Origin of the sequence: Asaia spathodeae NBRC 105894 (assembly GCF_025994195.1) — a bacterium.
Classification (GTDB): Bacteria; Pseudomonadota; Alphaproteobacteria; order Acetobacterales; family Acetobacteraceae; genus Asaia; species Asaia siamensis.
The window spans coordinates 1-109,397 of sequence record NZ_BAPY01000039.1 but is presented as its reverse complement, the minus strand read 5'-3'; the positions used below and the strand labels follow the sequence as shown (position 1 = coordinate 109,397).

Genomic DNA, 109,397 nt, shown 5'->3' with positions numbered 1-109,397 from the left:
CGAGAAGCTGGACATGATTTTCGTCGAGACCGTGTCAGGTGCCGTGCCTGCCAGAGAGCGTCCCGTCCTCGCCTCGCTGCTGGACCGGCTTCAGCCTGACGACAGTCTTGTGGTGGTGCGTCTGGACAGGCTCGGGCGCGATGCAATCGATATGCTGCAGCTCGTCTCCGCGCTGGATGAGCGCAATGTCAGAGTGCGCATTCTTGCGCTCGGCATTGAGACGGGCACGGCCAATGGACGCCTGTTCCTCACTATCCTCATGGCGATAGCGGAGTTCGAGCGCGAGCTCATTCGCGAACGTACCCGGGCGGGGATTGCGGCAGCGCGAGCGGCGGGACGTCGCATCGGACGACCTCGTGCCCTGACATCGGCGCAGACCCGGCATGTCAGGGCATTGGCGGCACAGGGTCTGTCCATCCGGGACATCGCATCCGTCATGAATGTCGGGCGCGCCACCGTGCATCGAGCGCTGCAGGGCGAGGCTGGACCGCAGCGGGCCGGACAATCCTCCAGCGCTGCAGCCTGAGCCTGACGCTGAAGTGGTGTGTTGCCTCAGTGGCGAGGCCTTTGCATCAGCGCGAGACCTGCCAGACCGCAGGCAGCGACAAGCGCAAGCCAGTAGCCGCTATTCCATGAGGTGACGTCAATCAGCGTGGTCGCCTGTTTCTGCACCATAGCCTGCAAATCATGTTGCATGGCGGCATTACCGCCAAAACCGCCAAGTAGCTGACCTGTGCTTTGGGCTGCCTCGGCTGCGAGATGATGCAGCCGCGCATGCACGACCAGAGGCAGGGCCAGCAGCAGGAGCAGCGGCAGGGTATTGAGCAGACGCGCCCGGACAAAACCGAGCCACGGTGTCACCCAGGGTAGGAGCGTGATAGCGCAGCCGAGCAGGCGCCAGAAGCCGAACTGCACAGTGATGCCTGCACCACCCGTCTGCACGCCGAGCAACTGGTTCAGCGTGTAATCGAGCCTCATCCCCAGCATGGTATTGCCTGCATCCAGCGTCCATCCCGGCAGAATGTAGAACCCGAGCAGCAAGGCACCTGACATGACCATGCCAGGCAGGGTCATGCGGTTCCTCTGCTGGCGCAGGTAGGGCAACATCACGGCCCCCAGTGAGCCGCCATTGCTGCGCAGGGTCTGACCGAATGCGCTCAGCGTTTCATTGGCCAGTACATCGCGCCCCAGAACATGGATGGACGCGATGCGTCCTTCCGGTGTCAGGGTAAAGCTGACTTTCTGGTTCAGGGCCGGGGCTGCCGGTCCCTGCCAGACGCCGGAGAGCGTGAACTCGTGTTGTTTCCCATCGGACACGAGAAGGCCCGGTTGGGTGTCGGGAATGCGGATGATTGTGCCGCGACTGGCAGCGCCCGGCTGTGCATCAGTGGGTGTATGGGCTGCGGGAGCGTCATGGGTATTGCCTGCGTTGGGCAAGGAGGAGGGATGGTTCATCGGTCTGTCCTCACAGGGCGGGCTTGGTGGTGGCATGCGTGAGTTTGGCGTCAATGGCTGCGCTGAGCTGCCGGATGATCTCGGCTGTGATGGCCTGTTCGGCACCGATATCCTCGGTCGTGATGCTCAGGCTGCGCACGGCGGAGGGATTTTGCGGGACGACGCTGACAGCGATGCGCAGCCAGGCCTGTGTCGTGGCAGCGCGCGGGTCTGACGAGGGCGAAGGATCGATCCCGGCGCCATCCGCTTTCTCGATGACGTTGCCGTTTTTGAGCGCGTAGAGCGCGGTCGCAGCACTCCCACCCGATAGCGGCGGCAGATGCGCCGTGTAGTGCGTGGTGAGTTCGGCCTTGAGGGCATCGTATCCCGGCGCATTGAGGGGCGGGTAGGAGACACTGCGCTCGATGCGGGTCACCACGCCGCCCATGACCGGCGGGGCGAGGGTGACATCGATCCTGTCACTCTCGCGCTGGCAGGCCAGCGATGCCGGGTAGGACTGGCTCTCGATATCCACGCCCTTATGCGATGTCCGCAGCGTCTCGGTCCGAACGCTTGGTTCTGTCTGGCAGTACTGGCGCAGCACGTTGGTGGCTTCGGGGGCGGACATGCCGAGCGAGAGACCGAGTATGGAGGCCTGACCGAGCGCATTGCTCATTCTGGAATAGGTGAGCTTCTGCGTCAGTGCGACGCCGCCATTATCCTGTGTCGCAGGAGACGCCGGGGGTTCCGTGATGTGCCCCTGGCCAAGGGCATTGGCTGCATTGACCATGTTGCGGCGGAAAGCCTCCATATCCTGGGCCTGAGCGAACGGCGTTGAGGCCGCAGACAGCAAGAGGCAGGCGATGACGCGTTTCATGGTTTCCCCCGGAGTGATGTGACGCAGGCCATCACAGGGTCGGGACAGGTGTCGGTCTGAGCCGCCTCAAAAGCCACGACGGGGCAATAACGGGGTTATGGGTGAGCGGAAGCCCGACCTTGCAAAACCCTTGCCCTGACTGACTTTCTGGTAGCTCGACCGTGTCCTGGCCGGTTGTGATGACCGGTTCACAATCCGTCGGTTTCGGGACGGCACGGCATCGGGCCGGGTGTCCTGTCTCCAAACCGTGTTCCGAAAGAACCGAGGGGGTTTTCATGACACGGTATGGCTATGCACGCGTCTCGACCGATGATCAGACGCATGATCCGCAGCTTCTGGCACTTGAGCGCGAAGGGGTGCGGGAGATCGTGTTCGACACGGTCTCGGGCGGGGTTCCGGCGGCCTCACGACCGGGTCTGTCGGAACTGCTGGAGAGATTACAGCCGGGCGACAGTCTTGTCGCAGCGCGTCTCGACCGGCTGGGGAGGACCATGCTCGACGTCATGGGGCTGGTGGGCAGTCTTGTGGACCGTCAGGTGCGCGTGAGGCTTCTCGATGTCGGGATCGAGACCGGCACGGCAAACGGGCAGCTATTCTTGACCATCCTTGCCGGGTTTGCCGAGTTCGAGCGCGCGATCATCCGCGAGCGAACGCGGGCCGGGCTGGAGGCAGCACGGCGTAGCGGGTCACGGCTGGGAAGGCCTACGCGGTTGACTGAAAGGCGGCGTCGGCACGTGGTTGAACTGCACAAGGCTGGAAAATCTCTGCACGAAATTGCGCAGATCATGGCTGTCTCGAAAACCACGATCTGGCGCGCGGTTTCCTGCGGGCGGAAGCATTCCGGAAATGGAGGTTCCGGGACGGATGCCCGGGCCGCCCGGTCGGTCCGATTGACACCGGCACGATAATGACCGGTTCCGGGACAGAAGAACGTGGCGACGGGCGCGGGGTTCGGCTTGAGAGGTCTGCTATGAGAAGGAAAGCAGACGGTCAACTATTGGGAACGTAGTACAGAAAGCGGCCGTTCGCAGGGTTCAAGTTTATGACGGCCTCCAACGAATTAAAGGCGTTTCGCAGCCATCACATAAAGGTCTGGTCCCGCCGAAATCGGTCATTCCTATGCCATCAAGAGGATCTGCGAGAAGATGACACCGCTTTTTTGACGATCAGAAAAAGAATATCACCCCCCTTTCTAAGCGCTGCCCAGATAACCTTATCAGATTAGTTTGTGGCATGGGGATGCCTGTTTCCGAGGGGGGGCGAATGTCAAAAGCCGTTGCGCCGCGTTGGCACAGTGAACGCTAAAAGTCCCGATTCTTTTGGATCTATGCAGCATCGCTACTGGATCCGGGTCGTCCTGAGATGGTTGAAGTGACCTTCAAGGCCGACGGTCCGAATGCCTTAGACGACGTCGTCGTTCGCAGGCTTCGGGACCGGGCCGCGTCATCTCCGACTATCATCAGATCAAATGGCACGTCGACGCGAGCTGCCGGTTTGGCTTCAAGGATTTGACCGAGCCCGCCTTCATCGGCGCGACGTCAATCTCCATTCTTGAACGGCTGAAGACGGCAAAGAAGAAGGCGGAGGTCGGCGATGCCTTTCATCTCATCACCACTGACCCCGTTGCCGACGGCAATTAGCTCGGCAAGCTGATCTCGCAGGTGGACGGATCGCTACGACTTCAGATCCTAAAAAGAGGGAAGACTGCCAACAGTAAGATGGGCAAGGTTGGCGAGTGCCGGCTCGAAAGCCTCGGGCCATCCTCCGATGACGAGCTCTACGCCCTTCTCGATAGCCTCCATATTATCGATGGTCGCTCATCCCTCGAAAAGCCGCACCACGAGGTCAGTCTGAGATTCCGCCTTGTCGGTCTGATCGGCGCCGAGAGCGAGACCGCGTTCATCTACGACGAGGCGGCCAAGCAACTCCTGATCAAAGAGGTGATCCGCTTCGACCGGACGAGATTCCGACAGTGGTGCGAGACCGAGAGGTGGTTCTCGCCGAAGACTGTCATCCCGCGTCGTGGCGTCGCCCTCGCCACCTTCTCTCCCCGCCCAACCCCCGCGCACATGCGTGACGCGGACGACGAGAACGCGCTGAGCCTGGTGGATCGGTTCGAGGGTCGTCATTTGCACGAAGGCGTGGCGTGGACCGACCTGAAGGCCCCCGTCGTCGATTTCCTAAAGGCGAGATTGGCCTAGCAGCCGACAATGCGGCTCTTCCTCGAGGTGCATTTTTCCGTGCCGTTTCTCGCCGGGTCGGCGCTGCGATTAAAGGATACCGATTTCCTCGTGAGCTGATCGCTCAAGCGGTATGGCTGTATTTCCGCTTCCCTTTGAGCTTTCGCCTTGTGGAAGAGATGCTTCTCGAGCGGGGCATTGTCGTCTCGTATGAGACGATCGTTTGTAGCTCACTGATGACGCTCTCATCGCCCGCATTTACCATGCCGCACTTAACGTGACATCACCGGCGGCCTCTGTGGCCAGACGGGCTGCGGTGAAGATCGCGCGCTTGTCTTCCTTCATGAGGGCGAGCCAGGATCCGATATAGCTGGCGTGATCCGAGCGCGGCGCGATATCCAGCTCGACCATCACGAAAGCCGCCGTCATTTCCGCAACATATCCTGACAGTCAAGGGAAAGGTAGGATGCTCGACTCGATGAAAGGCTCATCATTGAGTGACGGGCATCTGCGGCAGCAATGGCAGACTCTTCCGCGACTGTCATGCACTTCTGGCCCTCTCGAGGGACCATTTCAAATTCTTCAAAAGCAACAATAGGGCAGAAATATCTACGATTTTCATATTCATATTCAAGTGAATCAAAGATATTATACACGAGTACTAGGCGTATACCGATAAATCTCTACGCCTTATCCCGTGCGGCACGCCTGCCAACAAGCTTGAAGAATGTCTCACCCAGTGCGAGAGATTTCCAGCATTCTTCTCGCGCAAACGGAGCTAATCTTTGATCAGCGACTGAGCGCAAAACCCTTCCAAATTTGGTTCGAATGTTAGTAACACCCATGTTAAGGCGGGCGGCAGTAAGGTCACCTATCTTGTGAAGAAAATCTCGACCAAATGCATCGGTATTAAGTATTAGGTTTAGTAATCCTGGCGGAAATTCGTCTATTTCACCAATATCAAATATTCGATCAATATTCTCAGGGCGTATATCACCATATATCAATCCCAATAACCTCGCATACCCCTCTACGACCGCGATATCACCGTTCTGTAGTACAGATAGCGTCGATAATGGCACTTGCACCTTTTTCACCAGCGCGGGGCATGCGGTGGTTACGCTCCCAACAAAGGCAATGAGCCCGGGACGAGTATCAACCCCTGTTACGAGTGCGCGGACCGTCTCCTCACGCCAGATATGGTGCTTAGTGCTTATGTATACATGCCGCTCTCTACCCCACGTATCAAGCAGGTCAAAAATTGAGGTGTCAGAGAGAAGATCGTCAGACAATCTGGCGACTATATGTGGATCGAGTGCTTCGCCCAACCGTCCTTTGTTTCCGCCCTCTAACATGAAGACCGCTTCTGCGGCGTTAAGCGAGTATTCAGAAATACCGACGCTCAGGATGAAGGCTACCATTTCTCGAAAATGGATCCGCGTTTGCCCGGTTGATTGCATCCCCAACGTGATGAGCGCTTGAATCCAAGCAGCCTCGGATAACGAACCAGTTATTGTCACCTGCGTGTACGGAGCACCTATCTCCCCAATATTAGAACCAAAGAACTTACCATCCTTCCAGTAATCCAAGTCTGTAAGCGTAACGCCCTTCTCACGCCAACGCACTTCGGCGTGTCGCCAGTCCTCCACATCACCAAAACCACCACCGGCCACTTGTGCTGCAACGATACGGATATTACCTGTAGACTGACCGAGATGAAAAACCGACAGAAGAGGCCACGGTAAAATCAATCGTATGTTTTCAAAAATACTATTCCACCCATTATCTTCTATTTCGGACAGTAAAGAGGCGAGAGATGTCGCCGAAGGGTTGGAATGGAATTTGCGTACTGCTCGGACTGCTTCCCACGTTGGCGTGTCAGGAACATCCGCGTATAAATCTTCGCGCTCTGGCAGAATATCGATAGAGACAAACGGTAGCGTTATGTTCGTAGGCGTACCGAGTATAACTTTCGGCAAAATTTTGTCTCCCCGATCAGAAAAAATCCGAAGACAGGGAAAAGCTTCCTCAAGGCGCTTTCGACATCCGTATCTGTTCTCTTCGATCTGATCGATATGTCCTGCGAGCTCGTCTAATGTGGTCTGTTCCAGGAGCGACCGCACGAAAGCATCCAATGCGGCTCCTTTACTGGTCAAACCTGTGAGAGCGACCAACTTACCGCAATCGGCGCTATCTTTAGATATTTCGCCGTCCAACACCCTAAAGGCCCATTCGCAATCAAGAGCAAACAATCTCAACAGGAGAAGCCAAGATGCCGATCGGGTCGACTCAATCGTAGACGACATGTATGGTCTAATGTACTCAACGGTACGAGACTGCTCCAATGCGCATTGATGCGTCAAGTCATCTGGAAGCAACTCAGGACCCAAAACCAATATTTCCATACAAATTGATAGTAATAGCCTGCGGTACTTTGGAGCGTCGTACGCTAAACCATCATCAAGTAAAGACAGGGCAAGAATTGATCCAGTCCGCAGATAACGATCAAGCTCATCGCCTGCCTGATTTAGTGCCCGGCATATCGTCACGATCGAATCACGAAGATGTTGAGTGTCTGAGACCGCAAAGCATTTGCTAGCAGCGATTTGAAATACGTGCAGCCAATGATTTCGATTTGCGATTGTTTCAAGCCGCTGCTGCACGATTGCCTCCGACCCACCCATCAGATAGGCTGCCGCCATAAACTCTTGCAGCGAGCGAACTTCGAAGCCGAACCGCCCTTCCTCACGCTGGACAAGGAGAACTAATCTTTCGGTAGATGCCGCGAGTAGTTCAGACGTGATGCGATCTAAGTCGTCTCCCTCGTACCCTTCTTCTTCCAACTGGCCGCACACCAAGGTGCGCAGTTCAGTCTCGGTAAGGTAGGCTTCTGAGTTTCCACGGGTTTCGGCATCAACATGCAGCAGGAAACCAGCCCGGTGATGCAGCCATATGATTTGTCTGCTCCACCTCCTCATAGTTTCGCCAACGAGTCCGACTTTTCCTTGCTCCCGCTCAAGGACAACGGCAAAATATTTGTCAAAAAGCGTCCAACGATCGCGAGGGGCATCTCCGCGTTGGTCAATAAGTGCTAGTAGGATGGCGACCTGTAAAGGGCTAACCATGAGGCGGGAGGTAGTGGGGCTGCGTGCAGCTTCTTTTATCCGTCCAATCACTCGCTCACGCTGGACACGATCCGACAGCCGGTTATCGGCGAGCCGGATCGCATACGCGACCGCCTGTTCCGGATTGAATGGTGTCATTTCGTATTTAGCATAAAGACTTGGATCCAGATCGTCATTGTAACCTTGCGGCCTCGTAGTCACGACCATCTGAAGATCTGCATTGGGTGCTTCGTCCCAAAATTCACTAATCGCCTGTATGACCGCAGCTCGATTAGAGCTTGGCGGCACTTCATCTAACCCGTCTAGGACGAAGGCGGTCGGCTGCTCCACAATCCAGCGACGAACATCCTCTATGCCTATGTCACCATCGGCTATCTGAGCAATCTCGTCAGCGAGATAACGCAAGAGAGTAAGGCGCTTGTTTTTCGTGTCAGAGAGACGGTCTGCAAAAGTCGGCAAGTCAATCCTGAAGGGGAGTCTACGGGGTAGTGGCTGATCTCCAAAGATCGACTTAGCCGCAGTTAAAGTGCCTTCAATGATTCTCGACACATCTGGGGAGTATGAGTTTACTCGATCCAACTTCAGCGCATTGGCGCGCAATATTTGGCCCATAAACTGCGAGACCGTCGACTTTCCTTGTCCTGGGCCGCCGATTAGAAGTACTCTTTCGGGCCGCCCTAGCGCTTTATCTACTTGCGCTTCCACGCTTTCCCTGTCGAGGCGATCTCGTGAACGTTCAAGAATCATAGAGAGAAGGGAAGGATAGATTGCTGCCGAAGCAGTATCCATTTTCTTGAAGGGAAGGTCGGTGAAGACGTCCTCAATCATAGTCGCAGTTTCGCCTGAATAACCTGCTTGCTGTAGCCTTACAGGTTGATGCGTTCTTAACTCCCTTGAAATATATCGATAGAGCGCCTCACCCACAGTTCGGCGGCGGCTACCAACTTCTTCCAACAAGTCGGAGATAACGTCGCTTGGCGTGAGCCAGGCGGCAAAGCTCCGTCTAATCCCATCGGCCTCAGCAAGGTAAGTGATAAGTTGATCCAGATGCCATACACGCCAATCCACAAGACCAAGGCGTTGCTTATAATTCTCGAAAACCGCATCAACCTTAGCTATACCCCCCTTCCTCTTCGTCGAGGCAGGGACCGCCGAAAGACGTGCGTTTGATACTAATATATAATATTGGGGCTTTCGGAGTTGGCTATCCTTTGCCGCGAATTTTTTCAAATCCGCCTCTAGCTGAGCAGCCAACCAATCCGCGTCCCCTGCAGGATTTTTCGGCACTTGTAGGAACTTTGCCTGCATGACTGTGTAGCCAGTCCACGCATCGGCAGAGGTTGGAAAATTCACGGTCCCGTCATAGGCGGCTTCACGGCCTCCATCAGGTCCATCACCGAAAACCATCAGTCCAGGCCCAAGAATACGGGCTGCTAAAGCTTGAGCAAGTCGTTCAAAGGAACGTGGCGAGAACGTCCTAAAATCCAAATCCACCTAGACGCTCCTCACTTCTGAGCTTTTCGCTCTAGAATGCTGAAAGTTGCCAGATACTGTAAACTGCAAAATTCGATATTGGCAAGAAAGTACACCCTGCTACGGATCGATACTGATGATGTCACGTTAAGTGCGGCATGGTAAATGCTGGTGATGAGAGCGTCATCAGTGAGCTACAAACGGCACCGATTTCCTCGTGAGTTGATCGCTCAAGCGGTATGGCTGTATTTCCGCTTCCCGCTGAGCTTTCGTCTTATTGAGGAAATGCTGCTCGAGCGAGGTATAGTCGTCTCATACGAGACGATCCGTCGATGGAGCCTTAAATTCGGTGCGGCCTATGCCCGATCTCTGCGACGCAAGAAGGCTCGGCCTGGTGATCTCTGGCATCTGGACGAAGTGCGGATCGTGATCCGTGGTAAGCCTCATTGGCTGTGGCGCGCAGTTGATCAGGACGGCTATGTTCTCGACGAAATCCTGCAGACCCGTCGGAACACCAAAGCAGCCAGACGTCTGTTGACCCAACTTTTGAAACGGCAGGGGGTGCGCCCCAGCCGCATGATCACCGACAAGCTCAATTCCTATGGGGCAGCGAGACGCAAACTTGGTCTCTCGATCCGGCATCTCTCACATAAGGGTCTGAACAACCGGGCGGAGAACAGTCATCTTCCCTTGCGAAAACGCGAACGCATCATGCAGCACTTGCGTTCGCCGGGCGGGTGTCAGCGCTTCGTCGCCGTCTTCTCAGCCATCCGAAATCTCCTCGTCCCATCCGCTCGCATCACCACCGACCTTTCTCGTCACATCTATCGTGTCCGGGCTCTCGCCCAATGGAATAACGCAACCGCTCTCAGCGCCTGAATACTCATTCCCGGCGCGTCGCCTACCTCACATCAGTTAACGTGACATCACCCCCTCGGGATATTTTTGAAGACAAAGCTAGCGGCAAAAACATGGCACGGCCTGGTTGGAAAGACTGCTGGCGGGACATTCGAGAGAAAGATATTTGAGTCGTTCACTCTATTGATCGTCTCGGTCGCGATTTGGTCGAGGTCGTACAGACAGTCAAAGCCTTACATGATCGGGGCGCCGACCTAAATGGATCTTGACACGAGAACACCTACAGGACGTCTAATCTTCGCGGTTGTCGCCGCCATGGCGCAGTGGGAGAGGGAACTAATCGTTGAGCGGACCCGAAACGGATTGGCTGCTGCACGCGCAAGAGGAAAAAAGGGGGGACGCAAGCCTATCCTGACAGATGAACAGGTCACTGAAGCACTGGCCAGGATACAGGCAGGCGAGAATGCTCAGACGGTCGCCGCCGAATATGGGGTATCGCGCCAGGCTATCTACAAACGGTCTAAAAACATGCGAAAGGAAATCGAAGGTGGCTGACAATCAAACGACCGTATCCGTGACAGCCCAAACTTACGTCACAGGAGCGTCTAGTATGCGACTCCCGCGCGTGCGGGGGGCGGTTGCTGCACCTATGGAAGCTAACAAGAAATCGCAGGATATAGCGTTTTGAGTGTTGAAAATCATAATACCGTCTCGGAGATAGTAAAACGCACCGGCCTTATCACGTGTTATGGTATTCGTTGGAGGAGAGAATTTGCCAGTTTTGGTTCGAGAGGTGCAGGAAACGCTGGATCGCTGAAAGGGTACAGGTCGGGTGACAAGGACAGAACGCCAGTCGACATGTGGTCACAGACGGGGGTATATGCGTTATACGACGGGCCAGAGCTGGTCTATGTTGGAAGAGCCGTGGACGGCAAAGACTCTCTGGGGACCAGATTGAGGCAGCACAACAGAGACTCTCGTAAGGCAGATCGATGGACTGCCTTCTCGTGGATCGGCTTTCGTAAAGTGAATGGAAACGGCTCTATGCAGCCGGAGAAACTCGCTATTCGGCAGATTGCTGCGCGCGATGCCGCACTGATCATTGAGGGAATCATCATTGAGTTTCTTAGCCCGAGATTAAATAATAGGGGCGGAGATCTGTCTAAAATACAACTATACAATCAGGTAAGAGTGGAACTTGAATAAGCGTCCGCACGCTCCCATGGTTACCAGCCAGAGAACAAACGAATGGCGCAAATTAGAATGGTGCTATCATCCTAGGGAGACGGAGAGAGATGTACCAATCTGGGTGGATTTAGGTAAGGTCGACTTATAATGGAAAAGCGATTTACATTATGTCGGTCCAAGCGGAAGCGGTGCTGCCATAAGAGGGAAATATTCAAAATTCGGGGAGTGGTTGCAAATGGGTAAACCAATCCAATACCCTCGTCTTCATCACACAGATGGCTTCATCGTGTTTACGGACGGCCGTCATAGAACGGCATGGCTAAGGGATCACGGTGTCATTGCCATTCCGATACTTACGGATGATGAGAATCTGATATGGTTGAGGGACAACTGTGGAACCACTCTCCACGAAAATATGCTCCCATGCTGCCTTTAAACTCAAAAAACAGCGCTAGGTAAGCAAATGGAGTACGACGACAGCGACATCCAGGAAAGTTACCCCGAGAAGTTTGTGTGTTCGGAATGCTTTGACGACGATCACTTGAGAGCGTTTATCGAAGGCGCTGTCACGAGCCGACGCTGCAGTTATTGCTGCAGGGAGAGCCCGAAGAGGAAAATCGCGGCTCCTATCGATGGGGTTATCGAGCACATTCTTGCAGCCATCTCATCCCGCTATGGTGAGGCATGGGCGTCTGGCTCTAGCTGGGACAGCGAGGACGGTCGCTACGTCAACAACACCCAAGACACAGACGAGCTCTTGCAGGAATATGTAAGGTTGCCTAACGATGATTCAGGGGAACTTTATCAGGATATCTTTGGTGCTTTCCCACAGTGGGACTGGAGCAGCCGCGAACCTTGGTCCGCGACAGATGCGCAGATACTTCAATGGGGTTGGAACCAATTCGTCAAAACGGTGAAATATAGGCGTCGCTTTTTTTTCCAGCGTCTGGAGGAAGTTGAGCACGACCGAGAAGACCTCGACCCTAGCTCAATGCTTTACGAATTCGGGCGACGCTGTTCAAACAATGGGTTGATCGTTAACCTTCCCAAAGGCACCGAGATCCTGCGGTGCCGTCCGCGAGCAGTTAGAACCGAACGCTTCACTAAAGCCAGGGAGCTCGGGCCTCCTCCAAACCGACTTGCCAAGCAAAACCGTATGAGCCCAGCCGGCATTCCGATGTTCTATGGCAGCGATGACAAGAAAACGACATTGGCCGAGATGCCTGATCCACCGAAGTTCTATGCTATCGGTAGGTTTACTACCTTAAGGTCACTAAACATACTCGATCTCACCAATGTTAGGACACCAAGTATTTTTGATATCACCGACGGTTCAGATTACGATTGGGCTCTCTTTATGAGCCAGTTTTTGAAAGACTTCTCTGGTCCGATTGAACGCGATGATCGTATTCACATCGATTATGTTCCGACGCAGGTCGTTACAGAATACCTTAGAGACGCTAGGTTAGACGGTGTGCGAGTTGAGGGGATCAAGTATTGCAGTGCTCGCAATAAGGGCGGCGTTTGCTTTGTCTTGTTCATCGACGCGCATGATGTCGAGCCCAACGCAGGTGACCTCTCTGCCATACAAGTCGAGAATGAGCCGTGGCGGAACCGGAATGCCGACTATACGCTGAGACTCGCTAAAATAACGCACCACTCACGCGGTAGACGGAAAAGCTGAAATAATTTCGCGCTTTGTTTACAATAAGATGCGCGGACATAGATGCGTGCGAGGTGGAAGTAATATGAGAATGCCACGGCGCTGTGCTGAAGGAGCCGAGCTAAGGCAAATGTTGCCTGCCTACTCTGCGGAACGCAAAACGAGGTTTCCTAGGGCCGACATTAAGCGAGAGCTGACATCCTTCATTGAGCGCGGCCGTATAGGCAGGGAGATGACCTGCGCTGCATCGACCACGCCTCAGAGACAGGCTTCCTGGCCCATCAGCTGCCGTTTTGCGCCGATTCAACCTACTTCCGATAATGTACGTTAGCTATCCGAAGTAGGTCACCGCATAGGAAGACATACCGGAACTCATTATCCGGGATGGGGGGAGTGCGGAACGTCCGCTTTTCATCTAACGGCATTGTAAGATAGACATGGATCTGATAATTATGCACGCAAATATATATGATACAATATGGATATAATATTGAAGGAACCCCTAAAGATTTTCCGTATCTACCAAAATTCTGGATTGTGGAACAGAATTTTGCATCACAATGAACGTTGGGCATATACTCAGAATTACAAAATAAAAATGTGAGCACGATTACCTAGGGAGATAAGAAAATTGGATTTTGATACAATAGAATCTGCAAGCGATTTAGAAAAGTTAGGCAATCTAGAAACACTAAAATCCGATGTAGAAGAAATAATCCAACCCCTTAAATTTGACGTACATTCTTATGAAGATTTGTATAAAATAATAAAGGTACTGAAAAAAAACTGGCTTCCTCTGAGATCTGGTCCATTTGTGTCAGATGAAAAAAAATTTGTATTCTACCTCACCAAGTTGGAGGGGAAACAAAGAAATTTATTTCTCGGGATCACAGATGATATGTACAAAAATAAAGAAAAAGCAAAAAAGTGGTACTGGAAAATATCAAAAATTATTCGCCCCGACCTATCGAAAAATTCAGATGCGTTTAATGAGTTAAAGAAATTGTACGATGTGATGATAAATATTTGACTAAAGTTTGGATTATACATTATGAACGAGGAAAATACACCAATTATCTCGGAATCGGACGAATCTAAAGAACAACTTCCTGATGTTCGCTCATCCGGTAATTTAAATATATTATTCCCCGCAGCAAATGAACATATTCCGCCTGAAGAAGCTGCAAAAAATAGAGAGGTTATACAATCAAGCAGCGCATATACTGATAGTGGTGAAGTATTTATAAATGCCAAAGCCCTACCTCAATTATTAGCTACCGACAGGGCTGGTGCTAATAAATTTTACAATGACTTAGAGAAGCAGGAACAGCTTGAGAACGGTCAAGAGCGATATGCTTCTGTGCCGTCTGTTCAGAAAGAATTATCCAAGAGAATCCAGGAACCTCGCGATACAATACAAAAAGAACGTCTTCGAGATGCGGAAAATTGCGTAACTGCTATACGAGACGCTCCGGAGTTGGAGAAAATTCGAGAAGTCGAGGAGTCAAAAATCAGGAAAGAACAAAGAACTTTAAAAGGGCGGAAAATTGAATCTGAAGGTATCACAGAGTGTCACGTTACCGGTTTGCCGCTAGAGCCGAACGCAGAAGCTCATCATATAGTCCGTCGAGCTGATAATCCGAGGGAAGCTAGAAATCTTGCTAATGTGGTGATTGTTAATCCCGATGTGCATCGAGAAATCCATAAAGCTGGCGCTGAAACTCCGGAGGAGCTAACGGAGTTCAAAAAAAATTACAAACACAAATAATTATATAGAGAAAAATATTACCGAATAATACAAATTCATGAATATGAAAAGCAATGGTCCAATTTTTGGTATAAGTTTTTTATTTTATGTAAATTTTTTGAATATATGGTTCGATGGTTTGTATCTATCAGTTTCAATATCCAAGATGAAGGTGCTTACCGCCTGTCTGCTCCTGCCTCACTGAGCGGATAGGTAGATCAATGGAGTAGAGATTTTGCCTATTCGTGCCTTGACCCCTTTTGAAATTACCGTCGCAGACGCCGTCGTCGAGCTTGGGAACCTGAAAGGTTGGGAGTTCGCGGCATTTCTGGAAGCACCGTCTGGTCCACTGCTGGAATTCATCACGAGAATGCTTCCTGGTGGCGCGGATCCAAGCAATGATATCCTGAGCCGAACGGCTCCTGAAAATCGCGTAGTGATCCATCATAACCACCTGAGCCAGGAGTCTTTGAGCTTTCCTGACTGGACTGGCTTGACTGTATTTGCCGAGCAAACCTTTGCTCACTGCGCAGATGACACATGTTATTGGGGAAAAGTGATCAACGAGACTGAGGTTAACAACGTGCTTAGCAAAGCACAGACTGTGGAGATCAGTGCTGAAACTTTCCTATTCGATATTTTGAATAATATTGATTTTTCTCCTCTCTCTGCCGAGCTAGCAGGCTTTTTTCGAAAGGAAGTTGTCAACCGAGCTATGAAGTTACGCGGTTATGTCGAATACGAGTTTTTTTGGGGGTCACGGGCAGTTAACCCACCTCCTTCTTCGGGCAGACCGGCCCAAACCTGGTCTGCGGGGACCTCTGGCTCATGCATTTGCACCCGAATCGACGAAGCCGCAACGCAGCTTGCATCAATACTTTAACAGCATTCCTATCTGCTGATAACTACAGCAGATAATTATGGTGTCCGAAGTACTTTACACCAAAGAGCATCAGGCATAGCTCCACGCCTTCTGGACCGACGGCAATTCGTGTGACAATGTCGGCTTTCGGGAAGCTCTTCTAACCGCCTGTATGATCGAGATGAGGCGAGAGCTGACATCCTTCATTGAGCGCGGCCGTATAGGCAGGGAGATGATCTGCGCTGCATCGAAACCAAGCCTCTGAAGCACGCTTTCCAGCCCATCCGCTGCCGTTTTGCGCCCATCGACCCTACTTCCGATAATATAATCTACCCGAAGTAGGTCAGCGCATAGGAAGCCACACCGGAACTCATTGTCCGGAATGGGGGGATTTCGGACTGTCCGGTGTCGGTCGGAGTTAGCAGATAGCGGTCGTTCGTATATACAAGAGCAACATGATTGAGGTTATTCGATGAGTGAGCATGTTGCATCCGAGTTTTCGCTTTGGCCGTTAAGCGTCAAGTATCAGCTTATTGGTGATCAGAATACGGAAGCAGTTATCCAAATCGCACCAGGCATAACTATACTCGTGGGACCGAATGGCAGCGGAAAGACACGTGCATTGCGGGCAACAAAATCCACGTTAGCCATGTCAGCTGAATTCAATGTTCACAATCGGAAAGTCCATTTCCTTTCAGCCGGACGTAGCAGTCCATTTGAATCTTTTAGGTCAAGAGCAGATCAGCCCAATTACATGGACGGGAACGACGCTGCGATTGGTGCTGCCAGTTTCCTGAGTATGTGGTGGGACTATGAAAGCGTAACGGGTGATTTGATAGTATTAGACACTCGCCCAGATCTCAAGCTCAAGATCGAAGCACGTCTTCAACAATTGTTCGACAGAAGCGTAGAACTTAAATGGACGCAAAACGGGATGAGCATCCGAATCACCTCTGTCATGGGCGGTGATGGTTACCCAGCGAATTATGAGGCAAGCGGAATCCTCCAACTCGTTGCTTTACTCTCGGCAATTCATAATGACGACATCGGCGCACTGCTGATCGACGAACCAGAAATCTCGCTACATCCACAACACCAAGCCTTCTTGCTTGAGGAGATGGAGCAGGTCGCGGGAGATCCAGCCGATCCCACAAAAAAGCTGATCGTCATAGCGACGCATTCGGCATCAATGCTGCCACTCCGACACATTAACGAATTGCCGAAGATCGCTTTCTTTGCCTCGGCGCGGCAGATACCGTCTCAGATCGCGCCCGGCACGGATATTTTGAAGCGGGTGAAACTCGCGGCATTGATCGCGCGCCTCGGCACAACGCATCGCACCGCCATGTTTGCCGAACATATCCTTCTCGTCGAAGGCCCGAGCGACGAGATAGTCGCATCACAGTTGGCGAGAAGGCTCGGTCTACGTCTGCTCGCTCGCAATGCTCAGATATTGCCTGTTATCGGCAAAGGCGAATTTGTTGAGGTCGCGAAGCTGTTTCGTCTAATGAATAAGCGCGTATCTCTACTTGCGGATCTTGACGCCCTAGCGGACGACAACACTCTGGTTTGCTTCTTCAGCGACTTCCCCGAAGCCGCCGCAATTGCAGATAAGATCGGACGCACGAATCTCGCAGACCTCGACCGCGATCTACGCAACGCTCTCTCGACCTTCATTGCTGACCACAAAACAGAAGCCGATACCGCAGCTAAAACCTATCCAGATTGGTCGAGTAAAGAATCGAGCCCTCTTGCGACGCAGCGTTTGACTCTGGCACGCGTCCTTAACGATCCAGAAAGCTTTGGAGGCAAGGCCGCTAGCAGGGCTACCAGCCTTCGCACTCAATATGACGTCTTACTGAACGCCTTGTGCCAACTTGGATGCTTCTTCCTGCGGCGTGGGGCAATCGAGAATTATTATGACATGTCAGGCATGGACTATAATGGAAAGCCGGATCGCGCAGCGATCGAGGCCGCCGAGTTCGATGTAAAAGATGCCGATGAACTCGCGGCGCATTATGGCGATGTTCTCGCTGCATTGCGGCATGCTGCACCTAACCAGTTAGTCGACGAAGATCTGCTTCTCCGCATGAAACTGGGCGCAATTTTGACACCCGTGCTCCTCGGCATGGATATTAATAGTTCTAATGCCCAACTTAACGCGCTCGCTAAAAATACGATCGGAACCGCCTCTGAAGTGTTCGCATTGGCCAATAAGTCGACTTCGCAGCAGGTGCGTCTCGACGTCGATATCGCATCGCCGCTTTTTAAGCGGGCTACTTTCCCGTTCGAGATCGGCCTGTCAGACAATCCGACCACTATTGTACCACAAGTACTGCCTGGCATTCCTAAGAAGGATTAACTCCAAAGCAGTTCAAGAAAATCGGCTTGGGGCAAGAAAGTGGCCCGAACTCGTTGCTGTCAGCTGGTCATGTCTGTTGTGCGGAAAGCCGCTCAGAGTTTCCTATGGCTGACATGTAGGCGGAATCTGCTGGCCGGCTATGATCACATTGGCAAGAGCGGAGAACCTCTGAGGCACGCTTCCAAGCCCATCCGCTGCCGTTTTGCGTCCACCCCACCTACTTCCGATAATAAGAAGAAACGGAAGTAGGCAAATGGCGGGAAACAGCCATTTTTTCCGATCGTCGATCTCATCACCCTAATCGCTCATGCGCTCGACGTAACGATCATCTTTACATCGCTAATGTAATGCATTACCTTACACGCATGGAGATCGAGAGCATCAGCCACAAAGGCCTCCGACGCTTTTTTGAGACGGGAAATGCCAAAGGGCTGGTCGGCGATGTAAGCCGGTTACGAAAGATGCTCGCCTTCATCGACGCTGCGGAATCACTCGATGAGCTCACGGTGCCTCCAAATTATAGCCTGCATCCTTTGGTCGGAGAGCGGGCAGGCACCTGGTCCATGACCGTCACTAAAAACTGGCGGCTTACTTTTCGTCTCAATGAGCAGGGACAACTCTGCGAAATGGCTTTGAAGGACTACCATGGCGCTTAAGATGCATAGCTCGCTAGCAGTCCATGTCGGGGACTGGATCAAAACCGAGCTTCTTCAGCCTCAGAATATCAGGGTCAACACTGTCGCCGAGCATCTGGGCGTTTCCCGTCAGGCGATCAGCGCCCTTCTGAATGGGAGGTGTGGGCTCACCGCGGAGATGGCGATCCGCTTTGAAAAGGCCTTTGGCGTACGAGCCGAAACGCTGATGCGCATGCAGAGCACCTTCGATCTTGCCCAGGCCAGAGCGCATGCGAGCAATCTGCATGTTCAGCATTTCGGACTCCCGAACCAGGCTGATACTGAAGCGTGGCGAGGATGAGGCAGATTAACGTTAAGTAATTAGACCAAAATTGAATTCAGTCTCCCATTCTAATCCATACCCGATTGTTGATATTACCGGAGAAAGTAATGAGAAGATATTTCGGAGTAAGTATATTCTCATATGTCGCAATATTTATATCTTATATCACTATATTATTCAGAGATGTAACGTTTCTGCCTTTTAGGCATGATTTACGCAGCGACATGCTTTCTGCACCAATTATGATCGCTATATGCATCGCATTAAGTAACACATCGTTATTACACAAGACTAAGATGAAGACACTAATGTTAGAAAGGGAACATGGAAACACTGACGTTTATTCTGATGAAATATATTCCCTCGCACTTACCGCTACGATACTGTATACACACTCAACCCAACCCAGTGTGGCGGTAGGGTGTCTGCACCTGATGTGTTTATTGCTTGGCAATAAGATAGGGTATGATTTGTGGCGCAGAAGACAGACAAAATAGGCTCTGACGTTTCACAAGCGAACTTGATGACTATTCGCATCAATATTTTTCTTGGATTCGTTTTAGCATTCTTGACGCTCGGGTGCGGTGGGGCATTCGCTGACGATAACAGCAGTGCCAATTATTTAGATCTAAGACGCTGCTTCGATTTCTCCTGGACCCGTATGCATGATGATCGTCATAGCAGGGCTGCGATTATGGTACTGGTCGAAATCAACGGCCAGCGTGGCTACATGCAGCTCGACACCGGCGCGCCCGAAACCGCTCTCTACGGTGCTGTCACCGACCGGAGTGGTCTGACGGTTCCCACCCAGGAGACTCTCAAGCCGCGCAGGTTCTGCTCCGGCTCCTATTGCTGGGCGCTGCCTTCACTCACAGTCGACCGCCGTAAGGCCGCTTCCGACCCAAAACTGATCGGCCATCTGGGTCTTGATATCTTCGAGGGCAGGGAAACGCTACTTGATTATCCGGGCCAGCATGTCTGCACACTGTCCGGTAAGGAGCGAAATCTCAGGGTGACATGGAGCCCCGCAGTCGTAGAGGCGGGCTCACTTCTCATCCCCGGAACGATCGGCACGACACATCTCGACAGACTGCTGTTCGACACTGGTTCCGGACCTATCACGGTCTCGGTTTTCCCAACAACATGGGACGTCATCGCCGGACATTTGAAACCCGCAACCCCCTCACTGTCTATTGAGGGACATAGCTATGATGGGGCTCTAATCCACGTGCGAGGCAATCTGATCGCTGGAACTGTCGCTCTGGGCCCAAAGACGCTGACGCAGCCCGTGGTTTATGAAATGCCGGAGAACGTGCGATCGATCGTTGCCCGCCATGGCGCGACAGGCGTCGTCGGAGACGCCCCCTTTGTGGATCAACAGATCATCCTCGACCTTCGTTATCCCGCGCGGTTTGGTGTCATTGCTTCAGCGTCGACATCAGCGTGGTAGCAACGTCACACAAGGGGATACGAGGCTGTCACGCTCGAGTGTGGCGCATTGGGGTGCTGTCACGTTAACTGCGACGTGAGATGATCTGCGCTGCATCAAAGCCGCGCCTCTGAGGCACGCTTTCTGCCCGATCCGCTGCCGTTTCGCACCCATCGAACCTACTTCCGATAATCAAAATTATCGGAAGTAGGTGAGCGATCGGGCGTCTATTCTATAGGCGTCGGCTCATTCGCCTCAATCTTGTCCGCAAGTTCCTGCATGATGGGCTGGTAGTATCGATCGAGCGATTTCAGATCGCGATGTCCGGTGACACGCATCAAATCGAGTGGGTTCGCAAGATAGCGTGCGAGACGCGACGTCGCCTCATGGCGAAGATCGTGAAAGGTGAGGTTGGTCAGGCCTGCGCGCTTGGTCATCCGGCCAAAGCGGACAGAGAACGCCTTCTCATTGCCAATATTGAAGATTTTCTCGTGCGGCTCGGGCCTGTGCTGCATCTGCTCGAGTTTCTCGACGAGAAGGCGTCGTGCACCAGGTGTCAGCGGGCGTTTCTCAGGGCCAACCTCCTCCCTGTGTCGCTCGCTCTTCACCCGGGCAAGCGAGAGCGTACGACTGCGGAAATCGATGTCTTTCCAGCAGAGAGAAACGGATTCTGATAAACGACAAGCTTGTTCGATCGACCATTTGACGAGCCATACATCATCCGCATGCTCAGAGGCCGAAACAACATCTACTAGGCGGTCATATTCACTCTGAAGATTGTGCTCATTGTCTAGCATGGCCAATCGTCGATTACGCTTCCTATCAGCGCCTTGCGGCCGTTTCACAACTCTGCCTGACGCATGATTGACCGTATGGATATCCCACTCACTGATCGCATGCTGAATGATGCTTGCGAGGAGATTGAGCCGCTTGACCACGGTCGCTGGCGCATAGCCATCCGCAAGCATGCGATCACGGAAGGCCCGAACGTCAGCTGGTTGCCATTTGCTCACCATGACATTTACGACAGGGTCATCAAGAAGGGCAGGGATGTGGCCAGTGCGGTCCGCCTGGCGATGGGCCATGCATTCGTCGCGATAGCGCTCCACCAGTCTTCTTAGAGGTGTCTTGTCGAGGGACGATGTGTCTTTGAACTGACGTAGATCGACCTCGGCACGTTTTTCAGTGAGCCACCGACGAGCCAGGGCTGAGGATGCGAAAGTCTTTCTCAGGCGTTTACCGTCGACCATCTTGCGGGCCTGATACTGACCCGCGCCGCGGAACCATACGCCCTTGGGGAGTAGTTTACCTGTGGCCGGATCGATGCCTGATCTTTCTAATTCGCTCATGCGAAGCTCCTGATACCAAAGAGCCATATTTTCCTAATTGGCTCAGGAATGGCTCAAAATCAACACTTTGGTAAATCAGGATTGTGCTCTTCACCCATTGGAAACCGCAGAAAACTGCTGAAAATCGAATGGCGTCCCATAGGGGATTCGAACCCCTGTTGCCGCCGTGAGAGGGCGGTGTCCTAGGCCTCTAGACGAATGGGACGAGGCGAGGTGCGTTCTATGACATTTATACGCACCCGGCAAGGGGTTATTCGGAAGTTTTTTTAATCAGTTTTGCGCTGAGCTTCGCGCCAGCGAGGAGGTGCACGTGATAATGAGGCACTTCCTGGCCTGCATCGGGGCCGGTGTTGGAAATCAGGCGATATCCGGAATGCGACAGCCCGAGGTTTTCAGCGACCTTCGTGATAGCGCGTGCCAGACCGGCAATCTCTGCATCGCTTGCAGACGCGCCGAAATCGGCGGAGGACACATAGGCGCCTTTGGGGATGATCAATACGTGGATGGGGGCCTGAGGCGCGATATCAGGGAAGGCGAGGGCATAATCGTCTTCATAGATAATCTCGACAGGGATCTCACGGCGCAGAATCTTGGCAAAGATATTGTCCGCGTCATAAAGCGCTTGCAGGTCGACCGTCATGGATCAGGCTCCTTCCTGCGCGGGTCGCGAGGCTTTTTCCTCGACACCGCTCATCGCTTCACGGCGGCGCAGTTCCTGCCATACCTCCTGTGGCGTCACGCCCGCATCGACCCACATGACGATCAGGTGATAGAGCACATCCGCGCTTTCGCTGATGAACTCGGACTGTTTTCCCGCAACGGCCTCAATCAGGCATTCGACCGCTTCTTCTCCAAATTTCTGCGCGATCTTCTTTCTTCCACGAGAGAGAAGGCGGGCTGAGTGGCTCAGAGCTGAATTGGTGCCACGGCGTGACTCCACGGTCTCAAAAAGACGATCCAGCACGTGGGCGTCTACCGTTGTGTTTTCGACGGCATCAAGTTTGATCGCGTCTTTCTTGCTGGACGATTTTTTGGCGGGTGACTTCTTTGCAGCAGCCTTGGTTTCCGACCGCTTTGCACCGCTCTTCTTGCCTGCGCTTTCGTCAGCCTTGCGTGTCGTGCGTTTTGTTGCCAGCGCCATGATCGTGATCCGTTTCTTGTTCCGAATGATATGCTTGTGTCGTCAGTTGCCCGGCCGCACTGGTAGGCCTGCGTTCTCGAGCGCTGCCTTGACGCCTGCAATGCCAAACGTGCCAAAATGAAAAACGCTGGCGGCAAGAAGGCCGCTGGCACCTGCCTTTGCACCTTCGACGAAATGATCGAGGGCGCCAACGCCACCCGAAGCGACGACGGGAATAGTGATTTCACCGCAGACGCGTCGCAGCAAATCCAGATCAAACCCCTTGCCGGTGCCGTCGCGATCCATGCTCGTCAGCAGGATTTCACCCGCGCCACGCGCTTGAGCATCTTTGGCCCAGGCGACAGCATCGATTCCGGTCGGCTGCCTGCCGCCCTTTGTGTAGACTTCCCAGCCGCCCTTGCCGTCAGAGCGCGCATCGATAGCCACGACCACGCATTGACTGCCGAAGCGATTGGCAGACTCGTTGATCAGATCGGGGTTAACAACCGCTGCGGAATTGACCGCACATTTATCGGCTCCAGCAAGCAGAAGGCGCCGCATATCTTCGGGTGCACGAACGCCGCCTCCTACCGTCAGGGGCAGAAAAACCCGTTCTGCCGTGCGCCGCACGACATCATAGATGGTATCGCGATTTTCGACGCTTGCGGTGATATCGAGAAAGGTCAGTTCGTCTGCGCCTGCGGCATCATAGACGATAGCCTGCTCGACCGGATCGCCTGCGTCCCGCAAAGAGACGAAATTCACCCCTTTGACGACGCGTCCGTCCTTCACATCGAGGCAGGGGATTACTCTCAGCTTGAGCATCAGACCCCCTCGAGAATGCTGAGCGCCTCAGCCAGAGAAACCCGCCCGTCATAGAGGGCACGACCAACGATAACGCCTTCAAGGCCAGGTACATCCTGAGCGACCTGGCGGAAATCGCGCAGATGCTGTGCCGAGCCAACGCCACCGCTCGCGATAACAGGGATGGAGAGCCTGCGCGCCAGATCGGCCGTCTGCTCGAGGTCGAGTCCTTCAAGCATGCCGTCGCGTGTGATCTCAGTAAAGATCACCGCAGCGACACCGACATCCTGCATACGCAACGCGAGATCACGTGCGTTAAGCTCGGACACTTCTGCCCAGCCTTCCGTTGCGACGCGGCCTTGTCTTGCGTCGATGCCAGCCACGATCCGACCCGGGAAGGCCTTGCAGGCCTCGCGCACCAGTTCGGGGTTCTTGACGGCTACCGAGCCGAGAATGACACGGTCGAGCCCTGCCTCGAGCCAGCGCGTGATGCCGGCCATATCACGAATACCACCGCCCAGCTGAACCGGCAGATCAGTCGCTGCAATGATCGCCTCGACCGCCGCTCCATTAGCCGAGCGCCCGGCAAAGGCACCGTTGAGATCGACCACATGCAGGCGCGAGCATCCGGCATGGGCGAATTCGAGGGCCTGCGCTGCCGGATTGTCGGAATAGACGGTTGCATCATCCATCTCGCCGCGCCGCAGTCGAACGCAGGCACCGTCCTTGAGGTCGATGGCGGGATACAGGGTCAGGTGACGGTTCGGTTTTGCGTCGGTGGTCGCCACGCTGCTTTCCTTCTCAGTGGGTTTCTTGTGTCTCGCCGCCGCGCCAACCCGATCGAGGATCTTGGTCATGAACAGGCCCTTGATCGTGCCTTCATGGCTTCGCGCGTAATAAGGATGGGTGCCCCAATGCTCGAACCCAAGCGAGCGAAACATGGCCAGAGCAGAAGACTGGGTTTCGGGCACTTCGCAGTTCAGAACACGACAGCCCATGGCGCGTGCCGCTGCGATCACAGCATCAGCCAGAACAAAGCCAAGCCCCCGACCGCGCATATAGGGGGCAACGAAATAGCCCCTTATCTGGGCCGTCTGGGCCTGCGCCTCATTGTTGCGCGAGGGGCGCAGAAGCTGGGCGCAGCCCTGTATCTGCCCGCTCTCGTCACGAACGACAAAAAACCGGGTTTCCGGCACGAGCAAGAGCCCGTTGAAATAGCGCTCCAGAACGGCACGACCTGGCGGTGTCAGCCAGCCAAGGCCGCCCCCGTCGATGATGGCCGCCGTCGTGATTTCGCACAACGCTGCCATATCGGTGTCATCGATGCGCGAGAGGCGTTCTGCGATGCGCGTCACGGGGTCCAGCTCAGAAAATTGGCCATGATCGTCAGCCCGGTCTTCTGGCTCTTCTCGACATGGAACTGTGTACCGCAGCGATTGCCGCGCGCCACGATGGCAGGAACGGCGCCGCCATAGTCTGCTGTCGCGACGATATCGGACTCGTCCCAACCCGTAAGCGCATAGGAATGGACGAAATAGCCGTGGTCACCCTTTTCCAGCCCAGCCGTAAGATGGTGGGCGCCGGGCTCGAACTCGAGCACATTCCAGCCCATATGCGGCAGACGCAACCCGGCTTCCAGAGCGAAATCCATTCGAGAAATCTCGCCCTTGATCCAGCCGAGCCCGGCGGTGCGGCCATGCTCAAGCCCCCACTCCGCCATGAGCTGCATGCCCACGCAGATACCCAGGAAGGGCGTTCCACGGTCCGTCGCTTCAACAAGCGCCTCTCGCAAGCCGCCTTGCAGGCCGGAGGCGCAATGAGCAAAGGCACCCTGACCGGGCAGGATGATATGATCGGCGCTCATCACCGTCTCAGGATTGCCGGTGATGATGACCTCGGCTGAGAGGCCTTTTTCCGTGACGACGTGACGGGCGGTTTGTGCTGCCGAGGCCAGATTGCCCCCGTCATAATCGATGACGACTATTTTTCTCATGATGACGCCTGCATCTTGTCTGCGAAGCGCATTTGCGCGTCAGCCTCAGACCGACCGAGCCAGAGCCCTGCTGAGGCACTGCCCTTGAGCCGTTTTTCCCAGCCGATCAATTCTGCACCGAAAAGCGCCAGAGCGAGATTGACACCTATGGCTGCAGGCCAGCCATAGGGGCCGCCAAAATGGACGAGAAGCACATTGAGGCAGGCTGTCAGCGCAAATGAGATCCAGCATCTCGAAAAAAGCAGCCCCACAGGCCCCAGGATCATGAGCCGCCAGTAGAAGCCCTGACGTACCATGGACGGAACAGCCTCATTCTGTGCGCGATAGGCCTGATAATAATTCACAAGACCCCCTTGGTCGAAGGCACGCTTCCGGCAACACGCGGGTCAAGCGCGACAGCCATGCGCAGGGCACGGGCAAAGGCCTTGAACCCACTCTCGGCGATGTGATGCGCGTTACGCCCTGCCTTGCAGGTGACGTGCAGGGCGATGGACGATGCCATGGCAAAGGCGCGGTAGAATTCTTCGAAGAGATCCGTATCCATCTCGCCGATACGTTCGCGCACGAAACTGACGTTCCATGCCAGATAGGGGCGTCCGGAAATATCGACCACGACTTCGCAAAGCGCTTCATCGAGTGGCACAAGAGCATGGCCGAAACGGGTGATGCCACGCTTGTCGCCAAGGGCCTGAGCAAAGGCCTTGCCAAGCGCAATGCCGATATCTTCCACCGTATGATGGCCATCGACATGCAGGTCGCCATGGCAGCGCACTTCGAGATCGAAGCCGCCATGCTTGGCCAGTGCCGTCAGCATGTGATCGAAAAAGCCTATCCCGCTATCGAGCTCGGCCTGGCCGCTGCCATCCAGATTGATGGAAACGGAGATATCGGTCTCACCGGTCTTGCGGTGAATGCGGGACTGTCTGGCGTCTGTCATGATCTCTTCCATAAACTATTCGAAGCGAATACGCGATGGCCTCTTGGCGAGAGGAGGGGAACTTGCCATCTATCGCCCATGAGCAGCGCGCACGCATCCCCCTCCGCCCTTGACGTCCTGCTGAGCAGGGCCTCGACTGATCATCTCAGCGCGCCTGCGCCAGATAAGGCGCAGATTGCCCGCATTCTCTCGGCGGGGCTGCGGGCGCCCGATCACGGCAAGATAAGGCCGTGGCGCTATATCGTGATCAAGGGCAAGCATCGCGCCGAATTTGCCGAGCAGGTGATCAAGGCCATGATCTCCGCCGATCCCAAGGTGCCTGAAAAGAAGATCGCCAAACGCCGCCAGCGTTTTTCCGAAATGCCCATGACGATTGCCCTCGTGATGGCACTTGACCCCGAGAGCAAGATCCCGCTCCAGGAGCAGGAATTGTCCGTTGGCGCGGGCGTGATGAATGTCCTCAATGCGCTCCATATGGAGGGTTTTGGCGGATTCTGGGTTTCGAGCGATTTCGCCGGTCAGCCCTGCTTCCGTGAGGCCCTTGGGCTGAGCGACTCCCAGCGCCTTGCCGGCTTCCTGTTCGTAGGTACGCCAGACAAGCCGGTACACGGCAGCAAGCGCCCGGACATCGAGGATTATATGGGCTTCTATAAGGGTGAGCCGGTTAAATTCGGGGCAGATCAGTGACAGAGAAATACGACGTTACCGTCGCCGGTGCAGGGCCGGCGGGTCTTGCCTGCGCTCTCTCCCTTGCCAAGGCTGGCTGGCGCGTAGCCGTTATCGATCCGGCGCCTGAAACCGTTCTTGCCTCTCCGTCCTTTGATGGGCGCGAAATCGCCCTTACGCATCATTCACGCGACTGGCTGGAACAGAATGAAGTGTGGGACCGTATTCCTGCAGGGTCCGTTTCTCCGCTCATAACCGCACGGATCGAAACGGGGCAGGAAGCCCCCGCTAACAACTCGGCGGCCCTGCTCTTCAGGGCGCCGCAGGAGAAGTCGGACGCGCTCGGTTATCTCGTGCCCAATCACCTTATCCGCACGGCATTGTATGAAACCGTGCGTGAAGAGAACCGGATCACGATTCTCTCGGGCAAGGGCGTCGTCGCGAGTTCAGGCAACAGGGATGAGGCGATCACTCTTCTGGATGACGGCAGGCTGATCAGTTCGAGCCTGCTTGTTGCTGCTGATGGTCGTTTCTCCCGTATCAGGCAGATGCGCGGCATCGGGGCAATCGTTCATGATTTTGGCAAGGAGATCCTTGTCTGTCGCATGCGCCATCCGGAGCCACATGACGGCGTCGCCCTGCAATGGTTCGACGAAGGTCAGACGATCGCGTTGCTTCCGGTAGCCGATGACGGATTACCAGGGCATCTTTCCTCTCTCGTGCTGACGCTCGACCCTGAAGAAATCGCGATACTCAAGGCGATGGATAAAGACGCGTTCGATGCAGACATCACGCGCCGGACGCAGAGCCGTCTGGGCAGCATGAGCCTCGAGAGCGCGCGATGCACCTATCCTCTCAAGACGGTTTTTGCCCATCGCTTCGAGACCACCCGTCTGGCTTTGATTGGCGATGCGGCTGTCGGTATGCACCCCATCACGGCGCACGGATTCAATCTTGGGCTGAGAGGGCAGGAGATACTCTGTGAGGAGATTGCCAGAGGTGAGGGCGATCCCGGTGCTGCGAGCGTGCTGCGCGGCTTTGAAAAGCGTCATCGACGCGCAACGGCTCCCCTTTTCGCTGCGACCAATGGTATCGCGTCGCTCTATACCCATGACGCAAAGCCTTCCCTGGCGCTGCGCAAGGCAGGGCTGGCAATTGCCGAAAAGCTGACGCCGCTCAAATCACTAGTGACTGGCTTCCTGATGGATCGCGACCACGCCGCTTGATAGTGTTTCCCTGTCCTGTGGTTTAGTCAAAAAAAGGGGGAGGAGCTTCGGCTCCTCCCCCTTTTTTATCGACTATCCCTTCAGGACGGTTTCCCGAGTTCAAGCCCGGCTTCCTGCAGAACGCGGTAGGCATCCAGCATAATGGCATTTGTGACGCCACCCACATCACGAACAGACGAAACCTTGGCCGACAGGGCAAGCGTAATACCCGTTTCGGTGATCGCGGAAATGGCCACCCCCGGCGGCGGATTTTGCAGGATATCCTGTCGCTTGGTCATCATGTCCATGAGAGCAAGCTGAGCCTTTGTGGCATCGGCGCGCGGCGAAATGGTGACGGTCGCCGAGGCAGCACTCAGCGCAGTGCCCAGCGTGGCGTTACGCACTGCCGAGGTGATGAACTGTGAGTTCGGTACAATCATCGTCGAGCCGTCACCGAGACCGATCTCTGTCGAGCGCACACTGATGCGCTTCACGTCGCCCTTGATGCCGCCCAGTTCGATCAGATCACCGACACGAATAGGGCGCTCGGCAAGCAGGATCACGCCAGACACGAAGTTCTGAACGATTGCCTGAAGACCAAAACCGATACCGACCGAGAGCGCACTGACAACCCAGGTCAGGTTCTTGACCGTCACTCCTGCTTCCGACAGCACCAGAAGGAGAACGGCAATCCAGGCAACATAGTTGAAGATGTTCAGGATTGAGGTGCGGGCGCCGATATCGAGATTTGTCGTCGGGAAGAGGCGCTTCTCAAGCCACTGGGTAAACGCACCGATCGCGTAATACGCGATGATGAGAATGATGATGCAATAGACAGCGGTATTGAGCGAAAACTGCACACCGTTAATGGTCTGACCAACGAACAGGCTCTGGACGCGATCCGCGACAACCGGAATGCACAGGCTGCCATCGGAAAGACAGATGGCTGCAAAAATGATGATCAGCCCGATATTGACGATGCCAGAAAGCAGCACGCCAAACTGTGCGACACGGTTGGAATGCACGCCCAGATGGGAGAGACGTCGCGAGATCAGCGATCCCACCGAGAAAGTGCGCGACGTAAATTCCTTCATCGCGATCGACAGAAGCATCAGGGAGGCAAAGCTGACAGAAAGGGCAATGGCCCATACGGCCAGGGCGAAGGCAAAGGCGAGATACCCAAGCGCTATCGCTGCCGAACTGATGACCAGAAGAAGCCAGCCGATGCCATAGATGGCCGGGGCCAGACGGGCATCGGTACGCCTCGTCAGTCGCTTGCACATCCAGACGAAGAGAATTTCCACCAGAAGGGTGAAGACAGCCTCGACCAGACGGCGCGCCGTGACAGGAAATGCGTTCTCGAAGCCGACAATGACGAACAGCGTCTGTAGCAGCACAAAGATCGAAACGCACCAGTCGACACCCCACAGGGCACGCGCTGAGCGTTGAGCAGCACCGTCAACAGCCGTGGCACGGCTCAGGGCGGGCAGGCCGGCCCCGAGAATGAATCCGCAAAGAGGCATGATCCCGGCAATGCCGTGGGCGAATACGGGGCTGCGACCGACATCGAGCGAGAAGACGTTCGAGATGATCTCCCAGACCACGAACATGATGATGCCGCAGATCAGACCGCTGAGTGCGACCGGAATAAACGAAATGTGGTTCTCAGGAAGCACATCGCCCGTAAAGCGGCGGACGATATTCCCCTCAGCCTGCCGGAACAGCCAGAAGGTAGGGCGCGCCAGCAATGCGGTGAGGACGAACACGCCGATCAGGGAGAACAGCGTGGCAGGCCAGTTATAGAGAACTCCCGCATATCCATTATTCACGGGCGGCGCGAAGGTAAGCGCCAGGTCGGGGCCTTCATCTGCGAGGTCGCGCCAGAAACCGAGAGAAAGCGGTGAGGCAATGCGCTCGGAGAGAAGCGCCTGCTGGCTGACGGTGCCGCGACGCTGCACTTCAAGCTGCACCTGCTTGGCCTGAAGTCCGAGCAGCTTGCCCTGGGTCACGGTGGACTTGATATCCTGAAGCACGGCCTCGAGGCGGCTGCGCTGGGAGACGATCGTCGCGCTCTCTCCGTCGACCTTTGTGCCGATAATTTCGAGATAGCTCTGATAGACGGTCTGATAGGAGGCCGCCTGGGTCTGTATCGACTGAGCGACGCCGCTGATCTCATCGATCTGATCGGACAGGGACGACAATGTTTCATTGCCCAGCGCGATGTCGGTTCTGTTAAGCTGACCGTAGATATATTTCAGGCGGTTCTGGGCCGAAGTGATCTGCCTGTTTAGCGTTGCAGAGACGGTCGTCCAGCCATAGCCATCGGCCGCAGTCGGTACGAGCGTGTTACTGCCGGGGCTGCCGGGTGGCGCCGCAAGAGAGGGCTTTGACGATATCGAAAGGGCAAGGGCAAGGACAAGGAAGAGCCCGTAAATGAGAGTGAGGGCTGGCTGCCTCTTCAAAGCTGACATTCCGATGATCGCCTCTCTTTGTAATTCTGGTTCTAAGAATGGAAACGGTGTTTCCGCCCCATGGTTTTCCAACACGCCGTGCAGTCGCTCAGTGCCTGGCAGATTTCAGGTCGTCGACGGAGTCAAAACCGACCTTGTAGATTTCCTGCAGCAGCTCGGCCTTGATGCGCGTGACCAGCGCGGGGCCGTGATAGATGAGCGCGGTATAGATCTGCACCATATCCGCACCCGACCGAAGCCGCTCAAAGACATCAAAGCCCGTTTCGATCCCACCACAGGAAATGACGGCCAGCCGTCCCTGAACAAGCGGGACGACGCGTTTGAGCGTCTGGAGTGAAAGCTGGGCGAGGGGGCGCCCGGAAAGGCCCCCGGTCTCGGTTGCCAGGGGTGAACGCAACGAGTGAGGGCGGCTGATGGTCGTGTTGTTGACAATCAGCCCGGCAGCCCCACCCTCGACGGCGGCTTCAACGATATCAGGCAGCGCATCCGGGTCGAGATCCGGCGCCAGCTTGACCAGAAGCGGGGGCAGACTGGCATTGGCACGTGTGATCGCCTGCAGGATGTCCCCCAGCGTTGACGCACTCTGCAGGTCTCGCAGGCCGGGCGTGTTGGGCGAGGAAAGATTGATGGTGATGTAGTCGGCCAGAGGAGCGACGCGTGACGCCAGATACGGGTAATCTTCCAGCGGGCGGGCGCCTATCTTGTTGATGCCGAGATTGGCACCGACCGGCACGCTACGGAGCGCCGCGTTGCGCCCGGCCTGAAGCGTTCTGAAACGCTCCATACGCCGCGTGAAACTTTCGATACCGCAGCCATTGAACCCCATACGGTTGATGATGGCGGCATCTTCCGACAGGCGGAACAGACGGGGCTTGGGGTTACCTTCCTGCGGGCGCGGGGTCACGGTTCCGCATTCCACATGACCAAATCCCATGCGGGCCAGTCCCATCGGCGCGCGCGCGTTCTTGTCAAACCCGGCGGCAAGGCCGACAGGATTGGGAAAGCGCAGCCCCATGCAGCGTGTGCTGAGCGCAGGGACGTCCTTTGGCGCAGTCGGACCCAGACCCAGAGCGAGTGTCTCGATTGCCGCCTCATGGGCAGCCTCCGGGTCAAGACCATGAAAGAGCTTCGTCGCAAGGCGCGAAAAAGGTGAGGGGGCCATGTGTCATCCTGAGCTTGAGAGCGTCGTGGCTGTTCTATAGCCCGGCAGGGCGCCGGGGCTAACCCCTGAACATGCGTCGTTCAACATTAAGCCCTGATGTAATGCCTGGCCTTAAACCTCCGCCTGTCATGCGCAAAGCAGTTGCGGGGCGGGGGCATTCATGGAAAGAGGTCACCCGGTCGTGAAGACACCGCCTTGCAGTCTGTCGTGGAGATGCCGTCATGTGGGATGAACCCTATCTGGAGACCTGCTGTCGCTCGACACTGCATCGTGCGCTGCTTTGCGAAGGCATAGGTCGTCCCCAGGCGTTGCGAGATCAGCCCTGCCTCGAGCGGCTTCAGGCGATGGGGTTCGTTGCCTTGGGCGCAGATGGTCGCTTCTATATCACTCCCGCCGGTCTCAGCCGCCATGATCAGGAGATCGGCCAGCTCAAACCCATGAGCGCGCGTGCGTCTCGCGTGCGTGCCTGAAAACACGCCTTCGGCCGGGGTTTGGCAGGGAGGTCACGCCTTTCCTTACGGTCAGGCAATCTAATTCGGTTGACAGAACCCTGCGGACAACGTCACACTCCGCGCCATACCAGGGGGTGCCTCGACAAGAGGCTGAGAGGCTGTTGGCGGTTTACCGCAGCGCAGCGACCCTTTCGCTCCGGCATGTGAGCGAAGAACCTGATCCGGTTCGTACCGGCGTAGGGATTGGTGTGAGCGGCCAGTCTCGTCTTGCGACCCCGTTCATCCTGCTCTTGCGCTGTCGGACATAACCCCACACCGCAAGGGGACAGAAAATGGACGACTCAACGCTTCCCACCCAGAACAAGGTCGCTGCGCGCGATCAGGCACCTGCTCATGGCAAGGTGACGACAGGCCCGATTTCCGGCTCGCGCAAGATTTTCGCGAGCCCGGATGGCCGATCGGACATCACCGTGCCGTTTCGCGAGATCGATCTCGACCCGAGCGCCAACGAGGCGCCTGTACGCGTTTATGACACGTCCGGCCCCTATACCAATCCGGCCTATCACGCCGATGTCGCGCTCGGGCTCCCCGCCTTGCGCGCGCCCTGGCTCACTAGGCGCGGTCTGACCGCCGTGACGGAAACGCGGGCGATCAAGCCAGAGGATAATGGCTTTGCCAATGGCGCGCAGGCTGTGCCTCATTGTCCCGCCGCCCATAAGGTATTCGATGGCGTCGATGCGCCTTATGTCACGCAATACGAGTTCGCCCGCGCCGGAATCATCACCGAAGAGATGATCTTTGTCGCCCATCGTGAAAATCTGGGCCGTGCCAGCATGGTCGAGGGGGCGGAAGAGCGACGGGCCGATGGCGAGGATTTCGGGGCCGAGATTCCGGCTTTCATCACGCCGGAATTCGTGCGCTCCGAGATTGCTGCCGGTCGCGCCATCATTCCGGCCAATATCAATCATCCGGAACTCGAGCCGATGATCATCGGTCGTAATTTTCTGGTCAAGATCAATGCCAATATCGGCAATTCTGCCGTGACCTCCTCGGCAGCGGAAGAGGTGGAGAAAATGGTGTGGTCGATCCGCTGGGGGGCGGATACGGTCATGGATCTCTCGACCGGGCGTAATATCCACAACATCCGCGACTGGATCCTGCGCAACTCACCCGTGCCGATCGGAACGGTGCCTCTTTATCAGGCACTGGAGAAGGTGGGCGGTATCGCCGAGGATCTCACCTGGGAGATCTATCGCGATACCCTTATCGAGCAGGCAGAGCAGGGGGTGGATTACTTCACCATCCACGCAGGCGTGCGCATTGCGCATGTGCCGCTGACAGCAGGCCGCACCACAGGCATCGTTTCGCGTGGCGGGTCGATCATGGCGGCCTGGTGCCTTGCCCATCACCGTGAGAATTTCCTCTACGAGCATTTCGACGAGATCTGCGACATCATGCGTCGCTATGACATCTCGTTTTCGCTTGGCGACGGTCTACGTCCCGGCTCGATTGCCGATGCCAATGACGCCGCGCAATTTGCCGAGTTGGAAACGCTTGGCGAACTTGCGCGCATCGCGTGGGCAAAGGGGTGTCAGGTCATGATCGAAGGGCCGGGCCATGTGCCCATGCACAAGATCAAGATCAATATGACCAAGCAGCTGCGTGAATGCGGTGAGGCCCCGTTCTATACGCTCGGTCCGCTGACCACCGATATTGCGCCGGGTTATGATCACATCACGTCAGGCATCGGGGCCGCGATGATCGGCTGGTATGGCTGTGCCATGCTCTGCTATGTGACACCCAAAGAACATCTCGGATTGCCCGACCGCTCCGACGTCAAGGTCGGTGTGATCACCTACAAGATCGCCGCCCATGCCGCAGATCTTGCCAAGGGCCATCCCGCAGCGCAGATCCGCGACGACGCGATCTCGCGCGCGCGCTTCGAATTCCGCTGGCAGGACCAGTTCAATCTCGCCCTGGACCCTGATACGGCACGCTGCTTCCATGACGAGACCCTGCCCAAGGAAGCGCATAAGACCGCTCATTTCTGTTCGATGTGCGGACCAAAATTCTGCTCGATGAAGATCAGCCATGACATACGGCGCAACGCCGAGCGTGAGCAGGGTATGGAGCAGATGAAGGAAGCGTTCAGAAGCGGGGGCAACAAGCTTTACGTCGCCGCAGAGGAACCCGAAAAAGTCTGAGGCAAAGACCATCCGGCCTGGCGGCACGACATTCCGTCAGGCCGGTCTCGATTGCTCATGCAGGAAGGCACTACCGTTCGGCGTGCGCGTTTCCTTCCTGCGTGACAGGGAAAGGGTGGGGTGTTAGAGAAAGTGCCGGATCAGACAAAACCGAATTGAGGCGTCCGTTCCCTCGGTAACCGCCACCTTGGCCCTGACAAGACACTTCATGACCTATCTCTTCCTTTTCGTCGCCATTTGCTCCGAAGTTTTCGCGACGACCATGCTGAAACTCTCGGACAGTTTTGTCAGACCCCTGCCGGGAATGCTGAGCGTCTTCGGTTATTGCATCTCGTTCTATGCGCTTTCGTTCACGCTTCGTACCATGCCCACCGGTATCGCCTATGCCATCTGGTCGGGTGTGGGAATTGTGCTGATCTCGGCCATCAGCTGGGTCAAGTTCAAGCAGGCGCTCGATGCACCTGCGATGATCGGCCTTGGCCTCATCATCGTCGGCGTGGTGGTCGTTAACGTGTTTTCAAAATCTGTGGGGCACTAAGGATTAATCCGCGTGATTTTTGCGGCGCAAACATTCATTTGATTGACGCTGGCCATGGCGAATTCATATGGCTGGTGTATGAAGGCGCGCATGGTTCCCCCCCATATTCTCGACAGGCTGGTAGAAGCGCATCGCATTCCGACAGGAGATGCGACGGTGAAAGCCGTCGCCCAGCAGAAGGGCAAGGGGCGCAAGAAGCGCGAGACGCAGCGCCCAGACGTCATCACGCTGCCTGATGAAGCCTTGCGACGTGATCTGGCGCATTCGATCGTCAGATGCACGAGCTTCTATATGCTGGAGCAGCCGGAAGAGCTGGTGGCCCACAGCGCTGCCTTTCTCGAAGCCCTGATGCGTCTATGGGGAGAGCGCAATATTGACGCGACAGAAGTCTGGCGTGAAATCGATCACCGGCTTCAGCTGGGCAATCTTCTGACGCAGATCAACAGCGATATCCCCCACAGTCCCGAGACCGCCCGCAAATTCTGGCGTCCCTCATCAACCAAACTGCCCTGATGGATAATACTACAGATATCGTCTGCCTCGTTATTCTGGGGCTTTCGGCGCTCTGGGGCTTCACGCGTGGTTTTGCGCGCGAGATCTTCAGCCTTGCCGCATGGGGGGGCGCGTTCGTGCTGGCAGGCCAGATCGCACCGCTCATTCTGCCCTGGTTGTCCGAGAAGATCAGTGATGGCATGGCAGCAGGCGCGTTGGCCTATGTCATTTCTTTCATCGTGCTGGTTCTGGTGCTCTCGACCATTGCCCAGCGTTTTGCCACAGGGCTGCGCAGTGTCCTCGTCGGCGGCACCGATCGCCTGCTTGGCTGCGGCTTCGGGCTGGTTCGCGCCGCCCTTATCCTTGTGGTGCTGTATCTCGGGGTTGTCTCCTTTGCGGGTGAAATTACTGCCCGTTCCCTCGTTGCAGGCACCCGCTCGGGTCCCTACATCCTGAGTGGCGTGAAGGTGCTGCAAGAGCTGACGCCATATTTCCCGCAACTTCATCTTGCCTTGCCGTCCGCAAAAGGCCATGACGCAGCCTTCTGATCGACCCAGCCTCGACCGCCAATGCGTGACCGTGCAAAGGAGCGCCGCCAGATTATGATTCCTGACACACTTGAAACTTCGAACCGTCCCTATGAGGAATGCGGCGTCGTAGGTATCTGGGGTGCCCCCGATGCGGCCGCGCTCGCAGCCCTCGGTCTGCATGCGCTTCAGCATCGTGGTCAGGAAGCCGCCGGCATTGTCAGCCATGACAGCGAGCGTTTCTGCCAGCACAAGGGGCTTGGCCTCGTCGGTGACGTATTCAGCGATGCCCGCGTCATGGCAACGCTCAAGGGCAAGAGCGCCATTGGGCATAACCGCTATGCCACTACGGGCGGAACGCTGCTGCGCAATGTTCAGCCGCTCTACGCCGATTTCGAGTTCGGTGGCCTTGCCGTCGCGCATAACGGCAATCTGACCAATGCAGCCACTCTGAGGCAGGCGCTGGTCAAGCGCGGCTGTCTGTTCCAGTCCACGACAGACACCGAAGTCTTTGTTCATCTGATCGCTATCTCGCTTTACGCCACTGTGCTCGAGCGGCTCGTCGATGCGGCAAAACAGGTGAAGGGTGCCTATTCGGTCCTTGCTTTGGCACCGGAATTCCTCGTCGGCCTTCGTGACCCGCTTGGCGTCCGCCCGCTGATCCTCGGTCGCACGGCGGATGGCGGCTGGATGCTGGCTAGCGAGACCTGTGCGCTCGATATCGTTGGCGCCGAGTTCGTGCGTAATGTCGAGCCGGGCGAAATGGTCATTATCGACAATGACGGCGTGCGCTCCATGCGCCCCTTCGCCCAGACCAGCCCTCGCTTTTGCGTGTTCGAATACATCTATTTCGCCCGGCCCGATTCAATCCTCGAAAACCACTCGGTCTATGAGGCGCGCAAGCAAATCGGCGTTGAGCTTGCTCGTGAAAGCGGTGTCGAAGCCGATGTGATCGTGCCTGTTCCCGATTCAGGCGTGCCGTCAGCCATGGGCTTTGCCGCAGAAAGCGGCATTCCCTTCGAGATGGGTATCATCCGCAACCATTATGTCGGACGAACCTTCATCGAGCCGACCGATCAGATCCGCAATCTGGGCGTGCGCATGAAGCATTCGGCCAATACGCCGGTGCTGCAGGGCAAGCGTGTGGTACTGGTGGATGATTCCATCGTGCGTGGCACGACGTCGCGCAAGATCGTCGACATGGTGCGTGCCGCAGGGGCTACAGAAGTGCATATGCGCATCAGCAGCCCGCCAACAAAGCATCCATGCTTCTATGGCATCGACACGCCCGAAGAGAGCCAGCTCCTGGCTGCAACGCACAGCATAGAGGAAATGGCTGAGGCTATCGGCGTCGACAGCCTTGCCTTCATTTCGTTCGATGGTCTGTATCGTGCGCTCGGTCACGATGACCGCACCGGTGCGGAAGGCCGTTATTGCGATGCCTGCTTTACCGGTGACTATCCTATCGAGCTGGTTGACAAGGAAGGGCGTCTGGTCGCCTGACTTTTGGCGCCGTCGCTTTGCAAGGCATAGAAAAACGGGGCTTACGCCCCGTTTTTTTTGTCTAATCCCTTGAGAAACATGGCGACCACACGATGGAGATAATCCGGGTTGTCCCGCCAGTACTGTTTCGGGCGGCAATGGCTCAATTCGCAGAGGATGAAGGTCGCCAGCGCGCTGCCAAACAGCATGTCTGATGCTTCTTCGACGTCATCAATCTTCAGCAGTCCACGATCACAGAGGCGCTCAAGCCAGAGTCTGAGCGGAAAGGGGCCGTTCTGGCTCGAAAAAAACTCACGAACAAAGCGGCTGGCTTCCGAATTGCGGGACACCTCCGAAATCACGACCCTGATAAGATTGAGCCGCTTCTCCTCCATCATCGTGGCGCCAAGGGCTTGGAGACCATAAACAAGCTGGTCCTCAACCGTCTCACCCTTGAGTTCCAGATCGCGTAGACCTGACAGGAGAAGGCGATCGTGCAGAAGCTGCTCCACCATTTCCTGCTTGGAACTGAACATGTGATAGAGCGTCTTCTTCGACATGTTCGAGCACTGGGCAATCCGGTCCATCGACGCACCGGAATAGCCGTGCTCCTGCAGGACCTGCTCGGCGGCATCAAGGATTCGATCGCGCCTTTCTGTCTCGCACAGGACGGGTGGACGTCCGCACTGACGCTTACCCGGAGGGAAGTTTTCGTCACGCAGGGCGGCGGTAGAGGGTGAAGCCAGATCTGACATAATGCTGTGAAAAACCACTCCGGGGCTGCGTCCGGTCCGTTGACCAGGGTTCGGAAACCGTATAGTTCCCTATGCATGAGAAACTCAAGGGTTTCCGAAAACCTTTTTTGGCGCGAGCGCGAGGTTGGCGGCTACTCTTGGGGCCATCGTTATTTTTGGATAGCGCCATTATGCGAGTATTATCGTCTCTCTCTCCGCGTTCGCCGTGGACCCTGAAGACCACAACAAGCCTTTCCCTGCGCCTTATTCCCCTGGCTCTTTTGACGCTCGATCTTTCAGGCTGCAAACATAAGGCAGAGGCTCCCAAGCCGCCTGCGCAGACAGTCGGCATTTACACTGTGCATCCGCACCCTCTCAAGACGAGCACGTCCCTCCCGGGCCGCGTCGAGGCCTTTGAACAGGCGCAGGTGCGTCCTCAGGTCGGTGGTGTGATTCTGAAGCGGACCTTCGAACAGGGAACTGACGTCAAGGCAGGGCAACTGCTTTATGTCATCAATCCTGCACCGTTCAAGGCAAGCTACGATCAGGCCAAGGCGCAGCTCCTGCATGCCGAAGCCGCCGCCCTGAGCATTCGCGCCCAGCTCGACCGTTATCGCCCTCTCGCTGCGGCCCATGCTGTCAGTAAACAGGACTACGATAATACACTTTCTTCGGCACGCCAGGCGGAAGCCGATATTGCGCAGGCCAAGGCCAATCTTGATAGCGCCGCCGTCAATCTGGACTGGACACAGGTGCGATCCCCCATCGACGGGCGCATCGGACGTATGCTCGTGACCCCCGGCACACTCGTCACCGCTGGCCAGACCACGGCCATTGCCACGGTCACGCGCATGGACCCGATCTATGTGGACGTCAACCTTGCCACTTCTGACATGCTGCGCCTGCGACGCGAATTCGCCAGCGGCAAGCTGGAAAAGGTCTCGGGCAATGCGGCGGCCGTAGAGCTTACGCTTGAAGATGGCAGCCATTACGACAAGGCGGGTCAACTGCGTCTGACCGAAGTCACAGTCGATCCGGCCACCGGCACCATGATCGTGCGCGCGGAGTTCCCGAACTCTGACCGTCTGCTGATGCCTGGTATGTATGTTCATGCTGAAGTTGCTGAGGGTGTCGATCCCAAGGCCATCACCATTCCTCAGCCGGCGTTGCAGCGTGACTCCAAGGGCGATCCCTTCGTTTATGCGCTCGATGGCGACAACAAGGTGACCATGCGCTTTGTTCAGCTCGACCGTGCCCTCGATGGCGACTGGGTCGTGATGGGTGGCCTTAACGATGGCGACCGCATCATCGTCGAAGGATTGCAAAAGGCCCATCCGGGTGCCGTTGTAAAGCCGGTCGAAAAGTCGGCTGACGATAAGGCCAAGGAAGGCAAGCCAGCCGACGCCCAGCCCGCGCACGCAGGATAAGAGTAGTCCATGTCTCGTTTCTTTATCGACAGACCGATCTTCGCCTGGGTTATCGGGCTGATCATCATGCTGGTGGGCGGCGTTGCCATTTTCAGCATGCCGATTGCCCAGTACCCCTCCATTGCTCCGCCACAGATCGCGATCACGGTTGACTATCCCGGGGCATCCGCCGAGACGGTGAACAACACCACCGTCCGGCCGATCCTGCAGCAGATGTTCGGCCTCGATCACCTCGAATATCTTTCGGCATCGTCCTATGGCAGTGGCCATATGGAAATCGACCTGACCTTTGCTCAGGGAACAAATCCTGACATCGCTCAGGTGCAGGTGCAGAACAAACTGCAGTTGGCGCAGCCGCGCCTGCCGACAGAAGTTGTCAATCAGGGCCTGAGCGTCACCAAGGCCGTGAAGAACTTCATGCTCGTGCTCGCCTTTATCTCGACCGACAGCAGTATGTCGGGTCAGGATATTGCCGATTATGTAGCTTCGAACGTATCCGATCCGCTTTCACGCGTTTCCGGTGTAGGTGACCATACGCTGTTCGGTTCTGAATACGCTATGCGCGTGTGGATGGACCCAAACAAGCTTTATAATTACTCGCTTAATGTCAGCGATGTTCAGACAGCCATCCAGCAGCAAAACATCCAGGTTTCATCGGGTGAACTCGGCGGTCTGCCTTCCACGAAGGAAATCGGCTTTGACGCCACCATCATTGGGCCGACCCGCCTCAGTGAGCCTGAGCAGTTCAAGAAGATCGTGCTCAAGGTGCAGCAGGATGGATCACAGGTTCTGCTCAGCGATGTCGCCCGTGTCGAACTGGGCGCTCAGAACTATAACCTGACCTCGTTCTACAACAACCTGCCGACCGTAGGTATGGCGCTCAAGCTCGCGCCGGGTGCGAACCAGCTGACAACCGAGACGGCGGTGCGCGCCAAGGTTGCAGAGCTGGAGAAATTCTATCCGCAGGGCCTCAAGACGGTTTACCCACTCGATACCGAGCCGTTCATCACCCTGTCGATCCAGGACGTTGTCATCACGCTGCTCGAGGCCATCGCGCTTGTCTTTGTCGTTATGCTGATCTTCCTGCAGAATTTCCGTGCCACGCTTATCCCGACAATCGCCGTGCCGGTCGTGCTGCTGGGTACATTCGGTGTGCTCGCGGCGCTGGGCTTTTCCATCAACACACTCACTATGCTGGCCATGGTGCTCGCCGTCGGCCTCCTCGTCGATGACGCGATCGTGGTGGTTGAGAACGTCGAGCGTGTGATGAGCGAGAGGGGCTTGTCCCCCAAGGAGGCCTCGCGTCAGTCGATGGACGAAATCACGGGTGCCCTCGTAGGTATCGTGCTCGTTCTGACGGCGGTGTTCCTGCCCATGGCCGCCTTCAGCGGTTCGACCGGTGTGATCTATCGTCAGTTCTCGATCACCATCGTAGCGGCCATGTGGCTCTCGGTACTGGTGGCAACGGTCATGACGCCCGCATTGTGCGGCTCGATGCTCAAGCCTACCCACAAGGAGCACAAAACCGGACCGATCGCCTGGTTCAACCGCAACTTTGATCGCATGACTAACGGCTACCTGAAGGGCGTGCGACGCCTGGTGCGCAGCCGTCTGGTGAGCATGCTTATCTTCGCGGTTTTTGCTGCCGGTGCTGTTTTCCTGTTCCTTCGCGTTCCGGGCGGCTTCCTGCCGGAAGAAGATCAGGGCATTATCTTCGGTCAGGTCACGATGCGTCCGGGTGCCAATAATGCCCAGACGGCGGCGGTCAACCGCAAGATCACCGATTACGTGATGCACAAATACGGTGATATTGCGCAGTCCGTCTTTGCCATGAACGGCTTCAATTTTGCCGGTCAGGGCCAGAGCGCTGGTGCCTTCTTCATTCGTCTCAAGCCGTGGGATGAGCGCCCGGGTTACAAGAACACCACTATGTCGGTGGCTGGCGAAATCATGAAGCACTTCTGGATGGATCCGGAAGCGATCATCTTCGCCATCAATCCACCTGCTGTCATGGAGCTCGGCAACGCGGCAGGTTTCGATCTTGAGCTTGAGGATAACGGGCATCTGGGTCACAAGGCCCTCCTTGCCGCCCGAAACCAGGTTCTGGCCGAGGCTGCCAAAAACCCGCGCCTGATGGCTGTGCGCCCGATGGGGCTCGAGGACCAGCCCCAGTTCCATCTGGATATCGACCGTGAGCGTGCCAACGCACAGGGCGTGACGAATGCCGAGATCAATACCACCATCCAGGGGGCGTTTGGCTCGATCTACGTCAACCAGTTCATGCGCAGCGACCGTGTCAAACAGGTCTATATCGAAGGTGAAGCCTGGGCGCGCATGACGCCTGAGGACCTCAATAAATGGTATGTGCGCAATACTGCCGGCAATATGGTGCCGTTCAACTCCTTTGCCACGGGCAACTGGACTGTCGGCCCACAGAAGGTGGAAGACTATAATGGTCTGAACTCCTTCGAATTGCAGGGGCAGGGCGCACCAGGCACAAGCTCGGGCGATGCCATGAAGGAGATGGAGAAGATCCTGACTCATCTGCCCAAGGGTATCGGGTATGAGTGGACCGGCATTTCCTATGAACAGGTCGCATCCAGTGGTTCGACTGGCCCGCTCTACGCACTCGCAGCGATCGTCATTTTGCTTTGCCTTGCGGCGCTTTATGAAAGCTGGGCCATTCCGCTTGCAGTGCTGATGGTGCTGCCGCTTGGTGTGCTCGGCGCGATTGGTGCCACGCTCTGGCGTGGTCTGGACAACGACGTGTATTTTCAGGTGGGCCTGCTGACCACGGTCGGCCTTTCGGTCAAGAACGCCATTCTGATTGTCGAATTCGCGAAAGAGTTCTTCGAGCAGGGTGACTCTCTAGAAGATGCCGTGCTCAAGGCAGGTCGCGAGCGTCTTCGCCCGATCCTGATGACGTCCATCGCTTTCGTCTGCGGTGTTTTCCCGCTTGCAATTGCGACGGGCGCCGGCTCGGCGGCCCGCGTGGCCATTGGCACCTGCGTGGTGGGCGGCATGTTGTCCGCGACCCTTCTGGCCGTGTATTTCGTTCCGGTATTCTTCGTAGTGATCCTGCGTCTGTTCAAGGTGACACGTATGAAAGATCGCGTTGACCCGTACGAACACCGCAATGAAGCCGCTCGAGGAGAGGGCGCATGAGCCAGTTTTCCAAACTCAAGACAGTGAGCGCCCTGATGGCGTTCACCATGCTCGCCTCCTGCGATCTGGCGCCGAAATATCAGCGCCCGACGCAACCGGTGCAGAATGCGTTCCCGAGCGATTCCGGTAAGACACAGCCGCTCGTCGGCCAGGCTGCTTCCGATATTGGCTGGAAGCACTTCTTTACCGATCCGCGCCTGCGCGCGCTGATCGAGCTGGCACTGAAGAATAACCGTGATCTGCGCAGCCAGGCTGCGGCGATCATGGAGGCGCAGGGCAGCTACGAAGTGCAGCATGCCTCGCTCTTCCCGCCGATCGGCGTGACTGGGCAGGGGCAGTATTTTGCGCCGTCAGAGACTGCGGGCTTCTCCTTTGCGCCGGGCCTCGGTCGTGGCACCTCAATGCTGCGCTATTACGGCATGGGGATCGGGTTTTCGTCCTACGAAATCGATCTTTTCGGCCGTATCCGCAACCTGTCCAGACAGCAGGCTGAAGAAGTGCTCGGCTCGCGCATGAGCGCGCAATCCGTGCTCATCAGCACTGTGTCGCAGGTGGCCAATACCTATCTGTCCTGGCTGGCGGACAGAGAGCTCGTACGCGTCACGAACGATACCCTGGCCTCGCAGACCAACACGCTCAACCTCACTAAGCTCAAATACGATCATGGTGAGGCCGATGCGCTGACCCTGGCCCAGACCCAGACCCAGGTGGAACAGGCGGCGAGCAACAAGGCGCAATATGAGCGCCAGATGGCGCAGGACGAGCATCAGCTTCAGCTGCTGGTTGGTGTGCCTCTGCCCGACACACTTCCGGCGCCGCAGCCTTTCGGTGCGCAGACCCTGCTTACCGATTTGCCCGCGGGTCTGCCTTCAGACCTGATTGCGCAGCGTCCCGACATCCAGGCGGCCGAACATAATCTGATCGGCGCCAATGCAAATATCGGTGCGGCACGCGCGGCCTTCTTCCCGAAGGTCACCCTGACCGCACAGGAAGGTGTCAGCTCGCTTCAGTTCAGGCATCTCTTTACGCCCGGCGCCCAGACCTGGTCTGTTTCGCCCAATATCGAGCTGCCGATTTTCACCTGGGGTCAGAACGAAGGTAATCTCAAGGTCTCGAAGGCACGTCGCCTGTCGCAGATCGCGACCTATGAGAAAACTGTCCAGACGGCGTTCAAGGAAGTGTCTGACGCCCTGACGGCGCGTGAGACCTATCTTGCCCAGGACACGCATCTCAAGGCGCTTGTCGGCTCATCGCAGCAGGCCTTCGATCTTGCCATGATGCGCTACAACACTGGTATCGACCCGTACCTCACGACCCTGACCCAGCAGCGCAGCCTTTACGATGCGCAGCAGAATCTCATAGTCGTGCAACTCGCGCGTTACCAGAATCTGGTAACGTTGTACCGGGCCCTTGGCGGCGGCTGGAGTGCGGCAGACGTTGCTGCTGCCAGCGCGCAACCTGGTGCACCGCGTAAAGGTTGAGACAGGATACCAGAATGAAACAGGGAAAACTGTTCGGCGCTGTTCTAGGTATGATGACGGCCGGGGCGTTTATTCTCCCCGGTCTGGCACAGGCCCAGGATGACGATGACAGCAAGAAGAAGCCTGACATGCACCAGCTCGCCCGGTCTTCGGCTCTGCCGAAAGCCGAGGCCGATTTCAGCATGTTCAAGTTCCGCCCGAAGGGTGACAAGGTAATCGAACAGCCGGATGCCAATCGCATCCTGTTCAAGCGCCCGGACGGAACACCTGATGGTTACGCGCAGCGCCGTGGCAACGCGGTGATCTATTATGATCGCTTCGGCAAGGTCTCCCACGTCCAGACGCTGGATAACTGAGGCAAGCTGCATCATGAGCGCATCGTGGAAAGGCTCGGAATACTGTCCGGACTTCATCTGATGCGCTCGCGCCGCCACCGGACTTCCCGGTTGCCGCAGATTTTATTATTTAATTTATCATTCAGCCAAGTTTTGTCGCGGATTACGCGCGGTTAATGCGTAAGATCGGGAATCATGTCAGTGATTACCAGGTCGCACAGGCAGCGCATCAAGGCGCGCGCTCATTCCTTCTCTTTCAGGAGCTCCCGACTGAGGGGGGCACTCTTTGTCATGGGAGCCTTTGCGGTGGCGCCACCATGCCTTGCAGAGAGCTTTCACGAAGCCATCCAGTCGGCATGGGACAGAGACCCGGCCAATCAATCCTTCGCCGTTGATGCGAAGGCTTCCGCCAGAAACGCCCGTGCTGCGCAATCCTGGTTTCCCGATGGGCCGATCGTTGCCGGGCAATATCTCGATGACCATTTCATCGGGTCCAATCTCGGTTACACGACCTATCAGGGCAGCATCAGCGTGCCGCTCTGGCTTCCGGGGCAAGGCACAGCCACCATGCGCACCGCCTTGGCCGACGAGGCAGTGGCCAAGGCGCGCATCAAGGTGCAGCATCTGCTGAGCGCGGTTCGCGTACTCGATCTCGCCAGCAACGCGACCCTGCTTCAGAAGAAAATCGGTAATCTGCGCGCCACCAGTGCCTTGCTGAACCGTGTGGCTCAGAGTTCGCATCAGGGTCTCCGAGCCGGTGAGATAGCAGCAGCCGATTTCGATGCTGTCATCGGTGAACAGGGCGATATCGACGCCCAGATTGCCCAGTCGGAACAGGCGCTGGAAAGCGCCCGTGCAGAGCTCGAGGCTCTGACAGGCACAGATGATATTCCCGATATTCTCTCGCTGGACGGGCGCATTCTGGGCAATCAGACGCTCACACTCGATCCGTCTCAGGACCCGCGTATCCAGATGGCTCAGGCGGTCAGCAAAAGCGCCAAGGCCTCTTATGCTCTGGCACGCCATTCCTACATGCCCGCACCGCAGGTTGGGGTGCAGGTGGTCAAGCAGGGACAGTTTGGCAGCCCCTGGGATACGCAGGTCGGCGTGCAATTCTCGATGGCCCTGCCAAGCGAGGCTCGCAACACCCCCATGATCATGAAGGAAGTCAAGGCCATGGGGGCCGCCGAGCGCGATGCCGTGCTGGCGCAGCGTCAGGTCACGACCGAATATCGGCGCACTCGGGCAAGTCTCGGCTCTGCGCTGAGCATGATGCGCCATACGAATTCTGCGCGACAGGCGCTCGATGCGCGCGCGCAGGATCTCGAACATGCCTGGAGTGTCGGTGAGACACCGGTCATCGAATATCTGCGTGCGCGCCGTGCCGCGCTCGATGCCGGACAAAGAAGTGCCGAGGCCGATGTCATCTGGCATGCGGCGATGATCAGAATGAGCCTGATGGCGGGGCGTTATCCATGAAATTTTCCTGTCTGCGGCTTTTGGTCGCGCTTCCACTTTGTGCCCCCGCCGCTTGGGCCCCCGTCGCCTGGGCCCAGACCGATAGTGACTGGCCAGGCCGCCCGATTGCCATCACGAAAGAAGCCCTCAAAAGCGAAAATATTCATACGGCAAAGGCCCAGAGCGGCGCGCTCCCGCCGCATATCGATGTGCCTGCCTATATCGATCAGGATGACAGACGCAGCGCGCGCATTCATCCGGTCGGGCAGGGGCGGGTACAGAGCATTCTGGTCACGCCTGGGGAGCTGGTCAAAAAGGGCCAGGTGCTGTTCACCTATGACGATTTCAGCCTGAGTGATGCGCATCAGCGCCTGCTTTCCGCCGAGGCCTCGCTGCAGCAGGCTCAGGCACTGCGCGACGATGCGCGGTTATCCTATGACCGCGGTCGGGCGCTGCAAGGCGGTGCGGTGTCGCAAGGTGAAGCACAGCGGCGCTATTCGCGTCTGAAAGAGGCCGAGGGCACGGTACAACGCAGCCGGGCCATTGTGCAGAACGAGCGCGAGCGGCTTGCCCGGTTCAGCTCTTCTTCAGAGCGTACCGAGGGGCTCCATTCCGCAGTGATCTCTCCCATCGATGGCATCGTCGACAAGATCACCGTGGGGGTAGGCGAAGAGGTTTCCAATCGCACGGCTCCTGCTGTCGAAGTCGATGACCTGAGCAGGGTCTGGGTTGTGTCGCAGGTAGGAGAACAGCAGGCTGTCCAGTTGAGTCAGGGCGGGCGTCAGCTCACCTGGCCGACACTGGACACAAAGCCCATTGTCTCGCATATCGATCTGATCGAGGGCAGCGTCGACCCGATGACGCGCCATGTTCTGGTGCGCAGTCTGGTCGAGAACACGAAACGCCTCCTGAGGCCAGAGATGCTGGTCAAGACACGCCTTTTCGCATCGGAAACTGTAAAGGGCACGCTCATTCCCGAGGCGGCGATCCAGACGATCGGCAGTCAGAGTTGTGTGTTCGTCAGACTGGACGATACGCATTATGAGGCGCGCAAGGTCAGCACCGGCCCCAATCTCGACGGCATGATCGTGGTGACGAAAGGCCTCAAGCCCGGCGAGATCGTCGTGACCGATGGCAGTTTCGTCCTGAAATCGCAGGCACTTCTGGCGCCAGAGCCCAATCACGGAGAGGGCGGGCGCTGATTATGCGATTCATGCTTTCCCTGCTGCGGGGCCGCGCTGCCATTCTGGGTGCGGTCGTGCTGCTCATGATCGCTGGCATTGCCGATCTCAGATCGCTGTCGGTCGAGCCGGTGCCCGATATCTCGCCCAAACAGGTTCTGATCTCTGTCCGCGCTCCCGGATTGCCGACGGAAGAAGTGGAACGTCTCGTTACGTTCCCGATCGAGACGGTGATGTCGGGCGTGGTCGGCGTCAACTCCATGCGCTCTGTCTCGCGCACCGGGGTGTCCGTTCTCTATCTCCAGTTCGATGACGGCACCGATATCTATCGTGCCCGCCAGCTCATCGCCGAGCGCCTTCCACAGGCACGCGCTGCCGTGTCGGTGCGCGGGTTATCGATCACGATGGGCCCAATGGCCACGGGGATGGGAGAAATTCTGCAACTCCAGATCCATGGCGAGGGGCGCTCTCTTGCGGCCCTGAACCGGATCATGACGTGGAACGTGGTACCTAAGCTGCGCCTCATCCCGGGTGTCATTGACGTCAACATCAATGGCGGCGCCTCGCAGACCTATGAGGTGGCCCTCAACCCGATGGCGCTTCGACAGTTCCAGGTCTCGGTTTCCGATGTCTTCAATGCGGTCGATCGCGATAACGAGGCAGCAGGTGGCGCCTGGATCGAGCATAATGACGAGCAGCATATCATTGTCGGACGCTCCCTGATCGACAGCCTGCATGAGCTGGGTGAGGTTCAGGTGCGCTCCATGCCCAATGGTGGCGTGGTGCATGTGCGTGATGTCGGCACGGTCCAGGAGGGCACGCTTCCCCGTCTGGGAGGTGTCACGCGCGACGGTGAGGGCGAGATCGTTAATGCCGTCATCCTGCTGCAGCAAGGTGCCAATGCCAAGGCCACGCTGGCGCGTATCGACGCGGCCCTGCCCAAAATCGTCTCGACCCTGCCGCAGGGCGTCACGCTTGAACCCTATTACAGCCGGGCCACCCTGACCGATGTGACCATTCACACCGTCAAGGAAAACCTCCTTCTCGGGGCCTTGCTCGTTCTGGTTGTCCTTCTGGTCGTGATCGGTGACTGGCGCGCTTCGGTCGTGATCATTTCGGTCATTCCCTTTTCGCTCGTTGCAGCCATGGTTGGCATGCGGCATCTGGGTATCTCGGCTAATCTGCTCAGTCTGGGTGCCATAGATTTCGGCATGGTTGTCGATAGTGCGCTCGTTATTGTCGAGAGTGTGCTTTCCAGCCAGGCACCCGGTGACGTGCCGTTGACGCGACGCATCGCCGAGACAGTTGCTTCGGTGGCAAGACCCGTGATCTTCGCCATTCTCATCATCATTCTGGTCTATCTGCCGGTTCTCACGCTCGAAGGGGTTGAGGGGCGTATGTTCCGCCCGATGGCCCAGACGGTCATTCTCGCCCTTATCGCATCGCTGCTTTATGCGCTGATTGCTGTGCCTGCCTTCGCGGCACTGCTCATGCGCATCAAGCCCGGTCACGGACCCGATCACCATGCCGACGGTAATGGTGGGGTTGAGGAAGCAACACGCGGCACCGAGCACGACACGTTCTTCATCCGCTTCTTGCGGCGCGGTTTTGCTCCCGCCTCACAATGGTGCATGGCCCACGGCAAAATGGTGATGGGTATCGCGATGGTCATCCTGATCCTGTCGGTCGGGTTGACCACGCGGCTCGGCGGCGAATTCATTCCGCAGCTGCAGGAGGGCGATCTAATTGTCACCTCCACACGCCTGCCGGGCATATCGCTTGATGCCTCCTTGCGATCAATCCAGCAGATCGAGCGCACGCTCAAGCAGTTTCCCGATATTCGTATGCTCGTGAGCAATAGCGGCACCTCGGCCATTCCGACCGATCCGCAGGGCGGCGAGCAATCAGACACCTATGTGCTGCTCAAGCCGCGCTCAGAATGGAAGACTGCTGACACGCAGGAAGGGCTCATCCGCGCCTTCGACGCAGCGCTCCGGAAGAATAATCCGGGCTCACTCTACTCTTGGAGCCAGCCCATCCAGATGCGTATGGATGATCTGCAGTCCGGCGTGCGGTCACAGATTGCCATTGGTATCTACGGCCCAGATATCGACAAGCTCATGAGGCTGGCTGCCCAGATAGCAAAGGTAGTCGACAGCGTGCCGGGTGCCGCAGACGTGGCGCCGCAGGATGTCGGCACCATTCCCTATCTGCATATCGATGCCGATCGTACGGCCGCAGCACGCCTGAATGTCGATACGTCAGAAGTGCTCGATGTGGTTGAGTCCATCGGCGGTCATGTCGGCCCGCCCGTCTCCTTGCAGGATGCGCTGATTCCGACCGAGGTCCGCATCATGCCGCAGGCACGCGACAGCCTTGACGACATCAAGCTTCTGCCGGTGCTGACACGCGACGATCACACGGTGCGTCTCGACCAGGTCGCCGATATCACCTTGCGTAACGGCCCCGCTGCAATCAGGCGCAATCAGGGTGAACGACGCATGATGGTGCAGGCCAATGTGCGCGGACGCGATCTGAGTTCCTTCGTTCAGGAGGCGCAGAAGGCGGTCAAAACCCAGATCAAGCTGCCGCCCGGCTATCGCGTCGAGTGGAGCGGGCAGTTTCGCAATCTCCAGACCGCTGTTGCCCGTCTCGAAATCGTCGTGCCAATCACTCTCGTGCTGATTTTCTGCCTGCTCATTCTGGCGCTCGGCGATGTCTGGCTGGCGGGCCTGGTGTTCGTGAACCTGCCTTTTGCCGCAACAGGTGGCATTATCGCGCTCTGGCTGCGTGCCATGCCGTTCAGCATCTCGGCGGGCATAGGCTTCATCGCCCTTTTCGGTGTCGCCACGCTCAATGGCGTGGTGCTGATTTCCTACATACGTGACAAGAGACTGGCCGGGTTCGATGCCGTATCTGCCGCCGTCAGTTCGGCACGTGAGCGGTTTCGTCCCGTCATGGCGACAGCGACCGTCGCCTGTCTCGGGTTCTTCCCGATGGCTTTCTCTATGAGTGAGGGGGCAGAGGTGGAGAAACCGCTGGCAACCGTGGTCATTGGCGGGCTGATCTCCTGTACCGCGCTGACCCTGCTGGTCTTGCCGACGCTCTATATCAAGCTCTCACGATTTCGTGAAAACAGAAAAGAAAACCGAATAGTTTCGTAAATCGAACCCCGAGGGGCTGGCAACGTTAGACTGATATGTTACGGAAGATGTAGGCGCGTACCCCGAGGGGTCCAAGCGCCTTTTTCCGTAATCTTCAGAATAACGAAACCGGAGAGAGCCCATGCTGTCCTGCATTGGATATGGCGCACAGAAAGCGTCAGACCGTCTCGCCCCCTTCAAGTTCGATCGTCGCGACACGGGGCCTGAAGATGTGCGTATCGACATTCTCTATTGCGGTGTCTGCCACTCCGACATTCATCAGGCACGCAATGAGTGGCACAACACTGTCTATCCCTGCGTTCCCGGTCATGAAATTGTCGGCCGCGTAAGCGAAGTTGGCGCATCGGTCACCAAGTTCAAGGTGGGTGACCTTGCTGGCGTTGGCTGCATGGTCGATTCTTGTCGCGAATGCTCGAGCTGTAAGGAAGGTCTGGAGCAGTATTGCGAAAACGGCTTCGTCGGCACATATAACGGTGAAGACCGTCAGGGTCGTGGCAACACCTATGGTGGCTACTCCAAGGCTGTCGTGGTTGATCAGGCATTCGTGCTGAAAGTCCCCGAGAACCTCGATCTCGCAGCTGTCGCGCCGCTGCTTTGCGCAGGCATCACAACCTACTCGCCGCTGCGTCACTGGAAGGTTGGCCCCGGTCAGCGTGTTGGTGTGGTGGGTCTGGGTGGCCTCGGCCATATGGCCGTCAAATTCGCCCGCGCCTTCGGTGCCCATGTGGTACTTTTCACCACCTCACAGAGCAAGGTGGAAGACGGTATCCGTCTCGGTGCCCATGAAGTCGTGCTGTCGAAAGACCCGGACGCCATGGCGAAGGAAACCGCCAGCTTCGATTTCATTTTGGACGCGGTTGCGGCCGATCATGACATCAATGTCTATCTCAACCTGCTGAAGCGTGAAGGCACACTGGTTCAGGTTGGCGCTCCGGAAAAGCCGCTACCTGTTGCTGTGTTCAGCCTGATCATGAAGCGTCGCAGCTTTGCTGGCTCGCTGATTGGCGGTATCGCCGAGACTCAGGAAATGCTCGATTTCTGCGGTGAACATGGCATCACGTCAGATATCGAGATGATCGCCATGGACGAGATCGAGACGGCATATTCACGTATGATGAAATCCGACGTGAAATACCGCTTCGTCATCGATATGGCGACGCTTGAAAACGCCGCCTGACCAAGGTTTGAGCCCTCTCACTCCCGGCTTTTACTGGGGGTGAAAACTCAGCAGATCTCGATCGGAATACCGGCCGTTTCAAGCTCGGACAATGTCTCGGGCTTGATCTGGCTGTCTGTCAGGATACGCGAAAATTCCGAGAGGGAGGTGAGGCGATGCAGCCCGCCTTGGCGGAATTTTGTGCTATCGACCAGCAGAACGCTGTCATCGGCAATGGCCATGAGCGCGCGCTTTACCTTCACCACGTCCTGGTCATTCTGGAATGCCGTGTCACCCGAAATCACCGAGGTGGACATGAACATGACATTGGCCCGCAGCGATCGCGCTGCCTGCTCGCAGACAAGCCCGAAAAACGCGTTGCGTGAATTGCTGTAATCGCCACCAAGGCAGATGATCTTGATGCCGGGGAAGGGCGCAAGAGCCTGTACTACGCCGACCGCATTGGTGATGACGGTAAGGGGCGCCCTGGCAGGCAGAAGCGGCAGCATTTCAGCGACGGTCGTCGAATCATCAAGAATGATGACCTGACCGGGTTCGATCATCGAGACGGCACGCTGGATGATCGTTTTCTTCAGATTGGCCGCACGGTGCTGACGATAGGCAACGTTCTTTTCCGTGCGTGCGCGGTTCTTGAGAGTGATGCCGCCATGAATCTTGTCAATCAGCCCCTGGCTGGCCAGCGCATGCGCATCGCGATGGATCGTCATACGGCTTACATCGAAATGTTCAGCCAGAAATTCGATGCTCGCATTGCCCTGCTCAAAGAGCAGATCAAGAATTTGCTGCTGACGTGATTTGAGATTCTGACGTTTGATCCCTGAGAAACCATCCAGGGAGGGCGCTGACTTGATGTCATCACTCATGGTCTGAAACTGCCTTTGACAGATATGCTTGCTTTTGTTGGGACCAAGCGTAGCAGAAAATAAGATAACAAAAATATCACAAAGATATCATCCTCACAAGCCGTCCTTATCAAGGTTTTGTCGTCAGGCGTAAGCACTCGGGCTTCCCTTACGCAGGATGCTCTTCTCCGCGAAACTGCCCATATATATCATATATAGCACCAATTTGTGATTTTGTTAACACAACAACCAACTTTAGAACATCAAGCACCGATAGCGAGCCGAAAGAGCGAAGAGGCGATCATGGGTGCAGGTTATGTCTTGGGCGTTGATTGCGGCTCGACCACTGCGAAATCTGTCATCTTCACACCTGGCGGGCGCATTGTCGGTATAGGGCAGGCGCGTGTTCCCCAGGTAACGAATACACCTCGGCAGGTTGAGCGCGATATGAAGGCGACGTGGCTCCTCGTTGCCGAAACCATTCGTGATGCGCTGGCTGATGCTGGCTGCACGGGGGCAGATATCGCAGGCATAGGCATGACCGCCCATGGCGATGGTGTTTTTCTGCTCGACCACCAAGCCCAACCACTTGGCAGAGGTATCATGTCCCTCGATAGCCGCGCCTTTGGTGTGCACGAAGGGTGGAAAGAGGCGGGGCTTCTCGACCACGTCCTGCCCGTTGCTGGTCAGAGGCCCTATCCATATTCAGCAACCACGCTGTTGGCCTGGATCAAGCGTTTCGAGCCTGAGCGTTACGGGGCCATCGGCACCGTCTTTTTTGCCAAGGACTGGCTTCGCTTCTGCCTGACAGGCCGGATTGCGACCGATCTGACCGAAGCGAGCACGGCGTTCACCGATCTTCATACGCAGAGTTACAGTCAGAAAATCCTTCAGACGCTCGATCTGCAGGAAATTGCGAGCGCGCTGCCGCCAATGCTGAACTCCTGCGACCGGGCAGGCCATGTCACCGCTGAAGCGGCACTCATGACGGGTTTGCTGCAGGGCACACCTGTCTCCGCAGGGCTGCATGATGTCATCGCCGCCTCTGTCGGGCTGGGTCAGGTGCGGGCGGGTGACATGACCGTCACAGCCGGTACGTTCTCGATCAATGAGGTGCTGCGTGATCGACCGGTGACTGGGGCAGAATGGGCCTGTCGCGCCGGTTATCGAAAAGGCCTGTGGAATTGCATGGCGATTTCACCGGCCTCTGCGAGCAATCTTGAATGGATGGCGCGTTATATCGCGCCCGACGATCCCGACGCAGCTGCCCATCTCATTGAGGCCTCCATAGCAAGGTTCGAGCAGGGGCGTGTTGAACGCCAGATCCCGCTTTATCATCCCTATCTGTTCGGCTCGCCTTTTGAGACACCTGCCACGGCCTCGTTTCTCGGGCTGCAATCCTGGCATGACCGCGCCGATCTGTTTCAGGCAATGATAGAGGGCACGATCTTCAACCACCGTCACCATGTCGAAGATCTGATGCGCACGGGGCCGGTCAACAGCATCGGCGTCTCAGGCGGCGGAAGTCGCCGCCCTGAGATAGGCCAGCTCTTTGCGAACATCTTTGGCAGACCTGTCATGACGTCGCCGGTGCGTGAGGCAGGGGCTCTAGGGGCTGCGCTGACGGCCAGCGTTGCCTGCGGCAACCATCCAACACTTGAGGACGCTGTTGCCGGGCTCGATATGCAGCATACACGCTTCGCCCCCGACCCGGCGCTCTCACGTTATTACAACGCCATATACACGCGTTACACCACGCTGGCTCAAATTCTCGAGCCTTTCTGGCCATCTCTGCACAGCGCACCTGTCCCTCATGAACAGCCTTTGCGCGCCGCCACGGCCTGAGGCCTGCGCGGTCGCTAACCCGTTTCAGAACCACTTCCTAAATCGAGATACCCGATGACCTATTCCGCCAAACAAATCGACTCTGCCCATTTCGATGTCACGATCATCGGGGCAGGCATCAATGGTGTGGGTCTCTTTCGTGAGCTGGCGCTTCAGGGGCTCAATGTTCTCCTGATCGACAAGGGTGATATCTGCACTGGTGCTTCAGCGGCGCCATCAAGACTGATCCATGGCGGCATCAAATATCTCGAGACCGGAGAGTTTCGCCTGGTTGCGCAATCGACCCTCGAACGCAATCTGCTGCTGCGCAACGCACCGCACGTGGTCAAGCCGCTTCCGACAATCATACCGATCCATTCCTGGTTCGGCGGGATTCTGCCCTCAATCAAGCGGTTCTGCGGTCTGAAGACAAAGCTTGCCGATCGAGGTATCGCGATTACCGAAGTCGGGATGCAGATCTATGATTATCTCGGCCGTCGCGCCCGCGTAATGCCTCGCCACACCCTTTCTTTCGGGCGCTCTGTCAGGCGCGACTGGCCGCATATGACACGAAAGGTCATCGCTACCGGACGATATTATGATGCTGCCATCACCCAACCTGAAAGACTGGGTTTCGAATGCGTCGAGGATGCGCTTCGTCTTTCTCTTGGCTGCGCAGTGAGAACCTATACCAGAGTCACCTCATTCCATGAGGGGGCCATGACCCTGCGTGATGACATCACCGGCCAGGTTGAGCATGTCCACACCGATCTGGTCGTCAATGCCGGTGGTGCATGGATCGACCAGGTTAACGCGGAGATCGGCCTTTCCACACGCTATATTGGTGGCACGAAAGGATCGCATCTCGTTATGCGCCATCCCGAATTGCTGCGAGAACTCAACGGGCAGATGGTCTATTTCGGCACGGCAGACGGCCGCATCTGCCTTGCCTATCCGTTCATGAACCATGTTCTGATCGGCTCGACCGATATCCCGTGCAAGGACGCCGACAAGGCAATCTGTTCACAGGAAGAACAGAGCTACATGCTGGCCATGCTTCAGGGGCTGTTTCCCGGTTTTCGTTTCAGCGACAGCGATGTCGTCTATCGCTATTGCGGCGTAAGACCGCTCCCCGCCACGCGCACGGACGACCCTGGCGAGATCAGCAGAGACCACATCATCCACACTGATTATGCCGGGACCACGCCCGTCCTGTCTCTGGTTGGCGGTAAATGGACCACATTCCGTGGCCTCGCGGAAGAAACAGCCGATAAGGTACTGGGGCTTCTCCACCGTAAACGGACGCGCTCTTCGCGTGAGAGGGCAATCGGGGGCGGGGTCGGTTATCCGGGGCAGAAATCACGAAATGCCTATATCCGGCACCTTGCCGAGATGCAGGGCCTGCCGCTGGCACGCGCGACCCTGTTATTCGAGCGCTATGGCACTACTGCAGAGCGCGTTGCTGCTTTCTGTGCACGCACACCCGATCAAGCACTCACGTCTCTTCCCGATTATACAAGGAACGAGATCCAGTATCTCACGAAGGAAGAACTCGTGCGCAAAGCTGCCGATCTCCTTTTCCGGCGCACACCGATCGCGCTTTCGGGCGAAATCAGCCGTGCTGTGGTCGAAGAGGTTTGCGCGATCATGGCGCCAGCCCTTGGCTGGACAGAGGCCATTTGCGCATCCGAAATCGACAGCGCCTGGAGAATTGCGGTTGAGCAACATGGTGTTTCTGACAGCACTGCAGGCGATGCAGCAAGCTGAAACCCGGGCGCGAGAGTTCTGACAAAGCAGGAGAATGCGCAGATCAGTCAGAAGGGCCTTAGCGCTTGTAAGGCGCTTGGGCTTGGCTACACGACGGTGCTCGGCAAGGTCTGCGGATCACAGGATTTAGTGATCGCCCGATAACAAAATCGCACAAAGTACAGAATCTTGATTCCGTTTGATTTTAGGCAAAATGCAGGCTTTTTCCTGCGCCTAATCATATCAATGTGAACGCTGAAGGTGATATTTTATCTACCTTAATGTTATATAAATCCCTATCACAACATCAGGACGTTACACTTACCGTCACTGCGTCACAGAGAGAGAACACGATGCCCTTAAAGTCGCTCTGGATCGGAACAAGCTGGAAAATGAACAAGGGGCCAGCCGCCGCCCGGGAAGCGGCCGAGCAGATCGCGTCCATAGCTGTGCCCTCTTCCGTGACGCCATTCGTCATTCCGCCTTTCACATCGCTCGAAATGGTCGCATCCCGCCTCGCAGATACGCGCTGGAGCGTGGGTGCGCAGAACATGCACTGGGAAGACGAGGGCGCGTGGACAGGCGAAATCTCGCCCCATATGGTGCGCGAATGCGGTGCCGATATTGTCGAACTCGGCCATTCGGAGCGTCGCGAGCACTTTGGCGAGACTGACATCACCGTCAATCTCAAGGTCAAGGCCGCCATACGCTACGCTCTGCGCCCGCTCATCTGCATTGGCGACAGTGCCGAGGAATATGAGTTCGGCGTGACGCATGAGACACTTGCCCGTCAGACCAAGATGGCGCTCCATGGGCTGACGCCGGACCAGATCGGAACTGTTCTGCTGGCCTATGAACCCGTATGGGCCATTGGCGCCAAGGGAAGGGCCGCCGAACCCGCTTTTGTCGGAACCGCGCATACACGCCTGCGCCATGTCCTGGCCGAACTGGTCGGGGAAACGACTGCGCGCCGCGTGCCTATTCTTTATGGCGGCAGCGTCTCGCTTGAAAACGCAGCACGCTATACAGCGCTGGCCGATGTCGACGGCGTGTTCATCGGTCGTTCGGCTTGGGATCCTTCGGGTCTTGCCGCCATCATCCGGTCGGTTGTGTCATGAGCGGCGCGACCGGCGTAGAGAGCAAGGCCGTCTCGGCACGGCGTCGCGAAATCCTAGACTACGTTCTCGAAAACGGGGGCGCCCAGATCGAGGAGCTCGTCGAGCGTTTCTCGACCAGCCGCATGACGATCCATCGCGATCTGCACGCGCTGTCCGAGCAGGGGTTGGTACGCAAGGTCCATGGTGGCGTAACCATGCTGGCCAGCGGCGTGATGGAAACAAGCGTCGTTCATCGCCTGCGTCGCGCCTCTCGTGAGAAACAGGCCATTGCGCGTGTCGCGACGAATTTCATCAAGGCTGGCGATATCATCGCCCTCGATGATTCCACCACGTCACGCATTTTGTCGGAAAATCTTCCCTCGGGTATGCCTCTGACGGTGCTGACCAACAGCATGGGTATTGCTACCCAGCTTGCAGGGATGCGCGATATCAGTCTGATCTGCCTCGGTGGTAAATATCACCCGCGCTTCGACGCGTTTCTCGGCATTCTCTGCGAGCAGGGCACGAAGTCGCTTCGGGCGAACACGCTGTTCATGTCTGTCTCTGCGGTACGCGATCTTGGCGCCTATCATCAGGAGCAGGAGATCGTGAAATGCAAGATGGCGCTCATGGAAATTGTCGATCGGCGTATCCTGATGATCGACAGTCAGAAATTTGACGTCACCGCGTTGAACCGTCTGGCTAATCTCTCTGATTTTGACGTTGTGATTACCGATTCAGGCGTCTCTGAAAGTCAGAAGAACCGCATGCTCGATGCGGGCATCAATCTGCATGTCGCTCCGCTTGACGACACGCCGCCCGCCTCGCGCTCCGTCCCTCTCTAGAACACCATAAAGGAAGACGATCATGAAAATTGCAGTTGGTGGCGATAGCGCCGGTGAGGGTCTGGCCCAGCAGATCGTGGCGCATCTCAAGGCTAAAGGGCTCGATGCAGTCGACCTCTCACGCCCTGCAGATGACAAGAGCGAGCTCTACTCCGAGCTAAGCGAACGCGTTGGCCATGCCATTCTTTCCGGCGAATATGAGCGCGGCATCCTGTGCTGCGGCACGGGCATCGGGGTTGCCATTTCGGCCAACAAGATCCCCGGCATTCGCGCAGCGCAGGTGCATGACAGCTACTCCGCAGAACGTGCAGCGCTGTCCAACAACGCCCATATCATCACACTCGGTGCGCGCGTTGTCGGCGCTGAACTCGCCAAGACCATTGTTGACTCGTTCCTCGCCAAGGAATTCGACCCGGCCAGCGCCTCGGCGCGCAATGTCGATGGTATCGATGCTCTCGATCGCAAATATTCACCCAATTCCTGCAAATAATGGGTTAACGCGACCATAAGGTCTGATCTCATGAAAAAAGCTCTGCTCGCCACCGCAACCCTGCTCTTCGCCCCGCTCGCCGCCCATGCGGCGGCGGACAATGCGCCGATGCGGTTTGTCATGATACCGAAAGCCGTTCATCCGTGGTTCGACAAGGCCAATAACGGCGCGCAAGCCGCCGCGGCCCTGCTGAGCAAGTCCACGGGACGCGCCATCACGGTTGAATATCGCGCGCCGCAAACCGCCGATGTCTCGACCCAGAACGACATCATCGAACGCGCGATAGCGACGCATCCCGATGGACTGATCCTCGATCTTCTCGACGAGAAGGGAAACCGGTCGACCATGCAGGAAGCGGTCGATGAGAAGATTCCGATGACTGTTTTCGACTCCCTGCCACCCGAGGGCATGGAAATCACGGCGGTCGGAGCGGATTTCTGCGAACAGGGCACCCTCGCGGCGGAGCGGCTTGCGAAGCTGATCAACCACAAGGGTGAGGTCGCCGTTATGATGGGCGTGCCTACTGCGCCCAATCATGCCCTTCGCGCGCGCTGCGAGCTGAAGGTATTTGCCAAATATCCCGATATCAAAGTCGTAGCGACAGGCATTGATAACGATAGCATAGAAACTGCGCAGAAACAGGCATCAGCCATCATGCAGGCCCATCCCAACCTTGCAGGCTGGGTGGCCTGTGATGCTGCGGGCCCTGTGGGCATCGGTCAGGCCATTCGCGAAAGCGACAAGATCGGCAAGGTTCAGGAGGTCGGTCTGGATAATCTGAACGACATGCTTCAGCTGATTAAGGATGGCGTGGTCGATTCCTCTGCCTCAAGCCGCCCTGAAATGCAGGGCTACTGGGCCGTTATTGCCGCCTGGCAGAAGGCGCTGGGGCAAAAGACGCCTAAAAACATCGATACAGGCATCGATATCATCACCAAATCAACGCTCTCCAAATAAACGATCGGGAGGGGGCTATGGTCCTTCTCAAGGCTTCGGGCATACGAAAGACCTATCCAGGGGTCGTGGCCCTCGATCACATCGATCTGACTCTTGAACCCGGCAAGGTGCATATCCTTGCCGGTGAGAACGGAGCAGGGAAATCCACGCTTATCAAGACCCTGTCCGGTCTGGTCAAACCGGATACGGGCACACTCGTCATTGACGACGCCGATGCACTGCAAGACCACAAGCTTTTCGAGCGTGTGGCCTATGTGCCTCAGGAACTCAATCTCTTTCCTTACCTCACCGTCGCAGAAAACATGTTCATGCCATTTGCCCGCTCAGGCTTCGGCAGGATCACTGTATCGGAAAAGGCGATGGAGGTGGAGGCCGCGAAATTCATTGCCCGTTTTGGCATTCACGCACGGCCTGATCAGAAAGTCGCTGAAATCAGTGTCCCCGATCAACAGCTTCTGCAGATTGCCCGTGCGGCAACTCAGGAAAATTTCGGGGTCATGATTCTCGATGAGCCCACCTCGTCTCTGACTGCCAAGGAGACGGAACGACTCTTTCGCATCATCAATGATCTACGCGATCAGGGCGTCGCCATTGTCTTTGTTTCTCACAAGATGGAAGAAATTTTTTCGCTCGGCGATACAGTGACGGTTTTGCGCAACGGTCGCAGCGTCGGCACTTTCTCGATGGACGGTATGACCGAAGGGGAGTTGATCCGTCTGATGTCGGGCAGCACCGTGAAACTGGACGAGCAGTTCCAGCCAGCGCCATCTGCACGTACCGGCGAGACCATTCTTTCTGTTGAGAGTCTGACTGGCCCCGGTTTCAAAGATGTTTCCTTCGATCTGAAGCGTGGTGAGATTCTTGGCTTCGCGGGGCTCGTCGGGGCGGGCCGCTCTGAGATCATGCAGGCCATGTTCGGATTTCGCAAAGTCCAGAGCGGCCGCGTCATTCTTGACGGTAAACCGATTGCACCTAACCGACCAGACAAGGCGGTGCAGGCCGGGATGGTTTATCTCTCGGAGGAACGCAAGCATCACGGTATTTTCCCGATGCTGAGCCTGCGCGAAAATATCTCGCTCGCCGTCACCCGGAATATCACAAAAGCGGGGCTTATTTCGCCACGCCGCGAAAACGCGTTGGTGAAAGAGATCATCGAGCAATTCGATGTTCGTACTTCGTCTTCCGCCAAAAAGATCATGTTTCTCTCGGGCGGTAACCAGCAAAAGGCCATTATCGGTCGGGCAATGGCACGCAGGCCACGTTTGCTGATCTTCGACGAGCCGACGAAGGGCATCGATATAGGCACCAAATTCCAGATCTATCGCATCATGCAGCGCCTCGCCAAAGAGGGTGTCGGGATTATCCTTGTCTCATCCGAGATGAGTGAGCTCCAGCGCTGCGCAACTCGTATCGTAACGCTCTATTCGGGCCGAATTAACGGCTCCTTCGACCACGAAACAACCGAAATCAGCACATTGGTCGCCTCGATCATCGGCTCACCGGAGACAAGCCATGTCGCATGAGATGCCCGCGCCGCATGATGGCGCAGCCAGACAACGTCAGCCCGATATCCTTGTCCGAATCAAGGCTGTGGCATCCAATCCCCTCTTTGGGGTCATGATCGCATTAGCAGTCATATTCACTCTTTCCTGCACGCTTTCGTCGAATTTTCTGACAGCGTTCAACATGAAAATCATCGCGCGCTCGCTCGCCTTCGTCGGCTTGGTCACGATCGGTCAGGCCATTCTGATGATTCTCGGCGAGCTCGATCTCTCCGTTGGTGCCATTGGCGGTCTCGCTGGCGTTGCGGGTGGTATTTTCATGGTGCAGGCGGGGCTCAATCCTTGGCTCTCTCTCGTGCTCTGCCTCGCGCTTGGCACAGGATGCGGGTTGCTGAACGGTCTGTTGATCACGAAGTTGAAGCTGCATTCCCTTGTGCTCACAATCGGCATGGCAGGGGTCTATGGCGGCGCCAATCTGGTGCTGACGAAGGGCGTCGCCATCACGGGTATTCCGAGTAATATCTCGTTTCTGGGGCGCGGGATGCTGTTCGGCCTCCCGGTTCCTTTCGTGATCCTGCTTCTTTGCCTCGTCATCGTCTCCTTCGTCATGATCCGCACACCGCTAGGCCGTTACACCTATGCGATTGGCAGCAACAACGCGGCAGCGCGTATGCTTGGCATCAGGGTAGATGCCATCAGAGTCTGTGCCTTCTCCGCTGCTGGCTTTCTCTCGGCGCTGGCCGGCATCCTGATGGTCGCGCGGCTGGGTACTGCCCAGCCCTCCATCGGTGATACATGGGTGCTGGCCCCCATCGCCGCTGCCGTCATCGGTGGCGTTGCAACCACCGGCGGTCTGGGAAGCCCGTTTGGCGCGGTGCTTGGCGCTGTCATCATTGGCATCATCGAGAACGTTATCGTCCTGTTTGGCATCTCGCCTTACTGGCAGTCGATCGTCAGTGGCGGGATCGTGGTCGCCGCAATTTCCTTCGACTCTCTTGCCCGGCGCTATTTCAACCGGGAAGCCTGAACAGGGCTCGTTTTCCACTTCTTCGCTTATCTGTACCGAGGACGACTATCCCATGACAAAAATCTGTGGCGACGCTGAGAATTTCGCGACATCCGCCCTCCGCGGCTTTGCCAGCATTTATCGCGATATCGTCCAGCCGGTGCGGGGCGGCGTGGTCAGAACGACGCCGGGTAAACGAGGCAAGGTTGCTCTTGTCGTGGGCGGCGGTTCTGGTCATTTCCCGGCATTTAACGGCTATGTCGGCGAGGGCTTTGCCGATGCCGCCGTTGCGGGCGACGTCTTTGCCTCGCCCTCGACCCAGGCCATCCTGCGTATCGCACGAGAGGCCAATCTTGGCGGCGGCGTGATCCTCGGCTACGGCAATTATGCGGGCGACGTCCTCAATTTCAGTATCGCTGCCGAGCGTCTGCGTGCCGAGGGTATCGATACACGCATGATCGCCACGACAGACGATATTGCGAGCGCCCCAGCCAGCGAGGAGAACAGGCGGCGCGGCACAGCAGGCGATCTGCCTGTTTTCAAGATTATCGGGGCAGCCGCCGAAGCCGGGTTGAGCCTCGACGAGGTCGAAGCTGTAGGACGCCGCGCCAATGCCCAGACGCGCTCGTTCGGCGTGGCTTTCGATGGCTGCACCCTGCCTGGAGAACGCGAAAAGCTGTTTCATGTGCCGAAGGGTCGTCTGGCGCTCGGGCTTGGGGTGCATGGTGAACAGGGCATCGATGAACTCGATCTGATGCGACCGTCCGAACTGGCTGCCATCTTGTGCGACCGCCTTCTAAAGGAAGCTCCCGCCAATGCAGGCTCGCGCATCACGGCCCTGTTGAACGGGCTTGGCAGCACGAAATACGAAGAGCTTTTCGTGTTATGGGAGGCGATCATCCCCCATCTCGAAAACGCGGGTTACACGGTCATCGCGCCTCTGGCGGGTGAATATATCACCAGCCTCGACATGGCTGGTTGTTCGCTGACGCTCACCTGGCTGGACGAGGAGCTGGAGAAATTCTGGCGCGCGCCCGTCAACAGCGCGGCCCTGAAGCGCGATGAAATGGCAGGAGATTATCGCGCCTCCCTGCCGGTTCTGACAGAAGCGCCTGCAGTATACATGAAGTCACTCACTGAAGCGGGCAGAAAGGGCGGGCGTTGTGTCTCCTCTATGATGACCAGGCTGTCGGCAGCTCTTACGGAGGCTGAACCTGCGCTTGGTCAGATCGATGCCCATGCGGGTGACGGCGATCATGGGCAGGGCATGGCGCGTGGGGCAGCCGCAGCGGCGAAAGCTGCACGCGCCGCTGTCGAGGCCGGGTCCGGTCCGTCGACGGTGCTTGCCGCTGCTGCCGATGCCTGGGCTGATCGGGCAGGAGGCACATCAGGTGCACTTTGGGGGGCGGGGCTATTTGCTTTCAGCACGGCTTTCGATGATTCCGCTGTGCCCGATGCACAAAGCCTTTCGCTAGGGCTCCGCCGTGCTATGGAAAAAATCACAGCCCTTGGGAAAGCCAAAAAGGGCGACAAGACTCTCATGGATGCGTTGGAGCCGTTGGTCGAGGGGTTCGAGGGCGGTCTGAGAAAGGGCTATTCCATTGCAAAAGCCTGGACTGAGGCCGCTGAAGCCTCGACGCTGGCCGCTGAGGCCACAAAGGATCTGCTCCCTCGTCTGGGCCGTGCTCGCACTCATGGGGAGCGTAGCAAGGGCCACCCCGATGCGGGCGCCATTTCCATGGCGCTTTGCGCCCGTGTGATCGCGCATGAGCTTTCGGAGCAGGCGGTCAAGTAAGCCTGCTGTTTGGGTCTGTACAAAAAAGGGGGGAGCCGAACGCTCCCCCCTTTCTGATTCTTGTGCGCCCCTTATCCACAACCTTACCCACGAACACATCCACGAAATCTGTGGGTAATTCGAGGAGCCCGCTTCTCACTCTGCGTCAGTCAGCGCTCTTCTTCGCGAAGCTGGAGTTATGACGGGAATAGTACCAGTAGGTGACAAAGCCGAGCCCCGCATAGGCGAGCAGAAGCAGGGCGGGCACCGGGTTACCATGCATGAGCGCCCGCGCCATGTCTGCAAAAAGCGGGGCAATCATCACGATACAAAAGAGTATGCCCAGTAGCGGGGTAATGCCGATCCACCAGCCTTTGACCCTGAAACCGCCCAGCGGCACGCTGAAGCTGCGCGGCATGTCGGGATGCATGTTGCGCTGCCAGATTACCGTAAAGCAGACGATGCCGAACGCCGCTGCTGTGCCAATGCTGACGAGATCGCTGATCACGTCGATAGGCAGGGTCGCGGTCGCAAGAGCCACGATGATCCCGAGCAGGATCGTCCCCGTCCACGGGGTGTGATAGCGCTTGTGGACATAAGAAAAGATCGGGGGCAGCAAGCCGTCGCGACTCATGGCGAAGAAAATGCGCGTCTGACCATAAAGCAGGCCGAGAAGCACCGAACAAAGGCCGATGGTCGCTCCGAGATTGACGAAGAGCGCGAGCCAGGGCTGGTGCATCGCGCGCACCGCAATCGAGAGCGGGTCTGCGACATTGAGCTGCTGGTACGGCACGATACCAATAAGGATGGACGCCACGCATACATAGACGAAGGTGCAGATTACCAGACTGCCGATAATGCCGATCGGCACGTCACGACGCGGGTTACGGGCTTCTGCCGAAGCCGTAGAGACTGCCTCGAACCCGACATAGGCAAAGAAGATGATCGAGGCTGCGCGGAACATGCCGGGGATGCCGTACTGGAATCCCCCGCGATATTCAGGAATGAACGGGTGCCAGTAGGATGGATGCAACGCGAACAAGCCGCAGGCGACAAAGAGGAACAGGACGCCGACCTTGATGAACACGATAATCGTGTTGACCCGTGCGGATTCCTGCACGCCGCGCACCAGACAGGCGGTGACGACAGCTATGGCAATCGTCGCAACCAGATCGAAACGCCAGCCTGAGGTGATAGCCATGCCACCACTGCCTGGGACGGTCTGAAACGTGGCCTGACTCAGGGCTGCCGGTATGTGGAAACCAAAACTCGACAACAGGCTCGTGGCGTACCCAGAGAGGCCGGAAGCAACTGCCGCGCAGGAGATGCCGTATTCGAGCAGAAGCAGCCAGCCCACTGTCCAGGCGGCACGCTCGCCCATAGAGACATAGGCATAGGAATAGGCCGATCCCGATACCGGCAGGCTGGAAGACAGCTCGCCATAGGAAAACGCCGTGAAGAGACAGGCGAGGGCGGCAATGACGAAGGAGACGAGAATGGATGGCCCGGCATATTCCGCTGCCGCCGTCCCGGTCATGACATAGATACCGGCGCCAATGGTCGAGCCTACACCCAGCATGACCAGCTGGGTTGCCGTCAGAGAGCGTTTCAGCCCGTTCGTCTCATAATCAGCCGTGACCTGTTCGAGCGTCTTGCGACGGCTCCCGGCAGGAGAAGGTGAAAGTGGAGGTGTAGCCAGGTCAGGAATGGTGAAAATCGCCCATGTTCGAAAAAGCCGATCATGACGGATCGGCCGTCAAAGTGGAAATTATTTCGTTATCAGAAGAGAACGAGTGCCAGTAGCGAGAACAGGCCTGCCCCCATGCAGTAGAAGGCAAAAGGCGACAGCGCCCAGCGGTCGTGATTGCGGAAATATTTCAGCAATACGGCAGTGCTGATCAGCGCGGTAACGCCTGCGGCGATCGCCGCCATCACAGAGATCTGCGCCATTTCGTGGCTGACGGTCATGTGTCGCAGCTGCCAGGCCTCGTGCACCGTTGCTGCCAGCACGGCAGGCTGGGCCATCAGAAGCGAGAAACGCGCAGCTGTCTCATGATTGAGCCCGCGCACCAGTCCGGCATTGATGGTCGAGCCAGAGCGCGAGATGCCGGGGAACAGGGCAAGACACTGCCAGCAGCCGATCACCAGCGCGTCCTTGGCCGACATATCGGCAATGGCGCGCTGCGGGCGACGGCCTTTATAGGAACGCATCCACTCGGTCACGAGCAGGATAAGCCCGTTGAGGAACAGGAACAGCGCCACGGCAACCGGCGTGCCGAAAATCACCTTGAGTCGATGTTCGAAAGCGGCACCGAAGATCACGACCGGGATGGTTGCAACGACGAGAAGAACCAGAATACGGATGGACTCTTCGCGGCGCGTCGGGCCGTGGCTCCCGATAGCCCCCGTGAAGATGGCCAGCCAGTCACGCCAGAAAAAGCAGAACAGCGCGACCAGCGTGCCGAAATGCAGCATGGTCAGAAACGGCAGGAATAATTCGCTGCGCTCGTCCAGGTTCCAGTGAAGCAGAGCCGGGAGCAGCACCGCGTGACCGAGACTGCTCACGGGAAAAAGTTCGGTCAGTCCCTGGACGATCGCCAGAACCAGTGCTTGTAGCAGCGTCATATCAGCTCAGTATGAAAGAAATGTTTCTACCTCCTGCCTCAGCGCGGCCCGGATCGCAAGCCCGCGCTTGACCATGATCGCAACTCAGGCGAAGAGTTCCGCTGTTATAACAGGCAGGTGAACCGAAGATGGCGGCAAAAAACAGGGGCGGCGCGATTCTGGCGAGCGCTATGGTGCTTGCCCTCGCGTCAGGCTTTGCCCTCTATGCCGTCGCCCAGCGTCATGGGCCTTCTGGTGATACACAGCGCTTTCATGCCCGCTTCGTTTCAGCCAACGGGCTGAACCCGGGCGCTGTCGTGGTTCTGGCAGGTGTCCGCGTCGGCACGGTCTCCCATGTCGGCCTTGATCCGCAGACGCAGATGGCACAGGTCGATTTCTCGATCGACCGCCATTTGTCTCTGCCGCAGGATACGATCCTCTCGATTGCGGCACCGAGCATGACGTCCGACAACGCCCTGGTCATTGCGCCGGGCACGTCGCGTGAACGTCTTCCGAGCGACGGCACCATTACAAACACCCAGGCGCCGAGTTCGCTGGAACAGCAGGTCAGCAATTATATCTTCGGCTCCGGGATCCAGTAGGAAAAAGGCCGAGGCATAGACCTCGGCCTGCCTTGACCCGGCGGAGCTTGCTCAGTCGTTGAGCGGATAAAGCGCCAGCAGGCGGCGCTGCTTGCGCCAGTAGCGCAGCATCGTATAGGCGCCGCATGTCTTGCGGCCACGGGCACGGTTCATCGCCCCGATACGGAACGCCTCACGATAGTGAAAGAACTGCGCACGATAGGCTTCCCAGAGGGTAGTTCTTGAATCCCAGATATGGGTTGCCTCCGACCCGACACCATTCAGCTCGATGATTTCGAAATCCTCGCCCCGGCGCAGGGCGTCGATGGAGGCAGCCTTGACGTCGATCCGACCGAAATGGAACTCGGTGATATCGCCGATGATTTCGTCAAGACGCCGGGTCAGGGCAGGGGTCGCATCCTTGCACCCATTGCGGAAGATCGAGCCCTTGCAGTGATTGCCCGTAAAGACGAGCTGCACCGGTTCGCCGCATGCAGGAACATCGTCGAGCCGCCCTTCGAGGCGTGGCAGATAAATGTCTGACAGAAGACTGGTACGGGTATCGCGCATGATCAATTCGCGGATCGTGGCGACACCATCGCCCTCGAGCACCGGAGATTCCTTGTAGGTGATCGAGGTGATGCGCCCTGAGGTCGCTCCCGGCTCTCGAATATAGAACAGTCCCGCCTCGACTGGCCCGGTGGCCAGCGCCTGGGCGAGAATGCGCACACCTGACGGGAATTGCCTCAGCACCGGCAGCAGGTCCGACGGACGCTGTACCAGCTTTACGCCCGTGCCATTGCAGCCGATATCGGGCTTGACCACCACGGGGAAGGCAATGCCCTTTTTGCTCAATGCGACGGTGATCGCCTTGGCGTCTTCCTCTCGCAGCCCCTTGCGCAACATCTGCGTCACATAGGGCGCTATCCATCTATTGGCGACGGGACCGGCAAGATCGAGAATACCGCTCTTGCTCTCGCCGCAGAGACCGCCGGTCTCGATGCAGGGATTGGCCGCACTGGGGACACTGAAATCGCCATAGCGCAGCCCGAGTGCGATCCAGTAGAGCACGATGGGCGTGTAAAAGATCGACCCCGGCCAGAACTCGAACAGGGAAAGCGGGTGGGGTGCCTTGCCATCCTCGTCGGGAGTCCCGGTCTGCGAGGACAAATCAGGCGAATTCTGAAGCATTGATCGATCAGTCACTGAAGGTCTGGAAACGTGCAATGAGGCGTCCGACAAAAAGAATGGTCAGGATGAAGCCCGCTATGCCGAACCAGCGCCAGCTGGCCATATGGGCTGACAGCCACCCCCCGACATGCAGGGAAACGCTGAAAAGGAGCGACGTCCAGATCAGTGTAGCGACAACCGCGCTCGCTGCAAAAGAGCCGAATGGCGCCCGAAAGAACCCGCAGGCCGTATAGAGCGGCAGACGCGCACCGGGAATGAAGCGGCTGATCACCACCGTACGGACTACATTGCGGTGAAACCAGTTCCGCCCCTTGTCATGACGAGGCAATGTCAGCCAGCGCCTTGCTGGCGGCCATTTCGCACCTATGGCGCCGAGACCGTAGAGGCCGAGATCGCCCACCGCGACGCCGATATAAAGCGAAATCAAAGCGAGGGTTACGGTGATGCGCCCCTCATCAACCGCCATGGCCGCAATCATGGTGGTGGCATCTTCAAGAATGAACGTGCCCAAAATGACCGCAAGCCCTTTCGACCACCACGCCGCTCCCGCAACTGATAGAAGATGATAGAGCGAACTGCTGCGAAAGGGGGCACCGTGGGACATGGCGCTTCATGTGCCACGCCCGACGGAAAAACGCCAACCCGATGCAACCGACTCGCAACCCGGTTCCCATCTCCCGACCGAGCCTCTGAGGGGCGGGCAGTCAGCGTTTAAAGGCTCGTCTATTGCAGATTGACGAAGCAGCCGCCATCGACCAGCAGCGACGCCCCCGTGACATAGCTTGCCATGGAAGAGCCCAGAAACACGATTGGGCCTGCCAGATCTTCCGGCGCCCCCAATCGGCCGAGGGGAATGCGACTGATCATGGCCTCTTCCTTCGTCTTATCTGACAGATCCTCTTCATTGATCGCGGTGCGTATCGTGCCGGGCAGGACCGAATTGCATCTTATGCCGAATTTTCCGAGAGCAACGGCACTGGACTGCATGAGAGAGTGAATGCCAGCCTTGGTCGGGGTGTAATGCGTCTGGTACGCGCCGCCGACCAGAGCCGAAATCGAGGATACGGCGATGATTGCGCCGCCGCGGCCCTGACTGACCATCTGGTTGGCCGCAGCCTGCACCATGAAATACGCGCCGAGCAGATTGACCCCGACGGTCTTTATGAGCGTCTCGGGTGGCAGGTCGAGAAAGGCATGAAACGGGCAGATACCCGCGTTGCTCACGAAAATATCGAGCCCACCGAGTTCCTCGGTAATGGCGGTGATGAAACGCGTCGCGGTCTCGTGCGCGGAAACATCGCCTTGAAGATAGAGGGCCCGCCGCCCTTCGGCCCGTATGGCATCAAGAATGGGCTGGACGCTTTCTTCCGGCACAATATCGGTGATGGCGACATCGGCGCCCTGACGGGCTGCTTCGAGCGCGGCAGCACGGCCGATACCCGCCGCACCGCCAGTGATCGCGAAAACCTTGTCTTTCAGAAGCATGTGAAATCCCTGACCTGTCATCTTCATGCGCGTCTGCCATCCATCCTCGTTGACGGCCGGGCATGGCCGTCGTGAAGGGGCAGGGTGACAGGCGTCCTGCTGGCGCGTCTCCCGAGCGATGATAACAGTCATCGCCCAACCCGAGACCTGAACTCCTGGCGAGGTCGCTTTACGGCTGCCTGTCCGGCTGGGTGCGCCTCAGCTGAGTTCCTGGATCAGAGGAGTGAGCGCCTGCATCGCTAGGGCGAAAGACAGCGCCCCCGGATCGGGATAGCCCTTGCTATGATCGCCATGCGTCTTGGCGCGTCCCTTTCTGGCCGCAAAATTCTTCGTTGCTTCTGCACCACGATGGGCCTCATCCACGGCACGGGACCAGCTTTGCGCCAGCCCATGCCCGGTGAGGCTCTGCTCCTCAAGTGTCGCAATGAAGGGGGCGAGCGCATCGACCATGGTCTTGTCGCCAATCTCGGCCTTGCCGATCGCCATGATTCGCTGGCCGCCCCTGATAACGCCCTGGACCAGCCGTGACCTGTCGAAAGCGCTGCTGTCATCCAGAACGGTCGAAAAGGCGAACAAGGCCTCTCCCCAGAGAGCACCTGACGTGCCGCCCGCCCGGTCTCCCCAAGCATCGGCGGCAGCCTCCATCACCGTTCGGGCACCGGCGCCTGCTTCGGATGCAGCCTGAGCTGCCCGAGAGGCAGCCCGCGCACCACGCGCCATGCCCTGCCCATGATCACCGTCACCTGCAATGGCGTCGATGCGCCCGAGCATGGCCTCTTCATCCTGCATCGTCTTCGCAAGGCACGCCATAGCTCTGGCAACACAGGCACCGGCGCTTTTCCCTGCTGCGCTTGATGCCGCCTCATAATCGACAGGCAATTCGGCAATGGCCTGTCGGGAGGCCGCAACCCAGTCTCCCGTCACTTCATGACGACACAAGGCCGGTGAGGTGACAGGGGCACGCCAGAAACGCTCGAGTTCCTCATCAAGCCAGGTGATGGTCAGCGAGCAGCCATACATATCGAGGCTCGTGGCATAGGAACCAAGCAGCGGTGCGATGAGCGTCAGGCCATCACGCTCGAACAAGGCTTCGAGCTCATTCCACAACACGAAAAGCTCTTCGGTTGTCGTCGCGCCTGCGCCATTGAGCAGAACGGCAAGCCGTCTGGCCTCGGGCGGTTTTTCCGCCATGACCCGGGCATAGAGCTCCGCTGCGATTTCTTCTGGCGCAGCCAGAATGCGCTCTTCAATTCCGGGTTCGCCATGAATGCCCAGACCGAGTGCCATCCGGCCCTCAGGTACGGTAAAGATTTTTTCGGGCGCACCGGGCAGGGCACAGCCATCAAAGGCGATGCCGAAGGACCGCGTCTGGGCATTGGCCTTGCGAGAGACCGCCTCAACGGCGTCGGTGTCATATCCGGCATCGGCTGATGCGCCCATGATCTTGAAGACGATGATATCACCCGCCACACCGCGCCTGCGCTCGGGCGTTTCAGCAGGAGCGCTCGCTACATCATCGGTCGTCACCACGATACGCGTGTCGATTCCTTCGGCACGCAGGCGCTCGGCAGCGATACCGAAATTGAGATTGTCGCCGGCGTAATTACCAAACCCCATGACAATGCCGCCCCCACGATGCGCCAGACGCCCGATATTGGCCACGGCCTGAATGGAGGGAGATGCAAAGATGCCTCCCATCACCACCGCATCGGCAAAGCCCGGCCCCACAAAGCCGCAGAACGTCGGATAATGGCCCGATCCGCCCCCGACGAGAACCGTCACCTTGCCTTCGGGACCAGGCTGTGCGCGCAGGGCACCGCTTCGTACAGGGCGCACGATGTCCTGAAAAACGTGATTATAGGCGCGAAGACCATGCGTGGCGAAATCGTCTTCATTACCGCAGATATCGACCATATTTTCATGTTCCGTTTGATGGCCCGCATGAGCCTATTGCAGCAGGGAGTTCGTGATCTGAAGATCGGCTTCAAGCAGGCGCCTCGGCGTCATGCCGCGTGACAGGAGCTCTTCGTGATAGACGCCAACGGCTTCTGACGGGGTGAGGCGTCGCTCGACCACTGCACGCATCATGGCCACCATCGCAGGTGGATGTTCCGCATCGAGGATCTTGCGCCCGAAAAGCGCCGCACGGGCACCGCATAGCTGTGCCTGATGCAGAAGTTCGAGACAGTCGCGGGTCGTACCGCTGCTTCCACCCATGATGCCGACCACAAGTGAAGGGTCATAGCGACAGAACGCCTCGAGCGCATACGCCCCATTGAATGCCAGCTTGAGGAACACCGGGCGTTCGCTCTCATGCATACCCGCCAGGGCACGGCTGACCATATCATTGAGAAAACTGCCGTAATCGATCTTGTCGAGCAGCGGATGCGTCGGATTAAACACTTCCAAGAAATGGGAAATGCCCGCCGCCTGGGCCTCGGCCCTGAAATCACGATAGCGGAAAAGGGCGTCGGCGTCCTCGCGGGCATCGCCGCTGAATGTCATGGAATAAAGACCGAATTTCACCGGGAGCAGATCGAGGCGAGCCGTCCTGAAAGGAATGGAAGGCTGCCTGCCATAATCAGCACCGCGAATGCGCCACAGATCTGTCGTGTCATTCAGCCTGACGGCCTGCCGGATGGCGCTCCCCTCGAACACGCCCCGTTTGTTGAGGCGCCTCAGCGTCGACACCGACGCCAGCACGATGTCCACCAGATCCTGCCGCACGATTTCGCCAATCGCTGCGTCGAATTCGGATAGTGTTGCCGGGCACTGGGTAACCGGGTTGGTGCCAAGCGCCGAAAGACCGCCCGCCATATCGGCATCCTTGGCATCGGCAATGATGAAATCCGCCGGGCCATCCGTGCCCGCTTTCATACGGCTCAGCTTCTGATCGAAGCGCATGCAGGCGGGCGGTTCGTGATAGGGTTGATAAGTCATAGCGGCAGGATCCTGCGGATATAGTCCCGGTTGAGCGCAGCAACACTCAGACCATCGCCGCCGTAGTGCTCGACCAGAAACGGGCTCGCATAGCCATGTTCGAGCGCCATTGCGATGGCAGCGCGGTAACTGATCACCCCCTGTTCCATGGGGGCTGGTGCAGTCACGATCATGCCGGTCGTGGCATCCTCGGTACGCAGATAGTTCTTTACGTGCCAGTAGCGCAGATAGGGGGCGAGCTTGACCATCATGTCACGCCAGTGCTCCATCGGGCGATGCAGTCGCACCAGATTGCCGATATCAGCATTGATGCCACAGGCCGGATGATCGACGTCATTGATGAAGCGTACCGCTGAGTCTGCCGAGCCGAGATAGGTGTCTTCATACATCTCGAGTGACAGCACGACCCCGACGCTCTGGGCATGATCGGCAAGCTCGCGAATGCGCGACACCGCCTTTCTCCAGACCTGCGGGTCTGCCGGGTCGCAATGGCCGGGCGCCGTCCAGAACCAGAGGGCTTTTCTCTGCGCCTCACTCAGTGCTGCCGCAAAACCGACGGCGATTTCGCGTGCGCCGATTTCCGCTGCGGTATCGATCACGCGATGGATATAGGCGAGCGATGCGTCTGCCTTCTCCGGATCAGGGTCGATCACGGAGCGGCGTGAGGTCGAAATAGCCGGGATACTCAGTCCTAAATCGGCGCATACCGACAGAAATTCGAGCCGTCGAGAGACTGAGAGATCGGCCACACGCAGCCAGCAATCGGTCGGATCGAGTTCGTTGAACCCGGCGCGCCGTACTTCGGCAAGCGTGGCAGCCCAGCCTTCGGCCTTCTGATCCTGAACGGAACTGCCATCGGGCAGGATCGCCGGATACTGGATCATGGCCGCAGCGATGGGCCAGTTCCTGGCTGTCCAGGGCCTCACATGGGGGAAAATCTCGTCATGACAGGAGGGGTGTTCGGGAGGCATTGGCGCCGCCCAGAGTCGGCTGGGAGCGGTGGGTGCCAGCGGTGCATCATGAAGCTTGCCGCCCAGATCGTCGTCGATATGGGCTCTTATGATGTCTTCGAACGTCTCATCGGCGGTGAAGCCAAGACTCAATGCCCAATGTGTGTCGAATGCCTTGGGCCAGCTTGAGACGAAATGCTGGATGAAGGGGTCTGGCTCGTCTCGTATGAGAGAAACAGCCTGGTTGCCTGCCACGTGGCGCAGGGCCTCGATCTGCTCTTCTATCGTCACGCTCAGGGCGGGGAGCGTAAAGACAGGACGATGGCGGATGGTCTCGTAATCGATCTCTGAGGCGTGCCTGAGGGCTTTCACTGCGGCACGCGGGCTAGCCAACCAATGGCGCGTCTCTCTGGGGACGGGCAACACGGCTTCCTGACCAATCAGCGGTTCTCTGATTATGCTAGAGAAAAATCCCGAGACGGCAGCATTGGACCCACCTGGTCGCACACAAATCGTGGGCATGCGCGGCGCGACACCATCGAAAATACCGCGACGCGCGTAGTCACCGAGCAGCAGCTCTACCATTGCCTTTTGCACGCCATAGCTGCTCTCAGGTGTCGGTATCTGGCTGTCGCTGATCAGATCAGGCAAAGGACGCCCGAACACGCCAATTGACGACGCAAAGACCAGACGCGGCTTGTAGCCTTCGCTCTCATGAAGAACGCGTATCGCTTCAAAAAGCGTGCGCGTGGCATCGAGATTCACCCGATAACCGAGCTGCATGTCCCGCTCGGCGGCACCCGATACGATAGCGGCAAGGTGGAAAATGACATCGGGCCGCTCGGCCAGCAGCGTTTCAGCTGCGCCTGGCACGGTAAGGTCGGCAGCCACGCAATCGACGATACCCCGGAAACCCTGAGGCATGGGGGGGGCCACAAGATCGGCAAGAATAAGCTGTGAAGGTCCGGGGAATAAACCGTTCGGCTTCTCTACAAAACTCTCTGTAAGCTTTCGGCCCAGCATGCCTGCTGCGCCAAGGATGAGAACACGCATGATTTCTCTTCCCCCTTATCGTTACATCATCAATGCATCGAGGAAGGACGAGCCCGGGAGTAAAGTCGACGAGACTTACTTGATGACGCTATCGGATAATCCGATAGCCCGACATTTTATCTCGTCGTAGAGATAGGCCATTGCAGGCGTAAAAGGCCGATCACGGAGACGAACCAGAGAGTAGGGCGAAAGAAGATCCGGCATGACGACCGGCAATTCCCGCAGTATTTCTGTCTGTTCGAACAGATTGAAGACTGATCTCGGCAATACTGCCAGAAGCGTCGACTGCTGAAGAAGGTCGATCGTTGCATAGATCGACGTCAATTCGACCGGAAAGAGTGGCAGAGGCAATCGCGCCATCGTGAATGCTGATTCGATCGCCTGACGCATCGGACTTGGCGCAGTATGGACGATCCAGCGTGCATCGATGAGTTCCGCAAGGCTTGTCGGTGGATTCTGCAGGATCGGATTTCTCGCACCCGCAACAACGACAAGACGCTCTGGGGCGAGTTCCTCGACCGTCAGCGATCCTGCCGAAAGATTGTCAACCGGTCTGCAGACTGCCAGATCGATGCGCCCTGCCTGCATCATCTCCATCAGATCATGGCTGGTATTGACGTGCAGCGTCACGCTTATATCCGGCTGAGCCTCAGCCAGATCGGCGAGTATGGGCAGAATGATCTCATGCAGGGGGGCGCTGATCGCACCGATCGAGACCGTTCCCGACAACCCATGCTGAACAGCCTTGAGATCGTGACGCAAGCGGCCGAGATCGGCCAGTATCTGTCTTGCGTGGCGAATGGCGACCGACCCGGCACGCGTAGGGGTCAGGCCATGGGCGTGGCGCTCGAAAAGCTGCACATCAAGATCGGTTTCCATATCCTGCAGCAGTTTCGATGCAGTGGGCTGCGAGAGATTGAGCGATCGCGCCGCCCTGTTGAGGGCGGGTTCTAGGTCGATCTGGCGCAGCAGCAGCAACTGCCTGAACTTGAGGCGAAATATCAGATTGTCGGTCATGCCCCGATGGTGGCGTTGATCGACGGTTCTGTCACTTCACGTCTGTCAAAGCACCGCATGAATCTTGAGGCCGATGGCATCGACCTGCGGCTTGTTGGCCTGGAGATTGGTACGCCAGATATGCTGATAATCAGGCTGAATGGAGATGCCGCGAAAGGCGTGGAAATTATAGGTCACTTCGAAAGTCATGAGATGGCTTTGTGGATAGGTGGCGCTGCCGGGCAGGGAAAGGTTTTTTCGATAACGTATCCATTGCGAGGCGACGAGGTCACGGCTGGCAAAGGTCTCAGACCATTCGACGCCGAATGTATCCTTTGGCCGCGCCTTGATCAGTCCGCGATCCACGATGCCAGCATAGACCTGCCAGTCATAAGGGCTGTTTTCGCCCTGGCTTTTCGTCATCCCGGCCAGGGCATAGAGCCCCTGCAACGGCCCTGACCCATTGCGCACGAGCATCTGGTCACCCTGAAGCCAGATCTGCGTCTTGCCGTTGGTCCAGCCATAGGGCAGGCCTGTCGCTGCTGCCGGGTTACCATTCACGTCCCGATAAAGGTCACGGTAATTGGACGAGTCATAGGCAACACCGAATTTGTAGTGACCGACGAGATTATGTCTGCCGAATGAGGGGATAAGCCCGATTTCTGTCGGAATATACACGCCGGTATAGAGTTCCGTACCCATGCGAAAGCCGGTGCGGTCGTACTGGTTGGTGTTGAGATAGGGATTGACGCCATAAAGCCCGGTCTGGACATAAACGCCGTGGAGTGGCCAGTAGCGCAGTCTCGTCCCCCAGGTGGAACCGGGATAGGTGCCATAGCCTGCTGCCGTACGTGTGAGCGATTTCGGAATGCCGCAATTTGATTTGTTCATGAAGGTGCAGAACAGGGGCGAATTGGCGAAATCGATATTTACCGGCATTTTCCCCAGTGCGACCTGCATACGGTTCCTGAACAGATCCTGCGTGCCGTAGACATAAACCAGATGCACGCCGACATTGCCCCCACCGCCGTAGATCTCCTGAAACCCGTTCAGGGAGCGTTCACCCAGATCGGCTGCGAGATTATGCCCGGCACGATTGACAATCACGGCGTGGGTGATGAAACCGCGCCAGCCGATCAGTCGGGACCAGTCAAGATCGAGTTCCACCCCGATCTGGTGGGCATAGCCCGCGTCGCCTGCATGACCGGCGTTCAGCACCATGGCGCTTTCGCTGGTGTAGTCGACAACGATGCCGACGCCCTTGCGATTGAGCTTCTTCACCAGACGATCCCAGGCGGGGATCATGCTCTCCACCGGCGGCGTAAAAGGCGTATTGGCATAGGAAGTTGGTGTATCGAGCGCAAAAAGCGGCGCCGTCTCTGAAATCGGACCTCGATACTGAGCCCGTGCTGCAGGCGCGAGGGCGCATAGGGCGCCCAAAATGGTCAGGGCCCGGGTGGAAAGCCTGTTTGGCATTGTCTGTAAACCCTGAAATGCAATTCTTGCGTCAGGGCGTCTGGCCGAATGGCCAGAACACCGGGGTCAATTCCCCATAAGCTAGAGCGCTACGGGTGTGAGCAGCGGGCGGCCTGCGAAATGTGCAGCGAGATTATCAAGCACGAGCCTGCCCATGGCCTGACGCGTCTCAAGTGTGGCCGAAGCGCGATGGGGCTGTAAGACGACATTGCTCATTGTCTTGAGCGCGTCGGGCACGTTAGGCTCATCGACGAAAACATCGAGTGCTGCCCGGCCCAGTCTCCCTTCCTGCAGCGCAGTGACAAGCGCCTGCTCATCGACCACGGTGCCACGGGCCACATTGACCAGAAGACCGTTCGGCCCCAGCGCCTCGATCACCTCGCGATTGACCAGGTTGCGCGATTGCGGGCCGCCCGAGGCTGCCACCACAAGGATATCGCTCTGTGCCGCCAGCGCCACGAGGTTGTTCACGAACGGGGTAAAGGGCAGGTCCAGATTGCGTCGGCTGAAATAGGATACCTGCATGGAGAATGCCTGAGCACGACGCGCTATTGCCTGACCGACCTGACCCATGCCCACGATGCCAAGCCTTGACCCCGAGACCTTGCGTGCAAGAGGAAGCCCCTGCTTGCCCCACAAGCCGTCACGCACCAAGCGGTCTCCTGGCAGCAGATCACGCAGCGAGGCGAGCATGAGCGCCATGGCAAGATCGGCTACATCGTCGGTCAGTACGTCACGCGTCACGGTGACGGCAATACCGCGCCGTGCAGCTTCGATAAGATCAACGGCATCGGTTCCGATACCATTGATGGCAATCACCTCCAGTGTAGGCAGGGCGTCCATTACCGCGCGTGGTACGCCGGTGCCGCCGCCGGTCGCGATGGCGCGTATCTGCACATCACTCGGTAGCGTGTCCTTCTGCCAGCGATGCACGGTATAAGCCGCATCCAGCGCAGCCTCGATTTCGGGCATCATGGGTTCGATCAGGAGAAGATGAGGCTTCATGACATGGTCCTTTTACTGGTCAGGCAGGTTTCAGGGCAGAATGACATTGACAGGGGCGAGAGAGGCAATTTGCGCTGTGGCCGTGGTGCCGGGCGGCACAAAAATCGTATCGGTCATTGAACCGGTCGTAACGATGGTGCCTGCCGTCAACGGCAGGCCGCGCGCACTCGCATGATTGGCCAGCCAGACGAGCAGACGTCTCGGGTCTCCTGCGGAATTACCTCCGATATGCTCAATCACGAGGCCGTCACTCAGGGCGAGATGAACAGTCTCCGAGACGGGGCTCAGGCGACGCCAGGCCGTTTGCCCTTCGCCGATAACCAGCGCGCCATGGCTACCCTGATCGGCGAGATGCGCCAGACGCGGCTGTGAATTGGGCCGTTCGAACCGCGTGTCGATAATTTCGATGGCGGTATGGACTGAACCCACAGCGTCGAGCACCTCATCGAGCGACCAGGCGCGCTCACGTGGCAGAAGGTCGCGAGCGAAAAGGTAAGCAATTTCTGCTTCGACGCCATAATGACGCAGGCTGTTGCCAGGCAGTCGGGTATCACCCCAGAACAACGTCGCTTCATGCAGCGGTGAGGCAAAGGGAAGCCCCTCATGGGAGGGGGCCCCGACCTTCCAGCCCGTTACTTCCCCAAGCATGGGTCGCAGGGCATGAGCCATCTCGTTCTGCACGCCATAAGCAGCATCCTCATGCTGCGGAACAAGCCCTGCCTCCAGCGTTGCGAGAGGCACGGCGCCCCGACGCACGGCCAGAAGACGATCGGCGAGAGGAGAGAGGCCAGCAGAGGCGTCACCCGTTGAATTGGGGCAATCGAGATAGCTCATGACGGCAACGCCTTTTATACGAAGAGGAAAACTATGCCCTGACAACGCCATGTCAGGGCTGACGAGGGAGGCAGGACTCAAAGCGCATCTTCCTGGGCCATGAGATCGCGTCCCTTCGTTTCGGGAATGGCGAAGGTCGCTGCGATGGCGAGGCAGGCGAGAAACACCACGTAGGTTGCCAGCGGAATCCAGGCATATTTGCCGCTGCTCACCCCACCTATATGAAAGCGGGCAAACATCGCGATCAGGAACTGGCCGACCATGGGAGAAACGCCCCCTGCGATGACTGAAGAGAACTCACGGGTGAAAGACACAGCCGTGTAACGATGGCGCAGGCCGAACATCTCTGGCAGGAGGGCGCCTTGTGTGCCGAACATTCCCCATGTCGCAACGCCCAGGGCGAAGGAAAGGGCGATGGAGGATGCCAGTGGATTTCCCTGGCTGAACACGTACCAGACCGGCAGCGCGCTCACAGCCTGCAGAATGGCGAAACCGCGATAGACACGAACACGCCCGAAGCGATCGCTCAACAAGCCGGCCACGGGGATGGTGACCCCACCCACCACTGCAGCCCCGATCAGCACGAGTGTGCCCCACTGGCTGCTCATGCCCACGGTGTGAACCAGATAGCTGATGGCCAGAACCTGATAGATGGACGAGCCGCCATTTTCTGCCATGCGAAGCCCAAGCCCGGCGAGGATTGGCCGCCAGGAAGTTGTCAGCGTCTCCCGAATGGACATCACCTCTTCATGACGCTCATCGTCCTGGATCTTGGCGAATGTCGGTGACTCTTTCAGGCGGAGACGCATGTAAAGCGCAATGACCAGCAGCAGGGCGCTTCCAATGAAAGGTACGCGCCACAGCATGGTCTGTGTGATGTCAGGCACACCGGTCAGCATCGAATAGTAGATCAGCCCTGCGGCGACTGTGCCGATCTGGATGCCCAGAAAGGGCAGGGCGGCATAATAACCGCGGCGCTTTCTGGGTGCTGATTCGGTCATCATCACAGCAGCACCAGCCTGTTCGGCGCCAGCGCCAAAACCTTGAGCCATACGCAGGAAGACCAGAAGCAGCGGTGCGGCAATTCCGATGCTGGCATAGGAAGGAATGAGCCCGATCAGCGCGCTGGCCAGCCCCATCAGGGTGACTGTCAGCAGGAGAACTCTCTTTCGGCCGTAGCGGTCCCCCATGCGCCCGAAAAAGATGCCACCAACAGGCCGCACGGCAAAGCCTATGAAATAGGTGGCAAAGCTCGCGACAAGGCCAAGGCCCGGTATATTGCTCGGGAAAAAAAGCGGGCCGAAGATCAGCGCGGAGGCGAGGCTGTAGAGCGCAAAATCATAATACTCCATCGCGCTGCCAATGGAGCAGGTCCAGGCGGCACGACGCAGCTCGGAGACCGGCATTTCGGGGCGTGATGCGGCGTCGGCGGCTTCTCTGGAAGGAGTATTTGCAACAGGGGATTTATGGCTGCGCGGAGCGTTCTGCTCCTCATTCATGACGAGTGAGATCATGAGTGCATCTCCGATACAGGAAGAGCAGGGACGCGTTGCTGCAGGACGTCAAGTGAACGGCGGGCCAAGCGCCGGACCGCCGTGAGAATCGTATCAACCATCATCACAAATCGCCTTGAACCCGAGGAAATCAGGTTCTGCTTGAGTAATTAGATCGATCTAAAAGCTATCTGCACAAGCGCGCCGATGAAGGAAGCGGCTTGAAGAGGCGGGGAAGCGAAGAGAGCTGTCGGAAGGATCTAAACAAACTGTAATGACAACAAAACGCTCATTTGCAACAAAAGTCACACATTTTATGTGAAACGAATGTCACTCTTATGTGATGCCCTTATCTTCCCACGCCCGGAAAGCCTCTTGTGCTGTCGCGCAATATCAGCTCGGGTGTGATGACGTGGCGTTCCGATGCCCGCTCTGGACGGGCCAGGCGCTGCTGCAATAGGCCCGCCGCGACAGTACCGATCCTGTGCGGCATGGTGGCGATTGTCGTCAGGGAAGGAAAAGCGGCTGCGGCCTGAGGAAGGTCGTCCATGCCAATTACGGCGAAATCGCTTCCGGCCACCATGCCTCGACGCCCGAGATAGTGATAAAGCGACAAGGCGATCATATCGTTATAACAGATCGCCGCATCAGGCGGATCGCCCGAAGAAAAAAGGCGATCGAGTGCTTCCTCGTCATAGCGATTATCGCGCGTCCCTGCGATTACCGGCATGGGCTTCAGTCCAAGCCGCTCCAGTGCCGTCGCATAACCATTGAGACGGGCGAGCGCTGCCGAATGCATCTCCATCGAGCCGATAAAGACGATGCGCCTGCGGTCGGTTTCGACCAGATGCGCCATGGCCTGTTCAATGCCGGACGCATAATCGGCTGTCACGACGTCGCCGCGACCGTCGGCAATTTCACGCAGCACCTGTACGTAAGGCAGGCCGAGCCGCGCAAGTTCATCCAGCAATCTGTGATCGCTGCCTATGGCGGGGCAGATGATCAGCCCATCGACATTGTGCTCACGCAGGCGTCGTATCTGCCGGCTCTGTTTCTCAGGTGATTCTTCCGTATTCGTAATCAGACAGATCGACTCAGACATGTCATTGGCCTGCTCCACCCCGGCTGTCAGCGCACTGAAAAACGGGTTGGCAATGTTCGACAGCACGAGGCCGATAGTGCCTGTGCGGTTCTGCCTCAGATTGGCTGCGCCACGGTTGTAGATATAGCCGAGCCGCTCCATGGCCTCCTTGACCCGTTCCCTTGTAGGTTCGGCCACGAGAGGGCTGTTTCGCAGAACGAGAGAGGCCGTTGCGCGAGAGACACCGGCCTCTTTTGCTACCGCAAGCAGGCTGACCGCAGAGGGGGGAACGGGTTTCTTCATGGACACACGATAGACTGAAGGGATTAACGATCAAGGCGAGGTATCGGAAAGACCGGCACCCAACATTACAGGCAGATGCAAAACGAGACAGAAACCTTTTGAGTAAATCCAGTCATGGAAATGTGAAAATGCAACCATTTCGTGACATAACGCGCTTCTGATGTCGATTTTCGTTATTGCATCACGAAATAGTCGTTAATCTCCTTCCGTGAGTATAGTTTGTCACTGGACGATTTTCTTCCGTAGCGGTAAAAAGAGATCAGTGAACCAGTCCCGAATGTCTCTTAACATTACACAATCATGTTATGATGTGACCAGGAATATCGTTCCTAAAGTAGTAACCATGGCAAGGCGGCATTTTTCGCGCGTCGAACCGTACAGATTATTCAACGTCGATAGGTTTGCGGCGATCTTGTCCCCTGAGTGGTCAGGCCCCGTGAAGCTTTTCATCGTATCTAGGGAATCCACTCTTGGCGAAAACAGTCCGAACCCGAGCAAGCTCCGCGAGAAAGAAGCAGGCTACTGCCACGCAGCCCAGCTCGCAGGCCGAAGTGCTTCCCCTCACTCCCGAAGAGCCTATCCAGGCGCCGAGCGACGTGCCGCCATCGGAAGAGCAGGCCATACCACAAAGCGCACCGTCACCAGCAAGCGGTTATCCCACCGAGGCGCTCTATTTCGACGCGGCGTGGTATCTGGAAACCTATCCGGACGTCAGTGCCTGCGGGATTGATCCTGTCGAGCACTTCATGACCCACGGCTATCTCGAGGGACGTGACCCGAACGGCTCTTTCAGCGTCGCGGAATATATTGCGGCAAATCCGGACATTCCCTTGACGATCAACCCGTTCCTGCACTTCATCATGCATGGTGCCGCTGAAGGCCGCCCGCTTCGTCGCTGAGCCGGGCCTTCGTCCGGCATCAGGACCGAACAGGCAAGGATGACATTGTGCTGACTCGACGCTCGTTAATGGCTGCTGCTGCTGCGGCCACTCCCGCTCTCTGTGGGAGCGGTGTCGCGCGCACGCTCAGTAGCCCGGCGAAGCCGGTGGCCCATGGCGGCTATGCCGCGTTTCTGCGGACATTACGTGCCGAGGCCCTGAGCAAGGGCATTTCTGCCAGCACCTTGTCGCGCGCCTTTGCGCTGACGACCGAGCCAAATGCTAAAGTCATCAAGCTCGACAGGCATCAGCCGGAGTTCACCCTGACCTGGGCGCAGTATCGCGAGCGTGTCATCAGTGGCACGCGCATCAGCCAGGGTCAGGCAGCCCTTCAGCAATATGGCAAACTTCTTGATGCTGCTGGGGCACAATATGGCGTAGACCCGCGGGCAATCATGGGTATCTGGGGGCTTGAGTCTGGCTTCGGCCGCAAGATCGGCACGTTTTCAGTGATCGATTCACTCTCGACCCTCGCTTATGATGGACGGCGCGCCAGTTTCTTTCGGGGGGAGTTGTTCAAGGCGCTGCAGATCCTGGACCATGGCGATATCGCGCCTGAAGCAATGCTGGGGTCCTATGCCGGGGCGATGGGGCAGCCGCAATTCATGCCCAGCGCCTATCTGCGTTATGCGGTTGATGCGGATGGTGACGGCAGGCGCAATATCTGGTCGAGCGAGCAGGATGTTTTCGCTTCAGTCGCCAATTATCTGCGTGGTTCCGGCTGGAAGGCCGATGAGCCCTGGGGGCAGCCGGTCAAGCTGACCCAGGACCTGCCGCAGACCCAGCTGGGGCGCGGTAACAAGCAAAACCTCGCCGCATGGTCGGCGCTCGGCGTGCGTCGCGAAGACGGCTCGGCCTTCTCGCGTCAGGACGTATCGGGTGCTGTGTTGCGCCCTGACGGACCCGGCACCGAAGCCTTTATGGTTTATCGTAACTTCGATGTGATCCGACGCTATAATCCGTCTGATTTTTATGCGCTCGGTGTGGGATTGCTCGGTTATGAAATCGGTTAAGGCGTTCGTTTCATTCATTGCATCAGGGGTCGGTCTTGCCGGGTGTCATCACCAGGAAGCAGCAAGACAGGCCAGCCCTCATTATGTGGTCGGGCAGGCCTGGCAGGGCAGCGAAACGTGGTTTTATCCTGCGGAACGCTTCGGCGTGACAGAAACAGGCCTGGCGATCATCCAGACCGCGCCAAAGAGCGGTGTCACAGCAGACGGCGAGCTATGGTCGCCGCAGGCCATGACTGGCGCGCATCAGACATTGCAGCTTCCGTCGATTGTAAGCGTGCATAATCTGGCCAATGGTCGCATCGTGAAAATCCGGCTGAATGACCGGGGCCCTGTATCGGCTGGGCGCATGCTGGCGGTGACACCGCGAGTGGCCGCCCTTCTGGGCATGGGTGACGCGCCAACCCCGGTTGAGATCATTGAGGATGAGACTCTCAGCCGGCAGATTGCCGAGTCCAATCCCGATGCACCAAAACTTGACATCGCAGCGGCCCCCCGTGAGGCCATCGTTGCGCAATCGCTCAATGACGGCAGCACGCATACGCTCGGCATGAAAGCCGAGGATACCCAGACAAGTGCCAGAACGCTGCTACTTCCCGAAATGCCCCAAACCGTCATGCAGGGTGTGGCTCAGGCACCGCTCTATCGCATCGAACTCGGCAGTTTTGCAGGTCATGCCGCCGCTGCTCGTGTTGCTGCGCAATGCGGGGCGGAGATCACCCAGCAGGATGGCGGCGCGGGCACATTGCCATGGCTCGTTTCACTCGGCCCCTTCACAACAGTGGCTGAGGCGGATAGGGCATTAGCACAGGCGCGCCAGTGCGGTGGCACGGGTGCGCATATCGTGGCCAAATAAGGTGTTGACGTGCGGACAAGACGTTTTCTGCTCTCAGGTGCGGCTGGGTTAGCCGTTTCAACTCAGTTCGCTTTCGCGCGCCCGCGACGCGGAAAGGCCGCGGCAAGTGCCGCCGCGGCGGCACCGGCGAGCACGGCCAGCATGCCGAGCGCATCGCCTGCCACGACCCCGATTGGCCCGCTCGACACGGTTGCCCGCTGGGCCTGCATCATCGATTTCGACACCGGCGCGACCCTGCTCGAAAAAGCAGCCGATGAGCATATGCCGCCTTCGTCCCTGACGAAGATGATGACCGCCTATGTGACGTTTGGCATGCTGCGCGCCGGGCATCTGACCCTGACACAATCCCTCCCTGTCAGTGAAAAGGCCTGGCGGACACAGGGCTCTAAGATGTTCGTACCGCTCGGTCAGAGCGTGACCGTCTCCGACCTGATCGAAGGCATGGTCATCCAGTCGGGTAACGATGCCTGTATCGTCCTTGCCGAAGGCATTGCCGGATCTGAAGAGCAATTCGTCAATCTGATGAACCAGACTGCTGCCAAGCTTGGCATGACGAACACGCATTTCATGAATTGCACCGGCCTGCCGGATGAATCGCAGTACATGAGCGCACGCGACGTCAGCCGCGTTGCCATGCATCTCATCCGCGATTACCCCGAATACTATCACCTCTTCTCGGCCACCGAATTCACCTACAACAATATCAAGCAGGGCAATCGTAACGTTCTGGTCGATAAGGGCCTGGCTGATGGCCTCAAGACCGGCCATACCGATGCCGGTGGTTTTGGTCTCTGCGCCAGCTCCAAACGTGATGGTCGGCGCATCATCATGACCATAAACGGTACAAGCTCTATGAATGAGCGCGCCCATGAAGGCGAGCGTCTGCTCGGTTGGGCCTTTGCCAATTTCGAGAATGTCACCCTGTTCCATCACGGGCAGGTGGTCGATCACATGCCGGTCTATATGGGTGAGGCCGCCGAGGTTGCCCTGGTCGGCACGCGCGACATCGTGCTGACCCTGCCGCATGGCTGGCAGCAACGCAGCAGGATCAGCGTCGAATATCCGTCTCCTGCCATTGCGCCTGTCATGGCCGGGCAGACGATCGGCGCGCTCGTGCTGCAGAATCAGGGTATGCCCGATATCCGTCTCGACCTGGTTGCCGCCAATGCCGTGCCGCGCCTTGGTCTGGTCGGACGCGCTCTGGCCCGCCTTGGTCATGGCCCCAAACCCGTGCCGCATGGCTGAGGCGTGAGCGGGTTATTCATTACCTTCGAGGGCGGTGAAGGGGCCGGGAAATCGACCCAGACCCGCCTGCTTCATGCGACTCTCGTCGGGATGGGCCACAAGGTGCATCTCACCCGAGAGCCAGGCGGGTCGCCTGGCGCCGAGGCGCTTCGCGAGCTGATCCTGTTCAGCGAAGCGCCGCTCTCGCAACGGGCACAGGCTCTCGCGCATATGGCGGCGCGCGCTGACCATCTCGACAGCCTTATCCTGCCGGCGCTTGCGCGGGGCGAGATCGTTATCTGCGACCGGTTCCATGACTCGACGCTCGTCTATCAGGGCTATGGTCTGGCCCGTGGCGATGCCGCGAGCCTCGACTTCATTCGGTCGCTTCGCGGGTTGCTCGATTGCGAGCCGGATCTGACACTGATGCTGGACGTGCCGCCCGCACTCGGCGCCGCTCGTGTGGCGGCACGTGGAGGCAGGCTCGACCGCTACGAGCAGGAAGAAACGGCCTTTCACGAGCGTATCGCCGAGGGGTTCGACAAGGTGGCGCGTGAGGCGCCGCAACGGGTCAAACGCATCGATGCGCGTCGCGCACCTGACGATGTTGCCGCCGATATCCTTTCGATCGTTACACCCTATCTGCCGTCATGACGGCATCGGATCATCCTGCCGCCCTTCCGCTCTTTGGTCATGATCATGAGCTTGCCCTGTTCAGAAAGGCTCTTGAATCAGGCAGGCTACATCATGGCTGGATGATCCATGGAGAGGCAGGTATCGGCAAGACGCGTTTCGCCTTTGCCTGTGCGCGGCTTCTTATGCACGGTGTCGATCTTCAAAGTCGTGCAGGGCGCCAGATCAGCGCTGGTACCCATCCCAATCTGTTGCTGATCACGCGGCGCATGGATGAAAAACGCAAGCGCATGCGTCAGGAGATCGTCATAGACGATGTGCGCCCTGTGCAGGATTTCCTCCACCATACGGCGGCAGATGGCGCCTGGCGTGTGGTGATTGTCGATGCTGCCGAAACGCTCAATCGCAACGCCGCGAATGCCCTGCTGAAACTTCTGGAAGAGCCCCCCAACCAGACCGTCTTTTTTCTGACCTGCCCGACCCCCTCGGCATTGCTGCCCACAATCAGAAGCCGCTGCCGCCTTCTGGCGCTTGATACGCTTCCTCTGGAGCAAACGAGGCAGGTGCTCAGGCATCATGGCAGGAATGGCGCCGAACTCGACACGCTTGCCAGTCAGGCACAGGGCGCACCGGGGCGAGTGCTGGCAACCGACCAGGGAACGGACAGAACGGCACGCCATCTGGCTGATGCGTTGCTGGAAACCGGGGAGAATGCCGACCCTGACGCTCTGGCAAGCCTGTTGCGTCACGATGATGGTTTTGCCGTGCTCTGTTCTTTGCTAGGAGAAGGCCTTGCGAACCGGGCCAGAGATCTGGCCGGGCAGGGAAAGCTGATCGAGGCCAGCAAGGCGGCGGAGGCTTTTTCGTCTCTTCAGGCGCTTCAGCGCGAGACCGAGCGGTTCAATCTGGACAAGAATCAGGCTGTCAGACAGGCAGCCGCCATAGCGAGTGCCTCATGACTTCACGGTATTATGTCACCACACCCATCTATTACGTGAATGGCGCACCGCATATCGGCCATGCCTATACCTCTGTCGCCGCCGATGTTCTGGCGCGCTTCAACCGTCTGGATGGCAAGGACGTGTTCTTTCTGACTGGTACGGACGAACACGGCCAGAAAGTCGAGCAGGCCGCACAGAGTGCGGGCGTCGACACGCAGAGCTTCACGGATGGTATCGCAGCCGATTTTCGCAGCATGGCCGATGCCATGGAGATCTCCTACGACGATTTCATCCGCACGACCGAGCCGCGCCACAAGCAGGCAGCCCAGGCGCTGTGGGAAAAAGTCGCGGCCAATGGCCATATCTATCTCGACGCCTATGAGGGCTGGTATGCGCTTCGGGACGAATGCTTCTACTCCGAAGACGAACTGACCACTCACGCTGATGGCCGCAAGACTGCGCCAACCGGCGCACCGGTGGAATGGGTACGTGAGCCTTCCTATTTCTTCCGTCTGTCGGCGTTTGAAGACCGCCTTCTGGCGCTTTACGAGCAGCATCCCGAGTTTCTTGGCCCGTCCGGTCGTCGCAACGAGATCGTCAGCTTTGTCAGACAAGGGCTGAAGGATCTCTCCATCAGCCGCACAAGCTTCAAATGGGGTATCCCTGTCCCGAATGATCCGGGTCATGTGATGTATGTGTGGTTCGACGCGCTGACCAATTATCTCTCGGCGCTGGGTTACCCCGATGAAAACACCGAGCGCATGAAATACTGGCCCGCCTCGGCCCATATCGTCGGCAAGGACATCATACGCTTTCACGCCGTTTTCTGGCCCGCTTTTCTGATGGCGGCCGAAATCGACCTGCCGCAATCGGTCTATGCCAATGGATGGTGGACGATCGAAGGCGAGAAAATGAGCAAGTCGGTCGGTAATGTGATCGACCCTCGCGATCTGGTGCAGAGCTTCGGGCTGGACCCGGTGCGCTTCTTCCTGCTGCGTGAAGTCCCGTTTGGCGGAGATTCCGACCTGAGCAGACGGTCGCTGATCAACCGCCTGAACGTCGAGCTTGCCAATGATCTTGGCAATCTGGCGCAGCGTACGCTCAGCCTCATTGCGCGCAATTGCGATGCCAGCCTTCCTGCCTTTGCCGAACTCAGCGAAGACGATACGGCTCTGCTTGCCAGTGCCTCGCTCCTGCCTGACCTGATGCGCGGCCAGCTGGCCCGTTTCGCCCTGACGGATGCTCTGGAGGAGGTGTGGAAGCTCATTCGCGCCTGCAACTCCTATATCGACCGTCAGGCCCCTTGGGCGTTGAAGAAGACCGATCTGGTGCGCATGGCAACGGTGCTGCGCGTTCTGCACGAAGCCCTGCGCCACATCGCAATACTGCTCCAGCCTTACATGCCAGGCACAATGGACAAGCTGCTGACACAGCTCGGCGTCGCCCAGGACAAGCGCGATTTCGCCGACCTCGCCGAGAGCCTCAAAGCCGGTATTGCCCTGCCGGCGCCTCAAGGCCTGTTCCCGCGTTATGTAGAGCCTGAGAGCGCTGCGTGAGGGAGCACCGCATGACGGGTCTGATCGACACCCATTGCCATCTCGACCGTCTCGATGACGTGCCTGCCGCCCTTGCTCTGGCAAAAGAGCACGGGCTATCGGGCATGACCACTATCGGCACGCGGCTGTCACGGGCACAGACCCAGATCGACCTGACGCGATTCGATACGCCTGATCTCCGTGTCTGGTGCGCTATCGGCACACACCCCGATCATGTCGATGAAGAGACCCTGCCGGATGTCGCGACAATCGAGCGGCTGGCGGAGCCTGAAGGCGTTATCGGCATCGGGGAATCAGGTCTCGACTATCTGCACGGCGCGCTGCCGGTACGTGCGGCGCAGGCAGAAAGCTTTCGCGTGCATATCGCGGCGGCACGCAAGACCGGACTGCCTCTCGTCATCCATGCGCGGGAAGCTGATGACGATGTTGCGGCCATCCTGCGCGATGAGCATGGAAAGGGCGCGTTTCCCTTCCTGCTGCATTGCTTTGCCTCTGGCATGGATCTGGCGCAGGCAGCCATCGAATTGGGCGGGTATATCAGCTTCTCGGGACTGCTGACCTTTCCCAAATGCGAGACCATCCGGGAAGTCGCGCGCGCCATGCCTCAGGACCGTCTTCTGGTCGAGACGGACAGCCCGTTTCTTGCGCCAGTACCGAAGCGCGGCAAGCCGAATACACCCGGCTATGTTGCCTACACCGCAGCCCGTCTGGCGCAGGAGCGGGACCTGGAAATCGAGGCGCTGACCGACCTCACCACAGCCAATTTCTACACGCTGTTCAGGCGCGCCGCATGAAGGTCACGATCCTCGGCTGCGGTGGGTCTGGTGGGGTGCCTATGGTAGGTGGCGCGGATGGGGCAGGGATCTGGGGTGCCTGCGACCCGGCCGAACCGCGCAACCAGCGCACCCGCTCATCCATCGTGATAGAGGCTGACAGCGGCAAGCGGCTTCTGGTCGATTCAGGGCCGGATCTTCGCGCCCAGTTGCTGCGCGCGAAGATCGGTATCGTTCATTCGGTGCTTTACACCCATGAGCATGCCGATCACGTCGCCGGGCTTGATGAATTGCGCGCCATCAACCGAATGCTTGATGCGCCATTGCCGCTTTACGCCACCGAGACGGTGATGCAGGAGCTTGAGGCCCGCTACAGCTATGCTTTCCGGCCCTGGAACGGAACGGGCTTCTTTCGACCAGTGCCGGACCCGCATCTTATTTCTCTGACAGACCGGCTGGATATCTGCGATCTGGACATCCAGCTTTTCGAGCAGAGGCATTACCGCATCCCGACAGCGGGCATTCGCTGCGGCGACTTCGCCTATTCCACCGATGTGGAATATCTGAGCGAGGAGTCGCTGAATGCCCTTGCAGGCATCAGGACCTGGATTGTTGGCTGCTTTCAATACGAGCCGCATGTTGCCCATGCCTGGGTCGATCTGGTGGTCGAGTGGTGCGCCCGTCTCAAGCCGGAACGAACGATCCTTACCCATATGGGGCCCGGCCTGGACTATCAGACGTTGTGCAGCAGGCTGCCTGAGGGGATCGAGCCTGGCTATGATGGCATGGTTCTGAGCCTCTAAATATTTCTTCGGTTAACCAGTTTTTTGTTGAAGCGCGGTTCGACATCGCGATAGCGTCAGCTTATCGGGTCAGTCCGGTCCTTTTTTTCAGAAGCATGAAATCCCTCAAATTCCGGTATTACCGGTTCAGTACAAGTGAATGTTGGAGCATCCTGCGGCTCCGCACCCATTGTCGTCTCCCATAGCCTGACTTCCCGACTTATCGCCTGCATGTCTCTCGGTGGGTGTGACCGTTTCGCCCCCCGGCCCAGTGGCAGGCTTCCATCGGAGCATACGAGTCATGAGTTCATTCTCGGACGTCTTTACGCTGGCTTCTTCCTTCCGTGAGGAACGTCGGGAAACAGAGATGTCGCTGGCTTCCTATCTGTCTCTCTGCCGCGAAGACCCCGGCAGCTATGCGAGTGCTGCCGAGCGCATGCTCAAGGCCATTGGCGAGCCTGTCATGCTGGACTCCTCGCGCGATCCGCGCCTCAGCCGCATCTTCATGAATCGCACTGTGCGTACCTATCCAGCCTTTGCTGATTTCTACGGTATGGAAGATGCCGTCGAGCAGATCGTCGGCTTCTTCCGTCATGCTGCTCAGGGGCTGGAAGAGCGCAAACAGATTCTCTATCTGCTCGGCCCTGTCGGCGGGGGGAAGTCCTCGCTCGGCGAACGTCTCAAGACCTTGATGGAACGCGAGCCGATTTATGTGCTCAAGGCGGGGAAAGAAATCAGCCCCGTTTTCGAAAGTCCGCTTGGCCTGTTCGACCCGGAGCGCTTCGGTGCGTCCCTGCTCGAGCAATATAATATTCCCCGTCGTGTTCTGACCGGCATAGCAAGCCCCTGGGCGCTCAAACGGCTTGAGGATTTTGACGGCGATATCTCGCGATTCACGGTTGTGCGGCTTAACCCGTCCAAACTGCGGCAGGTCGCGATTGCCAAGACAGAGCCAGGTGACGACAATAATCAGGACGTGTCAGCGCTGGTTGGCAAAGTCGATATCCGCCAGCTCGAGAATTTCAGCCAGAACGATCCCGATGCCTATAGCTTCTCCGGCGGCCTGAACCGGGCCAATCAGGGGCTGCTCGAATTTGTCGAGATGTTCAAGGCGCCGATCAAGATGCTGCATCCTCTCCTGACAGCCACGCAGGAGGGGAATTATGTCGGCACAGAAAACATCGGGGCCATTCCCTTTACCGGCGTCATTCTGGCGCATTCGAACGAGGCCGAATGGCAGTCATTCCGCAATAATCGCACCAATGAGGCGTTTCTCGACCGCGTGTGCGTCATCAAGGTGCCGTACTGCCTGCGCGTAACCGAAGAGTCCAAGATCTATGAAAAACTGATCCAGTCTTCCGCGCTCGGTGACGCCCCCTGCGCACCGCATACGCTCGAAATGCTGGCGCAATTTGCTGTTCTCTCGCGCCTGAAGGCGCACACCAACTCGACGCAGTTTGCCAAGATGCGTGTGTATGACGGCGAAAACATTCGCGAGACCGACCCCAAGGCGCGGGCGATGCAGGAATACAAGGACAGCGCGGGCGTCGATGAAGGGATGGAGGGCATTTCGACGCGCTTTGCCTACAAGGTGCTCTCTGCCACGTTCAACCATGATCCATCCGAGATTTCAGCTGACCCTGTGCATCTGATGTACGTGCTCGAACAGGCTGTGCGTCGGGAGCAGTTCCCTGCAGAGATCGAGGCCGCTTATCTGGCATCACTCAAATCGGATCTGGCGCGGCGCTATGCCGAGTTCCTGGGCAATGAAATCCAGAAAGCCTATCTGGAAAGCTATAATGATTACGGTCAGAATCTTTTTGATCGTTATCTTGATTATGCGGATGCGTGGATCGAGGACCAGGATTTCAAGGATCCCGATACAGGTCAGTTGATGAATCGCGACCTGCTCAATGCCGAATTGAGCAAGACCGAGAAAGCCGCGGGCATTGCCAACCCGAAGGATTTCCGTAACGAGGTCGTCAAATTCTCGCTGCGGTCCCGCGCGTCGAATGGCGGGCGAAACCCTTCATGGACGAGCTATGAGAAGATCCGCGACGTCATCGAGAAACGCATGTTCAGCCAGGTCGAGGATCTGCTGCCCGTCATAAGTTTTGGCTCCAAGAAAGACAGCACGAGCGAGCGCAAGCATGACGAATTCGTCAGCCGTATGGCAGCGCGTGGCTATACCGAGCGTCAGGTGAGGCGTCTGGTCGAATGGTACATGCGCGTCAAGCAGTCTGCCTGACCTCGATAACGGAGCGTTTCATGGAAATCATAGACAGGCGCCCGAACCCGCATGGCAAGAACACCGAAAACCGGCAGCGCGTCCTGACACGGGCGCGCCAGGCCATCCAGACCGCGGTGCGTGACGCCGCAGCGCAGGGGCGTATCCGCGAAATCGGCCAGGACAGCGCGGTATCCATTCCGGCAGACGTGCTGCATGAGCCCAGTTTTCACAGGCATTTTAACGCAGGAACGCGCCATTTCGTGCTGCCCGGCAACAAGGAGTTCGTCAAGGGTGACCGTCTGCGCCGCCCGCCGGGTGGCGAGGGAGAAGGGGCAGGTGAGGGAAGTGGCGCGGGTGATCAGGGCGGTGGCGAAGATTCCTATCGCTTTGTTCTCTCACGCGAGGAGTTTCTTGACCTCTTTTTTGACGATCTCGAACTGCCCGATCTGATCAAGCGCGAAGTCGCTTCAACAACGTCGCTTGCGACCAGTCGCACGGGGCTCACGAGTGATGGCTCTCCTTCGCAGATCGATTTGGGGCGTACCATGCGTCGCTCTATGGGACGGCGCATCGGGCTCAAGCGCCCCAAACCTCAGGAACTGATCGCGGTAGAAGCCGAAATTGATGCACTGGAAGAGCAACGCCCGCTCTCGGACACTCAGTTTCTGCGCCTTCAGGAATTGAGAGACGAGAGAACGTTGCTGCGCCAGAGGCTGGCACGGATCCCGTGGGTCGATCCGGTCGATCTGCGATATCGCCGCTTTACCCCGGTGCCCAAGCCAACCACCCAGGCCGTGATTTTCTGCATCATGGATGTTTCAGGCTCCATGACCGAGAAGATGAAAGAGCTGGGTAAGCAGTTTTTCATGCTTCTGCATGTCTTTCTCGAAAAGCGGTATGAAAAGCTGGAAATCGTCTTCATTCGTCATGCCGAGACGGCGGAAGAAGTCGATGAGGATGTGTTCTTTACCGATCCACGCACGGGCGGCACCGTTGTATCGACTGCGCTCGATCTCATGCATGACGTCCAGCGGGAGCGCTTTCCCGCTGAAAAATGGAATATCTACGCTGCTCAAATATCGGATGGCGACAATATTTCGTCCGATATGAGCAAGGTAAAACACCTCATGACGGAATCCATACTTCCTGTCGTGCAGTATTTTGCCTATGTCGAGGTCAGTCTGGGCGGCGCGTTGCTTCGGAGCGAAACCGATCTGTGGCGGGGCTACAAGATAATCGCCGACAGCGCGCCACAGCTTGCCATGCGTCAGGTGCAGGACCGACGCGATATTTTTCCGGTCTTCAGAGATCTTTTTGCCAGACGCGCGACCGAGCGGGCAGGGGAGTGACCATGCTTTATTCAGGCACAGACTGGAGTTTCCCGATCCTGCGTGACTGCTATGGCGAGATCGATCGCATAGCGAGCGAGGAACTCAGGCTCGACACCTATCCCAATCGCATCGAGATCATTACCTCGGAACAGATGCTCGATGTCTATACGTCGCACGGCATGCCAATCAGCTATCCACACTGGTCGGCAGGGAAGCGTTTCGTCTCGCATGAGAACGCGTATAAGCGTGGCCTGATGGGGCTGGCCTACGAGGTGGTCATCAACTCGAGCCCCTGCATCAGCTATCTGATGGAAGAAAACTCGGCTACCATGCAGGCGCTCGTCATTGCGCATGCGGCGTTCGGGCATAATCATTTCTTCAAAAACAACCGTCTGTTTCGCGAATGGACAGACTCAACGCAGATTCTGGACTATCTCGAATTCGCTCGCGGTTATGTGGCACGTTGTGAAGAGCGTTACGGCGTTAAGGCCGTTGAACGCATTCTTGATGCCGCTCATGCCCTGCAGAATCAGGGGGTAGATCGCCATACGGGCAGCAAACGGCTCGATCTGCGTCAGGAGCAGGAGCGCGCCCGCGAAAGGCGGGCTTATGAAGATGAGCAGTTCAACGATCTGTGGCGAACACTACCGGAAGGTCAGAAACCGGCAAACGGCAAGACAGAGTCAGGTGATCCACAGGCGACGCTCGGCCTTCCAGAAGAAAATATCCTTTATTTTCTCGAAAAGAATGCACCCAGACTGGCAAACTGGGAGCGTGAGATTATTCGTATCGTTCGACTGATCGCGCAGTATTTCTACCCTCAGCCTCAGGCCAAGCTGATGAATGAGGGCTGCGCCACCTGGGTGCATAATTTCATCATGCATCGCCTGCATGACAAGAAGCTGATTGATGATTCAGCCATACTGGAGGTCATCCACTCGACGAGCAATGTCATCACGCAGCGAGGCTTTGATGAAGGGGGAGGGCCGAGTTTCAATCCCTATGCGCTAGGCTTTGCCATGATGACCGATATTGCGCGGGTCTGCACCGATCCTACCGCAGAGGACCGCCTGTGGTTTCCCGACCATGCAGGCAATCGTGACCCGATCGGCACATTGCATCACGCCTGGGCCGAATATCGCGACGAGAGCTTCGTGCAGCAATTTCTGTCGCCCAAGGTCATACGCGATTTTCGTCTGTTCCGTCTCGAGGACGATCTGTCACAGCCTTATCTGCTGGTTGACGCCATTCACGATGATGCAGGTTATCGTGAAATCCGGCGCTCTGTAGCGGCGTCGTATGATCCGGGTCTGCTCGCTGAAGAGATAGAGATTGTCGGGGCCGATCTGACCGGTGATCGTATTCTGCGCCTCGAGCATCGCACGCGGCCAGGCAAGCTTTTACAACCTACGGATGCAAGACTGACGCTTGAGCATCTCGGTGCGCTCTGGGGCTATGGCGTGATCCTCAAGGAAGTCGACAGCCAGACTGGCGCTGAGCTTGGCAGCTACGCGCTGGCTTGACCGCGACGGCAGAAGCAGATCGCGATGACGGGATTGCCTTGGCGCAATCCCTGATCCGGATATATCAGTTGGCATAATATATCTTATCGAACTTGTAGATTGGGTGTTGAAGGGGATGGTCCGGCCGGTTTTCCAGTCAGAATCATGAAGATGCGCTGTCGTCCATGAACCAGACAATTCCGACAGTCGTCGTTGTGGCCTCTCAGATCAAATCACTGACGCCTATCGTGCCTTGGATGCTGGTCCCCTCTGCGCATCTCGCCGCTCCATTGGGCGCGTTTCCCATGCAGAGCCAGGAAACGACGCTTTTGTTGTTGCCTGCGTTGAGACTGCGTCAGTCGAATGAGTACAGCCACAGTCAAGCCAGGCAAACCGTCACTTCTGGACGACGATCTTTCTTTCGTTCCAGGAAAATGAAACCGTCAGACCGATCTTCGCAGATATGCGCGGGAGAGATTTAAGCGAACGAAAGACCGCTGGATCAACGCAACTGGTCCAGTGGTCCTGATCACAACGGGGCCCCTCACTCGGACTTTACGTCGTTCTCACCTGACCTGATGAGTTCGCGCGCTGGTATGAAGGGCTCCTTGTTCCCTCCAAGTACCAGAGAGAGTTTATGCCCCTCCACCAGACGCGCTTCGGCCCGCTCGTCGATGGTGCGGCGCACGATCGGATATTCCTCGACCAGACGCATGAACAAATTCGACGGTATGGCGAGAAGATGACAGAACTGCATCGTCCGCACCGTGCCCCGTGAATAGGTCTGATTGATAAGCGACGCGGCCCCTATCAGATCCCCTGCCCCGAATTGCACGTCCTGCTCGGCGATATGCACCTCAGCCAGACCGGCCACTACGGCATAGACCATCCTGATCTTGCCGTTGCGTCGGAGAAGCACCTCACCCGGTGATGCAAAGCGCAGGGATATATTCATCGCCAGATCGTGCAGGACCCCATCGGGCACGCCACGAAAGGCAGGAAAAGACCGCAGGCGCTGCTCGATACCGCTCTTGATATTGAAACGCAGTGGCTTCTCGAGGCGCTCCTGACGCTTCTCGACATCCTTGAGCAATTCGCGATGCAGCTCTTCACTGACAAGGTTATCGGAGAGAAGCTCGTCGTATTCCTCTTCCTCAAGCCGCAAGGCGATCTGATGCAGAATGCGGCTCTCGAGCGCCTCTGAATAACCCTGATAATGCAGGCGTAGCATTTCGAGGGCATCATCGAGCATGCGACGTTGACGCCCCAGAACTTCAGAGACGATCTCACCGATACGGTTGCCCAGTGTCGGCTCGAGACGCTCATGCATGAAGCGCATGAGCGATAGCGAGACGAGATGGGCGATAACAAGCATCTCGAAGCGTTCCGACATGCAATACATGAGCGGCTTGTCGATATGGAACCGACGATGCAGCATCTGCGCCACGCGGAAACGCAGTGTCGGGCGCAGCCGCCGACGCAGCGCGCGCACATAGCCGTAACGCCCTTCTAGCCTTGCTCCGTCGACCATAGCTTCAGAGGATCGTAGCAGCGTTTCCATGACGCGGCGTGACAGACCGCGAATACGGAACAGATCGAGCAGGAGCGATCGCTCGCGGTTGGCGATGGTAATCAGGGCAAGCGTCACGCGCTGCCTGTCGCCGAGCGCCGTATCGAAGGTGTTGGCCTCGCTCTCCTCCTGCGCCCGTCTTTCGATTTGCCCGATGATGGTCTGCTGTGTTCCGGAGCCGAAGCCGAGTTCATCGGCGAGCGTATGCGTGCGTTCCGCCACCTGGGCCAGGCCACTGCTCAGCACCTGATGGCGCATGGCCTGATCGATGGTGGGAAGCTGGTCAAGCTTGAGAAACACCACGAGGTAGCGGAGCGTCGTGCCATTGACGAGCAATGTGATCAGCACGAATCCGGTTGCGATGATGCCGATAAAATGCGCCGTTGAGGTCGATACGCGCTGGTTCTCTGTCACGGCGAGCGCCAGAGCGAGGGTAATGGCACCACGAAGCCCGCCCCAAACCATGGTCGTCTTGAAAGGCGCCGGCACCGGGGGTGACAATTTGGCCGCCGCCAGGATCGGCAGCAGACCGAACACCACGGCACCGCGGGCCAGGAGACCTGCGACGGTCGCGATAAGGATCAGCACACAATCCCAACGCGTCATGCCGATCAGGAGGCGCGGCACAAGCATCGAGGCCAGGACGAACACGAGCGACCCCGCCCAGAAGACGAGCTGCACCCAGAGTTCGTTGAGAAAGCGCCAGACCTGCGGCCTGAACGTTGAGGGACCATAAACAGAAAGTGTCAGCCCCGAGGCGGCAGTAGCGACCACGCCTGAGAAGCCGAGGAACTCGTCGCAGATGATATAGACGATGTAGGGCAAAGCGAGCGTCAGCGTGATTTCGGCTGCCACTGACCCGCCCAGCCCTGCAATCATAAGCAGGGTCAACCGCCCAATTGCCACGCCAACAACGATCGCCCCGCCGAAGGAGGCCAGAAAGTCGATGATGGTTTCGCCAAGCTCGATATGGCGGTGCGAGGTGACGGAAGCCAGAAGGATGGAGAAAATGGCGATCGCCGCAGCATCATTGAGCAAGGCCTCGCCTTCGACGAGCCGTGTCAGACGTGACGCCGCACCAATCTCGCGAAAGATACCAGCAACTGCTGACGGGTCGGTCGTAGCGACAATCGAGCCGAGAAGCAGACAGACCACCATGGACTGACCGGCGAACGGATAAAGCGCCCCGCCTATGGTAAGGGTCGAGACGAGCACGGCCACCACGGCCAGCAAAAGCACGGTTGCCGTCTCATGCGCCAGACGACGCACATCGATTGCCAGCGCGCCCTGAAAAACCAGAATAGGAAGAAAGATCAGCAGAAAGGCTTCGCTGTTGATCGGGAAATAGAGGAGCGTCTCAGCAGCGCCGTCAAAGATTTCGGTCAGGGAAGAGCGCAGCAGAAGGTCGGCCGCCGCACCGATGCCGATACCGGCAAGAGCGAGGAGAACGGTCTCCGATACCTCAAGCCGACGGGCCAAAGGCTGCACTGCACTGATGAGTACCATCAAAAGCGCCAGCGCCAGAATAATGGCAGCCAGTCCCGTCACCATCATGCGCGCGTGTTCTCCCCTCTTTTTTGCAAGATGAAAATTCTATACGCGAATCGTCACGACTCCGCGAGGGCAACTCCCCTATTTGATGGAAATATTACTGATTTTCAGCCCAAACATGCTTTCAGCCAGGCCTCGACCTGATGCTCTGGGTTGGGGGATGCGATAAAATCGGAAACGGCAGCGACGCTGTCAGCCCCTGCCGCGAGGCAGGACGGTGCACGCTCCTTCGTAATGCCGCCAATCGCAACCAGCGGCATTTCCGGCCCTATGATGCGGCGCCATTCCGTCAGTTTCTCGACACCCTGAGGTTCCCAGATCATCTTCTTGAGCTTCGTCTCCCAGATCGGGCCAAGTGCCACGTAATCCGGCTGTACAGACAGCGCCCGCTCAAGCTCTCCATGGGAATGGGTCGAAATGCCGAATGCGATGCGTGCAGCCCGGATCTGATCGAGGTCAGCCGTATCGAGGTCTTCCTGACCGATATGGATATAATCGATGCCCAGCTCGAGGGCGAGCTGCCAGTAATCGTTGAGAACGAGGCGCACATTGTGACGCGCGGCTGCCTCCTGTCCCTCGATCACCTGCGCCCGCAGGACCTCAGGGGACAGGTCCTTTAGACGAAGCTGAATGAAGCGGGCCCCTGCAGAGCCCAGACGCTCTATCCAACGTGGGTGATCGACGACGGGATAGATCGGGGATGGAAGCCGTGAACTCATGATGCGAAACTTGCCTTGCCTAGAGTGGGCGTCGAGGGAACAGCCATGTCGCGCTCGTCCATCGGGTCTGCGGTCTTCGCCAGTTGCCCGACATCACAGGCGAGACGAAAAGCCTCTGCCATGGCCGCCGGGTCACCTGCTTTTGCCACGGCCGTGTTGATCAGGATGGCGTCAAAGCCCAGCTCGAAGGCGGTGACGGCATGCGAAGGGCGCCCGATACCGGCATCGATCACCATGGGCACCTCCGGAAAATGGGCACGCAGGGCGCGCAGCCCGAACAGGTTGTTCAGCCCCCTGCCCGACCCTATCGGGGCTCCCCACGGCATGAGCACCTCGCACCCGGCGCGCAGCAGACGCTCTGCCACCACGAGGTCCTCCGTCATATAGGGAAAGACCTTGAACCCCTCTTCGTTCAGGATGCGTGCGGCCTCGACGAGAGCAAAGACGTCCGGCTGCAGCAGATCGCCCTGCCCGATGACTTCCAGCTTGATCCAGTCGGTTTCGAACACTTCGCGTGCCATCTGCGCGGTTGTAACGGCCTCGCGCACCGTATGACAGCCAGCGGTATTGGGCAGTACCGGCACGTCAAAGCCGCGTACGAGCTCCCAGAAGGCCTGCCCCGCCTGGAGGCCTGCAGATTCGCGCCTCAGCGAGACTGTCACCGCACCGGGGCGACCACGCCGCACTGAATCCGCCAGGATGGCCGGGCTGTCATAAAGGGCAGTGCCCAGCATCAGAGGCGAAGAGAGATCGATACCATAGGCGTGCATGGGTCAGCCCCCCTGCATCGGCGCGAGAATCTCAAGCCTCGCCCCTTCCTCTAATGCCTTGGCTCCACGCGCCGAGCGGGGTACAAACACACCGTCGACGGCTGTTGCCACTTTCGTCTCGCCATAGCCGAGCTCGATCAGCGCTTCGGAGAGGAAGCGGCTCGCGATGAGCTTCGTCTCGTCATTCACCATGATCTGCATGGCAGTTCTCTCCCATTCCTGACTGCGCGAAACGCCCGGCTCTGACAGACCGGGTTTCCACGCCCGCTATGAAACGCCACCGTGGCCCTGTAGATCAGGCGGCTTGCGTAAAGATGATGTCAGCCACTTCTGCCGCTCTTGCGGGGGACAGCAGAAAACCGTGGCGATACATGCCATTGACCGAGAGGCGATGTCCGTCGCGATGCACACGAGGCACGTTGTCGGGGTAGGACGGCCTGATCCCTGCATTGGCTTCTATGATCTCGGCCTCGGCAAAGGCAGGATGCAAGGTGTAGAGTGCGTTCAGCAACTCGCTCATGGCCCGGACCGTGATTTCCCGCCCGTCATCGCTCTCGACCATGGTGGCACCCACCATGAATACGCCATGCTCGCGCGGCACGATATAGATCGGGATGCGCGGATGCAGCATTCGAACGGGGCGATGAAGCACAACGTCAGGGCATCGAACAAGGATCATCTCGCCGCGTACACCGCGCAAATCGGGCTCGCTCTCCCGCGCCTGTATGCCAGTGCAATCGACCACCCAGTCGAACTGGCCGTCGACAACCGAGGTGTCGAGCCTGATATGCCCCCCCAAGATCAGCAGGCGCTCCTTGAGACGGCCCAGGGCAATACGCGGGTCGACATGACCTTCCTCAGCAAAGAACAGCGCACGGTCGAAGCGGCCTGCCAGATCAGGTTCAAGTTCGGCGATCGCGTCTGAACCCAGCGTCTCGAAATGGCTGGTACGTCTTCCAAAACGGTTGAGCTCGACCTGATCGCGCGGGGGGGCAACCACGAGGCTGCCGTTACGGATGACATCCGGCACATGACTGGCCCACCATGCGAGCGAGTTGAGCGAGTCACGGGTCACCTCTTCCGGGGCCGCTTCGGCCTCGCACCATGGTGCGAGCATGCCACCGGCAAACCACGACGCGCCGCTGCCGATACGCGGCCCAGATTCATGGAGCGTCACCTGCGCGCCGCGTTCGGCAAGGGTCACGGCAGTCACGAGCCCGGCCACTCCAGCACCCTGGATGAGTATCGTCGGTCCCGATCCCGCCATGTCAGTCGTCCTTGCGCTGTTTCGCCCGCAGGTTACTCCACAGTCACCGATTTGGCGAGGTTGCGCGGCTGGTCAACATCCGTCCCCCGACGCAGGGCCACTTCATAAGCGAGCATCTGCACGGGAATCGTGTAGAGGATGGGCGCCACGAAAGGATCGACGTCCGGCAGAATGACCATGTGTTCGGCGATACCGCTCAGGCGCTGGGCGCCCTTCTCATCGGTGAAGGCCATGATTCGCCCACCACGGGCCTTGGCCTCCTGGATGTTCGACAGCGTCTTGTCGAACAGGATGGTTGACGGGGCAATCACGACGATCGGCACATCCTTGTCGATGAGCGAAATCGGACCGTGCTTCATCTCGCCAGCCGCATAGGCCTCTGCATGGATGTAGGAGATTTCCTTGAGCTTGAGCGCCCCTTCAAGAGCCACGGGAAAGCAGATACCGCGCCCGAGATAAAGCACGTCCCGCGCCTCGGCGACGGAGGCCGCCATGGCCTGGATCGCGCCCGCCCGAGAAAAGACTTCGGCAGCGCGTGACGGCAGGTCGAGCAGATTGGCCAGCAACTCACCCTCGCGTCTGGCCGACATCGTGTTGCGGGCACGCGCCATGGCAATGGTCAGAACGGCAAGAACCGAAAGCTGTGCCGTGAATGCCTTCGTGCTGGCAACCGAGATTTCAGGCCCGGCGACCATGCCAAGCACCACGTCGCTTTCGCGCCCCATGGTGCTGCCCTCTACATTGAGGATCGACACGATGTGCTGCTCGCGTTCGCGCAGGCTGCGCATGGCGGCCAGCGTGTCTGCTGTCTCGCCCGATTGCGAGATCATCAGCGCCATGCCTTTGGGTGTCAGCGGCGGATTGCGGTAGCGCAGTTCTGACGCGACATCGATATCCACCGGCAGGCGCGCTTCAGCCTCGAGCCAGTACCGCGCGACGAGACCGGCATAGAAGGCCGATCCACAAGCGGTGATGACGGCACGCGGCAATTCGGCGAGGTCAAACGGGAACTCCGGCAGGTTGATCGCACGTGTCACCGGGTCAATGATGCGCTGCAATGTCTGCCCGATCACCACAGGGTGCTCGTGAAGCTCCTTCTCCATGTAATGGCGATAGCCATCCTTGCCGACCGTCCCTGCCATCAGGGCGATCGTCTGGACTGGACGTTGAACCCTCAGATTGGCTGAATCAAAAAATTCGACACCATCAGGCTGGAGGACGCACCAGTCACCGTCGTCGAGATAGGCGATCTTTCGGGCAAGCGGTGCCAGAGCCAGGCTGTCAGAACCGAGGAACATCTCGCCCTCCCCGAAACCAACGGCAAGTGGCGCACCGTGCCGTGCGCCGATCATAAGCCCCTCATGTCCGGCGAAAATCATCGCGATGGCATAAGCCCCTTGCAGGCGTCCGAGCGTCTTGCTGGCAGCGTCTCGTGGCGACAGGCCCTGATCGAGATAGAAATCGACGAGTTGTGCAACGCACTCGGTATCGGTGTCAGAGGTGAACTGCCGACCCACGGCCTGCATCTCGGCCTTGAGTTCCTCATAATTCTCGATGATGCCGTTGTGAACAATCGCCACACGACCGGTTGCATGGGGATGGGCATTGGTCTCATTCGGCAGGCCATGTGTTGCCCAGCGCGTGTGACCAATTGCGGTCACGCCGGCAAGGGGCTGCACATCCAGGACGGCCTGAAGATTATCCAGCTTGCCAGCCGCACGGCGACGGGAGATCTGCCCATCGACGAGGCTGGCGATACCAGCTGAATCATAACCACGATATTCGAGACGACGCAGCGCCTCGACGATAAGCGGAGTGGCATTCCGATGCCCGACGACGCCGCAAATTCCGCACATCAGCCCTGTTCCTTCTTTGCGCGCAGCGACTCACTGATCATGCGGCCGCGCTCCTGCTTGTTCGTCTGTCTGGATCGACCCAGGGCAAGGGCGCCGGGTTCCACATCCTCGGTAATCACGCTGCCCGCCGCGATAAGGGCATTATCGCCAATGGTCACGGGTGCCACCAGAATGGCGTCGGAACCCACGAAGACATTTTCACCAATCGTGGTGCGGTGCTTGAAGAACCCGTCATAATTGCAGGTGATGGTTCCTGCGCCGACATTGGTGCGGGCCCCGATGCTGCTATCGCCCAGATAGGACAGGTGATTGGCCTTGGCCCCATCACCAAGCTGCGTGGCCTTGAGCTCGACGAAATTGCCGACATGCGTGCCCTTGCCACAGATTGTTCCGGGGCGCAGGCGGGCATAGGGACCGATCAGGGCCTCGCCGCCGACAACACAGCCCTCCAGATGGCTGAAAGCCCGTATCCGTGCGCCGCTATGCACTGTTACTCCGGGACCGAAAACCACGTTGGGTTCAACCACGACATCGGGCGCAAGGACCGTATCAACGCTGAAGAATACGGTCTCCGGCGCCACCAGCGTTACGCCGGCTTCCATCGCCGCCAGACGCAGGCGCTTTTGCAGGCTTGCCTCCGCCACGGCGAGTTCGGCACGCGAGTTGATGCCTGCCAATTCTTCCGAAGGGGCCTCGACATGATGCACATCTGCTTCGGCGGCAGCCTGTGCCACGACGTCGGTCAGGTAATATTCGCCCTGGGCATTTTCGTTGCGCAGGGCGCCAAGCCAGCGCCGCAGGTCGGCAGCATCTGCACACAGCACGCCCGCATTACACAGGGTCACTTCACGCTGCGCTTCGGTGGCATCCTTCCATTCCACGATTTCCTGCACGCAGCCATTACGCTCGATCACCCGTCCATAGCGGCCCGGGTCGGCCGGACGCATGGCCAGAAGCGCCAGAGACGTGCCCTCCCGGCGACGTGCAGCCAACAGGGCACGCATCGTGTCTGCAGTGATCAGCGGGTTATCGGCATAGAGGATTGCGACATCGCCCTCGCCGAAGAGATCTTCCGCCATACGTGCCGCGTGGCCCGTGCCGAGGCGCTCTGACTGCACGACGCAAGGCCAGGGAGTGACCGCTTTCTCGAGCGCCTGCATATCGGGGCCGACCACCACAACGAGTCGATCAAAGACCGATCCGGCTGTTTCGATCAGGTGGGTAATCATCGGCCTTCCGCCAAGCGGATGAAGCGCCTTGGGGAGCGATGAGCGCATGCGCGTTCCGAGGCCGGCAGCCAGGATCACGGCAGTCGTGGGTTTGTGATGGCGGACGGTCTGGCCGTCGGAAAAAGAAAGTGATGTCATATTGTTCAGTGGCGTAGCCAACCCAGCCGAGCCCTGTCAAACCCGCGTTCTGTCACTTCGGGTTGCCGATTATTGCATCCGCCTCCGATCAAAGGAAAACTCCGTTGAGCACCGAAATCAAAACCGCTGTTTTCGATCTGGATGGGACGCTTGTCGACAGCCTGCCCGACCTTGCAGAGAGTGGCATGGAGCTGCTGAAATCCTATGATCTGCATCTTCCCAGCGAGGAAGCCGTCAGAGCGATGATAGGCGATGGAGCGCGGGCGCTCGTGGATCGTCTGCTGACTTATGGCGGCGATGAAAATCGGATCGACCGTGATGAGGCAACCAGACGCTTTCTCGATATCTACGAGCCTCGCGCCACGCAGAAGACACAGCTCTTTCCTGATACGGAGAAGACACTCGCAACACTGCAAGAGCGAGGTATTTCCTGCGTGATCTGCACCAATAAACCCGTCAAGGCGGCCCAGGCCATCATCGAACAGCTCGGGATCGCCTCACTGATCAATGCAATTGGTGGAGGTGACAGTTTCCCTATGCGCAAACCGGACCCCGATCATATTCGCAAGACGGTGCGCATGATCAATGCAGAACCGACACGCGCAATCATGATCGGAGATCATCAGAACGATATCAGAGCGGCCATGGGTGTTCCGATGCCGTCGCTTTTTGCAAGCTGGGGCTATGGCGACCGCACCATGTCAGCCCATGCAACCGCCATAGCCGGGTGCGTCGCCGAGTTGCCGCGTCTGATCTACGATCTTTCACGCCCCAACTGAGCGTTTCCCTCTGCTGTCCAACGCGATAGCAGAGGGAAGTGTCCGCAATGACGGCTTATTGCTGCGTCGTGGGTTGCCGATCGAGAACGGCGATCATCGGACCGAGCTTGGGATGCTCGAACTCGATCCGTACTGCCGTGAGACCCACGCCAGGCAGGTTCTGGAACCAGGCGGCGCCGGGATGCGGGGCTTTCATGACATCCAAATGGGAGGAATCCTTGATGAATCCCGCCTCCTGCTGTCCCACAAAGTCGCACCGTAGCGCCTCGCCGGTGAATTTCTGACCGAACGAGGAAGGGACAGCCGCCTTGAAGGGGCCGTGCGATGTCATGGCGCTCAGCCTGAGCCCGTCGAAAACCTGCGCGCTACCGTCGCATTTTCCGGTGTGACGCACGTTTTCCAGCAGATAGGCCATGGCGCTCAGCGTATCCATGGCGTGGGAAAGATCGCTCTGCGGCACGGCCTCGCGATCGCTTTCCTTCGGATCGAGCGCGACGATCTGCGGTGTGTCATTGGCGTAATTCAGCACCACGTTACGATGCTTGCCACGGGAGTAGCCTGCGCTTTCATACCCGGTGGGCTGCACATGGTCATGATCGAAATGCCCCTGCGCAGTGCTCTGGATATCCATACGCAGAAACATACTGAGCAGGCCGCCCGCATGGATGGTCGTGCGGATGCCATAGCCCCCATCGGTCAGCCTGTAATCGGCAGTCGCGTCAACCACATGCAGCCCGTGATTATAGACACGATAGACAGCCGTCGTCTGACGAGCGCTCTCTGCCGTTGCCGCCGCACTGCCTTCACCAATATCAGCAGCATGGGCCGACGCAACTGTCAGCACCGTTCCTCCAAGAAACAGGGCGGTGCCGATTGCCTTAAACGTCAAGATTGGCGACCTTCTGGGCATTGCCAACAATGAAGTCGCGACGGGGCTCGACCACATCGCCCATGAGCGTCGAGAAGACCTGTCCGGCATCTTCAACATCTCCCACCTTGACCTGAAGCAGAATGCGTGTGGCCGGGTCGAGCGTCGTGTCCCAAAGCTGCTCATTGTTCATTTCGCCCAGACCTTTGAACCGGTTGATGGCAAGGCCCTTGCGACCCTGCTGCACCACCCGATCAAAAACCATTGCCGGGCCTGCAAGTTCCGTCGACTGGCTATCGAGAGCGAGCGTTACAGTCGCCGCGAAATCATCGGCAACGCGGCTGCCTTCGCCTGCCAGCCAGCGCGCCTCTGCCGAGCGCAGCAACGCGGCATCAAGCGTGTAGACCTCACCGACACCACGAACGGTGCGCGCTAGGCGCAGCCCGCCTTCTTCTGTAGGACCGACCATCCAGCCACGCTCATTGACCGGCGAAGCCGCATCGAGGCGAGCCTGCAGAACAGGGGCCCGTTCCTGCGCGTGATCATGACCAAGGGACAAGGCCTTGGCGACATAGGTCTGTTCGAGCACCCAGACAGGGATCTTGGAGGCAAACGCCGTGAGCGTCTTGGCCACCTGCCCCATTGCCTTGACGCGCTCCATCAGCGCGTCTCCAGCCAGCACTTGACCGTCGGACAACGTCAGCGAGGCATTGGCCAGCGCCTTGTCGAGCAGATATTGCTCCAGAGCAGCGTCGTCTTTCAGATAGCGTTCTTCGTTGCCACGCTTCGCACGATAGAGCGGCGGCTGGGCAATGTAGAGATAGCCCTTTTCGATCAGTTCGGGCATCTGACGGAAGAAGAAGGTCAGAAGCAGCGTCCGGATATGAGAGCCGTCGACGTCAGCGTCTGTCATGATGACGATCTTGTGGTAGCGCAGTTTCTCGACCGAAAAACCGCCCTGCTCCACATCGCCGCGCCCGATGCCTGTGCCGAGCGCGGTGATCAGTGTGCCGACTTCGGCCGAGCCGAGCATACGGTCGAAACGCGCGCGTTCGACGTTTAGGATCTTGCCCTTGAGTGGGAGAATGGCCTGGAAGCGGCGATCGCGCCCCTGCTTGGCCGTTCCACCTGCCGAGTCACCCTCGACGATGAAGATTTCGGCCTTGCTCGCATCGCGCTCCTGACAATCTGCCAGCTTGCCCGGCAGCGAGGAAACATCGAGCACGCCCTTGCGTCGCGTCAGTTCGCGCGCACGACGTGCGGCATCACGGGCGGCTGCGGCTTCGTTGACCTTCGCGATGATGGCCTTGGCCTCACGCGGGTGGGTTTCGAACCAGTGGCCGATTGAATCAGCTGCCGTCACATGCACCACAGGCTGCACTTCAGACGAAACCAGCTTGTCCTTTGTCTGCGACGAAAATTTCGGGTCCGGCACCTTGACCGAGAGAACGGCCGTCATGCCCTCGCGCATGTCCTCGCCGGTCAGGGCAGCGGAGTTCTTCGACGATCCTGTCTCCGCGTATTTACCGACAATACGCGTCAGGGCCTGGCGGAAACCAGCCAGATGCGTGCCGCCATCGCGCTGCGGGATATTGTTGGTGAAGCACAGCATCGTTTCATGGAAGCTGTCATTCCAGGTGAGCGCGAACTCGACCTTGATACCGCTTTCGGCGTGATCAATGGCCCCCACGATCGGTGGCGTGACAATCGAGGTCTTGCTCGCATCGAGATATTCGACGAAGGCGCTCAGGCCGCCTTCATAGCAGAAGACGACTTCCTTGTTTTCGGCATGGCGCTCGTCACGCAGCACGATCTCGAGGCCGGAATTCAGGAAGGCCAGCTCGCGCATACGACGCTCGAGGATGCCGAACTCGAAATCGACCTTGGTGAAGGTCTGCTTGCTCGGCTTGAACGTCACAAGCGTGCCGCGCGGTTCGTCACTGGCACCGACCACGGTAAGCGCGTCGTCGCGCTCGCCATGCTGGAAGCGGATGAAATGTTCGAGCCCGTTACGCCAGATGCGCACTTCCATCCACTCGGAAAGCGCGTTGACCACAGCGGCACCCACGCCGTGCAGACCGCCTGATACCTTATAGGAATTCTGGTTGAACTTGCCGCCTGCGTGAAGCTTCGTCAGAACGACCTCTGCGGCGCTGACGCCTTCTTCCTCGTGCAGATCGGTCGGAATGCCACGACCGTTATCGCGCACACTGATCGAGCCATCGCCATTCATGGTGAGCACGCAGCGTGTGGCATGACCAGCCTGCGCTTCGTCTACTGCATTGTCGATGATCTCGAAGACCATGTGATGCAGGCCAGACCCGTCATCCGTGTCGCCGATATACATGCCGGGGCGTTTGCGTACCGCATCGAGCCCCTTGAGAACCGAGATGGATGAGGCACCATAATCGGCTTCGTCATCGAGGTTCTCTGGCAACTCGGTCGGACGGATCTGTTCGGACATGCTGGCGTGACGCTCCTACTCGCAACAAGCGCCTAATATAACCCGTCTGCCCCTCTCCCGCTAGGGCGTTACGACGTAAGCGTTTTGGTGAACAGTCTCCCAAGCCTGCGAGCTTTCGCGACCCGGATAGGGTTGGCATTCAGAGCGTGGATAGAGAGTTGTGAGGCGGCAAACCATCTTGGGCGCGACAGCTGCTGATGCCGGGAGCGTGCCAAGGCATGCGTCTGTCCTGAAAGGCCGCCCTTCCACTGAACAAGGTCTCAGCGAGACCTGACGTGCCACGTAACCCGCCGCTCTAGACCGACAGAACTGCGTCAATCGTAGGCACACTCGTCGTCCCATCCTACGTTGGGCGCCTCCCATCGGCTGGCTTGCTGCATGGAGTAGGGATGCGGATCATGAAAAGCATACTTTCCCAAACGCCTTTCTACCGAGCTTGAGGAGCGCGTGCCTTTCAAGGATCTAAACTTCATACGCGGATAGATCTTAGGGTCAGGACTCATAGCTAGAACATGACGGTTGCGGCGAGGCATATGGCTGAGAAGAAGACGGTCGGGCATCTGTCGTAGCGGGTTGCGACCCGCCGCCAGTCCTCGAGACGGCCGAACATGATCCCGATGCGGTTGCGTCTTTTGTATTTTCGTTTGTCATATTTG

Annotated in this window: 93 protein-coding genes, 1 tRNA gene and 2 pseudogenes; 55 read left to right on the top strand and 41 right to left on the bottom strand. The window is 57.8% G+C overall.

Annotated elements, in window-relative coordinates:
• Positions 1–526, top strand: a 526-nt coding sequence (locus AA105894_RS12010; protein WP_267311936.1) for a recombinase family protein, incomplete at its 5' end; no start/stop codon positions are given.
• A 26-nt stretch (positions 527–552) separates the two neighbouring features.
• Here the strand turns inward: AA105894_RS12010 and AA105894_RS12005 are convergent.
• Both AA105894_RS12005 and AA105894_RS12000 read right to left on the bottom strand, forming a co-directional pair.
• A complete protein-coding gene (locus tag AA105894_RS12005; protein WP_267311935.1) occupies positions 553–1,455 on the bottom strand; it encodes a hypothetical protein in 903 nt (300 codons plus the stop codon).
• 10 nt (positions 1,456–1,465) lie between these two features.
• On the bottom strand, positions 1,466–2,311 hold the full coding sequence (locus AA105894_RS12000; RefSeq protein WP_267311934.1) for a hypothetical protein: 846 nt from the start codon (positions 2,309–2,311) through the stop codon (positions 1,466–1,468).
• A gap of 275 nt (positions 2,312–2,586) precedes the next feature.
• Here AA105894_RS12000 and AA105894_RS11995 point away from each other — a divergent pair, with 275 nt between their 5' ends.
• The 4 genes and pseudogenes from AA105894_RS11995 to AA105894_RS11980 all read left to right on the top strand — a co-directional run.
• Entirely contained in the window at positions 2,587–3,219 is a 633-nt protein-coding gene (locus AA105894_RS11995) for a recombinase family protein (protein ID WP_267311933.1), read from the top strand.
• 600 nt (positions 3,220–3,819) lie between these two features.
• Positions 3,820–3,951: a hypothetical protein gene (locus AA105894_RS11990; RefSeq protein WP_267311932.1), complete on the top strand. Its 132-nt coding sequence runs from the start codon at positions 3,820–3,822 to the stop codon at positions 3,949–3,951.
• Between the two features lie 78 nt (positions 3,952–4,029).
• Positions 4,030–4,512 carry a hypothetical protein gene (locus AA105894_RS11985; protein ID WP_267311931.1) on the top strand — a complete coding sequence of 161 codons (483 nt, stop codon included), beginning with the start codon at positions 4,030–4,032 and terminating at the stop codon, positions 4,510–4,512.
• Between the two features lie 68 nt (positions 4,513–4,580).
• Positions 4,581–4,712 (top strand): annotated as a pseudogene (locus tag AA105894_RS11980) (IS6 family transposase); the annotation flags it as partial.
• A gap of 37 nt (positions 4,713–4,749) precedes the next feature.
• Here the strand turns inward: AA105894_RS11980 and AA105894_RS11975 are convergent.
• Entirely contained in the window at positions 4,750–4,920 is a 171-nt protein-coding gene (locus AA105894_RS11975; RefSeq protein WP_267311930.1) for a zincin-like metallopeptidase domain-containing protein, read from the bottom strand.
• Positions 4,921–5,174: 254 nt separating this feature from the next.
• Positions 5,175–9,110 carry an NACHT domain-containing protein gene (locus AA105894_RS11970; protein WP_267311929.1) on the bottom strand — a complete coding sequence of 1,312 codons (3,936 nt, stop codon included), beginning with the start codon at positions 9,108–9,110 and terminating at the stop codon, positions 5,175–5,177.
• A gap of 144 nt (positions 9,111–9,254) precedes the next feature.
• Here AA105894_RS11970 and AA105894_RS11965 point away from each other — a divergent pair, with 144 nt between their 5' ends.
• The 11 genes from AA105894_RS11965 (at position 9,255) to AA105894_RS11920 (ending at position 20,176) form a co-directional block, all read left to right on the top strand.
• A complete protein-coding gene (locus AA105894_RS11965; RefSeq protein WP_373316773.1) occupies positions 9,255–9,968 on the top strand; it encodes an IS6 family transposase in 714 nt (237 codons plus the stop codon).
• A 161-nt stretch (positions 9,969–10,129) separates the two neighbouring features.
• A complete protein-coding gene (locus tag AA105894_RS15980; RefSeq protein ID WP_373316774.1) occupies positions 10,130–10,216 on the top strand; it encodes a hypothetical protein in 87 nt (28 codons plus the stop codon).
• Complete coding sequence (locus AA105894_RS11960; RefSeq protein ID WP_267311928.1) at positions 10,206–10,502, top strand: recombinase family protein; 297 nt, start codon at positions 10,206–10,208, stop codon at positions 10,500–10,502. The genes AA105894_RS15980 and AA105894_RS11960 overlap by 11 nt, the downstream gene beginning before the upstream one ends.
• 1,096 nt (positions 10,503–11,598) lie before the next feature.
• Positions 11,599–12,819, top strand: coding sequence for a HEPN-associated N-terminal domain-containing protein (locus AA105894_RS11955; RefSeq protein ID WP_267311927.1), 1,221 nt, complete (start codon positions 11,599–11,601; stop codon positions 12,817–12,819).
• A gap of 610 nt (positions 12,820–13,429) precedes the next feature.
• Positions 13,430–13,828 carry a hypothetical protein gene (locus AA105894_RS11950; protein ID WP_267311926.1) on the top strand — a complete coding sequence of 133 codons (399 nt, stop codon included), beginning with the start codon at positions 13,430–13,432 and terminating at the stop codon, positions 13,826–13,828.
• Between the two features lie 21 nt (positions 13,829–13,849).
• Positions 13,850–14,566 carry a hypothetical protein gene (locus AA105894_RS11945; RefSeq protein WP_267311925.1) on the top strand — a complete coding sequence of 239 codons (717 nt, stop codon included), beginning with the start codon at positions 13,850–13,852 and terminating at the stop codon, positions 14,564–14,566.
• Positions 14,567–14,780: 214 nt separating this feature from the next.
• Entirely contained in the window at positions 14,781–15,428 is a 648-nt protein-coding gene (locus tag AA105894_RS11940) for a hypothetical protein (protein WP_267311924.1), read from the top strand.
• 451 nt (positions 15,429–15,879) lie between these two features.
• Complete coding sequence (locus tag AA105894_RS11935) at positions 15,880–17,769, top strand: ATP-dependent nuclease (protein WP_267311923.1); 1,890 nt, start codon at positions 15,880–15,882, stop codon at positions 17,767–17,769.
• A 365-nt stretch (positions 17,770–18,134) separates the two neighbouring features.
• Positions 18,135–18,425 carry a type II toxin-antitoxin system RelE/ParE family toxin gene (locus AA105894_RS11930; protein WP_267311922.1) on the top strand — a complete coding sequence of 97 codons (291 nt, stop codon included), beginning with the start codon at positions 18,135–18,137 and terminating at the stop codon, positions 18,423–18,425.
• Between the two features lies 1 nt (position 18,426).
• Complete coding sequence (locus tag AA105894_RS11925) at positions 18,427–18,744, top strand: HigA family addiction module antitoxin (RefSeq protein ID WP_267311921.1); 318 nt, start codon at positions 18,427–18,429, stop codon at positions 18,742–18,744.
• Positions 18,745–19,249: 505 nt separating this feature from the next.
• The gene (locus AA105894_RS11920) at positions 19,250–20,176 is read left to right on the top strand and encodes a hypothetical protein (RefSeq protein ID WP_267311920.1); all 927 of its coding nucleotides are present in this window, start codon (positions 19,250–19,252) and stop codon (positions 20,174–20,176) included.
• A gap of 206 nt (positions 20,177–20,382) precedes the next feature.
• Here AA105894_RS11920 and AA105894_RS11915 read toward each other — a convergent pair whose 3' ends face one another.
• The 9 genes from AA105894_RS11915 to hisB form a co-directional block, all read right to left on the bottom strand.
• Positions 20,383–21,504, bottom strand: coding sequence for a tyrosine-type recombinase/integrase (locus AA105894_RS11915; RefSeq protein ID WP_267311919.1), 1,122 nt, complete (start codon positions 21,502–21,504; stop codon positions 20,383–20,385).
• 129 nt (positions 21,505–21,633) lie between these two features.
• Positions 21,634–21,709, bottom strand: a tRNA-Glu gene (locus tag AA105894_RS11910).
• A gap of 45 nt (positions 21,710–21,754) precedes the next feature.
• A complete protein-coding gene (locus AA105894_RS11905) occupies positions 21,755–22,144 on the bottom strand; it encodes a histidine triad nucleotide-binding protein (protein ID WP_267311918.1) in 390 nt (129 codons plus the stop codon).
• A gap of 3 nt (positions 22,145–22,147) precedes the next feature.
• On the bottom strand, positions 22,148–22,645 hold the full coding sequence (locus AA105894_RS11900) for a phosphoribosyl-ATP diphosphatase (RefSeq protein ID WP_267311917.1): 498 nt from the start codon (positions 22,643–22,645) through the stop codon (positions 22,148–22,150).
• 42 nt (positions 22,646–22,687) lie between these two features.
• On the bottom strand, positions 22,688–23,449 hold the full coding sequence (gene hisF / locus AA105894_RS11895; protein WP_267311916.1) for an imidazole glycerol phosphate synthase subunit HisF: 762 nt from the start codon (positions 23,447–23,449) through the stop codon (positions 22,688–22,690).
• On the bottom strand, positions 23,449–24,738 hold the full coding sequence (gene hisA / locus AA105894_RS11890; protein WP_267311938.1) for a 1-(5-phosphoribosyl)-5-[(5-phosphoribosylamino)methylideneamino]imidazole-4-carboxamide isomerase: 1,290 nt from the start codon (positions 24,736–24,738) through the stop codon (positions 23,449–23,451). Before hisA ends, hisF begins: the two co-directional genes overlap by 1 nt.
• 41 nt (positions 24,739–24,779) lie before the next feature.
• Positions 24,780–25,421 (bottom strand): imidazole glycerol phosphate synthase subunit HisH, encoded by a 642-nt coding sequence (gene hisH, locus AA105894_RS11885; RefSeq protein WP_267311915.1) that lies wholly within the window; start codon positions 25,419–25,421, stop codon positions 24,780–24,782.
• Complete coding sequence (locus AA105894_RS11880) at positions 25,418–25,765, bottom strand: hypothetical protein (protein WP_267311914.1); 348 nt, start codon at positions 25,763–25,765, stop codon at positions 25,418–25,420. The genes hisH and AA105894_RS11880 overlap by 4 nt, the downstream gene beginning before the upstream one ends.
• Positions 25,762–26,358 (bottom strand): imidazoleglycerol-phosphate dehydratase HisB, encoded by a 597-nt coding sequence (gene hisB, locus AA105894_RS11875; protein ID WP_267311913.1) that lies wholly within the window; start codon positions 26,356–26,358, stop codon positions 25,762–25,764. The genes AA105894_RS11880 and hisB overlap by 4 nt, the downstream gene beginning before the upstream one ends.
• Positions 26,359–26,436: 78 nt before the next feature.
• Between hisB and AA105894_RS11870 the strand changes: the two genes are divergently transcribed.
• Both AA105894_RS11870 and ubiM read left to right on the top strand, forming a co-directional pair.
• Positions 26,437–27,045, top strand: coding sequence for a nitroreductase family protein (locus tag AA105894_RS11870; protein WP_267311912.1), 609 nt, complete (start codon positions 26,437–26,439; stop codon positions 27,043–27,045).
• Positions 27,042–28,250 carry a 5-demethoxyubiquinol-8 5-hydroxylase UbiM gene (gene ubiM / locus AA105894_RS11865; RefSeq protein WP_267311911.1) on the top strand — a complete coding sequence of 403 codons (1,209 nt, stop codon included), beginning with the start codon at positions 27,042–27,044 and terminating at the stop codon, positions 28,248–28,250. The genes AA105894_RS11870 and ubiM overlap by 4 nt, the downstream gene beginning before the upstream one ends.
• Positions 28,251–28,330: 80 nt before the next feature.
• On the opposite strand, the gene AA105894_RS11860 is transcribed toward ubiM, so the two are convergent.
• Entirely contained in the window at positions 28,331–30,700 is a 2,370-nt protein-coding gene (locus AA105894_RS11860; RefSeq protein ID WP_267311910.1) for a mechanosensitive ion channel domain-containing protein, read from the bottom strand.
• Between the two features lie 88 nt (positions 30,701–30,788).
• Positions 30,789–31,862, bottom strand: a complete 1,074-nt coding sequence (locus AA105894_RS11855; RefSeq protein ID WP_267311909.1) for a quinone-dependent dihydroorotate dehydrogenase — start codon at positions 31,860–31,862, stop codon at positions 30,789–30,791.
• Positions 31,863–32,083: 221 nt separating this feature from the next.
• Between AA105894_RS11855 and AA105894_RS11850 the strand changes: the two genes are divergently transcribed.
• The 6 genes from AA105894_RS11850 to purF all read left to right on the top strand — a co-directional run bounded on the left by AA105894_RS11850 (position 32,084) and on the right by purF (position 37,578).
• Entirely contained in the window at positions 32,084–32,332 is a 249-nt protein-coding gene (locus AA105894_RS11850) for a hypothetical protein (RefSeq protein WP_267311908.1), read from the top strand.
• A gap of 314 nt (positions 32,333–32,646) precedes the next feature.
• Positions 32,647–34,518 (top strand): phosphomethylpyrimidine synthase ThiC, encoded by a 1,872-nt coding sequence (thiC, locus tag AA105894_RS11845; RefSeq protein WP_267311907.1) that lies wholly within the window; start codon positions 32,647–32,649, stop codon positions 34,516–34,518.
• A 208-nt stretch (positions 34,519–34,726) separates the two neighbouring features.
• Positions 34,727–35,056, top strand: a complete 330-nt coding sequence (locus AA105894_RS11840; RefSeq protein ID WP_229719795.1) for a DMT family transporter — start codon at positions 34,727–34,729, stop codon at positions 35,054–35,056.
• A 90-nt stretch (positions 35,057–35,146) separates the two neighbouring features.
• Positions 35,147–35,569, top strand: a complete 423-nt coding sequence (locus tag AA105894_RS11835; protein WP_267311906.1) for a hypothetical protein — start codon at positions 35,147–35,149, stop codon at positions 35,567–35,569.
• Positions 35,569–36,096, top strand: a complete 528-nt coding sequence (locus tag AA105894_RS11830) for a CvpA family protein (protein ID WP_267311905.1) — start codon at positions 35,569–35,571, stop codon at positions 36,094–36,096. The genes AA105894_RS11835 and AA105894_RS11830 overlap by 1 nt, the downstream gene beginning before the upstream one ends.
• Before the next feature lie 54 nt (positions 36,097–36,150).
• The gene (gene purF / locus AA105894_RS11825; protein WP_267311904.1) at positions 36,151–37,578 is read left to right on the top strand and encodes an amidophosphoribosyltransferase; all 1,428 of its coding nucleotides are present in this window, start codon (positions 36,151–36,153) and stop codon (positions 37,576–37,578) included.
• 41 nt (positions 37,579–37,619) lie between these two features.
• Here the strand turns inward: purF and AA105894_RS11820 are convergent, their stop codons facing one another.
• Positions 37,620–38,312 carry a TetR/AcrR family transcriptional regulator gene (locus AA105894_RS11820; RefSeq protein WP_267311903.1) on the bottom strand — a complete coding sequence of 231 codons (693 nt, stop codon included), beginning with the start codon at positions 38,310–38,312 and terminating at the stop codon, positions 37,620–37,622.
• 170 nt (positions 38,313–38,482) lie between these two features.
• Here AA105894_RS11820 and AA105894_RS11815 point away from each other — a divergent pair, with 170 nt between their 5' ends.
• The 8 genes from AA105894_RS11815 (at position 38,483) to AA105894_RS11780 (ending at position 51,679) form a co-directional block, all read left to right on the top strand.
• The gene (locus tag AA105894_RS11815; RefSeq protein ID WP_267311902.1) at positions 38,483–39,718 is read left to right on the top strand and encodes an efflux RND transporter periplasmic adaptor subunit; all 1,236 of its coding nucleotides are present in this window, start codon (positions 38,483–38,485) and stop codon (positions 39,716–39,718) included.
• Positions 39,719–39,727: 9 nt separating this feature from the next.
• Positions 39,728–42,883: an efflux RND transporter permease subunit gene (locus AA105894_RS11810; protein WP_267311901.1), complete on the top strand. Its 3,156-nt coding sequence runs from the start codon at positions 39,728–39,730 to the stop codon at positions 42,881–42,883.
• The gene (locus AA105894_RS11805; protein ID WP_267311900.1) at positions 42,880–44,364 is read left to right on the top strand and encodes an efflux transporter outer membrane subunit; all 1,485 of its coding nucleotides are present in this window, start codon (positions 42,880–42,882) and stop codon (positions 44,362–44,364) included. The genes AA105894_RS11810 and AA105894_RS11805 overlap by 4 nt, the downstream gene beginning before the upstream one ends.
• 14 nt (positions 44,365–44,378) lie before the next feature.
• Positions 44,379–44,720 carry a hypothetical protein gene (locus tag AA105894_RS11800; RefSeq protein WP_229719798.1) on the top strand — a complete coding sequence of 114 codons (342 nt, stop codon included), beginning with the start codon at positions 44,379–44,381 and terminating at the stop codon, positions 44,718–44,720.
• A gap of 270 nt (positions 44,721–44,990) precedes the next feature.
• The gene (locus tag AA105894_RS11795; protein WP_267311899.1) at positions 44,991–46,178 is read left to right on the top strand and encodes a TolC family protein; all 1,188 of its coding nucleotides are present in this window, start codon (positions 44,991–44,993) and stop codon (positions 46,176–46,178) included.
• On the top strand, positions 46,175–47,359 hold the full coding sequence (locus AA105894_RS11790) for an efflux RND transporter periplasmic adaptor subunit (protein ID WP_267311898.1): 1,185 nt from the start codon (positions 46,175–46,177) through the stop codon (positions 47,357–47,359). Before AA105894_RS11795 ends, AA105894_RS11790 begins: the two co-directional genes overlap by 4 nt.
• 2 nt (positions 47,360–47,361) lie before the next feature.
• Positions 47,362–50,502, top strand: coding sequence for an efflux RND transporter permease subunit (locus AA105894_RS11785; protein ID WP_267311897.1), 3,141 nt, complete (start codon positions 47,362–47,364; stop codon positions 50,500–50,502).
• A 121-nt stretch (positions 50,503–50,623) separates the two neighbouring features.
• Complete coding sequence (locus tag AA105894_RS11780; protein ID WP_267311896.1) at positions 50,624–51,679, top strand: NAD(P)-dependent alcohol dehydrogenase; 1,056 nt, start codon at positions 50,624–50,626, stop codon at positions 51,677–51,679.
• 47 nt (positions 51,680–51,726) lie between these two features.
• On the opposite strand, the gene AA105894_RS11775 is transcribed toward AA105894_RS11780, so the two are convergent.
• The gene (locus tag AA105894_RS11775; protein ID WP_267311895.1) at positions 51,727–52,542 is read right to left on the bottom strand and encodes a DeoR/GlpR family DNA-binding transcription regulator; all 816 of its coding nucleotides are present in this window, start codon (positions 52,540–52,542) and stop codon (positions 51,727–51,729) included.
• A 282-nt stretch (positions 52,543–52,824) separates the two neighbouring features.
• Here AA105894_RS11775 and AA105894_RS11770 point away from each other — a divergent pair, with 282 nt between their 5' ends.
• The 9 genes from AA105894_RS11770 to AA105894_RS11730 all read left to right on the top strand — a co-directional run bounded on the left by AA105894_RS11770 (position 52,825) and on the right by AA105894_RS11730 (position 63,783).
• Positions 52,825–54,366 (top strand): FGGY-family carbohydrate kinase, encoded by a 1,542-nt coding sequence (locus tag AA105894_RS11770; protein WP_267311894.1) that lies wholly within the window; start codon positions 52,825–52,827, stop codon positions 54,364–54,366.
• A gap of 54 nt (positions 54,367–54,420) precedes the next feature.
• Positions 54,421–56,112 carry a glycerol-3-phosphate dehydrogenase/oxidase gene (locus tag AA105894_RS11765; RefSeq protein WP_267311893.1) on the top strand — a complete coding sequence of 564 codons (1,692 nt, stop codon included), beginning with the start codon at positions 54,421–54,423 and terminating at the stop codon, positions 56,110–56,112.
• Between the two features lie 332 nt (positions 56,113–56,444).
• Positions 56,445–57,209, top strand: coding sequence for a triose-phosphate isomerase (locus AA105894_RS11760; protein ID WP_267311892.1), 765 nt, complete (start codon positions 56,445–56,447; stop codon positions 57,207–57,209).
• Positions 57,206–58,033, top strand: coding sequence for a DeoR/GlpR family DNA-binding transcription regulator (locus tag AA105894_RS11755; RefSeq protein WP_267311891.1), 828 nt, complete (start codon positions 57,206–57,208; stop codon positions 58,031–58,033). The genes AA105894_RS11760 and AA105894_RS11755 overlap by 4 nt, the downstream gene beginning before the upstream one ends.
• 22 nt (positions 58,034–58,055) lie before the next feature.
• Positions 58,056–58,523, top strand: coding sequence for an RpiB/LacA/LacB family sugar-phosphate isomerase (locus AA105894_RS11750; protein ID WP_267311890.1), 468 nt, complete (start codon positions 58,056–58,058; stop codon positions 58,521–58,523).
• A gap of 30 nt (positions 58,524–58,553) precedes the next feature.
• Positions 58,554–59,480 carry a substrate-binding domain-containing protein gene (locus AA105894_RS11745; protein ID WP_267311889.1) on the top strand — a complete coding sequence of 309 codons (927 nt, stop codon included), beginning with the start codon at positions 58,554–58,556 and terminating at the stop codon, positions 59,478–59,480.
• A 17-nt stretch (positions 59,481–59,497) separates the two neighbouring features.
• Complete coding sequence (locus AA105894_RS11740) at positions 59,498–61,003, top strand: sugar ABC transporter ATP-binding protein (RefSeq protein WP_267311888.1); 1,506 nt, start codon at positions 59,498–59,500, stop codon at positions 61,001–61,003.
• Complete coding sequence (locus AA105894_RS11735) at positions 60,993–62,009, top strand: ABC transporter permease (RefSeq protein ID WP_267311887.1); 1,017 nt, start codon at positions 60,993–60,995, stop codon at positions 62,007–62,009. The genes AA105894_RS11740 and AA105894_RS11735 overlap by 11 nt, the downstream gene beginning before the upstream one ends.
• A gap of 52 nt (positions 62,010–62,061) precedes the next feature.
• The gene (locus AA105894_RS11730; protein WP_267311886.1) at positions 62,062–63,783 is read left to right on the top strand and encodes a dihydroxyacetone kinase family protein; all 1,722 of its coding nucleotides are present in this window, start codon (positions 62,062–62,064) and stop codon (positions 63,781–63,783) included.
• 145 nt (positions 63,784–63,928) lie between these two features.
• On the opposite strand, the gene AA105894_RS11725 is transcribed toward AA105894_RS11730, so the two are convergent.
• Positions 63,929–65,341: an amino acid permease gene (locus AA105894_RS11725; protein ID WP_267311885.1), complete on the bottom strand. Its 1,413-nt coding sequence runs from the start codon at positions 65,339–65,341 to the stop codon at positions 63,929–63,931.
• Between the two features lie 200 nt (positions 65,342–65,541).
• The gene (locus AA105894_RS11720) at positions 65,542–66,387 is read right to left on the bottom strand and encodes an undecaprenyl-diphosphate phosphatase (protein WP_267311884.1); all 846 of its coding nucleotides are present in this window, start codon (positions 66,385–66,387) and stop codon (positions 65,542–65,544) included.
• Between the two features lie 128 nt (positions 66,388–66,515).
• On the opposite strand from AA105894_RS11720, the gene AA105894_RS11715 reads away from it, so the two are divergent.
• Entirely contained in the window at positions 66,516–66,968 is a 453-nt protein-coding gene (locus tag AA105894_RS11715) for an MlaD family protein (RefSeq protein WP_188426511.1), read from the top strand.
• A 51-nt stretch (positions 66,969–67,019) separates the two neighbouring features.
• Here the strand turns inward: AA105894_RS11715 and AA105894_RS11710 are convergent, their stop codons facing one another.
• The 12 genes from AA105894_RS11710 to AA105894_RS11655 form a co-directional block, all read right to left on the bottom strand.
• Positions 67,020–68,138 carry a D-alanine--D-alanine ligase gene (locus tag AA105894_RS11710; RefSeq protein WP_267311883.1) on the bottom strand — a complete coding sequence of 373 codons (1,119 nt, stop codon included), beginning with the start codon at positions 68,136–68,138 and terminating at the stop codon, positions 67,020–67,022.
• A gap of 7 nt (positions 68,139–68,145) precedes the next feature.
• The gene (locus AA105894_RS11705) at positions 68,146–68,742 is read right to left on the bottom strand and encodes a DedA family protein (RefSeq protein WP_267311882.1); all 597 of its coding nucleotides are present in this window, start codon (positions 68,740–68,742) and stop codon (positions 68,146–68,148) included.
• Between the two features lie 119 nt (positions 68,743–68,861).
• Entirely contained in the window at positions 68,862–69,650 is a 789-nt protein-coding gene (locus AA105894_RS11700; protein WP_304500473.1) for an SDR family NAD(P)-dependent oxidoreductase, read from the bottom strand.
• A 171-nt stretch (positions 69,651–69,821) separates the two neighbouring features.
• A complete protein-coding gene (locus tag AA105894_RS11695; RefSeq protein ID WP_267311881.1) occupies positions 69,822–71,537 on the bottom strand; it encodes a dihydroxyacetone kinase family protein in 1,716 nt (571 codons plus the stop codon).
• Between the two features lie 33 nt (positions 71,538–71,570).
• Positions 71,571–72,563: a beta/alpha barrel domain-containing protein gene (locus AA105894_RS11690; protein ID WP_267311880.1), complete on the bottom strand. Its 993-nt coding sequence runs from the start codon at positions 72,561–72,563 to the stop codon at positions 71,571–71,573.
• Entirely contained in the window at positions 72,560–74,566 is a 2,007-nt protein-coding gene (gene denD / locus AA105894_RS11685; protein ID WP_267311879.1) for a D-erythronate dehydrogenase, read from the bottom strand. Before denD ends, AA105894_RS11690 begins: the two co-directional genes overlap by 4 nt.
• A gap of 75 nt (positions 74,567–74,641) precedes the next feature.
• Positions 74,642–75,583, bottom strand: coding sequence for a LysR family transcriptional regulator (locus AA105894_RS11680; protein ID WP_267311878.1), 942 nt, complete (start codon positions 75,581–75,583; stop codon positions 74,642–74,644).
• 45 nt (positions 75,584–75,628) lie between these two features.
• Positions 75,629–77,038: a carbohydrate porin gene (locus tag AA105894_RS11675; RefSeq protein WP_267311877.1), complete on the bottom strand. Its 1,410-nt coding sequence runs from the start codon at positions 77,036–77,038 to the stop codon at positions 75,629–75,631.
• An 81-nt stretch (positions 77,039–77,119) separates the two neighbouring features.
• The gene (locus tag AA105894_RS11670) at positions 77,120–78,043 is read right to left on the bottom strand and encodes a 2-hydroxyacid dehydrogenase (RefSeq protein ID WP_267311876.1); all 924 of its coding nucleotides are present in this window, start codon (positions 78,041–78,043) and stop codon (positions 77,120–77,122) included.
• A 30-nt stretch (positions 78,044–78,073) separates the two neighbouring features.
• On the bottom strand, positions 78,074–78,877 hold the full coding sequence (locus tag AA105894_RS11665) for a 2-keto-4-pentenoate hydratase (protein WP_267311875.1): 804 nt from the start codon (positions 78,875–78,877) through the stop codon (positions 78,074–78,076).
• A 77-nt stretch (positions 78,878–78,954) separates the two neighbouring features.
• Positions 78,955–80,391, bottom strand: a complete 1,437-nt coding sequence (locus tag AA105894_RS11660; protein WP_267311874.1) for an MFS transporter — start codon at positions 80,389–80,391, stop codon at positions 78,955–78,957.
• A 328-nt stretch (positions 80,392–80,719) separates the two neighbouring features.
• Positions 80,720–81,754: a LacI family DNA-binding transcriptional regulator gene (locus tag AA105894_RS11655; RefSeq protein ID WP_267311873.1), complete on the bottom strand. Its 1,035-nt coding sequence runs from the start codon at positions 81,752–81,754 to the stop codon at positions 80,720–80,722.
• A 470-nt stretch (positions 81,755–82,224) separates the two neighbouring features.
• Between AA105894_RS11655 and AA105894_RS11650 the strand changes: the two genes are divergently transcribed.
• The 12 genes from AA105894_RS11650 to AA105894_RS11595 all read left to right on the top strand — a co-directional run bounded on the left by AA105894_RS11650 (position 82,225) and on the right by AA105894_RS11595 (position 95,551).
• Positions 82,225–82,653, top strand: coding sequence for a hypothetical protein (locus AA105894_RS11650; RefSeq protein ID WP_267311872.1), 429 nt, complete (start codon positions 82,225–82,227; stop codon positions 82,651–82,653).
• Positions 82,654–82,700: 47 nt separating this feature from the next.
• Positions 82,701–83,705, top strand: coding sequence for a lytic murein transglycosylase (locus tag AA105894_RS11645; protein ID WP_267311871.1), 1,005 nt, complete (start codon positions 82,701–82,703; stop codon positions 83,703–83,705).
• The gene (locus AA105894_RS11640) at positions 83,692–84,558 is read left to right on the top strand and encodes a septal ring lytic transglycosylase RlpA family protein (protein ID WP_267311870.1); all 867 of its coding nucleotides are present in this window, start codon (positions 83,692–83,694) and stop codon (positions 84,556–84,558) included. Before AA105894_RS11645 ends, AA105894_RS11640 begins: the two co-directional genes overlap by 14 nt.
• Before the next feature lie 9 nt (positions 84,559–84,567).
• Positions 84,568–85,803 (top strand): D-alanyl-D-alanine carboxypeptidase family protein, encoded by a 1,236-nt coding sequence (locus AA105894_RS11635; protein ID WP_267311869.1) that lies wholly within the window; start codon positions 84,568–84,570, stop codon positions 85,801–85,803.
• 3 nt (positions 85,804–85,806) lie between these two features.
• Entirely contained in the window at positions 85,807–86,436 is a 630-nt protein-coding gene (gene tmk / locus AA105894_RS11630; protein ID WP_267311868.1) for a dTMP kinase, read from the top strand.
• Positions 86,433–87,374, top strand: a complete 942-nt coding sequence (locus AA105894_RS11625) for an AAA family ATPase (RefSeq protein ID WP_267311867.1) — start codon at positions 86,433–86,435, stop codon at positions 87,372–87,374. Before tmk ends, AA105894_RS11625 begins: the two co-directional genes overlap by 4 nt.
• A complete protein-coding gene (gene metG, locus AA105894_RS11620; RefSeq protein WP_267311866.1) occupies positions 87,371–88,912 on the top strand; it encodes a methionine--tRNA ligase in 1,542 nt (513 codons plus the stop codon). Before AA105894_RS11625 ends, metG begins: the two co-directional genes overlap by 4 nt.
• Positions 88,913–88,923: 11 nt before the next feature.
• The gene (locus AA105894_RS11615) at positions 88,924–89,706 is read left to right on the top strand and encodes a TatD family hydrolase (RefSeq protein ID WP_267311865.1); all 783 of its coding nucleotides are present in this window, start codon (positions 88,924–88,926) and stop codon (positions 89,704–89,706) included.
• On the top strand, positions 89,703–90,488 hold the full coding sequence (locus tag AA105894_RS11610; RefSeq protein WP_267311864.1) for an MBL fold metallo-hydrolase: 786 nt from the start codon (positions 89,703–89,705) through the stop codon (positions 90,486–90,488). Before AA105894_RS11615 ends, AA105894_RS11610 begins: the two co-directional genes overlap by 4 nt.
• 280 nt (positions 90,489–90,768) lie before the next feature.
• Positions 90,769–92,715 carry a PrkA family serine protein kinase gene (locus AA105894_RS11605; protein WP_267311863.1) on the top strand — a complete coding sequence of 649 codons (1,947 nt, stop codon included), beginning with the start codon at positions 90,769–90,771 and terminating at the stop codon, positions 92,713–92,715.
• Positions 92,716–92,735: 20 nt separating this feature from the next.
• Positions 92,736–94,046: a YeaH/YhbH family protein gene (locus tag AA105894_RS11600; protein ID WP_267311862.1), complete on the top strand. Its 1,311-nt coding sequence runs from the start codon at positions 92,736–92,738 to the stop codon at positions 94,044–94,046.
• 2 nt (positions 94,047–94,048) lie between these two features.
• Positions 94,049–95,551 carry a SpoVR family protein gene (locus AA105894_RS11595; RefSeq protein ID WP_267311861.1) on the top strand — a complete coding sequence of 501 codons (1,503 nt, stop codon included), beginning with the start codon at positions 94,049–94,051 and terminating at the stop codon, positions 95,549–95,551.
• Positions 95,552–96,074: 523 nt separating this feature from the next.
• Here the strand turns inward: AA105894_RS11595 and AA105894_RS11590 are convergent.
• The 7 genes from AA105894_RS11590 to glmU all read right to left on the bottom strand — a co-directional run bounded on the left by AA105894_RS11590 (position 96,075) and on the right by glmU (position 104,630).
• On the bottom strand, positions 96,075–98,654 hold the full coding sequence (locus tag AA105894_RS11590; RefSeq protein WP_304500472.1) for a cation:proton antiporter: 2,580 nt from the start codon (positions 98,652–98,654) through the stop codon (positions 96,075–96,077).
• Positions 98,655–98,758: 104 nt separating this feature from the next.
• Entirely contained in the window at positions 98,759–99,370 is a 612-nt protein-coding gene (thiE, locus tag AA105894_RS11585; RefSeq protein WP_267311860.1) for a thiamine phosphate synthase, read from the bottom strand.
• The gene (locus AA105894_RS11580; protein WP_267311859.1) at positions 99,367–100,140 is read right to left on the bottom strand and encodes a thiazole synthase; all 774 of its coding nucleotides are present in this window, start codon (positions 100,138–100,140) and stop codon (positions 99,367–99,369) included. Before AA105894_RS11580 ends, thiE begins: the two co-directional genes overlap by 4 nt.
• Positions 100,141–100,143: 3 nt before the next feature.
• Positions 100,144–100,341: a sulfur carrier protein ThiS gene (gene thiS, locus AA105894_RS11575; RefSeq protein WP_188426531.1), complete on the bottom strand. Its 198-nt coding sequence runs from the start codon at positions 100,339–100,341 to the stop codon at positions 100,144–100,146.
• 94 nt (positions 100,342–100,435) lie between these two features.
• Entirely contained in the window at positions 100,436–101,407 is a 972-nt protein-coding gene (gene thiO, locus AA105894_RS11570) for a glycine oxidase ThiO (RefSeq protein WP_267311858.1), read from the bottom strand.
• A 32-nt stretch (positions 101,408–101,439) separates the two neighbouring features.
• Positions 101,440–103,263: a glutamine--fructose-6-phosphate transaminase (isomerizing) gene (gene glmS / locus AA105894_RS11565; RefSeq protein ID WP_267311857.1), complete on the bottom strand. Its 1,824-nt coding sequence runs from the start codon at positions 103,261–103,263 to the stop codon at positions 101,440–101,442.
• Positions 103,263–104,630 (bottom strand): bifunctional UDP-N-acetylglucosamine diphosphorylase/glucosamine-1-phosphate N-acetyltransferase GlmU, encoded by a 1,368-nt coding sequence (gene glmU / locus AA105894_RS11560; RefSeq protein WP_267311856.1) that lies wholly within the window; start codon positions 104,628–104,630, stop codon positions 103,263–103,265. Before glmU ends, glmS begins: the two co-directional genes overlap by 1 nt.
• Before the next feature lie 104 nt (positions 104,631–104,734).
• On the opposite strand from glmU, the gene AA105894_RS11555 reads away from it, so the two are divergent.
• Positions 104,735–105,409 (top strand): HAD family hydrolase, encoded by a 675-nt coding sequence (locus AA105894_RS11555; RefSeq protein WP_267311855.1) that lies wholly within the window; start codon positions 104,735–104,737, stop codon positions 105,407–105,409.
• A 55-nt stretch (positions 105,410–105,464) separates the two neighbouring features.
• On the opposite strand, the gene AA105894_RS11550 is transcribed toward AA105894_RS11555, so the two are convergent.
• From AA105894_RS11550 to AA105894_RS11540, 3 genes and pseudogenes are all read right to left on the bottom strand, one after another.
• Positions 105,465–106,298 (bottom strand): DUF3108 domain-containing protein, encoded by an 834-nt coding sequence (locus tag AA105894_RS11550; RefSeq protein ID WP_267311854.1) that lies wholly within the window; start codon positions 106,296–106,298, stop codon positions 105,465–105,467.
• Positions 106,288–108,741: a DNA topoisomerase (ATP-hydrolyzing) subunit B gene (gyrB, locus tag AA105894_RS11545; RefSeq protein WP_267311853.1), complete on the bottom strand. Its 2,454-nt coding sequence runs from the start codon at positions 108,739–108,741 to the stop codon at positions 106,288–106,290. Before gyrB ends, AA105894_RS11550 begins: the two co-directional genes overlap by 11 nt.
• A 505-nt stretch (positions 108,742–109,246) precedes the next feature.
• Positions 109,247–109,397 (bottom strand): annotated as a pseudogene (locus AA105894_RS11540) (IS5/IS1182 family transposase); the annotation flags it as partial.

Bases quoted from the DNA above. Each gene is read 5' to 3' on its own strand.
- AA105894_RS11605 (WP_267311863.1), top strand. From the start codon at position 90,769: ATGAGTTCATTCTCGGACGTCTTTACGCTGGCTTCTTCCTTCCGTGAG.
- AA105894_RS11815 (WP_267311902.1), top strand. From the start codon at position 38,483: ATGCGAGTATTATCGTCTCTCTCTCCGCGTTCGCCGTGGACCCTGAAG.
- AA105894_RS11725 (WP_267311885.1), bottom strand. From the start codon at position 65,341: ATGCTGGGTGTAGGCTCGACCATTGGCGCCGGTATCTATGTCATGACC.
- AA105894_RS11830 (WP_267311905.1), top strand. From the start codon at position 35,569: ATGGATAATACTACAGATATCGTCTGCCTCGTTATTCTGGGGCTTTCG.
- AA105894_RS11600 (WP_267311862.1), top strand. From the start codon at position 92,736: ATGGAAATCATAGACAGGCGCCCGAACCCGCATGGCAAGAACACCGAA.
- AA105894_RS11595 (WP_267311861.1), top strand. From the start codon at position 94,049: ATGCTTTATTCAGGCACAGACTGGAGTTTCCCGATCCTGCGTGACTGC.
- AA105894_RS11935 (WP_267311923.1), top strand. From the start codon at position 15,880: ATGAGTGAGCATGTTGCATCCGAGTTTTCGCTTTGGCCGTTAAGCGTC.
- thiS (WP_188426531.1), bottom strand. From the start codon at position 100,341: ATGCAGATCATGGTGAATGACGAGACGAAGCTCATCGCGAGCCGCTTC.
- AA105894_RS11965 (WP_373316773.1), top strand. From the start codon at position 9,255: ATGCTGGTGATGAGAGCGTCATCAGTGAGCTACAAACGGCACCGATTT.
- AA105894_RS11945 (WP_267311925.1), top strand. From the start codon at position 13,850: ATGAACGAGGAAAATACACCAATTATCTCGGAATCGGACGAATCTAAA.
- denD (WP_267311879.1), bottom strand. From the start codon at position 74,566: ATGCGTGTTCTCATCCTTGGCGCAGCAGGCATGCTGGGCCGAAAGCTT.
- AA105894_RS11925 (WP_267311921.1), top strand. From the start codon at position 18,427: ATGCATAGCTCGCTAGCAGTCCATGTCGGGGACTGGATCAAAACCGAG.
- AA105894_RS12000 (WP_267311934.1), bottom strand. From the start codon at position 2,311: ATGAAACGCGTCATCGCCTGCCTCTTGCTGTCTGCGGCCTCAACGCCG.
- AA105894_RS11610 (WP_267311864.1), top strand. From the start codon at position 89,703: ATGAAGGTCACGATCCTCGGCTGCGGTGGGTCTGGTGGGGTGCCTATG.
- AA105894_RS11840 (WP_229719795.1), top strand. From the start codon at position 34,727: ATGACCTATCTCTTCCTTTTCGTCGCCATTTGCTCCGAAGTTTTCGCG.
- hisH (WP_267311915.1), bottom strand. From the start codon at position 25,421: ATGAGAAAAATAGTCGTCATCGATTATGACGGGGGCAATCTGGCCTCG.
- metG (WP_267311866.1), top strand. From the start codon at position 87,371: ATGACTTCACGGTATTATGTCACCACACCCATCTATTACGTGAATGGC.
- AA105894_RS11735 (WP_267311887.1), top strand. From the start codon at position 60,993: ATGTCGCATGAGATGCCCGCGCCGCATGATGGCGCAGCCAGACAACGT.
- AA105894_RS11870 (WP_267311912.1), top strand. From the start codon at position 26,437: ATGAGCAGCGCGCACGCATCCCCCTCCGCCCTTGACGTCCTGCTGAGC.
- AA105894_RS11785 (WP_267311897.1), top strand. From the start codon at position 47,362: ATGCGATTCATGCTTTCCCTGCTGCGGGGCCGCGCTGCCATTCTGGGT.
- AA105894_RS11700 (WP_304500473.1), bottom strand. From the start codon at position 69,650: ATGAAGATGACAGGTCAGGGATTTCACATGCTTCTGAAAGACAAGGTT.
- AA105894_RS11615 (WP_267311865.1), top strand. From the start codon at position 88,924: ATGACGGGTCTGATCGACACCCATTGCCATCTCGACCGTCTCGATGAC.
- AA105894_RS11860 (WP_267311910.1), bottom strand. From the start codon at position 30,700: ATGTCAGCTTTGAAGAGGCAGCCAGCCCTCACTCTCATTTACGGGCTC.
- AA105894_RS11975 (WP_267311930.1), bottom strand. From the start codon at position 4,920: ATGACGGCGGCTTTCGTGATGGTCGAGCTGGATATCGCGCCGCGCTCG.
- AA105894_RS11675 (WP_267311877.1), bottom strand. From the start codon at position 77,038: ATGCCAAACAGGCTTTCCACCCGGGCCCTGACCATTTTGGGCGCCCTA.
- AA105894_RS11850 (WP_267311908.1), top strand. From the start codon at position 32,084: ATGTGGGATGAACCCTATCTGGAGACCTGCTGTCGCTCGACACTGCAT.
- AA105894_RS11755 (WP_267311891.1), top strand. From the start codon at position 57,206: ATGAGCGGCGCGACCGGCGTAGAGAGCAAGGCCGTCTCGGCACGGCGT.
- AA105894_RS11920 (WP_267311920.1), top strand. From the start codon at position 19,250: ATGACTATTCGCATCAATATTTTTCTTGGATTCGTTTTAGCATTCTTG.
- glmU (WP_267311856.1), bottom strand. From the start codon at position 104,630: ATGACATCACTTTCTTTTTCCGACGGCCAGACCGTCCGCCATCACAAA.
- thiE (WP_267311860.1), bottom strand. From the start codon at position 99,370: ATGAGTTCACGGCTTCCATCCCCGATCTATCCCGTCGTCGATCACCCA.
- AA105894_RS11775 (WP_267311895.1), bottom strand. From the start codon at position 52,542: ATGAGTGATGACATCAAGTCAGCGCCCTCCCTGGATGGTTTCTCAGGG.
- AA105894_RS11745 (WP_267311889.1), top strand. From the start codon at position 58,554: ATGAAAAAAGCTCTGCTCGCCACCGCAACCCTGCTCTTCGCCCCGCTC.
- AA105894_RS11760 (WP_267311892.1), top strand. From the start codon at position 56,445: ATGCCCTTAAAGTCGCTCTGGATCGGAACAAGCTGGAAAATGAACAAG.
- AA105894_RS11750 (WP_267311890.1), top strand. From the start codon at position 58,056: ATGAAAATTGCAGTTGGTGGCGATAGCGCCGGTGAGGGTCTGGCCCAG.
- AA105894_RS11730 (WP_267311886.1), top strand. From the start codon at position 62,062: ATGACAAAAATCTGTGGCGACGCTGAGAATTTCGCGACATCCGCCCTC.
- hisF (WP_267311916.1), bottom strand. From the start codon at position 23,449: ATGCTCAAGCTGAGAGTAATCCCCTGCCTCGATGTGAAGGACGGACGC.
- AA105894_RS11790 (WP_267311898.1), top strand. From the start codon at position 46,175: ATGAAATTTTCCTGTCTGCGGCTTTTGGTCGCGCTTCCACTTTGTGCC.
- AA105894_RS11770 (WP_267311894.1), top strand. From the start codon at position 52,825: ATGGGTGCAGGTTATGTCTTGGGCGTTGATTGCGGCTCGACCACTGCG.
- gyrB (WP_267311853.1), bottom strand. From the start codon at position 108,741: ATGTCCGAACAGATCCGTCCGACCGAGTTGCCAGAGAACCTCGATGAC.
- AA105894_RS11765 (WP_267311893.1), top strand. From the start codon at position 54,421: ATGACCTATTCCGCCAAACAAATCGACTCTGCCCATTTCGATGTCACG.
- AA105894_RS11800 (WP_229719798.1), top strand. From the start codon at position 44,379: ATGAAACAGGGAAAACTGTTCGGCGCTGTTCTAGGTATGATGACGGCC.
- AA105894_RS11855 (WP_267311909.1), bottom strand. From the start codon at position 31,862: ATGGCCCCCTCACCTTTTTCGCGCCTTGCGACGAAGCTCTTTCATGGT.
- AA105894_RS11795 (WP_267311899.1), top strand. From the start codon at position 44,991: ATGGGAGCCTTTGCGGTGGCGCCACCATGCCTTGCAGAGAGCTTTCAC.
- AA105894_RS11640 (WP_267311870.1), top strand. From the start codon at position 83,692: ATGAAATCGGTTAAGGCGTTCGTTTCATTCATTGCATCAGGGGTCGGT.
- purF (WP_267311904.1), top strand. From the start codon at position 36,151: ATGATTCCTGACACACTTGAAACTTCGAACCGTCCCTATGAGGAATGC.
- AA105894_RS11665 (WP_267311875.1), bottom strand. From the start codon at position 78,877: ATGAGCTATCTCGATTGCCCCAATTCAACGGGTGACGCCTCTGCTGGC.
- AA105894_RS11835 (WP_267311906.1), top strand. From the start codon at position 35,147: ATGGTTCCCCCCCATATTCTCGACAGGCTGGTAGAAGCGCATCGCATT.
- AA105894_RS11905 (WP_267311918.1), bottom strand. From the start codon at position 22,144: ATGACGGTCGACCTGCAAGCGCTTTATGACGCGGACAATATCTTTGCC.
- AA105894_RS11580 (WP_267311859.1), bottom strand. From the start codon at position 100,140: ATGCACGCCTATGGTATCGATCTCTCTTCGCCTCTGATGCTGGGCACT.
- thiC (WP_267311907.1), top strand. From the start codon at position 32,647: ATGGACGACTCAACGCTTCCCACCCAGAACAAGGTCGCTGCGCGCGAT.
- AA105894_RS11720 (WP_267311884.1), bottom strand. From the start codon at position 66,387: ATGACGCTGCTACAAGCACTGGTTCTGGCGATCGTCCAGGGACTGACC.
- AA105894_RS11805 (WP_267311900.1), top strand. From the start codon at position 42,880: ATGAGCCAGTTTTCCAAACTCAAGACAGTGAGCGCCCTGATGGCGTTC.
- AA105894_RS12005 (WP_267311935.1), bottom strand. From the start codon at position 1,455: ATGAACCATCCCTCCTCCTTGCCCAACGCAGGCAATACCCATGACGCT.
- AA105894_RS11670 (WP_267311876.1), bottom strand. From the start codon at position 78,043: ATGAAGCCTCATCTTCTCCTGATCGAACCCATGATGCCCGAAATCGAG.
- hisA (WP_267311938.1), bottom strand. From the start codon at position 24,738: ATGGCAGCGTTGTGCGAAATCACGACGGCGGCCATCATCGACGGGGGC.
- AA105894_RS11690 (WP_267311880.1), bottom strand. From the start codon at position 72,563: ATGACTTATCAACCCTATCACGAACCGCCCGCCTGCATGCGCTTCGAT.
- AA105894_RS11655 (WP_267311873.1), bottom strand. From the start codon at position 81,754: ATGAAGAAACCCGTTCCCCCCTCTGCGGTCAGCCTGCTTGCGGTAGCA.
- AA105894_RS11985 (WP_267311931.1), top strand. From the start codon at position 4,030: ATGGGCAAGGTTGGCGAGTGCCGGCTCGAAAGCCTCGGGCCATCCTCC.
- AA105894_RS11995 (WP_267311933.1), top strand. From the start codon at position 2,587: ATGACACGGTATGGCTATGCACGCGTCTCGACCGATGATCAGACGCAT.
- AA105894_RS11695 (WP_267311881.1), bottom strand. From the start codon at position 71,537: ATGGTCGATATCTGCGGTAATGAAGACGATTTCGCCACGCATGGTCTT.
- hisB (WP_267311913.1), bottom strand. From the start codon at position 26,358: ATGACAGACGCCAGACAGTCCCGCATTCACCGCAAGACCGGTGAGACC.
- AA105894_RS11810 (WP_267311901.1), top strand. From the start codon at position 39,728: ATGTCTCGTTTCTTTATCGACAGACCGATCTTCGCCTGGGTTATCGGG.
- AA105894_RS11960 (WP_267311928.1), top strand. From the start codon at position 10,206: ATGGATCTTGACACGAGAACACCTACAGGACGTCTAATCTTCGCGGTT.
- AA105894_RS11715 (WP_188426511.1), top strand. From the start codon at position 66,516: ATGGCGGCAAAAAACAGGGGCGGCGCGATTCTGGCGAGCGCTATGGTG.
- AA105894_RS11900 (WP_267311917.1), bottom strand. From the start codon at position 22,645: ATGGCGCTGGCAACAAAACGCACGACACGCAAGGCTGACGAAAGCGCA.
- AA105894_RS11705 (WP_267311882.1), bottom strand. From the start codon at position 68,742: ATGTCCCACGGTGCCCCCTTTCGCAGCAGTTCGCTCTATCATCTTCTA.
- AA105894_RS11780 (WP_267311896.1), top strand. From the start codon at position 50,624: ATGCTGTCCTGCATTGGATATGGCGCACAGAAAGCGTCAGACCGTCTC.
- AA105894_RS11625 (WP_267311867.1), top strand. From the start codon at position 86,433: ATGACGGCATCGGATCATCCTGCCGCCCTTCCGCTCTTTGGTCATGAT.
- AA105894_RS11680 (WP_267311878.1), bottom strand. From the start codon at position 75,583: ATGACCGACAATCTGATATTTCGCCTCAAGTTCAGGCAGTTGCTGCTG.
- AA105894_RS11955 (WP_267311927.1), top strand. From the start codon at position 11,599: ATGGAGTACGACGACAGCGACATCCAGGAAAGTTACCCCGAGAAGTTT.
- AA105894_RS11590 (WP_304500472.1), bottom strand. From the start codon at position 98,654: ATGATGGTGACGGGACTGGCTGCCATTATTCTGGCGCTGGCGCTTTTG.
- AA105894_RS11660 (WP_267311874.1), bottom strand. From the start codon at position 80,391: ATGATCTCACTCGTCATGAATGAGGAGCAGAACGCTCCGCGCAGCCAT.
- AA105894_RS11915 (WP_267311919.1), bottom strand. From the start codon at position 21,504: ATGAGCGAATTAGAAAGATCAGGCATCGATCCGGCCACAGGTAAACTA.
- AA105894_RS11930 (WP_267311922.1), top strand. From the start codon at position 18,135: ATGGAGATCGAGAGCATCAGCCACAAAGGCCTCCGACGCTTTTTTGAG.
- glmS (WP_267311857.1), bottom strand. From the start codon at position 103,263: ATGTGCGGAATTTGCGGCGTCGTCGGGCATCGGAATGCCACTCCGCTT.
- AA105894_RS11710 (WP_267311883.1), bottom strand. From the start codon at position 68,138: ATGCTTCAGAATTCGCCTGATTTGTCCTCGCAGACCGGGACTCCCGAC.
- AA105894_RS11740 (WP_267311888.1), top strand. From the start codon at position 59,498: ATGGTCCTTCTCAAGGCTTCGGGCATACGAAAGACCTATCCAGGGGTC.
- AA105894_RS11820 (WP_267311903.1), bottom strand. From the start codon at position 38,312: ATGTCAGATCTGGCTTCACCCTCTACCGCCGCCCTGCGTGACGAAAAC.
- thiO (WP_267311858.1), bottom strand. From the start codon at position 101,407: ATGGCGGGATCGGGACCGACGATACTCATCCAGGGTGCTGGAGTGGCC.